The 115,343-nt window shown below is 35.2% G+C and carries 102 protein-coding genes, 1 tRNA gene, 1 other RNA gene, 4 pseudogenes and 1 riboswitch; of the genes and pseudogenes, 13 read left to right on the top strand and 95 right to left on the bottom strand.

Annotated elements, in window-relative coordinates; translation table 11 throughout:
• Positions 1-43: 43 nt before the first annotated feature.
• From dapB to PYW37_RS04415, 7 genes are all read right to left on the bottom strand, one after another.
• Complete coding sequence (gene dapB, locus PYW37_RS04445; RefSeq protein ID WP_032943313.1) at positions 44-826, bottom strand: 4-hydroxy-tetrahydrodipicolinate reductase; 783 nt, start codon at positions 824-826, stop codon at positions 44-46.
• Positions 827-926: 100 nt separating this feature from the next.
• Positions 927-1,772 (bottom strand): DegV family protein, encoded by an 846-nt coding sequence (locus tag PYW37_RS04440; protein WP_010906033.1) that lies wholly within the window; start codon positions 1,770-1,772, stop codon positions 927-929.
• Between the two features lie 17 nt (positions 1,773-1,789).
• Positions 1,790-2,182 (bottom strand): DUF1149 family protein, encoded by a 393-nt coding sequence (locus PYW37_RS04435; RefSeq protein ID WP_015426726.1) that lies wholly within the window; start codon positions 2,180-2,182, stop codon positions 1,790-1,792.
• A gap of 125 nt (positions 2,183-2,307) precedes the next feature.
• A complete protein-coding gene (gene trmD / locus PYW37_RS04430) occupies positions 2,308-3,051 on the bottom strand; it encodes a tRNA (guanosine(37)-N1)-methyltransferase TrmD (protein ID WP_026138922.1) in 744 nt (247 codons plus the stop codon).
• Between the two features lie 4 nt (positions 3,052-3,055).
• Positions 3,056-3,571, bottom strand: a complete 516-nt coding sequence (gene rimM, locus PYW37_RS04425; RefSeq protein WP_023188721.1) for a ribosome maturation factor RimM — start codon at positions 3,569-3,571, stop codon at positions 3,056-3,058.
• Between the two features lie 151 nt (positions 3,572-3,722).
• Positions 3,723-4,535, bottom strand: a complete 813-nt coding sequence (gene proC, locus PYW37_RS04420; protein WP_017864757.1) for a pyrroline-5-carboxylate reductase — start codon at positions 4,533-4,535, stop codon at positions 3,723-3,725.
• 71 nt (positions 4,536-4,606) lie between these two features.
• Positions 4,607-5,602 (bottom strand): DMT family transporter, encoded by a 996-nt coding sequence (locus PYW37_RS04415; protein WP_025016690.1) that lies wholly within the window; start codon positions 5,600-5,602, stop codon positions 4,607-4,609.
• A gap of 226 nt (positions 5,603-5,828) precedes the next feature.
• Between PYW37_RS04415 and PYW37_RS04410 the strand changes: the two genes are divergently transcribed.
• The gene (locus tag PYW37_RS04410; RefSeq protein ID WP_023188719.1) at positions 5,829-6,704 is read left to right on the top strand and encodes a helix-turn-helix domain-containing protein; all 876 of its coding nucleotides are present in this window, start codon (positions 5,829-5,831) and stop codon (positions 6,702-6,704) included.
• A gap of 64 nt (positions 6,705-6,768) precedes the next feature.
• On the opposite strand, the gene PYW37_RS04405 is transcribed toward PYW37_RS04410, so the two are convergent.
• The 6 genes from PYW37_RS04405 to PYW37_RS04380 all read right to left on the bottom strand — a co-directional run bounded on the left by PYW37_RS04405 (position 6,769) and on the right by PYW37_RS04380 (position 12,091).
• Positions 6,769-7,623, bottom strand: coding sequence for an alpha/beta hydrolase (locus PYW37_RS04405; protein ID WP_023188718.1), 855 nt, complete (start codon positions 7,621-7,623; stop codon positions 6,769-6,771).
• A gap of 113 nt (positions 7,624-7,736) precedes the next feature.
• Positions 7,737-8,681 carry a ferrochelatase gene (hemH, locus tag PYW37_RS04400; protein WP_023188717.1) on the bottom strand — a complete coding sequence of 315 codons (945 nt, stop codon included), beginning with the start codon at positions 8,679-8,681 and terminating at the stop codon, positions 7,737-7,739.
• A gap of 261 nt (positions 8,682-8,942) precedes the next feature.
• Positions 8,943-9,182 carry a KH domain-containing protein gene (locus tag PYW37_RS04395; protein ID WP_003130710.1) on the bottom strand — a complete coding sequence of 80 codons (240 nt, stop codon included), beginning with the start codon at positions 9,180-9,182 and terminating at the stop codon, positions 8,943-8,945.
• A gap of 95 nt (positions 9,183-9,277) precedes the next feature.
• Positions 9,278-9,550, bottom strand: coding sequence for a 30S ribosomal protein S16 (rpsP, locus tag PYW37_RS04390; protein WP_003130711.1), 273 nt, complete (start codon positions 9,548-9,550; stop codon positions 9,278-9,280).
• Between the two features lie 88 nt (positions 9,551-9,638).
• Positions 9,639-10,871, bottom strand: a complete 1,233-nt coding sequence (locus tag PYW37_RS04385) for a hydroxymethylglutaryl-CoA reductase, degradative (RefSeq protein ID WP_010906035.1) — start codon at positions 10,869-10,871, stop codon at positions 9,639-9,641.
• A gap of 80 nt (positions 10,872-10,951) precedes the next feature.
• Entirely contained in the window at positions 10,952-12,091 is a 1,140-nt protein-coding gene (locus tag PYW37_RS04380; protein WP_023188716.1) for a thiolase family protein, read from the bottom strand.
• Positions 12,092-12,399: 308 nt separating this feature from the next.
• Here PYW37_RS04380 and PYW37_RS04375 point away from each other — a divergent pair, with 308 nt between their 5' ends.
• Entirely contained in the window at positions 12,400-13,554 is a 1,155-nt protein-coding gene (locus PYW37_RS04375; RefSeq protein ID WP_017864763.1) for a hydroxymethylglutaryl-CoA synthase, read from the top strand.
• 60 nt (positions 13,555-13,614) lie between these two features.
• Here the strand turns inward: PYW37_RS04375 and PYW37_RS04370 are convergent, their stop codons facing one another.
• Together PYW37_RS04370 and PYW37_RS04365 are read right to left on the bottom strand one after the other, a co-directional pair.
• On the bottom strand, positions 13,615-14,322 hold the full coding sequence (locus PYW37_RS04370) for a glucosamine-6-phosphate deaminase (protein ID WP_003130716.1): 708 nt from the start codon (positions 14,320-14,322) through the stop codon (positions 13,615-13,617).
• A gap of 151 nt (positions 14,323-14,473) precedes the next feature.
• Positions 14,474-15,436, bottom strand: coding sequence for an alpha/beta hydrolase (locus PYW37_RS04365; protein WP_023188715.1), 963 nt, complete (start codon positions 15,434-15,436; stop codon positions 14,474-14,476).
• 295 nt (positions 15,437-15,731) lie between these two features.
• Between PYW37_RS04365 and queA the strand changes: the two genes are divergently transcribed.
• A complete protein-coding gene (queA, locus tag PYW37_RS04360; protein ID WP_025016688.1) occupies positions 15,732-16,769 on the top strand; it encodes a tRNA preQ1(34) S-adenosylmethionine ribosyltransferase-isomerase QueA in 1,038 nt (345 codons plus the stop codon).
• Positions 16,770-16,844: 75 nt separating this feature from the next.
• Here queA and PYW37_RS04355 read toward each other — a convergent pair whose 3' ends face one another.
• The 8 genes from PYW37_RS04355 to PYW37_RS04320 all read right to left on the bottom strand — a co-directional run bounded on the left by PYW37_RS04355 (position 16,845) and on the right by PYW37_RS04320 (position 27,043).
• Entirely contained in the window at positions 16,845-17,156 is a 312-nt protein-coding gene (locus PYW37_RS04355) for a helix-turn-helix domain-containing protein (protein WP_003130721.1), read from the bottom strand.
• A 78-nt stretch (positions 17,157-17,234) separates the two neighbouring features.
• Positions 17,235-18,407, bottom strand: a complete 1,173-nt coding sequence (locus PYW37_RS04350) for a WxLIP family cell surface protein (protein WP_023188713.1) — start codon at positions 18,405-18,407, stop codon at positions 17,235-17,237.
• Positions 18,408-18,529: 122 nt separating this feature from the next.
• Positions 18,530-23,386, bottom strand: a complete 4,857-nt coding sequence (locus PYW37_RS04345; protein ID WP_025016687.1) for a beta strand repeat-containing protein — start codon at positions 23,384-23,386, stop codon at positions 18,530-18,532.
• A 36-nt stretch (positions 23,387-23,422) separates the two neighbouring features.
• Positions 23,423-24,178 carry a WxL domain-containing protein gene (locus tag PYW37_RS04340; protein ID WP_023188710.1) on the bottom strand — a complete coding sequence of 252 codons (756 nt, stop codon included), beginning with the start codon at positions 24,176-24,178 and terminating at the stop codon, positions 23,423-23,425.
• Between the two features lie 37 nt (positions 24,179-24,215).
• Entirely contained in the window at positions 24,216-24,974 is a 759-nt protein-coding gene (locus tag PYW37_RS04335) for a WxL domain-containing protein (protein ID WP_017864791.1), read from the bottom strand.
• Positions 24,975-25,011: 37 nt separating this feature from the next.
• The gene (locus tag PYW37_RS04330) at positions 25,012-25,803 is read right to left on the bottom strand and encodes a WxL domain-containing protein (protein WP_012898201.1); all 792 of its coding nucleotides are present in this window, start codon (positions 25,801-25,803) and stop codon (positions 25,012-25,014) included.
• Between the two features lie 28 nt (positions 25,804-25,831).
• Positions 25,832-26,677, bottom strand: a complete 846-nt coding sequence (locus PYW37_RS04325) for a WxL domain-containing protein (RefSeq protein WP_003130736.1) — start codon at positions 26,675-26,677, stop codon at positions 25,832-25,834.
• Between the two features lie 60 nt (positions 26,678-26,737).
• Positions 26,738-27,043: an EF2685/EF0750 family sortase-dependent surface protein gene (locus PYW37_RS04320; RefSeq protein WP_025016686.1), complete on the bottom strand. Its 306-nt coding sequence runs from the start codon at positions 27,041-27,043 to the stop codon at positions 26,738-26,740.
• A 587-nt stretch (positions 27,044-27,630) separates the two neighbouring features.
• On the opposite strand from PYW37_RS04320, the gene PYW37_RS04315 reads away from it, so the two are divergent.
• Entirely contained in the window at positions 27,631-28,248 is a 618-nt protein-coding gene (locus PYW37_RS04315) for a hypothetical protein (RefSeq protein ID WP_025016685.1), read from the top strand.
• A 34-nt stretch (positions 28,249-28,282) separates the two neighbouring features.
• On the opposite strand, the gene PYW37_RS04310 is transcribed toward PYW37_RS04315, so the two are convergent.
• From PYW37_RS04310 to PYW37_RS04235, 16 genes and pseudogenes are all read right to left on the bottom strand, one after another.
• Positions 28,283-28,453 (bottom strand): hypothetical protein, encoded by a 171-nt coding sequence (locus tag PYW37_RS04310; protein ID WP_017864795.1) that lies wholly within the window; start codon positions 28,451-28,453, stop codon positions 28,283-28,285.
• Between the two features lie 27 nt (positions 28,454-28,480).
• Positions 28,481-29,794 (bottom strand): GTPase ObgE, encoded by a 1,314-nt coding sequence (obgE, locus tag PYW37_RS04305; protein ID WP_003130743.1) that lies wholly within the window; start codon positions 29,792-29,794, stop codon positions 28,481-28,483.
• 149 nt (positions 29,795-29,943) lie between these two features.
• Positions 29,944-31,122, bottom strand: a complete 1,179-nt coding sequence (locus tag PYW37_RS04300; RefSeq protein WP_021722683.1) for a cell division protein FtsQ/DivIB — start codon at positions 31,120-31,122, stop codon at positions 29,944-29,946.
• Positions 31,123-32,196 carry an undecaprenyldiphospho-muramoylpentapeptide beta-N-acetylglucosaminyltransferase gene (gene murG / locus PYW37_RS04295; protein WP_003130746.1) on the bottom strand — a complete coding sequence of 358 codons (1,074 nt, stop codon included), beginning with the start codon at positions 32,194-32,196 and terminating at the stop codon, positions 31,123-31,125.
• A 209-nt stretch (positions 32,197-32,405) separates the two neighbouring features.
• Positions 32,406-33,758 carry a UDP-N-acetylmuramoyl-L-alanine--D-glutamate ligase gene (murD, locus tag PYW37_RS04290; RefSeq protein ID WP_025016684.1) on the bottom strand — a complete coding sequence of 451 codons (1,353 nt, stop codon included), beginning with the start codon at positions 33,756-33,758 and terminating at the stop codon, positions 32,406-32,408.
• A 491-nt stretch (positions 33,759-34,249) separates the two neighbouring features.
• Positions 34,250-34,591, bottom strand: coding sequence for a P-II family nitrogen regulator (locus tag PYW37_RS04285; RefSeq protein ID WP_010906046.1), 342 nt, complete (start codon positions 34,589-34,591; stop codon positions 34,250-34,252).
• A gap of 131 nt (positions 34,592-34,722) precedes the next feature.
• Positions 34,723-35,964, bottom strand: a complete 1,242-nt coding sequence (locus PYW37_RS04280; protein ID WP_025016683.1) for an ammonium transporter — start codon at positions 35,962-35,964, stop codon at positions 34,723-34,725.
• Positions 35,965-36,146: 182 nt separating this feature from the next.
• Entirely contained in the window at positions 36,147-37,622 is a 1,476-nt protein-coding gene (locus tag PYW37_RS04275) for a HAMP domain-containing sensor histidine kinase (RefSeq protein WP_010906048.1), read from the bottom strand.
• Positions 37,623-37,630: 8 nt separating this feature from the next.
• Positions 37,631-38,323 carry a response regulator transcription factor gene (locus PYW37_RS04270; protein ID WP_012898209.1) on the bottom strand — a complete coding sequence of 231 codons (693 nt, stop codon included), beginning with the start codon at positions 38,321-38,323 and terminating at the stop codon, positions 37,631-37,633.
• A gap of 155 nt (positions 38,324-38,478) precedes the next feature.
• Positions 38,479-39,009, bottom strand: coding sequence for a YceD family protein (locus PYW37_RS04265; RefSeq protein ID WP_012898210.1), 531 nt, complete (start codon positions 39,007-39,009; stop codon positions 38,479-38,481).
• 130 nt (positions 39,010-39,139) lie between these two features.
• Positions 39,140-39,385: a type B 50S ribosomal protein L31 gene (locus PYW37_RS04260; RefSeq protein ID WP_003130760.1), complete on the bottom strand. Its 246-nt coding sequence runs from the start codon at positions 39,383-39,385 to the stop codon at positions 39,140-39,142.
• A 202-nt stretch (positions 39,386-39,587) separates the two neighbouring features.
• A pseudogene (locus PYW37_RS04255) lies at positions 39,588-40,477 on the bottom strand (IS982 family transposase).
• A 72-nt stretch (positions 40,478-40,549) separates the two neighbouring features.
• Positions 40,550-41,011 (bottom strand): hypothetical protein, encoded by a 462-nt coding sequence (locus tag PYW37_RS04250; RefSeq protein WP_058222340.1) that lies wholly within the window; start codon positions 41,009-41,011, stop codon positions 40,550-40,552.
• Positions 41,012-41,092: 81 nt separating this feature from the next.
• Positions 41,093-41,455: a TIGR02328 family protein gene (locus tag PYW37_RS04245; RefSeq protein WP_023188700.1), complete on the bottom strand. Its 363-nt coding sequence runs from the start codon at positions 41,453-41,455 to the stop codon at positions 41,093-41,095.
• Positions 41,456-41,680: 225 nt separating this feature from the next.
• A complete protein-coding gene (locus tag PYW37_RS04240) occupies positions 41,681-42,592 on the bottom strand; it encodes a CHAP domain-containing protein (protein WP_023188699.1) in 912 nt (303 codons plus the stop codon).
• Between the two features lie 112 nt (positions 42,593-42,704).
• Complete coding sequence (locus PYW37_RS04235) at positions 42,705-43,541, bottom strand: metallophosphoesterase (RefSeq protein ID WP_025017008.1); 837 nt, start codon at positions 43,539-43,541, stop codon at positions 42,705-42,707.
• 686 nt (positions 43,542-44,227) lie between these two features.
• Here PYW37_RS04235 and PYW37_RS04230 point away from each other — a divergent pair.
• Positions 44,228-45,118, top strand: coding sequence for a hypothetical protein (locus PYW37_RS04230; protein ID WP_044009703.1), 891 nt, complete (start codon positions 44,228-44,230; stop codon positions 45,116-45,118).
• An 84-nt stretch (positions 45,119-45,202) separates the two neighbouring features.
• Here the strand turns inward: PYW37_RS04230 and PYW37_RS04225 are convergent, their stop codons facing one another.
• From PYW37_RS04225 to PYW37_RS04205, 5 genes are all read right to left on the bottom strand, one after another.
• On the bottom strand, positions 45,203-46,276 hold the full coding sequence (locus tag PYW37_RS04225) for a carbamoyl phosphate synthase small subunit (RefSeq protein WP_025017011.1): 1,074 nt from the start codon (positions 46,274-46,276) through the stop codon (positions 45,203-45,205).
• Positions 46,277-46,338: 62 nt separating this feature from the next.
• Positions 46,339-47,271 (bottom strand): aspartate carbamoyltransferase catalytic subunit, encoded by a 933-nt coding sequence (locus PYW37_RS04220; protein WP_017864817.1) that lies wholly within the window; start codon positions 47,269-47,271, stop codon positions 46,339-46,341.
• A gap of 183 nt (positions 47,272-47,454) precedes the next feature.
• The gene (locus PYW37_RS04215; protein ID WP_010906053.1) at positions 47,455-48,747 is read right to left on the bottom strand and encodes a uracil-xanthine permease family protein; all 1,293 of its coding nucleotides are present in this window, start codon (positions 48,745-48,747) and stop codon (positions 47,455-47,457) included.
• A 94-nt stretch (positions 48,748-48,841) separates the two neighbouring features.
• Positions 48,842-49,363, bottom strand: coding sequence for a bifunctional pyr operon transcriptional regulator/uracil phosphoribosyltransferase PyrR (gene pyrR / locus PYW37_RS04210; RefSeq protein WP_010906054.1), 522 nt, complete (start codon positions 49,361-49,363; stop codon positions 48,842-48,844).
• Between the two features lie 260 nt (positions 49,364-49,623).
• Positions 49,624-50,322, bottom strand: a complete 699-nt coding sequence (locus PYW37_RS04205; RefSeq protein WP_003129391.1) for a M50 family metallopeptidase — start codon at positions 50,320-50,322, stop codon at positions 49,624-49,626.
• A gap of 95 nt (positions 50,323-50,417) precedes the next feature.
• Here PYW37_RS04205 and PYW37_RS04200 point away from each other — a divergent pair, with 95 nt between their 5' ends.
• The gene (locus tag PYW37_RS04200) at positions 50,418-50,717 is read left to right on the top strand and encodes an ArsR/SmtB family transcription factor (protein WP_003129394.1); all 300 of its coding nucleotides are present in this window, start codon (positions 50,418-50,420) and stop codon (positions 50,715-50,717) included.
• Entirely contained in the window at positions 50,707-51,621 is a 915-nt protein-coding gene (locus tag PYW37_RS04195; RefSeq protein ID WP_010906055.1) for a cation diffusion facilitator family transporter, read from the top strand. Before PYW37_RS04200 ends, PYW37_RS04195 begins: the two co-directional genes overlap by 11 nt.
• Before the next feature lie 82 nt (positions 51,622-51,703).
• Here PYW37_RS04195 and PYW37_RS04190 read toward each other — a convergent pair whose 3' ends face one another.
• The 6 genes from PYW37_RS04190 to PYW37_RS04165 form a co-directional block, all read right to left on the bottom strand.
• Positions 51,704-53,002, bottom strand: a complete 1,299-nt coding sequence (locus PYW37_RS04190; RefSeq protein ID WP_255209173.1) for a glutamate-5-semialdehyde dehydrogenase — start codon at positions 53,000-53,002, stop codon at positions 51,704-51,706.
• 208 nt (positions 53,003-53,210) lie between these two features.
• Complete coding sequence (gene proB / locus PYW37_RS04185; protein ID WP_025017013.1) at positions 53,211-54,017, bottom strand: glutamate 5-kinase; 807 nt, start codon at positions 54,015-54,017, stop codon at positions 53,211-53,213.
• Positions 54,018-54,152: 135 nt separating this feature from the next.
• Positions 54,153-55,625 (bottom strand): DUF438 domain-containing protein, encoded by a 1,473-nt coding sequence (locus tag PYW37_RS04180; protein ID WP_025017014.1) that lies wholly within the window; start codon positions 55,623-55,625, stop codon positions 54,153-54,155.
• A gap of 14 nt (positions 55,626-55,639) precedes the next feature.
• Positions 55,640-55,864, bottom strand: coding sequence for a DUF1858 domain-containing protein (locus PYW37_RS04175; RefSeq protein ID WP_012898217.1), 225 nt, complete (start codon positions 55,862-55,864; stop codon positions 55,640-55,642).
• A 126-nt stretch (positions 55,865-55,990) separates the two neighbouring features.
• Positions 55,991-56,317 (bottom strand): AzlD domain-containing protein, encoded by a 327-nt coding sequence (locus PYW37_RS04170; RefSeq protein ID WP_025017015.1) that lies wholly within the window; start codon positions 56,315-56,317, stop codon positions 55,991-55,993.
• Positions 56,304-57,011, bottom strand: coding sequence for an AzlC family ABC transporter permease (locus PYW37_RS04165; RefSeq protein WP_025017016.1), 708 nt, complete (start codon positions 57,009-57,011; stop codon positions 56,304-56,306). The genes PYW37_RS04170 and PYW37_RS04165 overlap by 14 nt, the downstream gene beginning before the upstream one ends.
• A 172-nt stretch (positions 57,012-57,183) precedes the next feature.
• Between PYW37_RS04165 and PYW37_RS04160 the strand changes: the two genes are divergently transcribed.
• Both PYW37_RS04160 and PYW37_RS04155 read left to right on the top strand, forming a co-directional pair.
• Positions 57,184-57,759 carry an NADPH-dependent F420 reductase gene (locus PYW37_RS04160; protein WP_023189657.1) on the top strand — a complete coding sequence of 192 codons (576 nt, stop codon included), beginning with the start codon at positions 57,184-57,186 and terminating at the stop codon, positions 57,757-57,759.
• Positions 57,760-57,840: 81 nt separating this feature from the next.
• Positions 57,841-58,383: a GNAT family N-acetyltransferase gene (locus PYW37_RS04155; protein WP_003129407.1), complete on the top strand. Its 543-nt coding sequence runs from the start codon at positions 57,841-57,843 to the stop codon at positions 58,381-58,383.
• Between the two features lie 26 nt (positions 58,384-58,409).
• On the opposite strand, the gene ffh is transcribed toward PYW37_RS04155, so the two are convergent.
• The 3 genes from ffh to PYW37_RS04140 form a co-directional block, all read right to left on the bottom strand.
• Complete coding sequence (gene ffh, locus PYW37_RS04150) at positions 58,410-59,963, bottom strand: signal recognition particle protein (protein ID WP_023189658.1); 1,554 nt, start codon at positions 59,961-59,963, stop codon at positions 58,410-58,412.
• Between the two features lie 78 nt (positions 59,964-60,041).
• On the bottom strand, positions 60,042-63,260 hold the full coding sequence (locus PYW37_RS04145) for a leucine-rich repeat domain-containing protein (protein ID WP_025017017.1): 3,219 nt from the start codon (positions 63,258-63,260) through the stop codon (positions 60,042-60,044).
• Positions 63,261-63,308: 48 nt separating this feature from the next.
• Entirely contained in the window at positions 63,309-65,021 is a 1,713-nt protein-coding gene (locus PYW37_RS04140; protein WP_025017018.1) for a ribonuclease J, read from the bottom strand.
• Positions 65,022-65,370: 349 nt separating this feature from the next.
• Here PYW37_RS04140 and PYW37_RS04135 point away from each other — a divergent pair.
• Positions 65,371-66,042, top strand: a pseudogene (locus PYW37_RS04135) (MgtC/SapB family protein).
• Between the two features lie 39 nt (positions 66,043-66,081).
• Here the strand turns inward: PYW37_RS04135 and dapA are convergent.
• The 16 genes and pseudogenes from dapA to PYW37_RS04055 form a co-directional block, all read right to left on the bottom strand.
• Complete coding sequence (gene dapA, locus PYW37_RS04130; protein WP_003129414.1) at positions 66,082-66,975, bottom strand: 4-hydroxy-tetrahydrodipicolinate synthase; 894 nt, start codon at positions 66,973-66,975, stop codon at positions 66,082-66,084.
• Positions 66,976-67,075: 100 nt separating this feature from the next.
• A riboswitch (Lysine riboswitch) is annotated at positions 67,076-67,251 on the bottom strand.
• A gap of 64 nt (positions 67,252-67,315) precedes the next feature.
• The gene (locus PYW37_RS04125) at positions 67,316-67,771 is read right to left on the bottom strand and encodes an NUDIX hydrolase (RefSeq protein WP_023189662.1); all 456 of its coding nucleotides are present in this window, start codon (positions 67,769-67,771) and stop codon (positions 67,316-67,318) included.
• Positions 67,772-67,781: 10 nt separating this feature from the next.
• Entirely contained in the window at positions 67,782-68,858 is a 1,077-nt protein-coding gene (locus PYW37_RS04120; protein WP_023189663.1) for an aspartate-semialdehyde dehydrogenase, read from the bottom strand.
• A 94-nt stretch (positions 68,859-68,952) separates the two neighbouring features.
• Positions 68,953-69,816: an MIP/aquaporin family protein gene (locus PYW37_RS04115; RefSeq protein ID WP_003129417.1), complete on the bottom strand. Its 864-nt coding sequence runs from the start codon at positions 69,814-69,816 to the stop codon at positions 68,953-68,955.
• Between the two features lie 371 nt (positions 69,817-70,187).
• Entirely contained in the window at positions 70,188-70,442 is a 255-nt protein-coding gene (locus tag PYW37_RS04110; protein WP_025017019.1) for a hypothetical protein, read from the bottom strand.
• 94 nt (positions 70,443-70,536) lie between these two features.
• A complete protein-coding gene (tkt, locus tag PYW37_RS04105; RefSeq protein WP_023189664.1) occupies positions 70,537-72,513 on the bottom strand; it encodes a transketolase in 1,977 nt (658 codons plus the stop codon).
• Positions 72,514-72,694: 181 nt separating this feature from the next.
• Positions 72,695-73,952 (bottom strand): annotated as a pseudogene (locus PYW37_RS04100) (PTS ascorbate transporter subunit IIC).
• Positions 73,953-74,012: 60 nt separating this feature from the next.
• On the bottom strand, positions 74,013-74,312 hold the full coding sequence (locus PYW37_RS04095; RefSeq protein ID WP_025017020.1) for a PTS sugar transporter subunit IIB: 300 nt from the start codon (positions 74,310-74,312) through the stop codon (positions 74,013-74,015).
• Position 74,313: 1 nt separating this feature from the next.
• A complete protein-coding gene (locus PYW37_RS04090; RefSeq protein WP_023189668.1) occupies positions 74,314-76,254 on the bottom strand; it encodes a BglG family transcription antiterminator in 1,941 nt (646 codons plus the stop codon).
• A gap of 173 nt (positions 76,255-76,427) precedes the next feature.
• On the bottom strand, positions 76,428-77,069 hold the full coding sequence (locus PYW37_RS04085) for a bifunctional 4-hydroxy-2-oxoglutarate aldolase/2-dehydro-3-deoxy-phosphogluconate aldolase (protein ID WP_017864827.1): 642 nt from the start codon (positions 77,067-77,069) through the stop codon (positions 76,428-76,430).
• Between the two features lie 2 nt (positions 77,070-77,071).
• Positions 77,072-78,022 (bottom strand): sugar kinase, encoded by a 951-nt coding sequence (locus PYW37_RS04080; RefSeq protein ID WP_023189669.1) that lies wholly within the window; start codon positions 78,020-78,022, stop codon positions 77,072-77,074.
• Positions 78,019-79,437, bottom strand: a complete 1,419-nt coding sequence (uxaC, locus tag PYW37_RS04075; RefSeq protein ID WP_025017021.1) for a glucuronate isomerase — start codon at positions 79,435-79,437, stop codon at positions 78,019-78,021. Before uxaC ends, PYW37_RS04080 begins: the two co-directional genes overlap by 4 nt.
• Positions 79,434-80,327 carry an aldose 1-epimerase family protein gene (locus tag PYW37_RS04070; protein ID WP_003129425.1) on the bottom strand — a complete coding sequence of 298 codons (894 nt, stop codon included), beginning with the start codon at positions 80,325-80,327 and terminating at the stop codon, positions 79,434-79,436. Before PYW37_RS04070 ends, uxaC begins: the two co-directional genes overlap by 4 nt.
• Before the next feature lie 59 nt (positions 80,328-80,386).
• Positions 80,387-81,913: an MFS transporter gene (locus PYW37_RS04065; RefSeq protein ID WP_025017022.1), complete on the bottom strand. Its 1,527-nt coding sequence runs from the start codon at positions 81,911-81,913 to the stop codon at positions 80,387-80,389.
• 184 nt (positions 81,914-82,097) lie between these two features.
• Positions 82,098-83,175, bottom strand: a pseudogene (gene uxuA, locus PYW37_RS04060) (mannonate dehydratase).
• Positions 83,176-83,464: 289 nt separating this feature from the next.
• Positions 83,465-85,099, bottom strand: a complete 1,635-nt coding sequence (locus PYW37_RS04055) for a mannitol dehydrogenase family protein (RefSeq protein WP_023189672.1) — start codon at positions 85,097-85,099, stop codon at positions 83,465-83,467.
• A gap of 166 nt (positions 85,100-85,265) precedes the next feature.
• Here PYW37_RS04055 and PYW37_RS04050 point away from each other — a divergent pair, with 166 nt between their 5' ends.
• Positions 85,266-85,949: a GntR family transcriptional regulator gene (locus tag PYW37_RS04050; protein ID WP_023189673.1), complete on the top strand. Its 684-nt coding sequence runs from the start codon at positions 85,266-85,268 to the stop codon at positions 85,947-85,949.
• A gap of 45 nt (positions 85,950-85,994) precedes the next feature.
• On the opposite strand, the gene uriT is transcribed toward PYW37_RS04050, so the two are convergent.
• From uriT to ccpA, 16 genes are all read right to left on the bottom strand, one after another.
• Positions 85,995-87,425, bottom strand: a complete 1,431-nt coding sequence (gene uriT / locus PYW37_RS04045) for a uridine transporter UriT (protein ID WP_025017023.1) — start codon at positions 87,423-87,425, stop codon at positions 85,995-85,997.
• A 200-nt stretch (positions 87,426-87,625) separates the two neighbouring features.
• Positions 87,626-88,600, bottom strand: coding sequence for a substrate-binding domain-containing protein (locus PYW37_RS04040; protein ID WP_025017024.1), 975 nt, complete (start codon positions 88,598-88,600; stop codon positions 87,626-87,628).
• A gap of 11 nt (positions 88,601-88,611) precedes the next feature.
• The gene (locus PYW37_RS04035) at positions 88,612-89,514 is read right to left on the bottom strand and encodes an ABC transporter permease (RefSeq protein WP_003129433.1); all 903 of its coding nucleotides are present in this window, start codon (positions 89,512-89,514) and stop codon (positions 88,612-88,614) included.
• A gap of 41 nt (positions 89,515-89,555) precedes the next feature.
• A complete protein-coding gene (locus PYW37_RS04030; RefSeq protein WP_023189675.1) occupies positions 89,556-91,034 on the bottom strand; it encodes a sugar ABC transporter ATP-binding protein in 1,479 nt (492 codons plus the stop codon).
• Positions 91,035-91,052: 18 nt separating this feature from the next.
• Positions 91,053-91,451, bottom strand: coding sequence for a D-ribose pyranase (gene rbsD / locus PYW37_RS04025; RefSeq protein ID WP_003129436.1), 399 nt, complete (start codon positions 91,449-91,451; stop codon positions 91,053-91,055).
• Between the two features lie 21 nt (positions 91,452-91,472).
• Positions 91,473-92,375: a ribokinase gene (rbsK, locus tag PYW37_RS04020; RefSeq protein WP_010906072.1), complete on the bottom strand. Its 903-nt coding sequence runs from the start codon at positions 92,373-92,375 to the stop codon at positions 91,473-91,475.
• Between the two features lie 10 nt (positions 92,376-92,385).
• The gene (locus PYW37_RS04015; RefSeq protein WP_003129438.1) at positions 92,386-93,369 is read right to left on the bottom strand and encodes a LacI family DNA-binding transcriptional regulator; all 984 of its coding nucleotides are present in this window, start codon (positions 93,367-93,369) and stop codon (positions 92,386-92,388) included.
• Between the two features lie 133 nt (positions 93,370-93,502).
• Complete coding sequence (gene purB, locus PYW37_RS04010) at positions 93,503-94,798, bottom strand: adenylosuccinate lyase (RefSeq protein ID WP_023189677.1); 1,296 nt, start codon at positions 94,796-94,798, stop codon at positions 93,503-93,505.
• 196 nt (positions 94,799-94,994) lie between these two features.
• A complete protein-coding gene (aroD, locus tag PYW37_RS04005; RefSeq protein ID WP_025017025.1) occupies positions 94,995-95,675 on the bottom strand; it encodes a type I 3-dehydroquinate dehydratase in 681 nt (226 codons plus the stop codon).
• A 96-nt stretch (positions 95,676-95,771) separates the two neighbouring features.
• A tRNA-Gln gene (locus PYW37_RS04000) sits at positions 95,772-95,843 on the bottom strand.
• A gap of 94 nt (positions 95,844-95,937) precedes the next feature.
• The gene (locus PYW37_RS03995; protein ID WP_010906074.1) at positions 95,938-96,141 is read right to left on the bottom strand and encodes a DUF2969 domain-containing protein; all 204 of its coding nucleotides are present in this window, start codon (positions 96,139-96,141) and stop codon (positions 95,938-95,940) included.
• 243 nt (positions 96,142-96,384) lie between these two features.
• Positions 96,385-96,699, bottom strand: coding sequence for a thioredoxin (gene trxA, locus PYW37_RS03990; protein ID WP_003129442.1), 315 nt, complete (start codon positions 96,697-96,699; stop codon positions 96,385-96,387).
• Between the two features lie 96 nt (positions 96,700-96,795).
• The gene (locus PYW37_RS03985; RefSeq protein WP_025017026.1) at positions 96,796-99,126 is read right to left on the bottom strand and encodes an endonuclease MutS2; all 2,331 of its coding nucleotides are present in this window, start codon (positions 99,124-99,126) and stop codon (positions 96,796-96,798) included.
• A gap of 44 nt (positions 99,127-99,170) precedes the next feature.
• Positions 99,171-99,731, bottom strand: coding sequence for a CvpA family protein (locus PYW37_RS03980; RefSeq protein WP_003129445.1), 561 nt, complete (start codon positions 99,729-99,731; stop codon positions 99,171-99,173).
• A gap of 159 nt (positions 99,732-99,890) precedes the next feature.
• Positions 99,891-100,856, bottom strand: a complete 966-nt coding sequence (locus PYW37_RS03975; protein WP_023189681.1) for an NAD(P)/FAD-dependent oxidoreductase — start codon at positions 100,854-100,856, stop codon at positions 99,891-99,893.
• A gap of 138 nt (positions 100,857-100,994) precedes the next feature.
• The gene (ccpA, locus tag PYW37_RS03970; RefSeq protein WP_003129447.1) at positions 100,995-101,993 is read right to left on the bottom strand and encodes a catabolite control protein A; all 999 of its coding nucleotides are present in this window, start codon (positions 101,991-101,993) and stop codon (positions 100,995-100,997) included.
• 214 nt (positions 101,994-102,207) lie between these two features.
• On the opposite strand from ccpA, the gene PYW37_RS03965 reads away from it, so the two are divergent.
• On the top strand, positions 102,208-103,296 hold the full coding sequence (locus PYW37_RS03965; protein ID WP_003129448.1) for a M24 family metallopeptidase: 1,089 nt from the start codon (positions 102,208-102,210) through the stop codon (positions 103,294-103,296).
• Positions 103,297-103,496: 200 nt separating this feature from the next.
• Here PYW37_RS03965 and PYW37_RS03960 read toward each other — a convergent pair whose 3' ends face one another.
• The 7 genes from PYW37_RS03960 to PYW37_RS03930 all read right to left on the bottom strand — a co-directional run bounded on the left by PYW37_RS03960 (position 103,497) and on the right by PYW37_RS03930 (position 111,753).
• Complete coding sequence (locus tag PYW37_RS03960; protein ID WP_025017027.1) at positions 103,497-105,497, bottom strand: cell division site-positioning protein MapZ family protein; 2,001 nt, start codon at positions 105,495-105,497, stop codon at positions 103,497-103,499.
• Between the two features lie 147 nt (positions 105,498-105,644).
• Positions 105,645-106,799 carry a THUMP domain-containing class I SAM-dependent RNA methyltransferase gene (locus PYW37_RS03955; RefSeq protein WP_003129451.1) on the bottom strand — a complete coding sequence of 385 codons (1,155 nt, stop codon included), beginning with the start codon at positions 106,797-106,799 and terminating at the stop codon, positions 105,645-105,647.
• Between the two features lie 115 nt (positions 106,800-106,914).
• Positions 106,915-107,298, bottom strand: an RNA gene (gene rnpB / locus PYW37_RS03950) — RNase P RNA component class B.
• A 134-nt stretch (positions 107,299-107,432) separates the two neighbouring features.
• Positions 107,433-107,819, bottom strand: coding sequence for a cell division regulator GpsB (gpsB, locus tag PYW37_RS03945; RefSeq protein ID WP_003129453.1), 387 nt, complete (start codon positions 107,817-107,819; stop codon positions 107,433-107,435).
• 53 nt (positions 107,820-107,872) lie between these two features.
• Complete coding sequence (holA, locus tag PYW37_RS03940) at positions 107,873-108,877, bottom strand: DNA polymerase III subunit delta (RefSeq protein WP_044009704.1); 1,005 nt, start codon at positions 108,875-108,877, stop codon at positions 107,873-107,875.
• Positions 108,878-108,883: 6 nt separating this feature from the next.
• Positions 108,884-109,459 carry a hypothetical protein gene (locus tag PYW37_RS03935; protein ID WP_012898252.1) on the bottom strand — a complete coding sequence of 192 codons (576 nt, stop codon included), beginning with the start codon at positions 109,457-109,459 and terminating at the stop codon, positions 108,884-108,886.
• Positions 109,456-111,753, bottom strand: a complete 2,298-nt coding sequence (locus PYW37_RS03930) for an FtsK/SpoIIIE family DNA translocase (protein WP_023189685.1) — start codon at positions 111,751-111,753, stop codon at positions 109,456-109,458. Before PYW37_RS03930 ends, PYW37_RS03935 begins: the two co-directional genes overlap by 4 nt.
• 161 nt (positions 111,754-111,914) lie before the next feature.
• Between PYW37_RS03930 and PYW37_RS03925 the strand changes: the two genes are divergently transcribed.
• Positions 111,915-112,700, top strand: a complete 786-nt coding sequence (locus PYW37_RS03925) for a Cof-type HAD-IIB family hydrolase (protein ID WP_003129459.1) — start codon at positions 111,915-111,917, stop codon at positions 112,698-112,700.
• 44 nt (positions 112,701-112,744) lie between these two features.
• Here PYW37_RS03925 and PYW37_RS03920 read toward each other — a convergent pair whose 3' ends face one another.
• The 3 genes from PYW37_RS03920 to udk form a co-directional block, all read right to left on the bottom strand.
• The gene (locus PYW37_RS03920; RefSeq protein ID WP_003130340.1) at positions 112,745-113,137 is read right to left on the bottom strand and encodes a hypothetical protein; all 393 of its coding nucleotides are present in this window, start codon (positions 113,135-113,137) and stop codon (positions 112,745-112,747) included.
• A 134-nt stretch (positions 113,138-113,271) separates the two neighbouring features.
• Positions 113,272-114,252, bottom strand: a complete 981-nt coding sequence (pta, locus tag PYW37_RS03915; protein ID WP_023189688.1) for a phosphate acetyltransferase — start codon at positions 114,250-114,252, stop codon at positions 113,272-113,274.
• Between the two features lie 216 nt (positions 114,253-114,468).
• Positions 114,469-115,089 (bottom strand): uridine kinase, encoded by a 621-nt coding sequence (gene udk / locus PYW37_RS03910; RefSeq protein WP_010906081.1) that lies wholly within the window; start codon positions 115,087-115,089, stop codon positions 114,469-114,471.
• Positions 115,090-115,343 lie beyond the last annotated feature (254 nt).

Below are 115,343 nucleotides of genomic sequence, written 5' to 3'. Positions count from 1 at the left end.
CCCTCTCTAATCATCCGGTCACAGTCTATTTCGTCAGTAAATATTATAAATCCAAAAAATGTTCCAAACCATATTTTAACTCAGACACCGTCATTACCTTACGAATTCCCAAAGCAATACCGGTCATGAAACTTGAACGATCATAAGAATCATGACGTAAAGTCAGCCCTTCACCTTTTGAACCAAAAATAACCTCTTGATGAGCCACCAAACCAGGTAAACGAACCGAATGGATTCTCATTCCTTCAAGATCGGCACCACGAGCACCAGCTAAAGCTTCCTTTTCATCCACTGCCCCTTGATGATGAGCCAAACGTTCCTCAGACATCAATTCTGCTGTCTTCACAGCAGTTCCAGAAGGAGCATCTTTTTTCCCGTCATGGTGCAATTCAATAATTTCCACATCTGGGAAATATTTAACAGCCTGCTTAGAAAATTGCATCAATAAAACCGCACCCAAGGCAAAATTTGGTGCAATAAGACCACCCAATTCTTTTTCTCTAGAAAATTTAATTAAATCTGCCACTTCATCATCGGTAAACCCAGTCGTTCCAACCACTGGTCTAAAGCCATTTTCTAAAGCAAAACGAGTGTTGTTATAAGCCGCTTCAGGAGCCGTTAAATCTAGCCAAATGTCAGCATCAAATCCAATCAAATCCTCTTTTCGACTAAAAACAGGAACTCCAAACGCTTCTGAGACTTCTTCTTTCTTTCCTAATAAAGCCACAAGTTCAAAATTTTGAGCATTCAGAATCATTTGTACCGCAGTAGCTCCCATTTTTCCACGAAATCCAGCAACAATCACTTTAATTTTATTCAATTTCATCCCCCATTCATTTATAAAGAAATTAGTATTTTATAGAAGTAGCTATTATTTTTATTATTCAGAATATTTGTTTTTAGATAAAAACACGTAAAAACGTGCTTTATTTTTTTGGTGAAATACCGTAAGCCACTGTATTCAGGCCCAAATGAGTTGCGATAACAGGCCCAAAAGTGACGATTTCCACATCATCAAAACCTTGAGATAAAGCATAATCATATAACTCTTGTGCCCGATCTTCAGCTCTAGTATGAATAACATAAACTTTGTAGGCCAAAGGATCTTTGGCATCTTTTAACAAAAGTTCCTTCATCCGGCTCATCGTTTTTTTCACAGTCCGAACTTTTTCAAAAACTTCAACCTTACCTTCAGTACTAAAAGTTAGCACAGGCTTAATATTTAATAAAGTCCCAAGCACAGCCGCACCATTAGACAAACGCCCACCTTTTGCTAACCAGTGTAAATCATCGACAAGCATATAAGCACGGTCACCGTCTCTTTGTTCTTCAAACTTTGCGATAATTTCTTCAAATTCGACACCAGCTTCTGCCAAATCCAATACTGTTTCCACCATATAGCCCAACGGACTTGAGGTAATAAAAGTTTCAGGAAATACTACTTTCATTTGCTCATATTCACTTTGTAAGTAAAAAATATTTTGGTAAAATCCAGAAATTGCTGCTGGCAAAAACAGACCTAAAACATGAGTATACCCTTGTTTTTCTAAGTCTTTTAAAAGTCTATCAAGTTCAGCAACTCTAGGTTGCGAAGTTTTAGGTACTTCTTGGGCCTCCGCCATAAGATCGTACCATTCTTCATGAGAAATTTTTTGCAAATCATAATCCACTCCATCAATGGAAATTGGAATATCTAAGACAAAAAGATTTTCGTAAGTTTTATATTTTTCAGCAAAATCTGCCGAAGAGTCAGTAATAACAGCTAATTTCATAAATTCTATTCTATTAATTAAAATTCCAAGTTTATTCCAGGCTGGTCTAAGGCAACCTCTGTTGTTTCATAGACCAAGCGTTTAAGAAGTTCAAACAAAGGCGCCGCAAGTTGGGCTAATTCCTCTTGTTCAAGTTCTTCTTGTTCCTTAATAATTTGTCCACGTACATAGTTCAATTGACTCACAAAACCAGAAAGTACAATATTATCTAGTACAATCAAGTAAGTCAAAACAGCGTGAATACCAGTGTCACCTTCACCAAGTTTTTCAAGTTGTTCTTTGGGAACAAGTTGAAATTGAACATTTAGATTAGTCTCAGGTGTTCCATTTTCTTTTTCCCATTCATAATTACGAGCATCATAATGAAATTGGTTAACAAATTCTTGTTCTCGTTCGATCGTTAAAGCCATTTTAAAATCCCCTATTTTTTTATTATAAATTTAGTTATATCCAGATATGAACAATAAGAACAAAGATTTCATCATCCAAATTCAGAGGATATTCCCCAATATTCAACTAAAATCTTAACACTACTTCATTCTACCACATCTTGAACATTTTCACGCAATAATTGTAGCATTTTTAACTCTTCTTCATTAGGCTCATATTTATCCAATAAATCTGGACGGCGTTCTAAGGTTTTTCTCAAAGATTCTTTTAACCGCCATTTACGAATATTTTCATGATGACCACTCATTAATACCTCAGGAACCTTCATACCTCTAAAATCTTCTGGGCGAGTATATTGCGGATATTCTAAAAGTCCACTAGAAAAAGAATCATCTTCATGGCTAGCCACTTTTCCTAAAACGCCTGGAATTAAACGCACAACCGCATCAACCATCACCGTTGCTGCAACTTCTCCACCAGTTAAAACAAAATCTCCCAATGAAATTTCATCCGTCACCAATGTTTTAATGCGTTCATCGTAGCCTTCATAATGTCCGCAAATAAAAATTAATTGCTCTTCTTGAGATAATTCTTCGGCCATTTTTTGGTCAAATTTTTTCCCAGCTGGGTCTAAAAGAATAACACGCGCAGGTTTTTCAGACTTCTGAGGTATTTTATCCATTGTGTCAAAGATTGGCTGTGGCATTAATAACATCCCTTGACCACCACCATAAGGCATATCATCAACATGGCGTTGTTTATTCGTTGCATTTTCTCGAAAATCATGTGTATGTAGCTCCAAAATACCTTTATCTTGAGCTTTACCTACGATTGACTGATTAAGTGGGCCAAACATTTCCGGGAAGATACTTAAAATATCAATTCTCATATTTCTAGTCATCCAATCCTTCCATAATAGATACGTCCACTCGGTGTTGATTCACATCTACGTTTAAAATAACTGGCGGAATATAAGGCAATAATAAATCACGTTTTCCTTTACGTTTAACAACCCAAACATCATTAGCCCCTGGTTGAAGTATTTCAGAAATTTGACCAATTAGGACATCATTTTCATAAACATCACTGCCAATGATTTCATGATAGTAAAATTCTCCATCATCTAAATCCTCTTGGTTTTCTTCTGCAATTTTGACAATATATCCCTTATACTTTTCAACATCATTAATATGATAAAATCCTTCAAATTTAACGACATAAAAATTCTTTTGTGGGCGACCAGACTTCACCTTTAAATCTTGAATATAATTATCCTTATCATCGAAAAGTGCCAAAATTGAACCTTTTGAGAAGCGTTCTTGAGCAAAATCTGTCGATGGCATCACGCGAACCTCTCCTTGAAGTCCTTGTGTGTTAACAATTGTTCCTACCTTGTAAAATTTTTCCATTCTACAATTATACCATACCTAATAACCCCTGATTTAAATGAAACTATTTTTAAGTATATTTTATAATTAGAATTTCTTTTTATAAAAAAATAAAGCAAGAAAACTCTCTCTTGCTTTTTAATAACATAAATTATTTATCATATAAATCAGACTATTTACTATTAAGTTCGATGTCTTTAATGATAGTTGCATCAATTCCTTTAACAACAGTTGAAATAAATCCCTCATCTTCTAGAGCAATCAAACCAGCAACTGTTGTTCCTCCTGGAGAAGAAACTCTATCAATCAAGGTCCATGGATTTTCAGCACTCTCAAGAATCATCGCTGCACTCCCTAAGACAGCTTGAGCAGCAATTTGAGTTGCTAGATCTTTTGGAAGTCCATTTTTTACACCTGCACGAGCGATACTATCAATGAAAAGATAAGCATAGGCAGGAGAGCTTCCAGCTAATGCAGTAAAGTTTGAAAAATCCTTTTCTGGTAAAATCCAAGCCATACCGAGGGATTGAAACATATTTTGAACATAACTTACTTGCTCTTTACTTGCAAATTCATTTCCACAAACCGCAGCAGCCCCTTTACCAATCATGGCATTAACGTTTGGCATAACTCGAACGATGGAAACTTCTTCTTTACTCCTTAAAAATGTTGATAATTTTTCTATTGGCGTTCCAGCAGCAATTGAAATAAGCAAGGGTCTTTTCTCAATAATTAACTCTCTAGTTTCATTTAATATTTTTTCAATAATATTTGGCTTAACTGAAAGAACAACTACATCCACTGATCGAATTAATTCATCATTTGAGCGACAAACATTTGCTCCAATTTCCTTTGAAAATTCTGTTACCTTATCAGTCATCACATCAAAGAGATAGATATTTTTAGCTTTAATAAATTCTTTTTCAATAATTCCCTTGATAATTGCTGACGCCATATTTCCTGTTCCAATAAATCCAATTTTCATGTTTTTCTTCTTTCTGTTTTAGAACATTTAAAGTTCCGTTATAACTTTTTTTAATCTTTCAATATGTAATTTTATACTTGATCAACTTTTCGTAATGATTCTTTTATTCCTTCAAATTTAGGTGGACGATTAATTAAGATAATTGATAAGCATACTAAGGCTAATCCTACCATTAAGGAAACGGTAACACTTTCTCCTAAAAGGACCGCCAAAATACTACCAGAAATTGGCATAATAAATTTATAAACAGTAATCTCCCCTAAATTGCCGTATTGAGCAGCCCAATACCATAAGCTAAATGGAATTGCTGATGCCGCAGCTAAAATTATCAATAAAGCTCCATTAGTTACAGACCAATTTATTGCAGATAAACGACCACCCATAACAAAACCAATTATATATAAGCCTAACGAACCAATGATTAAGTTCCAACCAGTCATTACAAAAGAATTTAAAGTTGAACCGATTCTTTTAGCTAGCATTGTAGCCAAAGCTGCTAGTAAACCATATATCAACATAAAGCCCTCTCCTGTAAGTGAAAATGAAAACATATCACTCAAACGTACCCCACCAGTTAACTGAGAAATAATTAACCCCATGAAACCAACAACCAATCCAATCACCTTAATCGGAGTTAATTTATCATTTTTATAGGCAAAATGAGCTAAAATTGCTGCAAAAAATATGGTGGATTGAGCTAAAATTGTTGAATTTATTGTCGAAGTAATATTGACATTTGCAATGTTAAAAAAGAAATAAGCTGCTGTAGTAGATAGAAGTCCCATAATAATGACTTCTCTCCATTGTCTCTTTTTAATATTGAATATGTTTTGTTTGATAAATTTTGCAAAAATCAATGTCATGATCCCAGCAATAAAGAAACGAAGACTTATTGTCGCCAAAACCTGCCCCAGATAATGATTACCAAAAATTTCCGGAGAAATTTTCATCTCATTATTCATCACTTTGATAAGTTTAAAAGGGGTCTCCCAAATAATGTTAGCAATAACCGCAGCAACAGCAATAGTTGTTACTTTAGGTACATTTTTCTTAAGTGCATCTGTCATATAGTTCCTCCAAATACTAAATTAATATTGCTCATTTTTTCACAATATTTTCATCTGCACTCATAATTATAATGAATCGCTTGCAAAAATTAAATATGTCAGATATACTTTTCTTAGTAGGTTATTTTAAGATTGGAAAAAAATGTATAAAGTATCTAGAGAACAATTTACCCATTTTTGGGACTTTTTAAAGACACTTGATTGCTATATAAAAAGTGAATCAGGAATGATTGAAGAACTAGAAGAATTTGCGAATAATCCAAATCGGGAAATTGCAGCTTTAGTTTGTCAAAATACTTCAGGTTTATTAACCTATTCTGCTCCTTACATTAGAATTATTTATGTTCTGTCAGGTAAAATATCACTTTACCTAGATAACAAGAAATCAATTTATCAAGAAGGAAGTCTTATTCTGGCTAATAAATGGACAAAAATTGATTATCAAGAGTTATCAGATGAGACAGTCATCATTGGTTTTTATTTTAAACCCGAATATTTTGATGATTCTCTCCTCAGCCAAATCATTGAAGAACCGATGCTTTATCGCTTCTTTGTTGAAAGTATTGAAAAAGATAGTGAGCAATTAAGTCACTTCTGTATCTATCAATTCACAATCCTTGAGGATACACACTTTTACGCCTTACTCCTTTTAAAACAAGTTGTAAAAATGTGTTACTTTAATAATAAAGTTACAAAAGCTGCCTTTATTTTATTGATTGTTGAATTAAGTCATCACTCTGAAGAGTATTTAATCCTTAAAGATTCCAATATTTCCTCTAGTGTGCTTATAAAAGAAATTCTTTCCTACATTGAAAATAATATTCGTACAGCAAGTTTAGAGGAATTATCTACCAAATTTTATTTTCATCCCAATTATCTTTCTTCACTTATCAAGCATCAAACTGGTTTAAGCTATTCCACTTGGCTTACCACTTATCGAATTAAGCACGCTAAAAATTATCTTACTCAAACTAATTTATCTATCCAGGAAATTCTCGGAAAAATCGGATATTCAGACAAGACCTATTTTTTTAAACTTTTTAAAACACAAGTTGGAATGACTCCTGGAGAATATCGAAAACAAAATAAAATTATTTTCTGATTTTATTGAAAAAAGAGCCATTCAAATTGAATGACTCTTTTTTTTATATTTACTTTGATACTAATTAAAAATTTTCTTTTAGAAAAAAATCTTTAGTTCTTTCAATAAAATTCTCTGCCTCTGTATCTAAATGGAGAGCATGGTAACCATCTGCAATCTCTATTAATTCTAAGTTTTTCCCAGCATTTTTTGCAAATGAACGAATGGCCACGGGCGAACAAATCTGATCTGATTCACCACAGAATAATAAAGTTGGTATTTTCAAATTTCCAGCCTGACTTTGTGCAAAACGCCCCGCTTCCATAATCTGTGAAAAGAGCCGCAAAGAAAGAAGTTCGTGATATATTCCATCTTTGGTTACTAAATCTACTAAATCATTTCGGTGAGAAATTGCTTCAACTTTTAAGCCTGTTCGAACTCGAATTTTTGGACTTATTTTTCCTAAAAAACCTGCCAGTCTTTGAAGCGGGACGGCTGGTGGGTTTGTCAGCGCCAGCCAAGGAGATTCAATTACTGCTTTTTGGTAAAGTTTTTGATTTTCAATATTTCTTAGAAGAACATTGAGTGAAATATTTCCCCCCATACTATGTCCAAACAGATAAACCGGTAGTTTTGGATACTTTTTACCAATTATCTTCCTCACTTCTAAGACATCGCTAATTAGGCTCTCGTAAGCTCTAGCTCGTCCTTGAAGTTTTGGATTAGCAGCTGCCAAAACACCATGTCCTCTCTGATCGTGCATTAGGCAAACAAAACCAGCATTGACTAATTCATTAATTAAATAGAGATAATGACCTGTGTATTCACCAAATCCATGAACTAATTGTACTACCGCTTTTGCTTTTTGGTCTGGCTCAAAAATTCCAAGGCGAATTCGGTAATGGTCTTTCATTGAAATAATTTCATACTGTTTTTTCATTGGATTTCCTTACTATTTTTAGCATATTATGAACCATTATAACAAATCCTATTTCTCTTTAGTAATGTTATAAAATTTAAAGGCCAAAACTAATAAAATAATGATTTTATTTCTCAGAGTCTATTTTGGTCAACTACTTCACTTAATACTCTAGTAAAGTCTAAAGAGTCATTAAAAGGATGAACAAAATCAAATGTTTCTCCGCCATTTTCAACAAATACTTCTTTATTTTCAATTTCTAATTCAAATAAAGTTTCTAAACAATCTGCAACGAATGCTGGTGAACAGATCAATACTTTTTTAGCATTTTCTTTGGGAAGTTCAGCAACTCTATCAATAGTCGCAGGTTCTAACCATTTTTCAGGACCAAATTTTGATTGATAAGTATGCTCGTATTCTTCTTCCCTCAAACCAAGTTTACTTACTACCAAACGTGTTGTTTCTTTACATTGCTCTTCATAAGCATCTTTTTTCTTGGTCACGTAGGACAAGGGAATTCCATGATAGCTAAGGACCAATTTATCATAGTCATTTGCTTGCCACTTTTCTCTAATAGACTCTGCAAGTAAATCGCTATAAGATTCTACTTTGTGGAAATCTCTAATTACTTTTATCTTATCATCAATTTTTTTAACTTGTTGAATTACAGGTTCAACTGTTGTTAAAGAATATTGAGGGTAAAGTGGAAGAACAGTAATTTCTTCAACACCAGATTCTTTCATCTCAGCGATTACTTTATCAATGCGTGGCTCTCCGTAAGTCATGGCAAAACGAACATCAAAATCTTCGCGCATATCCTGTAGTTGCTTTGCTTGTGCTACTGTGTAAATCATCAAAGGGGAACCTTCATCTGTCCAGATTTTTTTATACATCTCTGCTGATTTTTGCGGTCTAACTTTTAAAATAATTCCATTTAAAATCGGCAACCAAAGCCATCTTGGTTTTTGTATAACAAGAGGGTCACCCAAAAATTCTTTTAAATAATCCCTCACATCATCTGCTTCACATGAGCACGGAGTTCCCAAAGCTACTAATAAGATTCCTTTTTTCTTATCCATTATTCCACCTATATAAAAAATCAGTTTATTTATATTTATAACCGATTGTATCTACAATTGTTAATCAATATTTTTCATTCTAGCATAATTTTTCATACAATTAAAGTGAATCTTAAAGAAGTCTTTGATTATTATTAGGAATATTCGTCTAATCTAAAAAACCTCACTCTTCCAACTCTTTTAATATTTAATTTACTTTAAAATAAGTAAAATCCGAATCAGTAGCAAAAATAAAAGACCCACTAAGTGAGCCTTTAATTCTTATTGATCAACAAGAAGTCGAACTTTTTTTCCTTCTACAGGAACAAAGTAAACCACTGTGCGAATTGCTTGAATAATCCGACCTTGACGTCCGATAATTCGACCGATATCACCCTCCGCAACTTTAAGGTGATATTCCATAAATTCCTCACCCTCAATGAGTTCCAAAGAGACTTCATCTGGTTGAGTAACCAATGGTTTAACAATTGTTAGAACTAATTCTTTCACATCTTTTTGCATTTCTTACCTCTACTCTAACTTGAAAAATCTTCAAGTTCAATATATGTGATTTCTTTATTCACGAAAAGCTGCTAAAAAGCAGCTTATCTCAAAAATTATTTAGAAAGTTTTGATTCGTGGAATTTTTTCATAACACCAGCTTTTGAAAGAAGGTTACGAACTGTATCTGAAGGTTGTGCTCCTTTGCTCAACCATTCCAATACGCGTTCTTCTTTAAGAGTTACTTGTTCTTCGGTTACAAGTGGGTTATAAGTCCCAACTGTTTCGATGAATTTACCATCACGTGGAGCACGTGAATCAGCAACATTGATACGGTAGAAAGGTTTTTTCTTAGAACCCATACGAGTCAAACGAATTTTTACAGACATTTTATATTTCCTATTTCTTTTTTTATTATATTTAATATTATAGCAGACTAATTTCGGCCTGTCAAGAAAAAATCTTGACAGTTCTTTTTTAGTTTCTGAGACTATTTAATAAACGGCGAGCTACTTCTTGATTCATCACTTTTTCCTGCCGAAGTTGCTGACTTATGACTGCTATCTCATCTGCTTTTGCACCCACGGATAATGCCAAAGAGCGAGCCTGTAAGCTCATATGTCCTTGTTGAATTCCTTCTGAAACAAGTGCGCGCAAAGCTGCTAAATTTTGTGCTAAACCAACTGCGGCGATAACTTTGGCCAGTTCTCTAGCATCTGTGATTCCTAAAATTTCCATTGCCGCTTGTGCTTTAGGTAAGACTTTCACCCCACCACCAACGGTCGCCACAGGTAAAGGAATTTCTAACTCTCCAAATAACTTTTCGGCATGAACTTCCCATTTAGCCAAACCTTGATATGTTCCTTCTTTTGCTGCATAAGCATGAATTGCTGCTGAAATAGCTCGCGTATCATTTCCTGTTGCAAGAATTACAGCATTAATCCCATTCATAATCCCTTTATTGTGTGTGCTAGCACGGTAAGGATCAATTTTTGAGTATTGTGAAGCAACTGCAATTTTTTGAGCAATTTCTAAACCATTTGTTTTTTTTGAAAGAGCATCAACTGAAATTTCACAGCTCACCTTTACTAAAGATTCAGTTGCATAGTTTGAAAGGATGCTAAACAGAATTTTTTCCTCAGAAAACCAGCCACGAAAAAGTTCTGCGACACCTTCTAATATAGAATTAATAATATTGGCACCCATTGCATCTTTGACATCCACTTTGAAATCAACTGAAATAAATTTCTCACTTGAAAAAAGTCTGCTCGAAATTTCTCTCAAACCGCCCCCACGCTTAATAATTGAAGGATACGAAAGCTTAGCTTGTTCAAATATTTCATTTTTGCATTCAGATATTTTCTTAATAATTTCTTCTGGTTTCTTTACGTCATAAAATACAATTTGCCCACGCATTAACCGTTCATCTATTTTAGCCGTAAAACTTTCCGCTATTTTTGCTCCATTACTCGCAGCAGCTATAACTGATGGTTCTTCTGTAACCATAGGAACGATGTATTCTTTTCCATTAATGACAAAATTTTGAGCAAGTCCCATTGGCAATTCAAATTCGGAAATTTGATTTTCAATTAGATTGTTTAAAATATTTGTATCTAAAGCCATTTCACTCAAAACTTCCTGAGTATCTTCTGACAGATTCAATGAATCTAGTCGCTCTTTGGGCGACATTTGATAAAATTTTTTTCTCATATTTTCCAAAAATGCCCAGATAAGCTGGGCAATTCCTCCATTAATTTCTTAAAAATTACTTGTTTAAACCACAATAATTTTTAAAGGTTAGGATTTTTTAAAAGAACAGCCAAACCTAGGCCTCCACCGATACAAAGACTAGCAATTCCATAGCGTTTTTGCTCACGTTTTAAGGCATAAGACAAAGTCGTGAGAATTTTAGAACCACTTGAACCGATAGCATGACCTAATGCAATTGCACCACCATAAATGTTAACTTGTGATTCATTTAAACCAAGTTCACGATTGACAGCAAGACTTGATGCTGCAAATGCTTCATTAATTTCAAACAGGTCAATATCTGAAAGTTCAAGCTCTGAACGATTAATTAATTTTTTGATAGCTTCAATTGGTGAAACTCCCATAATAGCAGGGTCGATTCCAACTTCTGTACTATCAACTAGTTCTGCTAGGTAGGAAATCCCATGTTTTTCAGCATAGTCTTTCGTTGCAAGAATGACAGCTGAAGCTCCATCATTAACAGGAGAAGAATTACCTGCTGTCACAGTTCCATTTTCTTTGAAAGCTGTCCTTAAAGTGGCTAATTTTTCTAAACTAGAAGAAGGACGTGGTGTTTCGTCGACTCCGACTTCTCCAATCGCAACAATCTCTTCTTTAAAAATTCCGGCTTGACTTGCAGCGACCGCTTTTTCTTGAGAGTTTTGCGCAAAAGCGTCTTGGTCTGCTCGACTTATATCAAATTGTTCAGCAATAGTTTCACCAATAATCCCCATAGAAATTCCTGAGAAGGCATCAACTAAGCCATCATTTAACATACTTAATGTTTCTTCTTGAGTTTTTCGATTCTTTATAATTGGGGCATTAGACATAGATTCTGTCCCACCAGCGATTACAACTTCTGCTTCACCAAGCTGTAAAAGTTGTTTAGCTAAAATCACTGCTTTCATTCCTGAACCACAAACTTCGTTGATTGTTGAAGCGGGCACTGTATTAGATAGACCACTATGAATCGCAATTTGACGTGCTATATTTTGACCATTACCAGCTTGAAGAACATTCCCAAAAATAACTTGTTCAACATCTGATTTTATATTTTCATGTTTTGACAATAAGTTTGAAACAACATGTGTTCCAAGTTCTGCTGCTGAATATTCAGCAAGAGCACCGTCGTATCTTCCAACTGGTGTTCTTAAGGCGTCAATGATTACAATTTCTTTCACGAATGAACCTCCGAAAGCCATTATAGCATATTTTAAACTACTTTTGTCAAAGTCTCTTTACATTAAATTAATAAACAATATCTAATCAATGACTCTATTCAAGCATTTTTTGTACCATTTAAAATACAAACCAATTTACTTAATTCCAATTTTTATTAATTAAACAAAAAATTAATTGTGTGTATTTTATAGAAAGAAAATATCTTAGCAAAGAATTTAACGTATTTTTATGATAAAATTAAAGCATTCCAAAGACATTGAAAGGAGTTCCTTTCTTTTATAATAATAAGTGAGGAAATTTTTAAAATATGAAAGTCGGTATAGATAAACTTGGATTTTTTGTCCCAAATACTTTTGTTGATATGAGGGATTTAGCAAATGCTCGTAATGTTGACCCTGCAAAATTCCAAATTGGTATTGGTCAAGATGAAATGGCAGTCAATCCTGCTACTCAAGATATTATTACTTTTGCTGCTAACGCGGCAGCAAGTATTTTGACTGAGGAAGATAAAAAAGCCATTGACATGGTCATCGTTGGTACTGAATCAAGTCTTGATGAATCAAAGGCCTCAGCCGTTGTTGTTCACGATTTGCTTGGTATTCAACCTTTTGCTCGAAGCATTGAAATGAAAGAGGCTTGTTATGCAACTACTGCTGGCCTTGCTCTTGCTCGTGACCACGTTCTTTTGAATCCTGATACTAAAGTTTTAGTTATTGCTTCTGATATTGCCAAATATGGGCTAAATACTGGTGGAGAACCTACTCAGGGCGCTGGAAGTGTTGCAATGCTTATTACGGCCGATCCTAAAATTTTGGCCTTAAATAATGATAACGTTGCTTTAACTCAAGACATCTATGATTTTTGGCGTCCTTTTGGTCAGGCTTATCCTTCTGTTGATGGTAAGTTTTCAAACGAAACATATATCGATGCTTTTGCTAAAATCTGGAAAGAGTATAGCCATAGAACAAATTTAAAGTTTGAAGACTTTGCAGCTATCGCCTTTCATACCCCTTATACTAAAATGGGTAAAAAAGCTTTATTGCCAATGCTTGAATCTGAAAAACCAGCCAATGCTGAAGAATTAATGGAACAATTTGAACGTGGTATCGTTTATAATCGTCGTGTGGGTAATCTGTATACCGGTTCTCTCTATTTGAGTTTGATTTCACTTTTGGAAAACTCTGATAAATTGAGTGCTGGTCAGCGTATTGGACTTTTTAGTTATGGTTCTGGTACTGTTGCTGAGTTTTTCTCTGGTGAGCTTGTTGAAGGTTATGAAAATCATTTACTTAAAATTGAACATCAATCAATGTTGGATGCAAGAACCCGTCTATCAATTCCTGAATACGAAAACATGTTTAATCAATATTTAGATTTGAATCATAATATTTCTTTCAATGATGAGACAGATTACTCCGTTTCAGAAGTTGTTGATAATCACCGTAAGTATAAAAAAAGATAAAAAAATACTGACAGAATTTCTGTCAGTAAATAAAAAGTCCTGTCAGGACTTTTTTTTATTTTATTTGCTCAACAATGATACAGCTGCTTCATCAGCGATAACAGTAACATTAGCGTGGTTTTGAAGAATTGATGCTGGAAGCTCTGTTGTCACTTCTCCTTCAACCATTCCTTTGATTGCTTCAGCTTTTTCTTTACCATAAGCCATCAAAACAATATTTTTTGATTTCATAATTGAAGCAAGTCCCATTGAAATTGCTTTACGTGGTACATCTGCTTCTGATTCAAAGAAACGTGCGTTGGCTTTGATTGTGCTTTCTTGAAGGTCAACAACATGAGTTGTAATTTCAGCAGGTGTTCCTGGTTCATTAAAACCAATGTGTCCATTTTGACCAATTCCAAGAATTTGCCAGTCAATTGGATTTTCTTCAATAATTTGGTCATAATGTTTTGCTTCAGCTTCAAGATCAGCTGCTTTACCATTTGGTAAGAAGTTTTCTTTAAATGGTTTTTCTCCAAACAAATGTTTAGTCATAAAATAGCGGTAAGATTGATCATTTGAACCGTCAAGTCCAACATATTCATCCAAGTTTACTGAAACCATGTCTGTAAAATCAAGGTCTGAGTTAACAATTTGGTTGTAAAATTCTACTGGTGTTGAGCCTGTTGCAAGTCCCAATGTTTTAGCACCATTAGCCATTGATTTTTTAAGAAGGTCAAGTCCGATTTTTCCACCTTCGAGTTGATTTTTTACTACGATAACTTTCATTTTATATGCTCCATTTCTAAATTGGTATATATCAATTTTTCTACACTTTCATTATATCATAAATTACCTCCATGTCAACTAAAAATTGTCTTCAAAAAATACATTAGCAAAAATAAAAAGTCCTTTTAAAAAAGGACTTTTTTGTAATCAATTAAGACATATATTTTCCAACAAAATCCCAAACATGGCTCCAATATAAGTCTGGATTAACTTTTTCTGATTCTCCATGACCCGCTCCATGAACAATCAGCTTTTCTTTCTCAACTTTTGCTGCATCATAGAGAGGGTTTAACATCTTAAATGGAACGAAAGTATCTTTATCACCATGAATGAACAAAATTGGTGTTTTGCTTTTGGCGACTTGTTTAATTGCCGAAGATTTAAAGATATCATAGCCAGCTCTCATTTTAACAAAGGTATTTGCCGCATAAAGAACTGGAAATTTTGGTAATCCATATAATTGTTTTAATTGATAGGCAAAAACATCACCTGTTGATGTGAACCCACAATCTTCCACAATTGCTTTGACATTCGAGGGAAGCTTTTCGCCTGAAGTGTTCATCACCGTTGCTCCTCCCATAGAAACGCCTAATAGGACAATTTCTACCTGTGGATCTTTTTGAATAATTTTGGCAATCCAAAGCAACATATCTTTACGGTCATCCCAGCCCATGCCAATATAATCACCCTGACTTTTACCATGTCCTCTTAAATCTGGCGTAACAACATTATAACCCTTATTGTAAAAATGACGTGTCCAACTTGCCATATCGGTCGATTGTCCACCATACCCATGAACAATAATAGCCCATTTATTTGTTTTAGTTGGTTGCTTATAATCTGCAGCATAGAGTTTCAACTTCAACTTATCAGAGGAGGTAACATACCAAGCGTCGGATTTTACATCCTCTAAAAATGCTTTATTTTCCTTTTTTCTTTCTTCTTCTTTTTTAGAAAGAGGCTTCTGTTTGCTCCCGGCAGTTAGAAAAGATTTATTGGTATGCGCGTTAACAGCTAAGTCATAAAAATAGTTTCCTATTGCGAAATAGCCACCAACCAAAACAACGGATAAAACTACTAAAATCCAAGCAATCATTTTTTTCCTTTTTTTCATAAAATTCCTTTTAATTTTTATTTTACCATTGTAATATTAAAATTTCTTTTTTGCAACTTCTTATATTATTTAGTAATAATCTTACAAAAACGGTGTTTTTGTCATACAATAATTCTCGTTCTTCCAAAAGCTAGTCTATCCAAAAAATGATATAATAAAACAATATGCATTGCTTTTTTATCAACCAATTGATTTAGTGATTTGAGAGAAAAATTACCTTGAAATCAACTAAACTAATTTGAAATAAATGTATTTTAGAATCCTTTTACGGAATGGAGTAAAATAAAAACAACTTATGAATATAAATGATTTTGATTTTGATTTGCCAGAAGAATTGATTGCCCAAACGCCTTTGGAAAAACGTTCTGAATCACGTTTGTTGATTCTTGATCCTAAAACTGAAGAGCTTGAAGATAGACATTTCTATAATATTATTGATGAACTTGAAGCTGGCGATGCTCTTGTCCTAAATAACACAAGGGTACTCCCAGCCCGTCTCCACGGTGAACGCGCTGAAACAGGTGGACATATTGAACTCCTCTTGCTTAAAGATATGGGGCAAAATCGTTGGGAAACATTGGCAAAACCAGCTCGCAAAATGAAAGTTGGTGAGGAAGTCGTTTTTGGTGATGGTCGTTTGAAAGCTGTCGTTGTAGAAGTTCTTGATCATGGTGGACGAATTGTCGAATTCAAATACAATGGAATTTTCCTTGAAATCTTGGAAAGCTTAGGCGAAATGCCACTTCCTCCTTATATCCACGAACAACTCGAAGATCAAGAACGTTATCAAACAGTTTTTGCAAAAGAGAATGGTTCTGCTGCTGCTCCAACTGCTGGCCTACATTATACACCTGAATTGTTAGAAAAAATTGCTGACAAAGGAGTCGAAATTGTTGAATTAACACTTCATGTTGGTTTGGGAACATTTCGTCCTGTCAGTGTGGATAATGTTGATGAGCATCAAATGCACAGCGAATTTTATCGTCTAACTGAAGAGGCGGCTGCTCAATTGAGAGCTGTTAAGGCTAGTGGACACAAAATTGTTGCTTCTGGAACAACATCAATCCGTACTTTGGAAACCATCGGTAGTAAATTTGATGGGGATATCCAAGCCGATTCTGGCTGGACTGACATTTTCATTAAACCTGGCTATGAATGGAAAGTTGTTGATGCTTTTAACACCAATTTCCATTTACCAAAATCAACTTTGGTCATGTTAGTCGCTGCTTTTGCTGGCCGTGATTTTGTTCTTGACGCTTACCAACATGCGATTGATGAAAAATATCGTTTCTTCAGTTTTGGGGATGCAATGTTCGTTCGCCCCAAAAAATAATTAAATTCTAATTAATTTTTATAAATAAAAAAGCCTTATGAGGCTTTTTTATTTATAGTTTATACTCTCTTTACTCTATTTTGAAGACAACAACCATTCTTGACAAATAATGCATAAATCTTTTTTTTGATAATCATTAAGACTTTCAAAAATAATTCTAGTTCCATTATTTTTTGGGTCATTGTTTATTCCTAGCAAATACTCAGGTGTTACTCCGAAATAATGTGCCAATTCAATCAATCGAATTCCCGAAGGTTCCACACCGTTTTTATAATTATGAAGCGCATTTCTAGGATATCCTAGATCTCTTTCAACTTGATTAAAAGACTTTTTTGATATTCTTATTAATTCTTCTAACCGTGGGTAGAATAGCTGATTCTCGGCCATAAAAAACCTCCTGCAATTTGTTTTACTTTTACTTAACTTTAATAAATGTAAATCATGATTCAAAAATCTAAGTAGAACCTAAACGTCTGTCTCATCAGAATTATCTTCTTTACTTATTTGCTCTCTCATTTCTTCAAGTTGAGCTTTTAATTTTTCTTTTTCTAAATCTTGCTCCTCTTCTTCTTTTTTACGTCTCTTCCATAAAATAAAGAACAAGAAGAAAAGAGCTAAAAGAATTAATAATAAACCTAACCAGATAAGCCAATTTTCATACCAAGGAGTCTTCTTAACAGTTACATCTTTTGAATTTAATTTACTTGCTGTTTTACCTAATATTGTAAAGTCTTTTGTAAATTTCCATTGATAATCAAATTTTTGTTCTTTTCCTTTTGAATCAACATAAGTGAACTTTCCGTCATTATTTTTTTGCCCATATACTGTCATCGATAGACGATACTTACCCGCTTCAAGCTTATTTCCATCACCAATAGAAACAGGATAATCAAAATTACTATTTGGTGCCATTTGCAGCATCTCTTTGTTTGCCTTATAAGATAATTTAGAATTACTTAAACCTTTGACCTCTGCTTGAACATACATTTGATTTAGATATCCAGCCATTGGATTTTGTAAATTGGCATTAATTACATTTCTATAATTAACCTGACTAGGCTCTACACTATTTAATTTCAAGTCAGGCGCAACAGTATTTTTATTTTGTTGCATCAGTAAAGCAACAACGTAAGCATATTTATTTTGAATACTTAATCCCTTAGAATTGGAATTTGTTTTCTCTGAGTCCTTCTCTTTAAAAGTAATTCCACCAGCAATTACACCATTAAAATTTTCCTTTGGCATAGTAACACTCACTTTTACTTGCTGTGAAGAGTTTGGTTGTAGTGATACTTCTTTTGGAATTGAGGCATAGTCTACTAGATTATACTTTAGTGTTGAATCTGCTTTAATTTTATTTGGTGAGTATTCAACCACACCGTTAATATTTGTTGTCGCACTAGCTATTTCTTCTTCAACCACTACTGTTTTGTCAGTAGTATTTTTTAGAGTAATCGTCAAAGTTTGCGATTGTCCTGGACTCATTTGTAAATTAAAGTATCCGCTCTCGCCAATTTGGTTTTCTGGAAGAACCGGGTTCACAGAAAAATTAAATTCATTTGCATGAACTTCTTTACTGACAGTCCCTAAAGTAAAGATAGTGGCAATGAACAGTAAAACTTTTTGATAAATTTTCATTATGTTCTCTTTCTAGAACTACATCTCTGTAGTATTTTGATTAAAATCTTATAATAAAATTAAAATAAGTCCGTTATACAAAGTAGGACTAATCCCACTTTGTATAAAATTGCTATACGCAACTAATTAGAAGGTACATTATTTAAAGACCAAGTTAATTGTCCCTCATAGGTTCCCTTCTCTTGATGATCAACCGGAATATTCAATTGGATTCCTTCACCAGAGGTTGAATTCCAGTTTTGATTTAACTTAAAAGTACCAGTAGTTGGTGAAGTATTTGCATAAATCTGTAAGGCATCACTTGTAATTACTTTACTTCCTGTACTATCTTTGAAGAAAAGATATGAAGCCAAATTATTATTATTTGTCAAACCTTTTAAATCTTGAGTTTGTGCGACACTCACATACCATGGCTTCAAGGCAGAACCTGTCCGTGTGTCAGTAACAACCACATCACTGGCAGGACTTGTGGCCCATGAAATTAATGGTTTAGGACTTACGTCTAATGTACCAAAGTCGTAAGAATTTGGTGTAGAAAGACTTATAGAGCCAAAAGTTAAATTAAGTGTAATATCTTTTGATAATCCATTATAAGTATAAGTAACAGGACGAATATTACCATCTCCGTCAATGATTGGATTATTGGCTTGTATAGTTTGCAAGGTTGTAACCAAATTTGACGGACTGCTAATCACTGGTTCTTCTATCGTTCCATCCGCTTTAAAAGCTAAAGCATAGGTCCAATTACCATCCAGATCTTTTTGATCTTTTAAATCGTGTGCATCATCACTTGTCATACTTGCATCATAAACATTAAGAGCTGTCTGGCTATCTGATGAAATAACTGCTGCCTGTGGTACAACAACAATATTACTATTAGTAGAACTTTTTCCCAAAGTCCAGCTCACAGGTATTTCTGCATATGATTTATCTTTTACATTAGTATCACTAGTTGTAGGATCTTGAATCGTATTACCTGCATTATTTATTGAACTTAATGGATCACCACTCGTCGTAATATCTGTCATTACACCCACTCCTTTTAAACCAACAATTTTTTGGAGTTGTGCTTGAGTCAATGATGATGCATTTATTGCAGAAACTTTATTCGGTAGGATATAGTTTCCAGCACTTAGACTAGTGGTGTTATCAGTAGCCACATTTTGTACAATATAACTTCCATATATTGCTTGATCGTTTGTGCCATCTTGTTGATTTCCTACAAAATAGTCTCTCGTACCAAAGTTACGTGTAGCACCAGTAGTTCCAGCATTGACATCAAAATTAGGATTAGTTGATGGATAATTATTTAAAACCTTTCCATCAAATGCCGTGGCTGTTCTAGATTTTATGTAATATGGTGCTTTAGCGGTGAAGCTAAAGGGAGCTGTTGTGCTATCACTATATCCCATCACATACATTACTTTGATAGAACTTGCATCAGTATCAGATGCTACCGAGGCCCATGCTTGCATCGTTTGACCAGCAACGGGATTCCCTGTTGTAACATTAGATTTTAAATGATGTTGCCAATTTCCTGAATCTGCATCACCAGTTGTATTATATACACGTACCTGCCCTGGAACAACATAACCAATCCAAGTTGGATTACTTGGGGTGGAGAGGGAAGACATTGTATAATCTCCTAAAAATGCATAATTTTTTGCTGAATCTACACCAGAAAAATTATTAGGACTAATATTTACTGCACCAGATTTTGTAGCAGTATCTCCACCATTAAACGTAAACACAGGGAATCCCCTTTGTGTTCCCCAATAAGCTCCGCCAAAAGTATTAGTTGGAGATGTTGCAGTTCCTATCGGCGACCAAAATAAACTCCCGTTATTAGTTGACATATCCAAATCAGAAAGATTAATCAATCCAGAAGTTTGAACATATGGGGTCGAGAGTGTAATATTGCTGCCGACTGTCATCTTTGCAATTGAAATGAGAGAACTTGAAGAAGTGATTGCAAGCGTCGAACTTGTTCCTAGTATCAAATTCCCAGTTGTATTGTAACTTGCTGCATGATTTACCGCTGTTGCGCCATTTCCGTTTAAAAATGAACCCGAGACATTAACTGTAGCGTTTGGAGAAATCTTTGCATTCGTAAAGTTAGCAAGTGTACCAGAAATGTTAATAGGTAACTGAGATGAATTATCCCCAAGATTAACAGCAGCGACTGATGCCTTTCCTGTAGTTACTGATGTTTGATAGTTATCATTTGTACCACCACTATTGACACTTCCTTTAATATTGACACCATCTGAAATGTTGATATTAGTATTATATTGCAACGCTTGAGTATAATTTGTACCGTAAACTGAACCTACTGACATTGGAGTAGTCGAACTCATATTTTGGATATTAATATTAATCGTTCCAACATTAGTATAAGTGTTGCTGTTACCGTTAGATTGACCATCGCCGTAAAGTATTGCAGAAGCCAATGTATTGGCTGTCGCATCGCCTGTTTTGATACTCAAGGTAATCACGTTACTTGATCCAGAACCTACTTTGGTTAATGTATTGCCATAGCCATTTCCCCCTGAGAGATATGTATTACCTGTTGGAAATTTAAAAGTATTTCCTGTATGACCAGATAAATCAAGATTGAGTGTTGAATTTCCTCGAATAGTGTTGCTGGCATTATAGAAATTACCACCGCATAATTGTTTGGTTCCCGTACGTGGATTTCCTGAAAAATCTCCACCATATACATCTACTTCAGAATTCCCTCCAGTAACATTTCCACCACCTGAGCCGTAATTTCCTCCAGCAATAGCGTTGATAACTCCATTATAAATGACATTGGTCATATTGCCTTGAATTACTCGGTTATTCCAGGAACCACCCGATTCAAACCAGTCAACCTGACCGTTGTTCATTTGAGTATTAGAGTTACCATAAAGAGTACCGGTATAGCCTGCACCTTCAAGCGTATCCTGAATACCACCATTGTTGAAATTATAAGAATTTCCCTGATGATATCCGCCAAAACAATCGCCGTAAGTCCATCGAGCGATATCATTATTTTGAATGGTAGTAGAATCTCCTACTTGCCAGTAAGAGTTATCACTTCCTTCAGTACCACCACCGCCAACAATGTCAGAAGCATTGATAGCCTGATAACCAGAAGTCATTGACTTATAAGCTAAATTACTTGTCGCAATAGTATTACCATTGGCTGTCCCGTAGCCAACATTTACAAAACCAGAACCGCCAACCCCTGTACGATTTGAAGACGAGCGGCTGCCATCGGACACTCCATTTTCACCTGTTGTATTACCACCAGGAGCGGTGCTTGAATCTCCTACTTCAAGAATACTATTTCCTTGAACATAACCATAACCGCCACCGCGCATGTAATTATTTCCGGTTCCGGTAGAGAATGTTCCGCCTTGTGCCCAAGAATAGATATTGCCGTAAATCTTTATGGTAGAATTACTTGCTGCAATCGCCGCACCTGATGAGGGATTAGCGTCATTCGTAGCATTACTTTGCATTCCACTGATAGTATAGCCATAATAAGCCTGACCAAATCCACCAGAGAAACTAGAAATCGGTGCATTAGTGAAACCAGTTTTAACATAACTGGTAATATTACCATAAACCGTGCCCGAATTTCTGTTTTGTGCTCCGCCAGCCCCTGCGAAATCGTATTGACCTGTGCCTGTAAACTGGCTTGTATCTACACTATTGACGATTGCATCCCCACTGTTGCCTGATTGACCTACGATACCTGTATCGCTACCGCCATCGTAACCTTCTTGACCATTCCAGCTTCCAAGACCTTTAAATGTGTTGTAAATTGTGCCCTTGACTGTACCGTTAGCTGTACCTCCATAATAACGTGTATTATAAGAGGCACCTTCAATGCTTGAATTCCAGTTGTTATAAACATTGCCGTTTACAGTGACAGGGCTAGCACTTGTTCCAACACCTGCACCGTAAATATTTCCCACATTACCAGTAAAACCAGTTACAGATACATTTGTATTGCCATTGATTATACCGCCAGATGCATTGCCTCCGGTAACCGTTCCTAATCCAGAAGCATTTGTGATGGAAACATGGGTACTTCCTGAGATATTTCCGCCTGCATTATTTCCGCCATAAAAACTCATCGTTCCTGTACCAGTTGAGGCAACATAAATATTGGTATCACCTGTAACGTTAGACGTTCCAGCTGTTCCACCATAAATTGAAATTCCAGATCCTGTGAAGTTCGATCCTGGCATAAATGCAATCGAATTACCCTGAGCGTAGAAATTGTCATAAGTTGCTGCAACAGTAATGTTACGAAAGACCGTTGGGGCACCAAAATAGTTATTTGTTGGAGTTGTAATCGTATAACTTCCTGTCGCTGCAACATTAGGTGTACTTGTCAGACTATCAGTTGTATTGGCAACAATGGTCAGTGATTTAACTTTTCCAGATAAGCCTGAAAAAGTTCCTTCTGCGCCTGTATTGGCCATAGAATTGGACAAGGTCACATTACCGCCAATAAACAGGACATAGTCATTTGAATTTGAGGCGTTCGAAGCAATAAAACTTAAAGCAGCTTGAACATTAGGATCCGATACACCAGAAACATTATAGATTGTACTTCCGCCTTGAATAACAGAAATCTGACCTGCTGCTACATTAGGCAAACCCGAAATACTTTGCTGATAACCAAAACTTGTTCCATTGGTTGCCTCTGTGGGAAGTTTAATATTTAAAGCTGGTCGACTAGGCTGAGTTAAAGATACGCCATTAAAAGTACTACTAGTGGGAACAACGCTTTTAAGCATGGTATTCATACTAGTATTAGACGTTGTCGCTCCTACTTCTTGAGATGATAACACCTTCCCAAGAGATGTTGCCGTAATAGGTTCACTATTAATACCTTGAAAAATTGCCCCCAAATTCATAGATGAAACCAACTCTAGCAACATTATAAAAGTCACAAGTTTAAATTTATATTTTCTTTGCATGAAATCTCCCTTGCTTGTTTCTCACCACTAAAAATATTAATTAGATGGTGTATCGTCAAGTGTCCAGGTTAAATCTGCTGTATACTTGGCTGCACCTGCCACACCTGCTGGAACAGAAAGTTTGATGGCTGTGTCTTTTGTAGCTCCATCTTTCCCCCCAAAGTCAAGTAAACTATTACCAGAGCCGTGACCAGCCGTTGCTCCCAATATTGTTGCCGATTGTACTCCAGGTGTCAAAACTGTAGTAGCTGAAGAAATATCTGCTGGGTTTGCTGTACCAGCTCCTTGAATCTCAGCATCACCTAAAGTCACTGTTGCTCCTGTTAATGTACCATGACCATTCGCTACTAAATTACTATCAGCTGTTGTGAAGTCCGTCATTTGAACTTTTAAATTCCAACCTGAGAAAGTCCCACGATTATCTGCAACTTGAACATAGTTGGTACGTGTCGTATTATCATCTAATTTTTGTGCAGCAGCATTGTAGACTTCTGCTTTATTGCTTACAGGATGACTTCCAAAATCAAAACTTGAGGCATAGACGATAGTTAAACCACTATCAGGCATTGTCGGTCCTACTGGATTAACGCCATCTGGTTCCGTTGGTTTTACTGGAACAGTTGGGTCTTGCGGGTCAACTGGACCTGTGGTATCTGTTCCGGCGGTAAAAGTCACCTCTCCTTGCGTGCCATATGATTGTGTTGTAGCTGCACTGGCAAGTTGTGGAGTTACTGATGTTGCTAATATCCCTAAAGTTGCTAGAGAGAGATATTTTGTTACTGATTTAGACATATAATGTCCTCTTTTCTATAATAATGTGTGTTACAAATTAATTTGGCACGTTTGTCGGTAAATCAGACAATATCCAATTTAAAGTTGTAGTGTAAGCAGTCGCATCCTTGGGGGTATCTCCAGGAACAAATAATGAAACTGCTGTTGTTAAGCCATCTTCAGTGACCATTGAATCGTTTCCCCAGCGAATTACCCAAGTTCCAGCTCCTTCGCCAGTTGAGGCAAGAGCTACTTGAGTTTCAACACCGGGAATAAGTCCCGAAATTGTTTGTGTTTTGGGAGATTTTTCATTAGTAAAAGAAGCTGTTTCTGAACTTTTTAAATTAATCGTTGCTCCTTTAAGTACTTTGTACTTCTGAGGGCCTGAGTCAATTTGAGTAAATTGTGTTTTTTCGACTACTTTTAAGTTCCAACCGGCAAATGTTCCTCGACGATCGGTTACTTGAACATAATTTGGTGTTAAAACTTCAGAATCAAAATACTTTTGGGCTTTAGCTAAATATGTTTGATCTTTATTAGAAATTTTATGATTCCCAAAGTCAAAACTTGAAGCAAAATCAATTGTCAGTGAGCCATTTCCCCCTGGATTAGGCTTTGAACCATCTGGATTTTGTGGAAATACAGGTAAAGTTGGATCAGGTTTGTTAGGATTAACAGGGGGTTGAACTCCGCTACCTGGACCAAAACCAACTATTCCTTGCGAATTATAGCTTTGGACTTCTGCTGCATTAACTCGAAATTCCAATCCTAATGTCATTAAGATGAGAGGTATACTTAACCATCTTATTTTTTTCACAGTACCCTCCTTTTCATAGTTTAGAAATTATAAACATTTAATTTCCCGGGGTATTCGTTAAGGACCAAATTAATTGTGTCGTATATGACGTCGCTTTATTTGTACCAGCAATAACTTTAAGACTGATTGGTGATGCTGTAGAAACTGCTTCATTACCCAGATGCGCTCCACCATTTTCTTGGTAATCTGCATTAGCTCCTAGACCATATACCCAAGTTCCCATCCCTTGATTTGGACCTGCTCCTAAAATTTTGCTAGCAGCTGTACTAACAACAAAATTAGTGTTATTGATATAACCGGGTTTTGCAGCAGTGGTTCCATCGGTATAACCTTTACTAAAAGATAGTTCTGCTCCGGTTAGCTTTTCTCCTGAAGTATTTTGAAATTGATCGGATTCTGCAACAGTCAAGGTCCATCCATCCCAGGTTCCGCGTGTATCAGTAACTTGAACATAATTAGGACGTGTCATATCAACTGCACTTCCATCTTTATCTTTGCTAATCCACTGTGCATGAGCAAAGTATGTGGCATCCTTTGAAGAAATTTTTTGTGTTCCAAAACTTAGACTTGAAGCAAAATCGATTGAAAGTGCTCCTCCTGTTCCGGGTGTTGGGTCGGTACCATCAGGATTTGTTGGTCCTACAGGGACAGAGGGGTCTAAAGGATCAACGGGGTTAATTCCAGTATTGTCCCCTTCAGCAAAGTTAACATAACCATTTGATGTATAATCTCCACCGGTGCTTGCGGCATCAGCTTCACTGGCAATTATTGGTCCCACGATTAATGCAGCAGTTAGTAGTACCGTTGATTTTAATAAAATTTTATTCATTTATTCTCTCCTTTTATCAAAATCAGACTTATGGTGCTGGTGTAACCGCAGATGTATTTCCATCCCAATCATTTCCTGGAACGGCTTGCAAGCTCCAATACAAATCTGTAGTATATGGTGCCGCTTTCTCAATCAAACCTGCAGGAACAGCCAAACTAATTGCTGATTTTGTCGCCACTTTAGTATGATCTGTGGTATTGGCTGTATCAACTGAACTTGCATCATAGGCATCTACATCACCAAAATTATATAACCAAGTTCCTGCTCCTTCATTTTTTGCAGCTGAAACTAGTTTTGTTGCTACTCCTGGTGTGAGCGTTCCTGAAGCAACAACATCACTTGGCTTCCCAGCGGTAATACCATTTCCTCCAAGGAGAGTGCCTCCGGTAAAGCTAATTTGTGCACCACTAAGTGCATATCCAGGATCTGTTGATGTTCCAGTAGTCATATGAAGATCTGAAGCTTGTGTTAAACTTAATGTCCAACCTGATAGCTCACCTGATTGGTCTGTTACTTGAGCATAGTTAGGCACTACTTTTACAGCGTTAGATTGATCTTTTACCATATCAGGATGTGCATAATAAGTTTTAGATTGAGTGGAAATTGATTGGGTTCCGAAGTAAAGGGTTGAACCATAATCGACAGTAAGATTTCCAGAAGCACCTGGAGTACCTGGGTCTACTGGTGTTACAGGATTAGTTGGGTCTGTTGGATCAAGAGGGTCGACTGGACCAGTTCCTGCTTGTAAAGTCAAATTTGCACTTGAAGTGTAATCCCCACCTGTAGTCGCCGCACTAGCGGTTGTGATTATCATAGGGGCAGAAATCAATATGCCGGCAAGAAGTGTTGTTGATTTTAAAATTAGTTTATCCATTAAGTTTCTCCATTTGTTTTATCCTTAAAAAAGGTGCAGTAATCGACTATTATTTATTTTCTATAAAGTTAACCTCCCTCTTTCTTTTTTATAAACTATTATGCTTGCCAAAATTAATAAGCCAACATAACTAGTTACCATTGATGAGAATTCCATATCTCCTGTTTTTGGGAGTATGGTCTGAGTAATCGGTAGGTCTTTTTTAGGATTTTCTTTACTACTTGAACTCGATTCTAGTCCTACCCAATTTCCCGTAAATCCAACTTGACCTTTTGTACCATAACTTGTTGTATCTGCTGAACCCATGGTCGTCAATAAATTTGACGATGAGAATAGCAATAAAATAATTAATACTAATTTTTTCAATATTCTTTCCTTTCTTAATCTTTACATTTACAAATTTTTATCTTTGTAATCAATAAAAGACCTCTCTTTCTCTATAAATTCTAATGTAATTTTCAGAAAAACTTCAATTTTTCGGAAATTTTTTCATTGTATTGCAATGTTTTTGCTCAATTTTAGGTCTTGATTTGTTTAGGTAATTGAGTAATGTGTAATTTTACAGATATATTTTTTAATAATCGTGTAGTTAATCTTGTACAAAATAATTAATTATTATATAATATAATTGTATGTATCTAATTTTTTTAGTTACAAAGTAATTCTAGAGTGAAAATTTGATAAGTTAACTAGTGTTCTTTACGAAAAATTGAAGTTTTTCGGAAAGAACACCGCTAATAGAAAGTTTTTTCTTGCTATTTTTCTAATGAAACTTTATATTTACTAAAAAAAACAATTTATTACTTCATAAATTGTTTTTTAATATGAAAAAAATAGTATAAAATTTCCCAAAAGTGATACAATGATAAGAAACATTTGAAAATCAACCACTTCTTCTGTCAATAAAATTTACTAGATACTTTACTGACAGAAATTTTTAAGGATTTTATACCATGAGTTTTATAAATATTGTTATGTTGCCTGATTTCATCAGTATTATTTCAGATGGACAAATTACAACCAAGAAAGTTCTTACCCAAAGTCATTTTAAAAAATTTGAAAGTAATCCAAATGGGTTCGTTGTTGGAATTACCGGATTTGAATTGATTACCAATAATATTCGCAAGAAATTTTATTATCAACCTAATTTAAATTTTGAGGAAGCTGAACTTTTGCTTAGGGCTGAACTTGAAAAATATAAAAGTAAGCAAGTTAATTTTGGTCAACATATTTCTTTTAATGCTGTCATTGCTGGTTTTCCTATTGAAACCCCCAAAGTCCCTAAAGCTTTAAGTTTTCATGTTGCAAATCAAAACATTTCTGAACGCTATTATGAAAAATCGGCAATTCTTTCTTTGATTCCCGATGATATTTCTTTTAACCCCAATCAAATTATTACTGATAATCTGAATAAATCTTTGAATATCACTCCCACTTTTCAAGTTCAAACCCTTCAACGTAATGCACTTTATAAAGTTGCAGACCAATCCAAAACGGTCAATAAAGTTATTTTTCAAGAAATAATTGGACCTAAAATTACTGACAAAAATCACTATTCTAGCTGTCAGTGAAAATATTTGTTCTGTCAGTAAAAAAAAGACTGAATTAATCAGTCTTTTTTTCATCGTTTTTATTTTGATTGGCCTTTGATAAAGTCAATTTACCATGAGGATTGTATTTCTTTAACAAGTCATCAATCCGTTCATCGGTCCAATAATCGGCTGAGGCAATAAAATTTCCGTCTTTGTCACGGTCACCAATAATTTTAAATCCCATTTTTAATCTCCGAAAATATTGAAATTTTTAATCTACAAATTCAAATTCAAATTTTTGAATTCTAACGTAATCGCCATCCTTGGCTCCCATTGAACGAAGTGTTTCGTCAACACCCATCGCGCGCATTTGGCGAGCAAATTTCATAACTGATTCATCATGATCAAAATTAGTCATGATAAAGAGTCTTTCAATCTTATCACCAGATAAGCGCCATCCACCATCATCATCACGAGAAACTTTAAATGGTTTTTCTTCTTCTTCAAAGCCGTAATAAGCTGTTTCATCCGCTAATTCATCTTCATCATAAAGTAAGAATTCTGGTGTTTGTGCAAGTAATTCACTTGTGCGTGCAAGCAAACCTTGAAGTCCTGTTTTAGTCAGGCCAGAAACTTCAAAAATTTCAGGCATTTCTTTATCAGGACCTAAATCAGCAGCTAATTTTTCTTTAAATTCAGCTAAACGTTCGGCAGCTTCTGGCATATCCATTTTGTTGGCAACAATAATTTGTGGACGTTCCATCAAACGTAAATTGTAAGATTCTAATTCATCATTGATTGTTTTGTAATCTTCGTATGGATCTCGTCCTTCAAGTTCTGACATATCGAGAACATGAAGAAGGACACGTGTACGTTCAATATGACGCAAGAATTGAATTCCCAGTCCTGCACCAGAGTGCGCTCCTTCAATCAATCCTGGCATATCTGCCATAACAAAACTATCTCCATAACCAACTTGAACCATTCCGATATTAGGAGTGATTGTTGTGAAATGGTAAGCGCCAATTTTAGGACGCGCATTTGAAACAACTGACAATAATGTTGATTTACCAACAGATGGAAAACCAACTAAACCAACATCTGCTAAAACACGAAGTTCCAAAAGTAGAATTTTATCTTCTCCTGGTTCTCCATTTTCTGCTACCTCAGGTGCTGGGTTACGTGGTGTGGCAAAGCGAATATTTCCACGACCGCCGCGACCGCCTTTAGCAACCGCAAATTCTTGGTCTTTTTCGATTAAGTCAACTAAAACATCACCAGTTTCGTTATCTTTAACAGTCGTTCCTTGAGGAACATGAACAATCAAATCTTCGGCTCCACGACCGTGCATTCCTTTGTTCATCCCTTTTTCACCTGGTTTACCACGGAAAATACGGTTATAACGGAAATCCATCAAAGTTGACATTCCTTCATCAACTTTAAAGATTACAGAACCGCCTTTTCCACCGTCACCACCGGCAGGACCACCATCTGGAACATATTTTTCACGGCGAAAAGCAACTGCACCATCGCCACCTTTACCAGCTTTTACTTCAATTCGTGCTGTATCTAAAAACAAAGACATACAGTTTCTCCTCTAAATTTTCTTTATATAGTTTATTTATTATTTTTCCACAAAAATGCGTGCTATCTATTATAGCATTTTATCAGCTTTTTTTATAGCTTGCCCTGTGCTAAAAAAGTGACAATCCTAAATTATCACTTTTTTTATTTTTAATTTGAACTTGTTGTTGTGCTTTGAGCAGTATTTTCACTACTTGCATCAGTCTTTTTCGCATTTTGAGCAGAAATAGATGCTGATTTTGAGGTAGATAATTGTGAAAGATAAGCATCATAAGCAGCTTTTGGCTTCGTATAAATACCAGCTTCCATATCTACAACTTGTGGTGCTTGAACTTGTTTAGCAACACTTGGATAATATGGCAGGCGGTCAGCTAATTGACTCAATGAAACTCGAACCTGATTTCCGTCACTCATATCAATGGCAATGAAATCTTTCGTCGCATCTGTAGGAGTTTTAGTAACATTAGTCATCAGTGATTTTATTGCTGGTTTAAGCGTTTCATAAGCATTTACAAAAGTTTTAACTTCTTCGTCATTAAAATTTTGTAAAACTGGCAATTTCTCAAGCTTAGTTGCATCAACTGGTGTTGTAATCACGTAACCGTTATTTAAGACAAGGTAAGTTTGATTATTACGTTTGACATAGACACTGTTTGTATGTTCTTTTACAATGGCCTCAAAGCGATTAGGAAAATGGTAATTGATTGTAACGGCAGAAATTCTAGGGAATTTTTGTTCGATTGTCGCTTCAATTTTTTCCTTATTATTTAGGATATTAAAAATACTATCGCTTGTTTGAATTCCTGAAGCTAATGCAACTTGTTCGCTACTTTCATTCGCATTTCCAGAAACACTAAAAGTTGATATTTTGCTGAGAGGTGAAATCAAATAAAGAGAGCCGACGAATACCAGAACAACAATTGCTAAGGCTGGCCACATTTTCTTTAAAAGTGGAGCTGAACCTTTAAATAAAGAAGAAAATCTCGAAGGTCTTTTGATTTGATCTTCTTCATACTCATATTCATTCTCTTGAGAAAGTTGTTCTAACTGAGCAATAATTTTTTCATTTTCAATCGGAGCTTCGCTTGATTGAGTTTCTTCGTTATTAGTCTCAAAGCCTTCTTCTAACAACTCAGCTGACTCAGCTTCGTCTCTAGTGTCATCAAAGTTTTTTTCAGTTTTTGGGAGACTTTTAAGAAAAGGTGAAGAAAAATGAACCTTTTTAGGTTGATTTGCTTTCTTTTCTTTTTTGGCTTCTTCTGCTTTTCTTTTCTGATATTCAAGATGTTTTTGCTGCCAAGGGGTTAAGTTATTATCTTTTTCACTCATTTATTTACTAATTTCTTTCACTAGATTGTAAAGGCGTTGGCTAGCATCTGGAACGCCCGCTTTTAGACTAGCTGCTTGCATTTCTTGATACTTCTCATTATTTTCGAGTATATTTGAAATAGCTTCAACCAAAGTTTGACCCGTTAGGTCTTCGTCTTTGATGATAATAGCTGCACCTTGGTCAACGTATTCTTGAGCATTTTTAGTCTGTTGGTCAGCTGTCACATTTGGACTTGGGACATAAACGGCTGGTAAGCCTAAAGCGGTAACTTCAGCAATAGTTGTTGAACCAGAGCGTCCTAAAAAGAGCTGACTTTTTGCTAAAAGTTCTGTCATATTATTAATATAAGGACGAATATCTAAATTAGAATTTTCTTTATATTGATTAAAAGTTTCCTTGTAATCATCATAATAAATCTCTCCTGAAGCATAAACGGTTTTAAATGAACGTTGTGCTAATTCAGGAAGGGCTTCAATAAAAGCATTGTTAAGTTTTAAAGCGCCACGTGAGCCACCGAAAATAACAACCGTTGGCTCTTCAAATTTTTCTACTTGAGCCGCTGCATCTGCAACTTCTTGTGCCCTTGGATTTCCAGTAAAAGTTGTTTTGCTCGCTGGAAAATATTGTTCTGCTGCGTGAAAACCTACTGCAATTCGGTCAACTTTTTTAGCAAGAAAACGATTAGTTATTCCTGGGAAAGAATTTCCTTCATGTATAATTGTTGGAATTTTTAATTGCGCAGCAGCATAAACAACTGGCCCTGCCACATATCCACCAGTTCCCAAAACAACATCCGGTTTAAATTCTTTCATAATTTTTTTAGCATCTGAGACAGATTTAAAAAACTTATAAGCTGTTTTTAAATTTTGCGGACTAAGTGAACGACGTAATCCTTGAATATCAACTGTTTTTAATTTAATTCCTGCTTGAGGGACAATTTTTGCCTCCAAGCCTTTTTTCGTTCCAATATAAAGCACTTCTGTATCTGGTTCTACTTTTTCCAAATACTTAAGGAAAGCTAGCGCTGGATAAATATGACCGCCTGTGCCGCCACCTGTAATGATAATTCGCATGTTTGTTTTTCTCCAATAGTTTGGGGATTCTCTGACAAATATTTTTGTACCCAAGTTTCATTAAATCCTGTTCTCTAATAAACAAGAAAATAATGATAGAAATAAAGTACAAATTAAATCTGATAGCTGTCAGCAAGATGAATCGTAATTATTCTTTCTGTCAGTAAAATTAATTTTAACATAAATTAATTCAATAGTTGTCAGTACTTTTATTTTTTCAAATTTTCAAAGGCTTGAATGAATAAATCACCGCGTTCTTCAAAAGTTTTATATTGGTCCCAACTTGCACAAGCTGGACTAAGTAAAATTGTATCTCCTGCTTGCGTTTGAGGTAGAATTTCTTCGAGGGCTTTTGCAACATTTTCGCTATCAAAAACGGGAATATTCAATTTTTCTGCAGTCAAACGTAATTTATTTGCTGTTTGACCAAAAACAACCATTCCTTTCAAATCTTGCAAGTCTTTTTCTAACTCTTCAAAACCATTTCCACGATCAAGTCCGCCAGCTAAAAGCCAAAGTTTACTATTATCAAAACCAGAAAGTGCTTTTTGAGTAGCCAAAATATTGGTTGCCTTGCTGTCGTTATAGACTTTACGACCATCAATTTCACCAAGATATTGCAGACGATGTTTTACGCCAGCAAAACTTGTCAGTACTTCTACAATCGCTTCATTTTTTGTCCCTTGTAATTTTGAAGCTACAATGGCTGCTAAAGCATTTTCTAGATTGTGCTCACCAGGAAGTGAAAGTTCAGAAACTTCCATGATATATTCATCATTAAAATAAATTTTTCCATCTTTAGAATAAGCACCATTAACTTTTTCTTTTGTTGAAAAAGCAAGAACAGTCGCTTTCGTTTTGTCAGCCAAATTACGACATTTTTCTTGATTAAAATTGAGAATCAAGAAATCATCTGAGGTCGTATTTTCTTGAATTCGCCATTTTGCAGCTTCATAGGCTTTTTGCGAACCATGATAGTCTAAATGAGCTGAAAATAAATTTGTAATTAAGGCAATTTTAGGGCGGAAGCTATCAATGCCCATCAATTGAAAACTTGAAAGTTCCATCACTAATGTATCAGAAGCACTCGCTTTTTCGGCTACTTCTGACGCTGGAAAACCAATATTCCCTGACAATTTTGCTGACTGACCATCGGCATTTAAAATATCAGCAATCAATGTTGTCGTCGTTGTTTTCCCATTGGTTCCGGTAATTCCAATGATTGGAGCTTCACTGATGAGATAAGCAAGTTCAACCTCAGTAATTACAGGAATATTCAATGCTTCAGCTCGTTCAACCATTGGGTTATCATAACGAATTCCTGGATTTTTAACCATTAGTGCAAAATCTTCATCCAATAAATCAATAGGATGACTCCCTGTGATGACTTTAATTCCTTCTTCTAAAAGTAATTGCGCTTCTTTATTTTCTTCAAAAGGTTTGCCATCATTGACCGTAACAATCGCACCCAACTCATTGAGCACAAGGGCAGCAGCCATTCCAGAACGGGCAAGTCCAAGAACTAAGATTTTTTGATCTTTAAATTTCGTTATTTTTTTCATTTTCTATTCCTTTTTAAGTTGTCAGTAAAATATTTCACTGACGACTTTATCTAATCTATTTTACCCCTAATCGGGCTTTTTTTCAACAGTCTTATTTACTGACAAGTCTGTCAGTAATTTTTTCAAAAAAATACAAAAAGCTGACCTATTTGTCAGCTTACTTTTTAATAAGATAGAACTCAGCAAGAAGAATCATTTCTAACCTAGAAAATTCGTTGTTAGATTTGCTGACTTACGAAATATACTAGTTGTTACACCGAGAGTCAGCAGTAGTGAATCTGGAAAGATAGTCTCCAAGCATCTACACTTTATCCTGTTATAAAGTATGAGACTTAGAGCGTAATAAGTAACACAAAATAACGATTTGTTTTGCTTGATTCTTACCGTATTATGACCGAACTCAGTGGAAACAATAATTTTCCGATGAGTGAGTAATAAGGTATCTAGCAAGAGCACCCATTCACGCTTCAAAGCGTTATAAGCAGTGATACTTAGAGCGCTTGAGCATCTTCTTCTGAGGTTCTAATTCGAATTACACGCTCAACAGGTTGAATGAAGATTTTACCATCTCCCACTTCGCCCGTTTGAACTGCTTTAATAATCACATTAACAATATCATCAACTTTTTCATCGATTGATACAATTTCTATCTTTAACTTTGAAAGTAAAGTAGTTTCAATTCGTTGACCACGAACATATTCTGTAAATCCTTTTTGTTCACCATAACCCAAAACTTGAGAAACTGTCATCCCATGCACCAAGCCATTATCTGATAGGGCTGCTTTCAAATCTTCTAATTTATCTGTCCGAATAATCGCTTCAATTTTTTTCATATTTTTTCTCTCTTTGTATCTTACATTTTTACTGACAGACTTGTCAGCATACTTCAAAGACATCATTCAAAATTGATTTTACTGACAAACTCACAATTTTATATAAGAAATATCTGTCAGTAAAATTAAACTTAAGAATCCAAACCTAAGAAGGTTGGATAAGCAGTTTCTTCGTGCTCACTGTCGTCAAGTCCAATAGCTTCAGCACGGTCAGATACACGAATTGGCATAAACAAGGCAATTACTTTAATAATGATCCAACTCACAAGAGCAGTGAAAATAACTGTGAAGACAACCGCAGATACATTAGCCAAAAGCAATTTCCCAGAGCCATAGATTAAACCAGCGTAGCCTTTTTCTGGTGCCAAAGCCGGCGTTGCAAAAATTCCTGTCATAATTCCGCCAAACATCCCGCCAATACCGTGACAACCAAAAGCATCTAAAGCATCATCATATCCCAATTTCTTTTTTACTACAGAAATCATAAAGTATGATAAAGGACTAACCAAAAAACCAATAATCAATGACGACCATAAAGAAACAAAACCAGCTCCTGGAGTGATGGCCACCAAGCCAACTACCGCACCAGAACAAGCACCAACAATTGAAGGTTTACCAATCAATATTTTTTCAACAATCATCCATGAAAACATTGCTGCTGCAGCTGCTGTATTGGTCGTCATAAAGGCGTTAATTGCCACACCATTGGCAGCAAGCGCTGACCCCGCATTAAAGCCGAACCAACCAAACCATAGGAGACCAGCGCCCAAAACAACAAAAGGAATATTATGTGGACGATAATCTAAACGTTCGTAATCTCGACGTTTTCCAAGTACTAACGCAAGTACAAGTCCTGTCACCCCACTTGAAATATGAACAACATCTCCACCCGCAAAGTCAATCGCATGAATTTGAGCCAAAAATCCACCGCCCCAAACCATATGAGCCAAAGGATAATAAACTAAAATTAACCAAGCAGTCATAAAAATCAAAATTGGTGTAAATCTCATTCTTCCAACAACAGATCCCGTAATTAGAGCTACTGTGATAATCGAGAACATCATTTGAAAACCAGAAAAAAGTCCATCTGGAATATGATTAGCAGGGAAAAGTGAATTTTTAGCCATATCCACACCATTCATAAACAAATGGTTGAAATCACCAAGCCAACTATTGCTTCCTGAAAATGAAAATGAGAAGCCAATAATTACCCATAAAATAGAAGCCAGAGTCATTGGTGCAAGAGACATCATCATTGTGTTTAACACATTTTTTCGGCGTCCAAGTCCTCCATAAAAAAATGCTAATGCAGGCGTCATCAAAAATACCAATGCCGCACAAATTAAAATAAATGCAATTGAGCCTGTGTCCATAAAATTTCTCCTTTAAAAGTTCGAGATTAAAACAGAATATTTATCAATATTTTCTGACAATTTAATCATGTAATAAAATATAACACAACTTTCTAAACAAGTCAATTATTTTTATATTTGATGTTATAAAACATGACATGAGTCGCAAAAAAAGAACTGCCCTTTAGCAATTCTCTTATTCTTTATTTTATTTTCGGGAATTTTAGTGTAAAAGTTGAACCAAGACCCAGTTCTGAATTTACCTCAATTTCCCCTTGATAATTTTCTGCCAATCGAGCTAAAATTGATAAACCTAAACCAGTTCCACCAATTTCTCGATTGCGAGCCTTGTCCGCTCTAAAGAAACGCTCAAAAAGATGATTAATATCTTCTTCTGAAATTCCAATTCCTTTGTCAGATACACTCGTAATCACAAACTGTTCATCCTCAGAAACAGTAATCACGATTTCTTTACGATCATCAGGAGAGTATTTAGCAGCATTATCTAACAGAATTCGTAAACCTTGTTCAAAATGATTTTCTGAAATTCGCGCATGAGTGGGATAAATAAGCCGGTTATCAAGCACTATTTCAAAATCATCATGCAAAAGCTGAAAATTCTTAAGGGCCCGATTACAAACTTTTCCAACATCACAATCCAGTTCTTCACTTGATAAGTCAACATTTTCAAGACGAGCAAGAGCCAACATCTCCTCAAGCATTTTCTTCATTCGATCAACTTCATCTAAACTTGCCTGCAAAGATTCATCTAATACTTCTGGATCATTTTTCCCCCATCGATTCAACAAGTTAATATGTCCATCCAAGACAGCTAAAGGTGTTCTTAATTCATGAGAAACATCAGAAACAAAGCGATTTTGCTGTTCAAGATATGCCTTCATCTTCAACATCATATCATTGTAAACATGAGCCAACTCTTCGATTTCATCTCCACTTTGAATTTCAATCGGTTCAAAATCATTTGTTGGATCATTTGCCATTTCTTGCATGCCCTGATAAAGTTTTTCCAATGGTTTCATAAAGTAATTAGCCATGAAATAACCAATCAACTGAGCGACAATCAAGGCAACAATTTCTAAAATTAACAAGACAATCAAAAGAAGATTAGAAATTCGATGATAAGTCGTCGTATCATAAAAAGCCTGTAAGTATCCCACAACTTGTCCTGTTGACTTAGAAATAATTTTTCTCTGAACTAAATAACCTGGATTTTCTCCCCGAATCTCTTTCATTTCATTATTAGCCTGATTCTGAAAACCAAAAGTATGTCGATTCGTTGAATACAATAATTTATGATTTAAGTCATAAATATAAAATGCTTTCCGTGTCCCAATGATACTACCCAAACTCATTCCTTCAGACTCACCATTTTGAATCTTTGATGTCGCTTCAATATATGTGTTCAAATTCGATGAATTCAAAGGAGCATCTGCTTTTTCTAAGACTTCCTCAACACTATCCATAGAGCGAGTTAATAATTGTTGTTCTTCTTTAATAAAAGAACTGATTGTCAATTGATAAGTCAAAGTAGCAAACAAAGTAAAAGTAATAAAACAAAAAACGGTGTTAGCAAAAGCCCACCTAAGCATGATAGACCGCTTAGCCGAACTTTCCTCTACCGTCTCTTTTTTCTTATTGAAAGTAAATAATTTTTTCATCTTATTTTTTATTTGCGTTCACGCATTACATAACCTAAGCCACGAACAGTTTGAATATAGCTATCTTGACCTTCAACATCAATTTTATTTCTAAGATAACGAATATAAACATCCACAACATTTGTTTCTGTTCCTTCTTCATATCCCCAAACTTGTGAAACTAAATGTTCACGAGTCACAACATCGCCAACATTTTGCATCAATGTCAAAAGGAGGTCATACTCACGACGTGTTAAATCAATTACTTTTTTACCACGATGAACGGTGCGATTCGTTTTGTCAATCACAAGATCACGGAAAGAAGTATTTTCAGCACGTTCAACGGCATGACCATGCTCTTCACGACGGAAGAAAGCACGAACACGCGCCAAAAGTTCCTCAATCGCAAAAGGTTTAGTGATATAATCATCAGCCCCAATATCAAGACCAGCAACACGGTCCATCGTTGAATCACGTGCCGTCATCATAATGATTGGTGTATCTTTTTCTTTTCGTAAACGACGAGCTACCTCAAAACCGTCAAGTTCAGGAAGCATCAAATCAAGCAAGATTAAATCATAATCTTTTGAACTTGCTTCTTCAAGACCAGAACGACCATTATCTTTAATCTCAGTCGCATAGCCTTCATGTTCTAATTCTAATGAGACGAATCGCGCTAAATTCTTTTCATCCTCAATAATCAAAATTTTCTTTGAAGTCATATCATTCTCCTTTGTTAAAAAAACTGTATAATTCGATTTCTTATAATACTATTATAAGATAAATTTAATTTATGTACAAACTATTTGACGCTTTTTTTAAATTGTTTTCGCTTTCTTAGGCTTTAAGGCTGAAACCCTTTGAAAATGAGAGCTATCTAATCAAATAATCCATTTAAACCATCAAAAGGAGATTTCTTTTCTTCCAATTTTTCTTCTTGTTGTTTGGCATAATCTTCTTCACTCAAAACAGACCAGAATTTACCAGCCGGCAACTCTTCAGCCTCTTCATCTTCAGCAAAAATTTGCAAAGGAATTTCCAATAAAAGATTATCAGTGATTGATTCATCTAAACTGATTAAATCTTTATCCAAAACAATAATCAAATCATTGTCTAATAATTCTTGATTCCCTCTCAAACTCTCTTCAGTCGCAAAAATTTCATTGACAAAAAGATCAATAGGATACTCGACTGGTTTTAAACTTCTTGACGAAGGTAATGTCAATACTGTTTTAATTTGATAATCTAAATAGAATAAATCATCATCATAAGCAATTTCACCTTTAACCTCAATTGGTTGACAATCTAAAATTTCTTGTGAACGTTTGAGCAACTCATCACGTAGATTTAATTCTTCATTGAAACTAATCTGCTTTTTTTTCGTTAATTCATTTAAAGACCATTTCATCTTTTAATATTCTCCCACAATTTAATTATTTTTCTTTAGTTTATCTTATTTCTATATTTTTTCATAATAAAAAGCTGTCAAATGACAACTTTTACAGGTAAAAATAAAAATGGTCGAATGACCATTTCTATTATTGTTTGCCGTATTTCTTTTCGAAACGAGCGATACGTCCGTCCGCTGCTTGGAATTTTTGACGACCTGTATAGAATGGATGTGAATCTGAAGAGATTTCAACACGGATCAATGGATAAGTGTTTCCGTCTTCCCATTCAACAGTTTCTTTAGAACCTTTAGTTGAACCAGTCAAAAATTTGAAACCAGTTGTAGTGTCCATGAAGACTACTGGTTGGTAATTTGGATGGATATTTTGTTTCATCGTTAGAATTTCCTTTCTGCCTTGGACTGTTTGCCAGACCAAAGTTGTACGAATACTTAAATATTCTATCAAATTTATAGATAAATTTCAAGTTAAAATTTTCTTTTGTCAAGAAAAAAACTTTACAAACTTTTCAATTCTTAAAAAAAGTAAATTTACTTCAATAAAAATTTTCTATAATAATACCCGAATTGCTAGTTGATTATTTAGCCATGACTTGATACCCGATAGAATATCTTAAAGTCTCTGGTTCCAGTGATTTAGCTGATTTTAACATTAAGAATACGCTAAAAGTATCATCTCTAATCTCAATTGAAAACCTTGAGGCGAACGACTTTTACAACGCTCAGCTCCTAGATTTGTCAAAAAAGAGAAAACTCGCTCAATCACTTTTCTACGTTTTGAAAAATTAGGGAAAAGGTTTTTCTTTTGCTTCATGTTCTTCCTGACAGGTGTAATTAGATCAATTCCTTCTAATTCCAGCCTTTCATGCAGTGACTGACCTAGATATCCCATATCTCCAAGGACTGTTGGTGTCCCAAATTGACTCAACACTTCCTCGGTCATTGAACTATCAGCCATTGAAGCAGGAGTAATTGTGTAGTCTATGACATAGCCTGATTCACTGACTAAAGCATGACATTTACATCCATAGAAGTACTGTCCCTTTGTAGCATTGTAGCCAACATTTGCATAATCTCCAAGACCTTTGCTTCTGAAATTACGAATAGGCTGACACAAAGGAATGGGGAAGCTGTCAATAATGGATACACTCATTCCTTCAACCTCTTTAAAGACGAGTGCTTGGCGAATGACTTGGATACTCGGTAAGAGGGCATTACAACGGCAGACAAAGCGAGAATATTCTAGGAAATTAGGAAATAAACTTTGAGCCAATTGGTGCTTAGCTTTAAGCGTTTCACTAAAATGCAGTACGCCCCATAGGTAACAAGTAATCACTAAACAGTCAGATGTTGCAAGATGGACGTTCTTTCGGTTTTGAACCTCAAGGGGAACACTCGTTTGATAAAGCGTCTCAATGGTTGTCAGTAAATAAACAAAAACTTTTGGAAGTGTGCTATTATAAGTCATATAAGTCGTGCGCTTTCTAATGCTTAGTAGTTTAAGATTAGGATAGCACGACTTATTTATTTTCCAATGAAATTAACTAGCAATTCGGGTATAATAATATTTTCCAGTAGTATCTCTAGCATAAAGTCCAATCTTACGTTGATTAATTCCAAGTTCTTTTATTTTAGTTATCCACTCATTTTTAGCTATGAAATAAGTTGCATCTTCTTGCGGATTAAGTAAAATTGGTAGTTTGGCACTTTCGTACTCGAAATCTCTAGGCATCATAAATATTATTTTTTTCCGCCTTTTTCTTAACCAACTTTTTTGATAAAGACCGACTTCATAAATCTTTACGGGAACGGATCCAATATTTACAAGATCAATAGACCACAAAGATATTTTTTCTCCGGAGAATATTTTATAAGAAATCCAGTAGTCAACTTCTAATTTTTTTCGATAGTCTCTTCTTGCCAAATAAAGCGAAACAATAACTACAGCTATAGTTCCAATCGCACTCAGGGCATCCCAGACATTTCCTAAATCGATAATCATGAGTCACTCTCTTTCTCATTTTATACTCATGATTTTATCATATCATTTTAGCCTTTTCAAAGGAAATCCTCTTTTTATTTTCTAGATTATTATTCCCTTTTCTCTCAAATTTTCTTTACAGTCTTCAAGATAATCATTATTATGTTCAGGATAGATCGGGAAGGTTTGAATAACTTCTTCTAGTTCTAAATATACTTTAGAAGTTTGTCCCCGATATAAAGGATTTAGCCATTTTTCATCCGGATGATAGCCTCTTTTTCTCATTTCAGTCATGACTTGTAAATGATATTGAAAAAGTTTATAGGGCGAATAATTAAAAACATAATTTACTGTTGAATGTGGTTTCTCCCAGCCTTTTCCTCGAAGGGCACAACATTCACGATGCTGTCCCAAAAGTTGCTGTCTTGGAAGCTTTTTGATTAAAGCTTCATGCCAAAGTCTCATATCCTCCCCTTTCATATTTAGAATAGAAAAATTTCTTTATTAAAAAATCCTCCCGAAGGAGAATTCTCTTTTCCCTATTTGAATCAGATATTAATTGTTGATTTCCGATTGTTCAACCGATGAGTTCTAGAATTAACAATTAATATCTGAAATAAAGATGTATCTATTATACCTTGATAAAAGGATGCTCTCAAGTAATTTGATTAGCTGATTTTTTAAAGAAACCTATTTTCCAATTACATAACGTAAGCGACTAGCTTGATCTTTGCTTAAAACTTGATAAGAAAATAAAGTACTATAACCTGTTCCTGATTGCGAAATTAATATTGAACCATCAGAACGAATTTTTTCTACAAAGGCAACATGACCGTAAGTGGCATCAGCTCCGTCTTGCCCTGCCTTAAAACTTACGGCACTATGAAGTTGAGGAGTTGATGTAACTTGATAACCTGCTTGATTTTGCCAATCCTTACCATTCCCCATATATTGGCCATAGTTAATCCCAAACTCTTTCGCTCGATTATAGACCCACCAAGTACATTGTTTATAAGCATAAGTTTGGGTTGAATAATTATCAATATTCATCGGTCTATCAATCGTCCAACCCGCTGGAGTTCCAGGCAAACTGTCAGAAGGCATTGTTTTCCAAGCAATAGCTCCATATTTCCAACCTACAGATAATAAACTATTCTGCTCAAATACATTCGTTGTATAATTATGTGCACCTGACTGAGCATTAGGATTATAAGAAACATAAAGATTGACTGTTCCAGCTGAATAAAAGACAGGATTTGCATTATTGTCCCAGCGCCAACCTAGATTGACCAAAGTTTGCGCTTCATATTTACTCAAGGTATAATAATGATCCCCACCTTTAACATTGGGATTATAAAGCCGATAAACTGGTTCACCAGAATTTGCTGCTTGCCAACCAATACCCTCGTCACGCCAACCCACATTTTTAAGAGAATTTCCTTCATAAAAATTTGTGGTGTAAAAATGTTCCCCACTATTAGGGTTATAAAGTCGATAAACTGGGCTTTTCGAACTTGCTTTCACCTGAGTTCCATTAGCGATATTCCAAGCACCCACTGCTGTTATAATACCAAGCAGCAAAAAAACTTTTTTTCCTTGCATCCAAATCCTCCATTTTAGCCTAGCCTTATGCTATTTAAGCTAATGTATTCTATTTAAACTCTATAATAGGTCACCTAAAATGTCAAGCGATTTCATTTAGTAATCTAGATATCTAAAAAGTTAAAACGGCAATTTCAGGAGCTACACCAAATCTGGCTGATAAATGAGTCGTTCCTATTCCGGTATTAACATAAAGTTTTTCATTTGCCCCTAACTGATAAAGTCCACCAGTATAGTTATTCGCATGGCTCATCAATGCGGTAGCTTTTTTTTGAATTTGAGGAATAAGTGGGATGTTTATTTGACCGCCATGACTATGACCAGAAAGAATTAATTCATAACCCTTATTTTGATATTGGCTAACTTCATCTGGCTCATGAGTCAATAATATATCATAACTCGTTTCAGCCATTTGATTTGGCGAGGGAAATTGCGGATTTCCTAACAAAGCTTCATCCAAACCTGTGAATAAAATTTTCTTACCATTATCCAAAGTAAAAACTTGATTTTCATTTCTTAAAAGAGAGAAATCAGATTCAGCCATAATATTTGCATATTCTCTGACAGATCCCCCACCATAATCTCGATTGCCCCAAATTGCAATTTTCCCATATTTTGCTTTCAGACTTTTTAACTTAGAAATAACAGCTTCATTTTCATTGTATTGCGAATAATTATCATATAAATCTCCCGAGAAAATAATAAAATCAGGATTTTGTTCATTTGTTTTTTGAATCACTTTATCTAATCGATCAGCATTAAAATCCTTTTTAATATGTAAATCGGATAACTGAACAATTTTCAAATTTTCTTTAGAATTTGTATTATTCACTTGATGCTCATTGACTACTAAACGGTAAGGTTCAACTTTAAAAGCATAGTAAAAGACTCCTATAACAGTACATATTATAAGAATAATAAGTGAAAATACTATTTTTTTAATTTTCATATCTCTAGATTATAACATATTGCGTATTTTTTAAACTTACAAAAAGAATTAACTTTTTCTAAGTGCATGCTACATATAATTATAGAAATGCGTAATCAATAGATTGGTTGAAATTTAAAGTTTATAAACAAAAATTCATGAGGAAATTTGATTATTTTACCAGTAAATAAGTGAAGAACATTTTCTTCTCGATAAAAACTAACTTAGAAAAAACCTATCCCTATGCCTTTTTATTGTTAATATTTTGAGTATCACTTTGAATCTCAACTTCTAAAATACTTTGTATGCTTGATAATGCCTCTAAAAATATTTTATTCACTTTCTGAAGTAATAAAACTTGTAAGCGAGAGGATAAAAAAACGCCTAGATTAGTAGGCGCTTTAGGAGTATTTATGAAAAAGTTTATTTTTTGGAATAGATTTATTATAGAACTTATTTCTTAAATGAATAATAAAAAATAATCAATAACTTATACTTTTTTGAGTCTTCGGCTTCGGAGAAAATAAGAATCATTAACAGCCAATACAAGACAAGTTCCCTATAACTGAACTTCTCTAATTTAAGACCATATTTTCAATAACCTCAAAGTATTTTTAGTAAAATAATAGACAATTTTGTAAAATTGTCTTTTTAATTATTGAAATAATGTGTTAAAATGTATTTTATATCTTACAGGAGTTTTAAAAATGAAAAAATCAATTATTGCATTATCTACATGTACTCTTTTAACATGTATACTATTCACTACTTTACCTTCAACTTCAATGGCGGACCAACTTGATACTCCATCATCGGATATTTCTGCAAAAGCCGAACAAGAATGGTATGGTATTTCAACGATTGAATTTTTCAATATGGGACTTGACTCTGGAATTGTTGAAGTAACACAAGGCGACATTATCACCGGGAGGGCTACCTTCGGTTATTATGGTGGTGACTCCCTTACAACTCAAGACATAATTGTGAACTCTAACCTTGACTATGTAGTTATTTCAAATATTACTATTGATAATAATTCCCATACGGGTACCTTTGATATTATGATAGATACTTCTAATATTAGTTCTGGAAGCCAGACATTTCAACTTAACGTTACAGATGCACTTCCTGAAAATGATCGGCATGTAACTCCCTATTCAATAACAAATATGATTCAGATTAATGAGGCACCTAGGCCCGATCCAGACCCTGATCCTACCCCAGACCCTGAACCTAATCCAGACCCTGAACCTAATCCAAATCCCGAACCTAATCCAAATCCCGAACCTATTCCAAATCCTGAACCTATTCCAAATCCTGAACCCACTCCAAATCCTGAACCAGCTCCAAATCCTGAACCAGCTCCAAATCCTGAACCAGCTCCAAATCCTGAACCAGCTCCCTCTATAAATAAAAATACATTAAATATTTCAAAAGATTCTATTGTCTTGGATAACAAGATTACAAAAGCTTCAGAAGAAGGAAATATAAAAACATTACCAGAAACTGGTGTTAATAGCAAAGCGGATCTTAGTTTTGTACTAATCGGAATTATAATAATAAGCTCAGCAGTAACAATCTTATACAAAAATAGATAATAAAAAAACTCAGTAGTTCTGAGTTTTTTTATTATCTAACGAGCAATATACTGTCACACACTCAAAGACATTTATATCAATATCCTATTTTTGGAAGTTATCCATGAGATCCATGAAATCATCAAAAAGATAGCTGGCATCGTGAGGTCCAGGAGCTGCGTCTGGGTGAAATTGGACTGAAAAAGCTGGGAAGTGTTTGTGACGCACTCCTTCAACTGAGTCGTCATTGATTTCAACATGGGTAATCATTAGGTCTTCAGGTAAGTTTTCTGATGAAACGGCATATCCATGATTTTGTGAGGTGAAGTCAATTCGTCCTGTTGCAATTTCACGAACGGCATGGTTAAATCCACGGTGTCCAAATTTCATTTTGTATGTTTTTGCTCCATTTGCAAGACTAAATAATTGATGACCTAAGCAAATACCGAAAATTGGAATTTTACCTTGAATTTCTTTAATCATTTCAATTGCTTCTGGTACATCTGTTGGGTCACCAGGGCCATTAGTCAACATGACACCATCAGGTTCCATTTCCAAAATTTCTTTAGCACTGGTGTTGTATGGGACAACGGTGAGATTACATTCCCGTTTTGAAAGTTCACGTAAGATACTGTGTTTCAAACCAAAGTCAACAACGACAACTTTTCTACCTGTATTTGGTGATGGATAAGCGGTCGTCGTACTACTTGTTTCAACTTGATTTGTTGGTAATACTGTCGCTTGAAGTTGGCTCATTTGATGCTCTACTTCATCTCTTGCTTGTACAAGTGAGGCCTTCATAGTGCCGTGTTCTCGAACAATTTTAGTAATCGCTCGAGTATCCACACCTGTAATTCCAGGAATATTTTTTGATTTTAAAAATTCATCAAAAGACATTTGCATCCGCCAGTTCGAAGGACGGCGCGCTGCTTCATGAACAACTACGGCTTTACAGGTTGGATGAATTGATTCATAATCATCTCGGTTGACGCCATAATTTCCAACAATTGGATAAGTGAAAGTCAAAATTTGTCCGTTGTATGATTGGTCAGTGATTGATTCTTGATAGCCTGTCATTCCTGTATTAAAGACAAGTTCACCTGTAACATCCAAGTTTGCACCAAGAGATTCTCCCTCAAAAATGGTTCCGTCTTCTAAAATTAAAAGTCTTTTGCTCATAATAAATATTTCCTTTGAATTTTGCTTTAGCAATTATTTTTTCTTGTTGTCAGCGCTTTGAATTATTTAGCTTTTTTTCCAGCAAGAATTGCTTCAAGAATTGCCATTCGAGTATAAACACCATTGCTCATTTGTTGAACAATCCGACTTTGTGAGTTTTCCACAAGGCTGTCAGCAATTTCAACATCCCGATTGACTGGAGCTGGGTGCATGATAATAGCTGTTGGTTTCAACATTTTTGCTCGTTCTTCTGTCAGTCCAAAATGATTATGGTAGCCTTCTTTAGAAAAGCTTTCGCCACTATCATGACGTTCGTGTTGAACGCGTAAGAGCATATGAACGTCAAGTTCTGGCAAAATTCGGTCTAGGTTGGCATAATGACCGTAATCATCAAATTCTTCACTATACCATGCTGCTGGGCCTGTAAAGTAAAGTCTAGCTCCTAATTTTTGGAGCATCATCATATTAGATTTGGCGACACGTGAATGGGTTAAATCTCCGGAAATTGCGATTTTTAAACCTTCAAATTTGCCAAATTCTTCATAAATGGTCATCAAGTCAAGTAAACATTGACTTGGATGTTGCCCTGAACCATCTCCACCGTTAACAATCGCACAATGAATATTATCTGAATTCACTAATTCTTCATAGTAATGTTCTACTCCTGAACGTATAACACAGATATCAACGCCAAGTGCATCAAGTGTTAAGACGGTATCGTAAAGAGTTTCTCCTTTACTAATTGAGCTTGCTTGCGCATCAAATTCAAGAACATCTAAGCCTAATTTACGCTCAGCAATATGGAAACTATGGTGCGTTCTTGTAGAATTTTCAAAGAAAAGATTTGAAGCAAAAGTTTGTTTTTCTAAATCAAATTCTGCTGTTCCTGCTTTGAAAGCTGAGGCTCTTTTGATAAGTCCCATGACTTCATCAACACTCAATTTTTCCATACTTGTGAGGTTTTCGAGTTGAACTAATCCATTTTTTACTGACATGAGGTCTCCTTTACCCTGACTGTGTGCTCTCTGTCACAACAGTTTTATTGACAATATATTTGATTGTTTTGTCAGTAAACTGACAAAATTTTTATCTACTGATGGAAATCTCGATAGGATTTCTATCAGTTATAAGTTCACTTTTTTTAATTACTGACGATTCTGTCAGTAATTTTGGAGCTTTTAAATTTCGCTAGGATCTTTTGGCAAGACAAGATTTAAAACAATTCCGAGAATTGTTGCAATGGCTACTGATGAAATTTGTAAATTTTGAGTGATATTAATAATCATTCCACCAATCCCGATAACAAGAACAACTGAGCTGATTAGTAAGTTTCGTTTGATATCAAAATTAACTTTATTTTCAACTAAAATTTTCAAACCAGAAGCTGCAATTACTCCAAAAAGGGCAATTGATGCTCCCCCGATGACGGGTGCTGGAATTGATTGCAAGAGCGCTGTAATTTTCCCAATGAATGAGACAACGATAGCAAGAACGGCAGCTCCAGCAATAACATAAATCGAATGAATTTTTGTAATTGCCATAACTCCAATATTTTCACCGTAAGAGGTCACCGGCGGTGCACCAATAAATCCGGCGATGATTTGAGCTAGACCATCACCAGTTAATGTTTTTTCTAATCCTGGTTCTTTAAAGTAATCTTTTTTAGTTAATGAATTCAAAACCATAATGTGGCCAAAATGCTCAGTCATTGTGACAAAAGCAATCGGTGCCATTGTCAAAATTGCTGACGGATAGAAGGCCCACTTGTAATTGGCAAATGGAATTTCCATTGGTGGAATGGTCAGCCACTTAGCATGTGAGATTCCAGTGAATGAAACAATGTTCATCCCTGTAATCTTACCAATAATCATTGCTGCAACATATCCTGTGATGATTCCAAGTAAAATTGGAACAACTGACAGAAATCCTTTGCCATAGATACTGTAAATGACAATAGATAACACAGTGATGAGGGCAATAATGATATAAGCTAAACTGTATCCTTTTAAATTTGCAACGTCCGTGTACATGGCATCATTAATTGCTGTTGGAGCAAGTGATAATCCAATGACCATAACGATTGGCCCAACGACGATTGGCGGTAAAACTTTGTCAATCCAGCCTTTACCTGCAAATTTTACAATTAAAGCGACAATCAGGTAAACCAATCCACCGGTCATTGCCCCTTGAGCAATGGCTGGCATTCCACCATTTTTCATCAGTAAAGTCATCGCACCAATATAGGCAAAGCTTGAACCCATGTAAGCTGGCACTTTAAATTTTGTAACACTCATGTGTGCAAGTGTACCAAGTCCAGAACTCAAGAGGGCAATGGCTGGGTTAATCCCAACTAAAATTGGCACCAAAACCGTTGAGCCAAACATGGCAAACAAATGTTGAAATGAGAGACCAAACCACTGACTTGCAGCTGGTTTCTCATCAACTTTTAAGATAATATCATTATCGTGCACTTTTTTCTCCTAAAACTCTAAGTTGAATATTTGTTAATTCTTTCGTCAGTAACTAACAGCATATTTTTTACTTTAAATTACTGACAGAAATTTTTTAATCTTCACGTTTAATTAAAATACTGTCATTGCCATCGTGTTCAGACATTTGAACAATGATTTCTTCATCACGACCTGTTGGAATATTTTTCCCAACGTAGTCTGCACGAATTGGCAATTCACGATGTCCACGGTCAACTAATACAGCCAATTGAACACGAGCTGGACGACCGAGTTTTACAATTCCATCAATTGCCGCACGGATTGTCCGACCTGTGTAGAGCACATCGTCGACAAGAATGACATCTTTTCCTGTAATATCGATGTCAATTTCTGTCGTGTCTTCTTGAGCTTGTTTGTCATCACGGAATGGACGTGTATCCAACTCACCAAAAGGAATTTCCAAACCTTCTAATTGTTGCAAACGTTCTTGGATTCTTTTTGCTAAATAAACACCACGTGTTTTAATCCCAATCAAAACCAATTTGTCCAGCTCTTTATTACGTTCAATAATCTCGTAAGTGATACGTGTAATTGCACGTTTCATTGTGATTTCGTCAATAATTTCTTTTCTAGCCATTGTGGCTCCTTCCATTCTTGATGATCAATTGGTCAGTAAACTAACAAATCTTTCATTTAGCGATTTAGCTTCCATTTCTAAGTTGTCCATTAACATACAAAAAACCTGCACTCAAAAGAGAATGCAGGTAGGTATCAGAAAATGGACAGTATCCATCATATTATTACATTATTAATTTCTGACCTTGCCTGCCTCTCTGGACAATCTTAAAGGTTAGATAGATTATAGCAAAGTTCTCGCCACTTGTCAAAAATTATTTTTTATTTAGAGAATAAAGTCTTGAAAGTGATTATAATCAAAAATAGACAAGATGACATCATTAAAAGAAAAATTAATTTCCAAACAAAAGCAGGAATTATTTGAAATTTCTCATGGAGTAAATCTGCATCAGAAAGTTCCTCATTTTTATGAAAAATTACTCTAAGGTCAATAAATGCCCCTAAAGTCAGAAAACCAATTAAAGCTCCACCCATAAAATTAAAAATCTGAATTTGACCAAAATAAAGCAAAGCCCCTGTAATTAAAATTCCTAGCAAACAAATCAAAAAGCCATACCAATTTTTAACGACGATTAGAACAGAAAGGCTGACTATCAACAGACTTATAAGAATGAATTCTGGATGATTGATAATCAAAAACCAGCTAAAGAGACAGCCAAAAAGTAAAGGCATTGGATAGCCCATCAATAAAACAAAGAAGCTTCTCCCACCACCACTTGTTTGGGTGAGGCCGGAACTATCATGATTAAGATGAATTCTATAAACTTTACCAAAAGTAATTTTCGCCGCCAGAGCATGACCAAATTCATGTAAAAGCGTCACTAAAATTCTTAATAAGGGATAAAGAAAGATAGCTATTAAAAGCCCACAAATCAAACCTAATAAAATTATTTTTTGCTGGTCACTAAAGTCTGCGATTCTTTCAAAAGCAGAATAAATATATTGGATAAAATCTTGCAAAACTTCTCCTTTCAGTTTATCATAACAAAAATAACTTAAAATAAAATATTTAAAGAAAGCTTGACAAATATATTATAAAATTATAATATAATAATATGATTAACGAAAAAGATATTGCTGAATTTTTTAAACTTTTCTCTAACGACGGACGTTTAAAAATTATTTCCAGCCTAGCCACTGATAACCTAACCGTAAATGAGATTGTTGAAAAAACACAACTTTCTCAATCTCTTGTCAGTCAACAACTAAAACTTTTAAAAAATGCACGGATTTTAACGAATGAAAAAATTGGAAAAACGGTCACTTACAGTATCTATGACCGCCATATTTTACATCTTTTGAAAGATGTTGCAGAACATTTGGATGAACAAGAGGGAGGAAATCATGAGCCTTAAAAATAAACAAATAAAAAGCGAGCATGACCATAATCATCTAGATAAACTTGTCTCACAAAACGTCACAATCGTTTTTGCTTTAAACCTCTTCTTTGCGATTTTAGAATTTATTTTTGGAGTGCTCTTTAATTCTACGGCTATTTTATCTGATGCCGTCCATGACACAGGAGATGCCGTTGCTATCGGTTTAGCCTGGTTTTTCCAAAAATTCTCTAAAAAACGAGAAGACAAACACTTCTCTTTTGGTTATCAACGTTTTAGTTTACTCGGCGCCTCACTCACAAGTGTCATTTTAATTACGGGGAGTTTCATTGTGCTTTTCGAAGCCGTTCCTAGATTTTTCAACCCTCAACCTGTAGAAGCAACAGGTATGCTTGGTTTGGCTATTTTTGCAATTGTCGCCAATGGTTTTGGTGCATGGCTTTTGGCTCGTGGTTCCTCACGAAATGAAAGTATTTTAAATCTTCACGCGCTCGAAGACGTTTTAGGTTGGCTGGGAGTCCTCATTGTTTCAATCGTCCTTCATTTTGTAAAATGGTACTGGCTCGACCCACTTCTTTCTATTCTAATTGCTTTGTTCATCTTATCCAAAGCCATTCCAAAATTCTGGGGAACTTTACGTATTCTTCTTGAATCAGTCCCCGAAGATATTGATTACAAAAATCTTCTAAGAGCCCTTGAACAACTTCCTGAAGTACTTGCTGTCACACAACTTATCATTTGGTCAATTGACGGTGAGCAAAATGCAGCAATGATTCACATTGTGATTCCCGAAAATCAAGATTTCTCAGATGCAAAAATCGCTGTTCGTAAGCTTTTAGAAAGTGAGAAAGTTTGTCGCTCAGCCATTGAACTTGATGAAACTACTGACGAACATAAAAAACATGTTCAATATGAAATTTAATTACTGACAGAACTTGTCAATTTATAAAATTACTGATGAATTAAAAGACTCGGCTTATAAAAAGCCGAGTCTTTTAATATTTTTAACGAATTTGTCCTGTGCCATCAATCAGATATTTTGTTGAGGTTAGAGCCTCTAAGCCCATTGGTCCTCTGGCGTGAAGTTTTTGAGTTGAAATGCCAATTTCAGCACCTAAGCCAAATACAAAACCGTCAGTAAATCTTGTAGACGCATTAACATAAACGGCTGCCGCATCAATTTCATCTTGAAATTTTTGCGCATTGAAATAATCATGAGTGACAATGCTTTCTGAATGACGACTTGAATAAGCATTAATGTGCTCAATTGCTTCATCCAAATTATCAACCGTTTTTACTGACAGAATATAATCTAAAAATTCTGTCCCAAAATCATCGTCAGTTGCAGGAATTCCAGCTGACAGAACTTTCAGCGGACGCTCGTCAGCACGAAATTCAATTTCATGAACTTTATTGATTTCATTTTCCAACTTTGGTAAAAATTCGTCAGCAATTTTTGCGTGAACCACTAAACTTTCGGCTGCATTGCAAACACTAGGACGCTGTGTTTTGGCATTTATCACAATTTTTGTCGCCATTTCTAAATCAGCAGATTCATCAACAAAAATTGTACAATTACCCACCCCAGTTTCAATGACAGGAACCGTTGCTTTTTCTTTGACACGGTTAATCAATCGCGCTGACCCTCGCGTAATCAAAACATCTAAAAATTTATCTGCCTGCATCATTTTTTCTGCTTCAGCATGACTTGTGTCAGATAACAATTCAACTGCTCCGTCAGTAATTTTTGCTGACAGCAAATTTTCCTTAATAATTTCAACTAAAACCATATTAGAATAAATCGCGTCAGACCCACCGCGTAACAAAACAGAATTTCCTGTTTTAAAACAAAGAGAAAAAGCATCGATAGTCACATTTGGACGACTTTCAAAAATCATTCCAACAGTGCCAAGTGGCACTCTTTTTTGCAAAATCTTAAGTCCATCAAGATTAGTGAAACCTTGCAATACTTGCCCAATTGGGTCAGGAAGTTCTGCAACTTGTCTCAACCCTGTTGCCATATCAGAAATTCTTTGCGCATTTAGACGCAAACGGTCAACCATAATCTCAGAAATTCCATGTTCCAGAGCGTTAGCCAAATCTTTTTCATTCTCAGAAATAATTCTGTCAGTATTTTCGATAAGGCTGTCAGCTAAATTTTGCAAAAAAACATTTTTGTCAGCAGTTGCTAGCTTTGCTACTTCTTTGCTCGCCTTTTTAACCTTTAATCCAAGTTCTTCAATCATCGTTTTATCCTTCTTTCTTTGGGGCGTGTCTATCTCAGCTTCGCTAGGCTGTCCCATGCTCGCTATGGCGCTGAAGCGCCTAGTCACATCGCAAAAACCGCTTTGCTTTTGAAGTCCATCTTCGCTGCGCATGAATGTCCATTCGCTGTAAGCGACTCTAAAGTCACAACGCGAAATGGCAACGCCACGAGCTGTTCATTTACTTGGCGTTGCACGCCAAGCGACTCGTGAAGTTGGACGAAAAAGCAGGTTTTTAGAGGTAACCTCAAGATTTTTGATGAAAATAAGTCCCAATCTCACGTCCTTCGATAATTTCTTTAATCTCTCGAATCCGTTCGCCATTGGTCAGAACCATTTCTTGACCATTTTCAAATAAAATCTGTGCAGCCGCCAATTTTGAAGTCATCCCGCCAGTTCCAAAACGCGAACCGGCACCACCAGCCATTTGACGTAATTCATCAGTAATTTCATGAATTTCATTAAAAATTTTCGCATCATCATAAATCGTTGGATTTTTATCAAAAAGTCCATCGATATCTGACAGCATAATCAATAAATCAGCATTCACTAATTTAGAAACAATCGCTCCCAATTTATCATTATCACCAAATTTTGTTTGATGATCCATTTCATCAACCGCAATAGCATCATTTTCATTAATAATTGGAATAATCCCAAGCCCAAGTAACGCATTTAGTGCATTTTCAGCATTCTCACGACTCGTTGGAAAATCAGTCACATCACGTGTCAAAAGTAACTGAGAAACTCTTTGCGAATAACGACGAAACATTTGCGTATAAAGACTCATCAATTCAACCTGACCGATTGAAGCCAAAGCCTGCTGGTCAGCAATCCCTTTGGGACGTTTATCTATACCAAGCACATTCAAGCCAACTCCAATCGCTCCAGAAGTCACCAAAATCACTTCATAACCTTTATTATTCAAATCAGATAAAACAAAAGCCAACTCGTCTATATTTGATAAATTTATTTTTCCATTTGGCAAAATCAACGAACTCGTTCCAATCTTAACTACAATTCGTTTAACACTCAAAATATTTTTTCTTGTCATAATCATTTATTATAGCAAGATATTTCAACAAATAGGAGAGTAAAATGATAAAATTTCTACTTTTTATTATTTTATTCTACAACTAGAATTTTATAAAAAAAGTGCTTTTGAGCACTTTTTATTTTCCATACCCCACTAGCTATTTTTTGTCTCTTTTTCAGCTAACATCTTCTTAACAAAATCAGGCATTTCCCCTCTGACAGCTCCGTCAGTAGACTTTTTTATTGATTTAGCCACTTGATTTTCATATTCAGAAGTTGTTTTTTCATGACCATCTAATCGTTTCTCTCCCACCAAATTTTGAATGGATGTAATATCCTGCGAAACTTCTAAACAGCCCAGATATTCTCCTGTTTCTTCATCACGCATTGCAAAATATCGAATATAAATTTTCTTATTAAAACGATGTAAATCAATCCAAAAATCAGCTTGATCGCGTGTTCCAGATTTAAAATCTTCTAGGATTTTTTCTACTACCGCCATTGATTTTGGCGGGTGGCAATCAATAACACGTCGACCAATTACAGATTTAGCTCGTGGAAAAATTCGTTCTCCTCCTGAGAAAAAGCGAACGATATCTTCTTTATCAACAAAACTTAGATCAACCGGTAAAACATTAAACAAAGCCGTCAACTCATTGAGGTGTAACATGCCAGTTGGCAAAACAACCACTCCCTCACTTGTAACTTTTTCCCAATCATATTGCCGCTTAACTCTTTTAGGTTTGCTTACTTCTAAACCAGATTCCTTAGCAATAGCCTCTGTCATTGCTTTAGCAGATTCAATCGCCGCCAATCTTTGAGGTTCATGCTCTTTTTCCTTTTCAATTGACTCTTTAGAGGCTTTCCATTTTAAAGGTTCCGCAATGAATGCATAGCCAATCTCTTTAGAATCCTCCTCTATTTGTTCCCAATCTTTTAAAGAAAAGACATCCAAGCACATTGGAATCATAATTGCTTCTTCTTTAAAAATCATTTCTTCAATTTCCGTCAGTAAATTTTCTAGCATTTCACGTAATGGGTTCAAAGCTGTTTTATCTGTTTTTAAATAAACAATTACTTCTTTAATCATCTCACGAACACTATCATCTACACCCCACATAACTTTTGGTGGCGCTGTGATTCCATATTTTTCCATAAAAGAAAAAATTAAAGTTTCTTTTCTAGCATAATGTTTGTCAATATTATACAAATCAATAACCGCTGCAAGTAAACGTTCTTTATAAGACCAATCTCCTTTTTCAATCTTTGAAAAAACCCACCGAATTTCATCATTTAATAGCGATGTAATCACTTGATTTTCAAGTTTCATTGTATGAATAGGATGTCCTGGAGTATTTTCTTCTAAAGATGATTTATGAATATCTGTAATAGCCCCTTTAAAGACAGCTGCATGAACATTGCATAATTTTTGAATTTCAGAGGGATTGAGCCCCCCTTGGATCAATGCCTTTTCAGCACCAGTTATTTCCGAAACATCTACACCATCAAATTCTTCATTAAAAATTTTTTTGGCGTCCTCAAACGTCCCCCCTTCGTGTAAGAGTGTCAATATTTCAACAATTCTTTTTTGGCGCTCAATTGTAGTCGATTTATTCATATTTGTCATTATTCTTCCACCTTCTACTTTGAAAACTCAAAACCAGCCTCAGCAAAAGCAATAACAATTTTATCCCAATCGATATGTTTCATTTTTGCTCCCATTGGAATTGTCGCCATCCTTCCAGCAGTCTGTAGCATTCCAGGCATTTTTATCTCATGAAAACCCAAACCATCCATTAAATCAATAATTTCAGGGTGTTCTGTTGCTAAATCATAAAGTTTAGCATTTATATCCAGTTGAATCATTCTAATCTCCTTTTCAAATGTCAAAATTTTGTAAAAAAACTTTGACATCTTATCTTATTCTAACAAAATATTAGTCTCATTAAAAGATAAAAAAAGAATCTATAAACTATAGATTCTCATGAATTATTAAAAAATAATTTGAATGAAGGCTAGTGAAAATACTCCCACAAGCACAATAACTAATAAGTTTTTTGTCAAAATAGCTGCTAAAACCGTTGGAATTGAAGCAAGTAAATTATTCCAGTTAACCGATGGTAAATGACCTAAATGTTGAATAAAAAGATTTGAAATCCATAAGGCTGACATAATAACTACCGGCACAAAACTTAAATATTCCACAACTATTTTAGGCAAACTCATTTTTTTTAATAAAATAAAAGGTAGAACTCTTGAAATCCAAGTTACAATAGCGCATCCAATAATTGTTAATGATATAAATTCAAAAGAAGACACGTTTTACCCCCACACCTAAAGCACAAGCAATCAAAGTAACAAATAAAACTAACAAGTTGCTTGGCAAAAATATCAAACCAAAATAAAATAGAACCAAGGTAATTCCAACCATGACTAACTGTAGCATTAAACCCAAAGTTTTATCACTAATAAGTTGCAAATAAAGTAAGCCAATAAACATTGCGATAACTGCGAATCCCAAACCTAATTTTTCTGGATTTGCTAGTAAATTCCCTAATAGAGCTCCAATAGCACTGGCTAATGCCCAAACTAAATAGGCTAGTAAATTTGATGCATTAGACCAAGAAAGATTCAGTTTACCCTCAGTATAATTTTGTTTATTCATTCCTAAAGCAAAACTTTCATCGGTCAATAATGTCCCAAGTAAAATATTTTTCAGTAAACTTTCATTTTTAAAATATGAAGCCGTCGTCATGCTCATTAAAATAATTCGTGAATTAACTAAAAATACACTTAATACTATTGACATAATAGGACTATGAGTTGCTAGCATACTAACCATGATAAATTGTGCTGAACCAGCGTAAACAATCAATGAGAGTAATAAAATTACCCAAACGCTAAACCCCTCGCTGTGCCCTATCATCCCAAACGCAATTCCTATCCCAATATATCCAAAAGCTGTCGGCATTGTATCTTTCAAGCCTTGTTTAAAAGTTAATTCCGAATTCATATTCCCCTCACTCCCTAAAAGATTATATCTAACCATTATCACATAAATATTAACTAACTGTCAATAAAAATTTATTAATCACTTGATTTTTGCAAGGTATATTGCTATAGATTTCATTTTTTCAATGATATAATCAAATTAATAACAACATCAATCTTAGAGGAGGAAGACTATGGCAACAATTAGTATTTTTGGTAAAGGAAAAATGGGAAAAGCAATCGGTGATAATTTTAGTTCATCTGGTAATAAAGTCAACTATATCTTATCAAACTCAGCTAAAACAGAATTGGGTGAAATTGTTGTTTTAGCTGTTCCCTATGTCGCAATTGCTGGAATCATCCAAGAATATTCGACTGATTTACAAGGAAAAGTAATTATCGATATTACAAATCCCGTTGATTTCACAACATTTGATAGTCTATTAGTGCCTTCGGATACTTCTGCTGCGGCTCTCATTGCTAAGCAACTCCCAAATTCAATGATTGTTAAGGCTTTTAATACGACTTTTTCCGATACATTGGCAACAAAAAAAGTGGCAAATGAACATCAAACAACAGTTTTACTCGCTAGTGATAGTCAGGAAGCAAAAGAGACCATTATTAAATCTCTTGAAAATAGTGGTTTGAGTCTATTAGACGCTGGTTCACTAAAAAGGGCTCGCGAACTAGAAGCTATTGGTTTTCTGCAAATTACTTTAGCTGCTTCTGAAAAAATTTCTTGGGACGGCGGTTTTGGGATTTTCAAATAGTCGCTTAAAAATTTAAGTCTTGTTATAATTGAATAACAAGGCTTTTTATTTTATAAAGAAATATCATCAAGGAGTAGAATAATGACTACATTAACAAATGAACCAACAATGAAAATCAGAGCATTGGAACGAACAGATTTAAAAAATATTCATATCATCAATAATAAGGCTGAAACAATGCGGCTATGGTTTGAAGAACCTTATGAATCTCTAGACGAGTTAACCAGTCTTTATGATAAACATATCCATGATAATACTGAACGTCGCTTTGTAATTGAAGCCAATGATACTTTTATTGGAATTGTGGAACTTATGTCTATTGATTACATTCATCGTACCTGCGAAATTCAAATCATTATCATTTCAGGTTTTTCTGGAAAAGGCTACGCTCAAAAAGCGTTAAAAACAGGTGTTGACTATGCTTTCAATACTCTAAATATGCATAAAGTTTATTTATGGGTAGATATTGATAATGCTCCTGCTGTTCATATCTATAAAAAATTAGGATTCAAAATTGAAGGAACGATTAAGGAACAATTCTTTGCTGGCGGTAGATATCATGATAGCTACTTTATGGGGATTCTTAAATCTGAATATACTCAAAGAGAAAAAGCGGTTAAATAAAAAAACAGGAGAACTCCTGTTTTTATTTAGCGTTTTTTCTTACCTTTTTTCATTTTCTTTTGAGCACGTTTCATGGCTTGTTTCATAGCAAACTCAGTTGCTTTACCTTTTAAACCACCACCAAACATAGAACTCATATCGGGCATCCCATTTGCTGAACCATTGCCCATCATCCCTTGTAAATCACCCAATGACATATCGGGCATTCCAGAACCTGCAGGCATATTCGGCATTTGTCCACCGGCTCCACCCATCATTTTTTGCATCATAGCATTCATATCACCATTCATGATTCCTTGCATCATTTCTTTGGACTGATTGAATTGCTTAATGAATTTATTTACTTCAATAAATGAATTTCCAGAACCTGCGGCAATCCGACGACGACGGGCTGGTGACAGTTCAGCCTCTAAATGACGTTCTGCCGGTGTCATTGACAAGACCATTGCTCGTTTTCTGGCAACATCCTTAGGATCAACTTTAACCTTATCTAAACCAGGCATTTGTGACATTCCTGGAATCATTTTCATAATATCTTCCATTGGTCCCATATTTGTCACTTGATCAAGTTGTTCAACAAAGTCCTCATAATCAAAACGGTTTTCAGCCATTTTTTCAGCGAGTTTTGCTGATTGTTCTTCGTCATAATTTGCTTGAGCCTTCTCAATTAAGGTGAGCATATCACCCATTCCAAGAATTCGTGAACTCATTCGATCAGGATAGAAAACTTCAAGGTCTGTTAATTTTTCACCAGTCCCTGTAAATTTAATTGGTTTTCCTGTAATTTCACGGATTGATAATGCCGCACCACCACGTGTATCACCATCAAGTTTAGTGATAATCACACCTGTAATGTCCAATTTTTCATCAAAAGTCTTGGCAACTTGTGCTGCAACTTGACCAGTCATTGCATCAACAACAAGCAAAATTTCAGTTGGTTCAGCAAGTGTTTTAATCTCTTGCAATTCGTTCATTAAAGTGTCGTCAATTTCAAGACGACCTGCAGTATCAATCAAAACATAGTCTTTACGTTCTTCTTGAGCTTTTAAAAGACCATTACGAACAATATTAACTGGTTTTTCAGCAGTTCCTTCATCATAGACAGGAATTTCAAGCTGTTCACCTAAGGTTTTTAATTGGTCAATCGCTGCTGGACGATAAACGTCGGCTGCAATCATTAAAGGGCGAGCATTTTGCTCTTCTTTGAGTTTTTTGGCAAGTTTACCAGCAAAAGTTGTTTTACCTGCCCCTTGCAACCCAACCATCATGATAATTGTTGGAATTTTAGGAGATTTAAGTAATTCAGCTTCGCCACCACCCAAAATAGCTGTTAATTCTTCATCAACAATTTTAATTACTTGTTGAGCTGGGTTTAATGCTTCTGATACTTCAACACCGACAGCTCGTTCACGGATTGCCTTAATAAACTTCTTGACAACTGGGAGAGCAACGTCGGCTTCAAGGAGAGCAACTCGGATTTCTTTTGTAATTTCTGTGACGTCTGTCTCAGTAATTTTTTTCTTTCCACGTAGATTTTTAAAAACGTTTTGTAAGCGTTCAGTTAAGTTTTCAAATGCCATATTTTATAATCCAATTCTATTTTTTACAATTACTTCATTATAACATTTCTTTAGCTAAAATTGAATACATCAAAAGTTCTAGTCGATATCTTTTTTCACTCTTTTTTTCTTTTTAAATAATATAAATATGAAAATAAAACAAGCTTCTAAAATTGTTATTAGTCCAATGAAAAAATTGTCACTTATAAAGCCATGTTTTTTTAAAAGAACAGTTTTCTTTAAAATATTATTGTCGCTATCAAGTATTTTAGAATTAAATTCAGACCTTTTGAAAAAAACTTTATTTTTATCTTTAGCAATAGTACTCGTTTTATTATTTTGACTCCGATCACCATTTTCATTATCTAGAACTTTATCTGGAACTGTTTTAGAATCTTCCATAGTCTCTACTTCTTTGTTAAAAGATAAGTCAAGAGCAGTTATTTGTCCTAAATTTTGACTTTCATCATTTTTTTGAGGAGTTCTGATGAGTTTTTCTTCGCTTATTATATTTGAATTTTTATTTTTTTCATTCATCACTTTCGATTTGCTTGGTAAGGTGTAACTTACTGATAGTTTTTGGCTAGTCAAAGAATTCACATGAGTTTTGTTACTTATGGAATTTAATTGACCTAAAATTGACTCTATATTATTATTTGATTTTACTTCATCAGAAGAATTTGACTGATGATCTTCTTTTTGTGGGTGAGAAGTTGAGTTTATAATTGATAATAATGAACTTCTCTTATTTGTTGAGCTTTTAGAGCTTTCTAAAATTACCTGTGATTGTATAGAAGACGTGTTGTTTTCATTTAAATTTGAAGATGGCAAACTATAAGAAATTTCTGAATGATTGTTTCTTTGTGCCTCATTAGATATATTTAAATATCTTGATTCTGATGATTCTGGGTTATTATTTGAATAACTAGTTAGATTAGAGGCAGCAAAATTTTCTGATGACGAATTATTAAAAGTTATCGGATTGTTGATTCCTACTGTTGTATTAAGTAGATTCGACTGACTCTCTTTTGGTTGTGAGCTAGAAGTTGTGCTGACAGGTGAACTTATGCTACTTTTTGGGTTAGTAGACATCTCATGGTCTGTTGAGTTTTCTTGAACTGAATTTGAAGAAGAAACTTTCTTAGGGTTTTCTGATATATTATTTACTTCACTTGGTCTGGACGAAATAGTTTGATTCGTTTCCAAATTAGGGATACTACTAAGGTTTGAAGAATCTGAATCTGAATCTGAATCTAAACTATCATTTGAACCACTATTTAAAAGATCTGAAGAATGAGTTGATGAATTATTATATACTTCTGTTGCTTCGCAAGAATTAGACTGATTAGTTGCTAATTCTGAGTTGGAAGTTAAACTCATACTTGATGATGGTGAATTTATACTGCTCATTGAATTTCTTGAAGCTTCAGAACTTGTTTGATTTGACGTCGAAACGGCTCCTGAAGTAGATATTTCCGTGCTATCCTTTGTAAGATTATCAGAACTAGATTGATTGATTTCTAAATTATCAGCTGTGCTTGTACTGGATAAAACTGAACTTGAACTATTGTTTATGGAAGCTAAGGAATTATTAGCTACTTCTGCTACATTAGAAAAATCTGGCGAACTAGTTGTTGATTCCAAAACAGAAGTCGAACTTATGTTTGAGGGAGATAAACTGATACTACTATTTGAATTGCTTGAAGCTTCAGAACTTGTTTGATTTGAAGTCGAAACGGCTTCTGAAGTAGATATTTCCGTGCTATCCTTTGTAAGATTATCAGAACCAGATTGATTGATTTCTAAATTATCAGCCGTGCTTGTACTGGATAAAACTGAACTTGAACTATTGTTTATGGAAGCTAAGGAATTATTAGCCACTTCTGCTACATTAGAAAAATCTGACGAATTAGTTGCTGATTCTGAATCAGAAGTCGAACTTATGTTTGAGGGGGATAAACTGATACTACTATTTGAATTGGTTGAAGCTTCAGAACTTGTTTGATCTGATACTGAATTACTTTCTGCCGGATTTGATGATGGTAAAATATTGGTTATTTCTGAACTATTATTCGTTTCGTTGATATTGGAAGAATTAGATTGCTTACTTTCTTCGTTAGAGGACATACTTGAATATAATGAGGATTGGTTTGAATCATTTTCACTATTTGAATTGGAATTGGAATTGATTTGGTTTGAAGAAGACAAACTATTTGGGTTTTCTGAATCATAACTGATTTCTGCTGTACTGGAAGCTCCTGACTGACTATTCTCTGTTTGTGAGCTAGAAATACTACTGTCTAAAGAAGAGATTGAATTTAAAGTATTATCTGTAATACTACTCGCTTCAGATATTGGATAGAATGAAGCCGAATTTGCCTCTTGTGTTGATTCTGAATTGGCAACATCAACTTGCTCTACTGAATTGGAAGAAGAGACAGGGGCTGTATCTGCATGTTCAGTAATCACAGAAGCCGACTGTGAACTGTCAGAATTTATCCAACTTTTATCCAAAAGACCACTAGAGTTGACAGAAATTGTCCGAATTCCATCTGTCGGTAAATCTGATAACTGACCAAATAAAGGACTCGTTTTATTGAATACGTCATCAGCCAAAGTCACTCCAATTCCCAAAGTCAAGCTTTGAACGGGACTCCCAGAAAAGGCTGCTGAATCTACTATTGTCAATGATTCATCAGCAAATTTTATTGTAGTGATTTGGTTACTTTGAAAGGCTTTGGCCATAATTTCTGTGATATTTGGACCCAATGAAAGTTCTGCTAAATTATTATTTGCAAAAGCTCTTGTCGCAATCTTTAGGACAGAATTTGGAAATTCTATACTACTTATGGCGTTTCCAGCAAAAGCATCTGTTTTTATATTTTGGACTTTTGCTCCTAAAACTACTTCTGTCAGTGATTTCTTATAATAGTCAGGAAAAGCTGTTGTTGTTTGAAAGGCACTCGTATTAATATCTACAACATTATTTCCGATAATAACCGAATGAATTCCACTATTTGAAAATGCATAAGTTCCAATTGATGTTATTGCATAGGTTTGACCGTTATTTACAATGATATCCGGAATTACAATATCAGCTCCCGCTAAGCCAGCATAGGAGGCAACTTCAGCTGTCATTGAAACTTTATCAAGATTGTAAGTAATTTTTTGCTCATCAGTATAAGTAATTTTACTTGTCGTGGCCTCCACCGGCAATTCTGTCAGCAACTGATGATTCAAGAATGTGGGATTAAGAGTGGCTGTCAGTAATCCCACTCCAACAGTCATCGTTATTTTCTTTATTGATTTTTGAGACATAAAAAACCTCCTAACTTTCTATACGAAAAAATGGAGGTTTTGTAACTTTTATTTTTTATTATGATTTTTTTTAGTGTAACGTTTATTTAAATCTTGAGGTTGACGTGCTTCCATAACTACTGGAAGAATCACTGGTTTACGCTTTGTTTGCTCGTATAAAAATTTTCCAAGAGCATCACGGATAGAACCTTTGATTTCTGCCCAATCAAATTCTTTTCCAGAAAGATATTTATCAACAGTTTCGTTGACCAACTCACCAGCTTCACGCATCAAATCACGTGAAGTTTTAACATAAACAAAACCACGAGTGTGAACACGAGATTTGCTGACGATTTTACGTTCAGTCTTAGAAATTGTGATAACGGCAATGAAAATACCATCTTCTGATAACACTTTACGGTCACGTAAAACAACTGAACCGATATCTCCAACTCCTGAACCGTCAATCATAACATTTTCAGCTTGAATAACACCAGATGGGATCATGTCTCCATTTTCCAAACTGACTGTTTCACCACGTTTAGCGATAAAGATATGTTCTGGTAAAATGTCCATTTCCATTGCTAAATCAGCATGGGCACTAAGTTCACGATACTCCCCTTGGATTGGAATCAAATTTTTTGGACGGAAGATATCAAGTAAGAATTGCAAATCACGAGCATTCGCGTGACCAGATATTTTCAAATCTGAAGCCAACATTTTCATGACTCCGCCAGCTTTATAGATTTCATTTTCAATACGAGCAATTGTTGTTTCATAAGAGACAGATGGACTTGTAACAGCAAGTACTAAATCTCCATCTTTAATTTTAACGTATTTATGACGACGATGAGCCATGTCTCCAAGAGATTTAAGTGGTTCACCCATTCGTCCTGTTTCTAAAATAACTAACTCATTGTCAGCATATTTTTTAATTTCTGCTGGTTTAATAATTGATTTTTTATCAACAATTTGTAATTTGTTAAGACGAGTTGCTGTTTCGATGATTTGGTCCATATCTTCGCCTGTAAAAGCAACACGACGACCAAGTTTAATGGCAGCATCAATCGTTTGTTGAATACGACCTAAATTACCTGCATTACAAGCAATAATGACCCGCCCTTCATTGTCATCAATATAGTCATAAATTTTTTCATAAATTTCATGCTCGCTAGCAGATTGCATTGTTGACAAAGCGTTTGGTGATGACGAAAGTAAAGCAAGGACTCCACTATTCCCAATTTCAGCCAATCGGCGCATATTGGTACGATAGCCTTTTGCAACAGCTGGATCAAAACGGAAATCACCTGTATAAACAATGTTTCCGTCATTTGTAGAAATCACAATTCCTAAGCTTTCTGGAATTGTATGTGTTGTTGAGAAGAATGAAATGACGGCTTTACCAAAATCAATTTCTGTATCTTCAGTTACAACATGAAAATCGTTGAATTTGCGACTGTCAGCATAATTTTTGACATTAATTTTTACAAGTTCGATTGTTAATTCTGAACCAAAAACAGGAACTTTTAATTCAGAAACGATATAAGGCAAAGCCCCAATTGAATCAGCATGTCCGTGAGTCAAGAAAATTCCTGCGACACGATCCGCATTTTCTAAAAGATATGTAATATCAGGAATAACAAAGTCAACACCAAGTTGATCCATTTCAGCATATTTAAGTCCTGCATCAAGCACAAAAATTTGCTCTTCAACCTCAACTAAATACATGTTCTTACCAAATTCACGCACACCACCTAATGGAGTGATTTTAATATTAGACATAAAAACCTTTCTTGTCAGTGTAATTTATAATTTTTTCGATATAAAAAGAATCTGTAAGTTATTGACAAATTCTGTCAGTAAATTTACAGTCCTGTTTTTAGCAATTTCCTTGCCATATTCACTCTCGAAATCGGTCGAGTGGGACAAGCGATATTGAAAAGATAATTCTACTTAGAATTAAAATAAAAGAGATTGGCATTCCAATCTCTACCGAGAATACACTAATATAAGTTTAACCCAAAGCAAGTAAAAAAGCAAGTCAGTTTCATTTTTTATGGGTCTTACTTTTTTTCTAATCAAAATAGCGATATAATGGAAGGTAAGTTTTAAATGACAAGGAGGAAATTTTATGCAGATTACTTTCTTAACACAACTTGATTGGTTAATTCGATTAATATTAGCTGGGGTATGTGGATATGCCATTGGTTATGAAAGAAATAGCCGTTCCAAAAATGCTGGCACACGTACTCATTTAATTGTTGCGTTGAGTGCTGCTTTAATGATTATTGTCTCAAAATATGGTTTTATGGACATCATCAGTACTCATGGAGTCAATCTTGATCCTTCCAGAATTGCGGCTCAAATTGTAAGTGGTATTGGCTTTTTAGGAGCTGGAATGATTTTTGTTCACAATCAATCCGTTAATGGATTGACTACTGCGGCTGGAATTTGGGCAACTTCTGGTATTGGGATGGCTATCGGTTCTGGATTATATTTTATAGGTATTGTAGCTACTTTACTTATTTTACTTTTTCAAATTATTTTACACCAAAATTATCGATGGATAAAATCAGCGACGAGCGATCATCTTATTCTTCAATTAGAAGATTTTGAAGGGCTTCAACTGTTGCAACAATAGCTGAAAGAGGAAGATGTCAAAATTCTTAGTATAAAAGTTGAAAAAAAATCAAATAATTCTTTAAAAACAGAGCTATATTTGAACTTACCAAAAGCTTATGAAGTCGCTTCGTTAATGAGTCTTTTGGAATCGAATGATAAGATTAAATCAATTGAATATTGACCTACTTTTATAAAGAAAAATACCCTAAAAGGGTATTTTTTAATTTCCAATTTTTTCAAGAATTATTTTACTTTCCTCAGTAGTACAAGCTACAAGTGGTAAACGTAAGCCACCAACTTCATATCCTTTTGCATTCAAAACCGTTTTGATTGGAGCCGGACTTGTGACACTAAAAAGTGCATTTATTTTGGGTAATATTTTTCTTTGGATAGCCGCTGCTTTTTGAATAGAGCCCTGGTCTATTTCTGCAAACATTTCAAAAAATTCTTGACCTAGGATATGACTGGCAACCGAGATTACACCCTGACCTCCCAAAGCTTTAGTGTGAAAAGCTAGCCCATCTTCTCCAGTATAAACTAAAAAGTCTTTGGGTAGCTTTTCAATGAGATAAGCCAGATTATCAGTATTTGTACATTCTTTGATGGCAATTACATTTTCCAGTTCTGCTAATCGTAAGATGGTCTCTACCTGAATTTCAGTGACCACCCTTCCTGGAATATTATACAAAATAATTGGCAAATCACTCGCAGTAGCAATGGCTTTAAAATGTTGATAAATTCCTTCTTGAGAAGGTTTGTTGTAATAAGGAGTCACTGCAAGTCCCGCATCGATGTAACCAAGTTCAGCAACTTCTTTGACAAATTCAACCGAATCACGTGTGTCATTAGTCCCAACACCTGCAATCAATGGAATACGGCCATCCACTATTTTATTAACCGCAGCAAAAATTGCCAATTCTTCATCATGAGTAAGAGTAGGCGATTCAGCCGTTGTTCCAGCTAAGATAAGGCCTTCCGTATGATTAGCAAGTAAATCCTCAATGAGCTTAGGAAATGCTCCAAAATTAATTTGGCCATTTTCTTTAAAAGGGGTCACTAGGGCCGTGATGATACGTGCATTTTGTAATTTTTCAATTGTTTCTTTTGCTGACATAATTTCTCCTTATGTGTGAGCTTACTGACAAGCTCTTGTCAAGAGGTCAAAAAGAACCTCTTTTTATGCAAAAGAGGTTCTCAAAAGTTCGTCAAAAATGATTTTGATTAGCTCCCCTTTCTGTCAGTACTGACAGAAAGACAGTCTGTAGGATTTAACCACACAGCCCAAGAAAAATTTTGTGACAATTTTTCTTTCGGCAAAGAACGCCGCCATCAGCTTCAGTGCGTTCACCGCTCCACTAACTTCTTCGTCTTCGCAACCTCTAATTTTGTTTGACCTATTATAGCATACTTTAGTAAACGAGGTCAAAAATTTTATTTTTATACAGTCTAGTTTATTATTCTTTCGCAATTAATTGGATGAAATCTTCGATAACACGGCGATTTGGCTCATGAATATTTTTTGGAATTTCTTTAAATTTAAACCATTTCAGCTCTTCAACTTCACTCATTTGTGGTCTTAAACTCCCTGTGAAATCTCGACAAATATAATAAAGGCCTGGCATATAAACTTGGTCCATATTGGGATAAGTTATAAAACGGTCTTGTCCTGAATAAATTCCTAAAAGCTCAAGTTTACCTGCTTTTAGTCCCGTTTCTTCAAATAATTCTCGGCGAGCAGTTTCCTCAAGTTCTTCACCAACTTCTATGCCACCCGCATGTAAAACCCAAGTTCCGTTATCTTTACATTTTTGTAAGAGGATTTTTTCATCAGAATAGACAATAACGCCTGCTCCCAGATAAATCAAAAGCTCATGGCCAATTTTTTCACGAATTTTACTGATATAACTCATTTAACAGACATTATTTCAGTTCAAATTTTAACTCATGAGTTGGTCTAACTAAGCCACGCTCATGTAGCGTTTCAGCAATTTGAACAGAATTCCAAGCTGCTCCTTTGAGTAAATTGTCAGAAACTACCCAAAGATGAATCCCATTTGCTGCATCCAAATCACGGCGAATACGACCCACAAAAGTTTCACGACGACCAACTGAATTAATGGCTTGTGGATAAATTTGATGAGCAACATCATCTTCTAAAACAGCTCCTGGGAATTCAGAAATCAAACGTTTAACCTCAGCAATATCTGCTACTTTTTTCGTTTCAACATAAACTGACTCAGAATGACCGTAAAGAACTGGAATTCTGACACAAGTTGCCGAAACCGCAATTGAATCATCTTCCATGATTTTCTTGGTTTCATTTGTCATTTTCATTTCTTCATAAGTATAATCGTTGTCAGTAAATACATCAATTTGTGCAAGCGCATTGTAAGCAATTGGATAATGTTTTTTATCTCCAGCAGACGGTAAAATTTCTGCTGACAATTCTGTCAGTGCTTTTCCATCAAGTGCTTCTTGGAGTTCACGATTTGTTTCATTAATTGCTGATTGACCCGCACCAGAGACCGCTTGATAAGTGCTGACAATTACTCGCTCAAGCCCATAAGCTTGACGAATCGGCTCTAAAGCAACCATCATTTGAATCGTTGAGCAATTAGGACAGGCAATTATTCCATTGTGTTTTTCCAAAGCATGTGCATTAACTTCTGGAACAACCAAGGGGACATTAGGGTTTTGACGGAAAAATGAGGTGTTATCTACGACAACAGCTCCAGCTTTTACAGCATAAGGGGCATATTTTTCTGATACTGAGCCTCCGGCTGAAAAAAGAGCAATATCAATACCTTCAAAACTATCCTCAGTCAATTCTTCTACAACAAGCTCTTGCCCCTTAAATTCAACAATTTTTCCTGCCGAACGTTTACTTGCAAGCGCACGTACGGTTTCTATAGGAAGTGTAGATTCTTCTAATTGTTCAAGCATACGTGTACCCACGGCACCAGTAACACCAACGACGGCGATATTATATTGTGTCATAATTGTCTGTCCTTTTCAGTAAATTATAATTATTATAGCGCTTTTAAGTTCTAAGGGCAAGAAAAAATCTGCCTTTCGACAGAAATTTTTGTTTTTATTTAAACATAAGTTTAAAGACTGTAGCTGCAATTACTGCACCAACGATTGTGGCAACAACTGGAACCCAAGCGTACCACCATTTAGCGTCTTTATTTTCACCAACAACTGATTGTGGCAAGAAGCTATAAACGATACGAGGACCAAGGTCACGTGCTGGATTCAATGCTGCACCAGTTGGTCCACCAAATGCTGTAACCAAACCAACAAACATCAAACCAATAGCAAGCGCACCAATCATTTTAGATGATGAAGCGCCTGAAACAGAAGCCCAAATTTGGCTTACTGTTGCATTCGCTGTAACATCAGCTCCTTGTTGTTGAGCGTAACTTGTCATCCATTTGATTGATTCTGCACCAAAGAAGTTCGTTGTAAAACTGAGAATTCCGAAAACAAATACAAACATTCCGATTACTTCATTGATAAATCCGTTGAAAATTGCTTTTCCACGATTTGAACCATTATCCAAAGCGTTAGTTGTTGAAAAAGCGCCTAAAGAAATTGCTCCATCATTAGTTTTAGCGAAGTATTCTTTATAAATCGCTACAACAAGTAATTGACCAATAATTGCACCAATAAGTTGTGCCAAAATATATTGTGCAACATGTGCCCAAGGGAAATAACCAGCTGAAGCGAGTCCAATTGTAATTGCTGGGTTAATATGTGCACCTGAAACATTTGCAAAAGCAAGTACAGGAACTAAAATCGCAATTCCGTATCCCCATGCAATTGCAAGACCACCCATGCCCTCATTTTTAGAGCCTTTGAGGGTTACCCCAGCAATTGTACCATTACCAAGCAAGACGAGAAGCATAGTTCCCAATCCCTCAGCAATATATTTTGTCATCCATGAAACATCCATGATAATTTCCTTTCTATTTTAAAAAATATATAAAGATGTTGACACTTTAATTTTATCATATTTTTCTTAACTCTTGCTAATAATAACATTGAAAATATGATTAACTCCTATAATAGATTGTTTTGAAGTTTTTTCAGCATTGTATTCATCTGATTATAACAAGATTTTTTTATTAATTATTTTAATCGTTACGTAAAAAAAGCCCTCTTTCGAGGGCTTTTAAAGGCACTAAAAGTGTGTCAAAAAGGTTCACACAATTTGACAAATACTCACGCTTCCTGCGCGGAAAACCCAATTTCCCAGTATTCCTTAGCTTCGAAATTCTACAAAGTAGAATTATTCGACTCATCGCATACTTAAATTTTAACATATTATGCTAAATGAAACAAGAAGCCAATCAAAATTCCTACCGTTCCCACAAAACTAAGGATACAAATAGTAAATCCTATCGTAAAATAATTCTGACCATATCCATTATAATGAACCCTTTTAGTTCTTTTCCCACGATAAAGGATTAAAGATATTACTGACAGAACTGTCAGTAAATATTGGATTGGCTGATTTTGTCCATACATTAAGTTCAAAATTGAAGCTACTCCCACAATAATTGCAAGTAAAATTCCCATCTTATTTCCTTTCTATTTTTTAATTAAAATTTACTGACAGACTTGTTTGTAATCAAAAGAGCTCTGACAAAAAATCAGAACTCCTTTTTCAATATTAGTCAAGCTCTTTGTATGCTTTAACTACATTTTCAGCAGTAAATCCGTAAGCCGGAAGAACGATATTTGCTGGTGCCGAAGCGCCCCAAGTATCTACTGTAACTGTTGCACCATCAAGTCCAACATATTTACCCCATCCGTAACTTGTACCAGCTTCAATCGCTAAACGACGTCTTACAGCTTTTGGTAAAATTTCTTCGCGATAAGCTGCTTCTTGTTCGTCAAAAATATTCATTGAAGGCATTGAAACGACACGAATGCCAGAACCCAAAGTCTTCTTAGCTTCAAGAGCTAATGCTACTTCTGAACCAGTCGCAATGATGATTCCTTCAAGTTTTCCTTCTTCTTTTGAAAGAATATAGGCCCCACGATTCAGACCTTCTTCAGCCAATTCATAAGTATCAGGTAAAACTGGAAGATTTTGACGAGTCAAAATAAGTGCGGTTGGGCGGCTTTTACTTGATGCAGCACGACGCCATGCAGCCACTACTTCATTTCCATCAGCTGGACGAATTACATCCAAATTAGGAATTGAGCGAACAGAAGCTAATTGTTCAACAGGTTCGTGAGTTGGACCATCTTCCCCAACAGCAATGGAATCATGTGTCCAAACATAAGTGACTGGCAAGCTTTGTAGAGCAGCCATCCGAACAGAAGGAAGCATGTAGTTTGAGAAGACGAAGAATGTTCCACCATAGACACGAGTTCCACCATGCAAAGCAATCCCATTCATAATGGCTCCCATCGCAAATTCACGTACACCAAACCAAATATTACGTCCAGCATAGTTATCTGGCATGAAGTCTTCTTCAACTTTAACCATTGTATTATTTGAAGCCGAAAGGTCAGCAGACCCGCCCCAAAGATTTGGCATTTGAGCTGATAATTCTTGGATAGATTCTTGTGAAGTTACACGGCTGGCCTTGCTTGTTTCCATTTCATGCTTGGTCAAAGTAAGCTCTGGCGTTTCATTTTCAAAAGCTTTTGCGTATTGCTCAGCAAGCTCAGGGTATTTTTCAGAATAATCATCAAAAGTATTGCGCCATACTTGCTCCATTGCTTCACCACGCGCAACTGTCGTTTCTAAAAAGCGTTTTGAAACTTCTTCAGGAACTGTAAATTCAGGGTAATCCCAACCATATGCTTTCTTGGCAAATGCAACACCTTCAGCTCCAAGAGGAGCTCCGTGAACTGCTGAAGTTCCTTGTTTTTCGGCACCAAAACCAATGACTGTTTTAACTTCAATAATTGTTGGTTTAGATTTTTCAGCTTTAGCCACTTCAACAGCTGCTGCAATTTCTTCTAAATCATTTCCATCTTTTACCAATAAATGTTGCCAGCCATATGATTCAAAACGTTTTTGAATATCATCAATAAATGACATAGATAAGTCACCATCTAGAGAAATATTATTTGAATCATAGAAAAGAATCAATTTACCAAGTTTCAATTTACCTGCAAGTGAAGCTGCTTCTTGTGAAACACCTTCCATCAAATCACCATCACCATTTAAGGCGTAAGTGTAATGGTCAACAATATCAAAACCAGGTTTATTGTATTGCGCAGCTAAATGTGCTTCAGCCATTGCCATACCGACAGCATTGGCAATTCCTTGTCCTAAAGGACCTGTTGTTGCTTCAACACCATCTGTATGATTAACTTCTGGATGTCCCGGTGTTTTTGATTGCCATTGACGGAAACCTTTTAAATCATCAGTCGTTACATTATAACCTGCCAAATGTAATAAACTATATAACATTGCAGAACCATGACCAGCAGACAAGACAAAACGGTCACGATTTGACCATTTACGACTTGTCTTAGGGTTCACATTAAGAAATTTGCTCCAAAGTACATAAGCCATTGGTGCAGAGCCCATTGGAAGTCCAGGATGTCCTGAATTTGCTTTTTGAATCGCATCTAATGATAGAGTACGAATCGTATTTACAGCCAATTGATCAGTAGTATCAAACATAAGATTTCTCCATATTTTTTATTTATACTCACATTATAACACAAGTTAGAAACGGTTTTCATTCTCTGAAATTAAAATTTTTTTCTTTTTTTATGTTTTTATATGAAAATCTTTTTAATTTTGGTAGGAAAGGTTGCGGTTGACCTGTTTTTATAAATCTTCAAAAAAATTATTTTTTCAATTATAATTCTTTGCTTTTTGAATTAATTTTATCTCTTCTATTCAAAATCAAACTCGTCATTAATACAATTAAGAGAAAAATTATTATAAAGGAAATTAATGCTATTGATCCAGCTTTGCCAATTACCCCAAGCAATCCTCCTGAAACAATATAATCTGAATCTGCAAAGGTCGATGCAGAATTCGCTCCAAACGAACCTAAGGCAGGCAGAATTAAAAGTGGACCCCAAGCTAACAGTAATCCATTCGCTGTTGAGCCGATAATCGCCCCACGCAAACCTCCAAAAGCATTGCCATAAACTCCTGCTGCTCCTCCACAAAAGAAGATACCAACAACACCAGGAATAATCACAGTTGTTCCTAAGCCAAGCATTATTAGCATAGAAATAACTCCAACAATAAATGAGACAAAAAATCCAATTAAAACAGCATTGGGCGCATAAGGAAATACTATTGGAACATCTAATGCTGGTTTTGAGTTAGGAACAAGCTTTTTAGCAATCCCTTGAAATGCTGGAATAATTTCTGACAAAATCATACGAACGCCTTGAAGAACAACCACAAATCCTGCTGCAAAAGTCCCTGCTTGAATGACCGCATAGACAATATAAAGGGATATTTAATTTTTCAGTTGATTTTTCTGGATCCTTATTTCCAAATTTTTCTCCAAGCCAACCGGATAGAGCATAGCCCATATTGCCAGTATGGCCCATTGCAACTTCATCATTACTAGTGATCTTCCGCATATAGCGTTGAGTTAGAGCGGGTGTGATTGTCAGCAATGTTCCTTCAAATATTCCTCCTAACAAGATTGTCAACCAACCATTTCCTAGTCCAGCAGAAATAAGTACAACAGCTGACATTGTTGATACATAGAGCATTGCTTGCCCAGTCAAGAAAATATATTTAAATCTTGTAAAACGTGCAAGTATTACATTGACAATAAATCCCACAATCATAATTAAGGCTGCGGGTGTTCCATACTTCACTAATGCTAAAGCAACCACCGCTTCATTGGATGGTACAACTCCCTTAGCATTAAAGACATGTTGAAACATCGTTGCAAAGGGATTCAATGAGGTAACTAATATCCCCGCACCCCCAGTCAAAACCAAAAAACCTGCAAATGTTTTAATTGAACCTTGGATAACTGTACTTGCTGTTTTTTTCTGCAAAATCAATCCCAACATTGCAATTAATCCAACTAAAAGCGCTGGAGTAGTTGCGACTGATACAATAAAGTTTAAAATACCATTCATTTTATTTTTCTCCTCTAGTCTAGAAAAATTTTGTACTTTATAGATTCGATTTATTTTTTCTTATTGATGACTTATGTTATTTTCATCAAGCACTTTATAAAGTGCTTCACGCGCAACTTCTTTATCAATAATTGACTGAAGTGGCATAATTTTTTCTGTTGGAATATTAGGAAGAGCAGATACTAATGTTGCCTCAACAAAAAAATAATCCGCTGCATCTGGTGTTGCTGACCCAACATCCATATGCTCCAATTCGAAATAATCAATATTTACTCCTGATTCTTCTAATAATGACTGAATGTTCATTTGAACCATAAAACTCGTTCCTAACCCAGATTGACATACACATGCAAATTTCATATTATTTTTCTCCTTCTTCTTCTAAAAGTATTTGTTCAACTTCTGTTGCATTTGTTGCTGCAAGTAACTGACCCAAGCGTTCTTTATTTGATAATATCTTAGTAAGTGTTGATAAAGCTCTAAGATGGGTCTCATTATCAATAGCTGCTAAAACAATAAAAAGTTTAATTTCATGCTTATCATCGTTCATTAACTTTACTGGATGTTCACATCTTAAAAATGACATTCCTAATTTTTTGACCCCTTCCTCTGGACGAGCATGAGGAAGGGCAATTCCCAATCCTAAGTCAATATAAGGGCCGAAAGCTTCTACTTTATCAATAATAGCTTTGATATAACGCTCTTCAATTTCATGTTTATCAAGAAGGGGCTGTGCAGCTAATTCAATTGCTTCTTGCCAGGTCAATTCTCTATTGGTAAAATTTATTTTTTCTTTTGTAAGTAAATCTGTTAGCATAACTCCTGATAGTTTCCCTTCTTTTCTAGTACGATTTAATTTTTTTTCAATAATTTTTATTAAATCCAGTTTACTTGCTGGTTTTTTTATAATAATGTACGGTTCTATTGAATCTAAAATAGTTTGAGCAGATGGTTTTATAAAACCTGGGAGCTGAAAATCTTGTAAAACTTGATTATAGAGCTTATTTTCTTCACGCTGCTCTGGAAAAGCTGACATAAGATAAACTTTTTTGTCTGACTTTACAGGAACCGTTGAAAAAATAATATCATATGAATTTATAGGTAATTTTTCGAAATGAGAGACTCGAGCACTCAGAATAAATTCCATTGTCGGGAATAAACTCTCTAGTCTTTTTTGCATAATTAAACTCGAACTGATTCCATTTACACAGAGTGCAATTGCTTTTAATGATTTACCTGAGTACTTATTTTTATAAATCTCTCCACCAAATAAAATGACAAAATAAGCTTTCTCAGATTCTGAAATTTCACCGACCTCTTCTTTTAATGGTTGAAGGACGTTATCCATCAGTAAAAACAAGGAGTGGTACTCTTTTTTTATCCGTTCAAGCAGGACATTTTTTAATTCAAAATGATTTTTTAATCGATAGTATGCAGGAGTTAGGTGAGCTAATAGTGCCATAAAGGTCTTTGTGAAATCATCGAATTCAATTGCTGCTAATTTCATAACATTTTCCATAATGTTAAAGGCCATTCGGTATAAACCATTGTCTTGCTCAATTGTATTTTTTCCATCCGACATCCCAATAATTAATGATTTGAGTAGCTCATTAATATTTTCACTCCCCTTTTCAAAACCTCTACACTTGAGCAGACTTGCAAACAGTAATGTCGAAAGATATCGACTATAAACAATCTCAATCTGTAGTTCTTGCATTATCTTTTTCAATAGCTGATTATTCTTAAAAATAGTTAATGGATCCTTATCATTTAAAACTTTTGATAAGGTATAAAATCCTGCGTCCTCAGATAAATTTTGCAAATAATACCAAGCCTTCTCCTGTAAAATTTTCTCCTCAAAATTAAGGTAAAATCCTTTTTTTCTTGAATATTCAATCTGAATATTTTTGCGCATAAGCTCCTCTCTAAGTTTTTTTAAATCACTTAAAACCGTATTTTTACTTACTTGAAGATATTTTTGAAAAAGAGCTATTGAGAGGGAAGATTCATTTGTAAAAATAAGTAGATATATAAGGGAACGTCTTTCAACTTCTGATAAAATAAATGTCTTTTGATTGATAGAATAACGAGTTTCTTCAAAATTTTCTATTTTATCAAAAATTGCTAAGCATTCATTTTTATAATCTAATTTTTTTAAACCTTGATTTTCTAATTTTTGATTAAATTCCTCCAATATTCGATAAAATTTTTCTTTATCTAGATTAGTGACCTCCAATATTCGCTCTAATTTCCATAATTTATGTTTTGAAAAAAAGAGAATGTCTAAATCATAATTAATCATAAAAACGCTCCCTTGTATTTTTTATTATAACTCAATTATTTTACCAAAATATAGCGCTTACAGTCCAAATTACTTTTACTAAATAAAAATAATTGGACTGAACTTTAGAAAATAAAAAAACTCCAAAAAATGAAGTTTTTTATTATTCAAAAGGGAAAATTAATAGCTAATTTTTATTTCTTAGCTGCCTTAAATGCTGCCATAAATTTCTTGGCATTTTCAGTAACCCCACTATAATTGTTGTTGGCTGCTGGAGCTGTAACCCCACCTCCAGCACTTACAGCTACTGCTCCTGCTGCAAACCATTCAGCAACATTATCAACATTTACTCCTCCCGATGGAAGGATATTAATATAAGGAAATGGACCTTTTAAGTCTTTTATCATTTTGGGACCTGTAATATCACCTGGGAAAAGTTTGATTAACTCTGACCCATACTCTAAAGCTTTTTGAGCTTCGAGTGGAGTTAAAATTCCCGGAACATAGGGAATCTGATAAAGATTACATATCTTTGCGACTTCTTTGTTAAAACTTGGACTGACAATAAATTGAGCCCCTGCAACAATGGCCAAACGAGCAGAGGTCGGATCTAAAACTGTCCCTGCTCCGATCACTACATCTGTTCCTAGATACTTGGCTACCAAATCAGAAATAACTTCGTTAGCTCGCGGGACTGAATAGGTCAATTCGATAGAAGTGATTCCTCCTGAGACGACAGCTTCTACGATTTTTAATGCTTTTTCGCCACTCTCAGCTCGGACGACCGAGACGACTCCTGATTGAATCACTTTATTTAATAATTCTGCTCTTTGCATGACTACATCTCCTTGTAAAATGCTTTTAGTTCTTCTTTTGTGGGATAACCTTCACTATCTCCTGAGCTTTGAACTGCTAATGCTCCAACGGCACAGGCGCGCTTGACGGCTTCTTTTAAGGTTTTTCCTTCAAGTAAGGCAGACTCAAGACCAACGGCGAATCCGTCTCCTGCTCCAACCGTATCAACAACTTTTGCTACTTTAAATCCAGAAATAAAATATTGTTCACCATTTTTTAATTTTACAAAAGCACCATCAGCGCCTAATTTGACAACTACAATCTTTGTGAGAGTGCTCTGCTCAAGGTAAAAATCAGCGATTTTTTCTGGTTCAAATGAACCGGTCAAGATTTCACCTTCATTTATTCCTGGCAGAATGATTTGACTTTGCTTTGCTAAATCATTGATTATTCTTATCATTTTTTCTTGATTATCCCAAAGTACAGGTCGTAAATTTGGATCGAAAATGGTTAAAATATCTGCTTCATTTAATTTTTGATTGAACCCTTGAAATGTTTTTAAACTAGTTTCTGAAAGGGCTGGAAAAATTCCTGAGAGATGCGCAATTTTTATCCCTGATAAATCTAGAGCTTTTAGTTCAGCAATGGATAAATTGGCCGCTGCAGAATTTTTGCGATAATAATCAACTTTTGGGTCGCCCTCACTTACTTTTTGTTTTAAATAAAAGCCTGTTGAATAGTTTTTATCTTTGGTGAGATAGGTCGTTTCAATCTCCGCTTTTTTGACTGACTCAATAATAAAATTCCCAAATGAATCCTCTCCGACTTTAGAAATATAAATTCCTTTATGTCCTAGACGACTCAAACCAATCGCAACATTTAGCTCCGCACCAGCTAAATATTTGCTGAAATGCTCAGCTGCATCTAAACTTATATCTTGATTTTCTGAGGCAAGAACGACTAAAGGTTCGCCAAGAGTTATAAATTCAGTCATTGCTTAGAGTCCTCATCTTTGAAAAATCCAAAATAATCATGCACATTATTATAACTAATATCTTCAATCATTTTTCCAACAAGTGCTTCATTATCAGGGATTCTACCATTTTCAATCAACTGTCCAACAAAATTACAGAGGACGCGACGGAAATATTCATGACGTGGATAACTTAAAAAGCTCCGTGAATCTGTCAACATTCCTACAAAATTGGACAATAAACTTTGTGAAGCAAAAATCTCTAATTGGTTTTCCATTCCTTTTTTGGTGTCATTGAACCACCAACCAGCTCCAAGTTGTAATTGTTGCACTCCTTCACCTTGAAAACAGCCAATCATTGTGGCTAATTCAAGCCAATCATTTTGATTAAGGGAGTAGAGAATGGTTTTTGGTATGGTTTCAAGTTCTGCTGCTTTGCTAAAGAGTTTGGTTAATTCCTCAGAAATATTAGCTTGAGTATCCATACTATCAAATCCAGTATTTTCACCAATTTTACTTAAGGCTGGGCCATTGATAGAACGGTTGACGTTAACATGGAGTTGCATTGTCCATTCAAATTTTTTATTTAATTTCATAATTTCAAGGATTATTGCCGTAATGTATTGATTATATTCTAGGTCTGTTAAAGTTTGATTTTCTTTGGCTTTCTGAAGGATAGAATCTAAATCCACGTTTTTAGTTTCTGCAAAAGTATAGGTAGATAAGGAGTGGTCAGACAAACGTCCACCAAGGCTTGTGAAAAATTCAAATCTTTGTTCAAGTGCCTTAATCATCGTCTTAAAACCTTTTATTTCAATTCCAGAAACTGCTGACAGCTCTGTCAAATAGTCTGCAAAATGTCCGTCAGTAATCGAAATTAAATGGTCTGGTCTTAAAGCTGGCAAAACTTTGAAATCTTTTTCCTCTTTGGCTAATAATTTATGATAAGAAAGCGTTGAAACAGGGTCATCTGTTGTACAAACAACTTTTACCTGTGAATTTTTAATCAATGCGCATGGTCTGAAATCATCTGTGGCAAGCATTTGGTTCGCTTCATCCCAAATTTCTTTGGCTGTCTCGCTTGAAATCAACTTATCAATATGGAAAAATCGTTTTAATTCCAGATGAGTCCATTCATAAATTGGATTACCAAATGATTTTTCGAGTGTTTTAGCAAATGCTAAAAACTTTTCATAATCCTCTCCATCTCCAGTAATCAATTTTTCAGGAATGCCGTTCGCACGGAGCAAACGCCATTTATAATGATCCCCACCTAGCCAAATTTGTGTTAAATTTTCATATTTTTTATTTTCATAAATTTCTGCGGGTTCAAGATGGCAATGATAATCAATAATTGGCATTTTTTCTGCATGTTTATGAAAAAGCATCTTGGCACTTTCATTCGTTAGTAAAAAATCTTCTGATAAAAATTTCATGATTCTCCTTTATTACTATTAAAAGTTAATTCAACTTCATAAGTTTTTGATTCATTTGATTTTAAGCTGATATTTCCTTCTTTTTGCAAGAGTTCTTGTTTTTGATTGAGAATATCAGGCAGTCCTTGGAAGGGTTCAATACAGAGGTAAGAAAGATTTTCGTCTTCTTTTGTCCACAAGCAAAGATAAGGAAAATCCGCCATTTTCATGGTCATTTGATAATCTGTCTCTTGTGAAAAAAGTTTCACCTCCTCGATTTTATTGTCAAAAATGACGAGCCCTTTTTCAAAGAATTCTCTTTCAAGTGGAAAATTACTGACAGCTTTATTAATTTCTATGATTTTTCCCGAACGATAAGGAAATGGATTTTTGACAATTTCAAATTGTTTTAAAGTCTTATCCTTAGTTTCAAAGGAAATCTGGTAATCTTCAAAATTTGCTGACAGGTTAAAAGCTGGATGAAATCCTAAGGCAAAAGTCAATTTTTTTACTGACAGATTTTTTATTTCAAATTGAATCTTCAATTTTTTACTGACCAGTTGATAAGTGACTTTTAATTCAAATTGAAAAGGGTAGGATTGATAAGTTTCCTCGTTATCTTTTAATGACAAACTTATCTGGTCTTCTTTCTGGTCAATAATTTCAAAGAAATAATCTGAAGCAAAACCATGTTGTTGCATCGGATAAATCTTCTGGTTCAGCAAATATTCATCATCAGTTGAACGTCCAATAGCCGGAAATAAAATTGGGGCATGTTTTGGCCACTCAGAACCATTCCAAATAAAATCAAATTTATTTTTATTCTCAATTACATGAGTTAATTCGGCCCCTTTTGGATTAATTTGAACAGTAAGCTCATTATTTTTTAGTGTTAACAATTGATTTTCCATCGTTTTTCTCCGATAAGTTTACTGACAGCGCCTGTCACTAAACTTTTAAGCTTTTGTCATTAAATGTCTGCTTGGTCAGGCCAACATTTTTCATAAGAGTGACCTGTCAGTAATTCAACGACCTGACGTGTTTCAAGAGTTACATCAGTTTTTGAGCCTCCTTCTTCAAGGCGTTGCAATTCTGCTTTTAAAATATCATGATTGGCTCGATTAAGTTTAAAGGTGCGAGCTGCAATCAATGCGGCTGCTAACAAGCCAATTGGAACAAAGATGAAAATCAACATAATTCCGTGCTGAATACCTAATGGTGTATTTGCATGAGTCGTCATTGTTGTGGAATTAAATCCAATTTCTTCAAGAGCCCAGCCAGCAATATATGTTGCAAGTGCCCCTGTTGATTTACGAAAGAAAGTCATGACAGAAGCATATACGCCCGCTTTATCACCATGTGTAAAAATTCGGTCAACATCGGGTATAAAAGGGAAAACATTCCAAGGAGTAAATTCTAAAATTCCTCGTCCAAGTTGATAAATAATGGAAACAATCACAAGCATCCACATTGGATTATTAATCCCTGTCAAATAGATAACAAAATAACCTAACATGGCCACAATAATCGCCAAATAACTCAAAGTAAATAAATATTTCGGACCACGAGTGACCATTAATTTTACTGCGGCAATAGTCGATAGAATACCAAATGCTGAGAGTGCTTGGAGAACCCACGGAGCATTGGCAGATGTTCCAGACAATCCAATCACGATAAAAGTTGGGAGCAGTGTAGAATAGAAATCTTTTCCTGTAAATGAGAGGAGATAAACCAATAAATGTTTTCTGAATGATTTATTTTTGAAAGTGCCAAAGTAATCTGTCACTGTTTTTTTCATAAATCCACTAAATCCAAGTCGTGGTTGAGCATCTAATTCTGCTAGAAATTCTGGAGTTAAAGGACGTTCCCAGCTTGCTCGCCATGAAGTGAAAATGGCAATGACAAAAATGACTGTCCAAGTAATTCCCGTATAAAGATAAGCATTAGGATTATTAAATGACTTAAGTACAGCTAAGGTAAAGAAGACAATAGCCGTTCCAGTTGCTGAAATAAACATTCGACTCCCTGAAAGAGTGGTTCTTTTTTTATAATCAGGCGTCATTTCCGTAGGCAAGGTTTCCCAAGGAATTAAAATCATGGAAATCGCTACCTCAATAGCAACATAAACCCAAAGATAATATTGCCAACTGCTAGTTGAAATCCAAAACATTGGAAATAAAATCGCAAATAATATTCCGCCAAGTGCAATAAAGAAATGACGTCGGCCATATTTTCGTCCTAATCTTGTTCGATAAAAACGGTCAGTAATTGCCCCAAAAAAGAGGGACCAGATGGCATCAATAATCCGACCAATTCCCAAAACTGCTCCTGTAAAAAGAGGACTAATTCCTTGTGAAAGAACAAAGACAAAGATAACTCCTGAAACAATGTTATTCCAGCCTCCGCCCATTAAATCAGTCAAACCGTAAAGAAGACCACGCCTTGTATTGATTGCTTTTGGGGTATAAACCCATGAAGTTTTTTGTTTTTCTGCCATTTTAAACAGATTCTCCTATTTTTATATTTTTGTCAGTGAAAATTGACAAATTTTTCCATAAACTTTGTTAATTTGTGAACTTTGTGAAACGCTTACTCCAACGTTTTAATTTTAGCGGAGAGTATTCTCCGCACATTTTTTCACAAAAAGTTCTTTAAAATAGATTTCTTCATATCATTTTTATTTATTGATTCGTTTTCTCAAGCGCCTCCCAAAGCCCATTAAGATAACTTGCTCCAAGTGCTCGGTCATATAAACCGTAGCCTGGGCGTCCTGTTTCTCCCCAAATCATTCGACCATGGTCTGGACGAATATAGCCATCAAAACCATTATCATACATGGCTTTCATTATTTTATACATATCAAGCGAACCATACTCCGACATATGAGGAGCTTCATAAAAATCTTTTTCACCACTTGGCAAAAATTTAATATTCCGCACATGTGCAAAAGGAATTCGGTCTCTTTTGACAAATTCAGCCATAATTTCATAGACATTATTAGCTGGATCTTCAGCAATCGACCCCGTACAAAGCGTAATCGCGTTTGACGGACTATCTACAACATTACATATCCAATCTAAATCTTCCCGATTTTTCACCACCCCGAGGAAGCCCAAACATCGGATAAGGAGGGTCATCAGGGTGAACCGCCATTTTAATCCCAACTTCTTCACATGTAGGAATGATTGCTTTTAGAAAATAAGCAAAATTTTCACGCAATTTATGCTCATCGACATTTTTGTATGCCTCAAAGAGTCCTCTGACTTCTGATAATCTTTCAGGTTCCCAACCCGGTAGTGAAAAGCCACCATCCGCTGCTTGAACGCGGTCAATTATCTCCTGAGGGTTTGCTGGAATATCCCCAGCAATAAAAGCCATAGTTTGTGAATTATCAGATAAATGATAATCCAAATCTGATTTCAACCAGTCAAATACAGGCATAAAATTATAGCAAATCACTTCAATCCCAAACTCAGCAAGATTTCGAATCGTTTCTTTATAATTCTCAATATATTTATCACGAGTTGGCAAACCAATTTTGATATCATCATGAATATTGACAGATTCAATTACTTTTAAACTTAAACCTGCGGCTTCAATTTCTTCTTTAAGTGCTTTGATTCTCTCCTTTGGCCAAATTTCTCCCGCTGGAATGTCCATAATCATTCCAACGACTCCTTTAACACCTGGAACTTGGGCAATTTCAGAAAGTTTTATCTTATCTGCATTTGAACCAAACCAACGCATTGTCATTTCCATTTTTTTATTCCTTTATCTTATTTATATAAAATCAAATAGCGTGCTGTAGCTTCCCACCAAGCGGTAAGGCCAGCTGAAAGTTGTACGTCAATGATTTCGTAACTTTGATTTTGCAAATCTGCCAAAACTTTATTTAAAGCTTGATTAAAAAGTTGGTCCGTTTTTTCTTTTCACAATTTGGCAGAAATGGAAAACTGATAGCAGTATTTTTACTGACAGCTCAAAATTAAACATTCTGTCAGTAAATTTTCAGATATTTTTTTACTGACAGTTCTAAATAAGTAGTCTGTCAGTATTTTTTTCCGTGTTCTTTTAGGACGATTTGCAGTGTCTTAAGCACTGCTCCTTTGCCTTGAAGCATTTGCTCAAAGTAATTTTCAATCTTTTGAGCTAGCCCTGTTTGGTACATCTCATTTGGAAAAATTTGGTGATTAGATAAGATAGGTTTTAGAATTTCATGAATTTCTTGCTGACTACCATCTAATTTTACCTCGGCAACAAAAGCTTGCAACTCTTCAAGAAGAGGGTCCGGACTTGGAGAAAAACTTTCTAACTCATCATTAATTCCGATTAAATAACGGCACCAAGCAGCAATGACTAATGGAATAAATTCCAATTCTTTAACAGAAAATCTTGGATTGGCAATATAGTGTCCAATCGTTACGCCATAGCGAACAGGAATTTTTTGTGACGTATCTGCCGCAATTCTCTGTGGTGTATCTGGAATGTTTTTATTTGGTAAACGTTTAGTCAATAACTGGTCAATAAAATCTTTCGGATTGATAATTTTCGGATTCTTAACCACAGGCAAAGCCTCGCCATACCCCAAATTCTTAATAAGTGCTAACAAATCTGGATTGGCAACTTCTTCCCAAATTGAATGATAATCTAATAAACTTCCAAAAATAGCTAAAGCGGTATGCAAGGGGTTCAAACAAGCGGTAACTTTCATCTGATCAGCATCATTGACTGTTTCACGATCAGTCAAGATAACTCCAGCTTTTTCTAATGCCGGCCTGCCATTTGGAAAAGTATCTTCAATCACTAAATAATGAACTTCTTCCGTATTACCAAAAGGAGCAATATTTGTATGTTTTTGACTATGTAAAATTTCTGTATCCTCAAAACCATCAGCTGTCAGTAATTTTGCAACTTTTTCAGACGGATTGGGTGTAATTCGGTCAATCATTGACCAGGGAAAACTGACTTTTTTAGGATTGATAAGGTAATCATAAAAATCTTGTTCTACGATTTCATTTTCCACCCAAGCTTTAGCAATGGTCAAAATCGCTTCTTGCAATTTCAAACCATTTTCTGAAAAATTATCTGTGCTCACCATGGCAATCGGAAATTTACCAGCTTTAAATCTTGCATAAAGGAGATAAGTAACTGCCCCCATATTGGTTTTGGGCTTGCTTCTTCCTTGCATATCTTCAAGTGCCAAAGGCGTCAATAGATCTTTTGAATCCCGTAGTGAATAACCTTTTTCTGTAATCGAAAAAGTTGTCAATTGCAAAGACGGATTTTCAAAGACTTTTGTTAAATGAGCCCAACCTTCGGTATTTTCTGCATTAAAATAAAAACTTTCAGCAACACTCGCAATCAATTCTTTGTCAAAAGTTCCATCTGTTTTCATTGTCACTGACAGAAAACGATTATTATAGGCTCGATAGATTTTATCAATTACCTCATCATCATAAGTTTCGGCCACAATAAGACCTGAGTTGAGTTCTCCTTGATTGAGTAAGTCTTGGGCGACAACCGCATGGAAACATCTAAAAAGATTTCCTCCACCAAAGTGGACCCAGACTGGATTATCAGCTGTTGACTCTATAACTTTGTCTTGATTAAAGTTAGGAATTTTAATTTTTACTTTTTTAAATTCCTCACCCTTTATCAAATAATCATCAAGCAATTTCACCATGATTTCTCCTTTAAATCTCAAAAGTGATATATCAGTTTTTCTTCTACGAAAACTAGTATATCACTTTTAAGAAACCGTTGTCAAGAATATATTAAAAAAAAGACATTATTTTAAAAGAATACCTTTATTATTTGACTTTACCGCCCCTCTGCTCTATAATTACAGAATGAATGAATTGAATTTTAATCTACAGAATCAGGCCTATAAACAAATTACAGGCAAAATTCTCAGGAATGAATATCGTCCTGGACAAAAAATTTCACAAAAAAATATCGAAATTGATTTGCAATTAGGCCGAACTCCTGTCAGAGAGGCACTTCTTCGTTTACGTCGTGATGGACTCATTTACAGCATCCCTCAATCAGGAACCTTCGTCACAAAAATTGATTTAGATGCTGCCATCAATGCTCGATTCATTCGAGAAAATTTAGAAGCCAAAATTGTTTCCGAAGCCGCGGCTTTAGAGAATAATAATCTTTTACTCAACCAAGCGCGTGATGCAATTGAACTTCAAGAACAATATGCTGCTAAAGCAGAATATCACAATTTTTTTAATGCCGATGAAGAATTTCATAAAACTTTTTATTTAATGACTAATCATGCCCAAGTCTGGGACTGGCTTCAAACCATTAATATTCAGTTCAATCGTTTCCGTTGGTTACGTCTTGCGATTTCTGATTTACCATGGAATACCTTGATTGAGCAACATAAGGAAATACTTTGCGCTGTTGAGAATCATGATGGAGAACAAGCTGTCACAGCAGCTGCCAAACATTTGCACTTGATGTTTGACGAAGAAATGGCAGTGTTACAAGCTTTTCCTGAATACTTTGATAATTTACCCGAATAAAAAACTCTGCCGGAATTCCGACAGAGTTTTTTATAAGTAACTCATTTATTTTACATTTTTAGAATCTGGAATTAAAAATGAAGTAAAGAAAGCAATAATAACAAGAATCAATCCTGTGACAATTCCAGAAATATAACCAGAACTACTTCCACCAACACTGGTATGTAAAAGCGTTGGCACTGCGTACAAGATAATGAAACTGATACCAGCTCCTAAATTAAACATTCCTGCATTTAAGCCCGGAAGATAACCTGGATTATCCTCTGGTGAAAGCACGATTCCCAGACCATTTAACATAATATTTGTTATTCCAGCATAGGTAATCCCAATGAAGGTAGATACCAACAATAAAAGCCAGATTGAAGGTTGTAGCACTCCAACAACGGCCAAACCAATACCGATAATCGTCGTTAAAAGTCCAACCCGAAGGACTTTTGTAAAGCCAAAGCGAGCAGCCAAGAATCCTGAAACAGGTCCAAAGAATAAGCCAGCAAGCGCATAAGGAGTAAGGGTAACAAGAGAAACCATATCTGCCCCAAGTCCCAAACCAAACTTACCATCTTGACCCAAAGCTGGAATAATACCATTCATAATTGCAAAGACACCAGTCATCGTTAGGAGAGTTGTAATTAATAACCCCCAAGTTCTTCTTTGTTTCAAATAATGAATAGGAACCATTGGATGATTCACTCGTTTTTCAACTTGCCAAAATCCAACAAAACAAATCAAACCTAAAAGAGCCAAGAGTGAAGCTAAAAGCCAATTAGGAAGTCCAAGATTTCCAAAACTTCCTTGCAAGGCATTCACCGCGCTCAAGAGCGCACCCATTGCCACTACTAAAAGAATGACTCCGCTCCAATCCATTTTTGGTGTATCTTTTGCAGTTGACTCTTGCGTTCCAAAACTTACTAAAAGAATAGCAAGTGCCGCAGTAATTCCCATAACAAAAAATACAGAACGAAATCCACCATGACTTACTAGCCAACCACCTGCTAATGCATCAACCCCAGCAATTCCACCATTGATTGAAGTGAGTATGGCCATTAATTTTGCATATCTCTTCTCATCACGCACTTTCACATGCATAATAATTAAACAAAGCGGAACCACAGGGCCAGCAGCACCTTGTAAAATACGACCAATCATCAAAATCCCTACATTTGTAGCAAATCCTGAGATAAGACAACCAATCATTGTCAAAGTAAGCATTCCAATTAGAACTTTTTTTCGTCCAATCAAATCCGCCAAACGAGGCAAAAATAGAGCAAATAAGGCCGCAGCTGTAAAAAAGATGGTTTGTGTTAGTGCTATAGACGAAGCTGTCGTGTGTAATTGGGTCTGCATGGTAACCAAAGCAGGCGAGAGCATTGAAGCATTGAGCTGAAAAGCAAAGATTGCTACCAATAGGGCCACCATTAAAGCCACTATTGAACCCGCATTATCACTAGATTTTTGAGGAACAGTATTTTCTCCCATTTTTTCTCCTTTTTTTAGAGGATAAACTCTTTTTAATTTTACAAACCTAAAAGAGCCCCAGCTATCTATTATATTATAAATTTTACTTTTTGCGAAGTTTAAAAATGTCACTTGGACAAATTTATATTTTTATTCATTATTCATCTTTATTTTTAAAAATAAAAAAACTCTGTCCTAGCGACAGAATTTATATTTTTATACTACCATTGATGTTGGTCAACATTATCTTTATCCACAAGATAGATTGGCGAATTTATCATATGTGCAATTTTTTTACCTTGATAATAATCATAGGTAGCTTGCAAAGCCATTTCACCAATTTTAGCCGGTTGTTGAGCAATCGTTGCGGTCATTGTCCCTGCTTTTATGGCATCATGTGTTTCAGACTCACCATCAATTCCAAAAATAGCTATTTTTTGTCTAGTGGCTTGCACAGCTTTAGCTGCTCCCAGTGCCATTTCATCATTTTGCGCAAAGATTGCTTGGACGTCTTTATGAGATTGGAGCATATTTTGAGTCGTATTTAAACCAGTTGTTCTGTCAAAATTAGCTGATTGACTGGATAATATATTTAATCCTAAGGTCTTAGCTTCACTATTAAATCCTTTACCACGGTCTATTGTTGCCGAAGCTCCTGGTGTTCCAGAAAGTTCCAGAACTTTTACGTTTTTACCAACCAATTTTTCAACGGCTTGAGCTGCCATTTTTCCAGCGGCCACATTATCAGAGGCAACGGTTGTTAAAACTGTTCCACCATTTGATCCTCTATCCATTGCAATCACTGGGATATGGGCATTATTGGCTGCTTTAATGGCTGGAACAATGGCATCAGAATCTACAGGATTAATTAAAATCGCATCCACATTTTGGCTGATGAAATTTTGAACATTATTTAATTGTGTTGCAGAATCATTTTGGGCATCAGAAACCGTTAATTTTGTATTTTTTTCTTTGGCCATTGATTTAATCGCATTGTTCATTGAAACAAAATAAGGATTGTTTGTTGTCGAAATAGAAACACCAATATTTAATTCATTTGGTTTCTTATGCGTTACCTCTTCTACTTTTTCTTTTCCATCACGGCCTGGAATGCCGGTATAAAGACTACATGCGGTCAAAGTTGAGACTGCTAAAGTAGCTACAAAAGCAAAAGTTAATTTTTTTACTAATTTCATGTTCAACTCTCCTATTTCCGTTTGCTACGAATGACATCGATAAGAACTGCAACGAGAATAACTAATCCTTGGATGACTTGTTGCCAAAAGGCTGACACACCAATTATATTTAAGCCATTATTTAGAACACCAATGATTAATACCCCAATCATTGTTCCAAACATACGCCCTTTTCCTCCCATTAGAGAGGTTCCCCCAAGGACAACGGCAGCGATTGCATACATTTCGTATCCAGAACCTGCTTGTGGCGTTGCTGATGACAAACGAGAACTGATGATTAAACCAGAAATTGCGGACATTGCTCCAGATAAAGTGTAAATGGCAATTTTTACTTTATTTAGTTTAATTCCTGAAATATAAGCAGCTTTTTCATTACCACCCAAAGCATAAACTGATTTACCAAAGGCTGTTTTATGAAGCAAAATCCATAAAACAATGAAAACAAGAATCATTAAAATAACAGGGAAAGGAATACCCAGTAAATAACCTTGTCCAATATAGGCTAAGAAATAGCCATCCATGTGTTTAGTAATTGGATTACCATCAGTAAAAACAAGGGTTGCTCCGCGGTAAACCATTTGAGTAGCTAAAGTTACAATGAAAGGGGCCAATTTCCCATAGGCAATAAGTGCACCATTGATCGCTCCAAGAAAAGCACCAATGATTAACGCACAGACTACTGCTAGCGGTAAAGGCATTCCTTGGGCTATAAAACCTGCGGACACTGCACTTGAAAGGGCTAAAATTGCGCCAACTGACAGGTCAATTCCTGAAGTTAGAATTACGAAGGTCATCCCAAAAGCAATAAATCCATTAGCCGTGACTTGTAAGAGTAAATTTAGCAAATTGTTTGCCGTCATAAAGTTGGGATTGATACACGTAATGATAATCATCAAAACAATCAGAGCAATCATTGTCGTTAAAGAACTGAATTTTTGAGATAGAGCTTTCACACTTATTGTCCTCCTGTTGCGAGCTGCATCACATTTTCTTGTGTTGCTTCATTTTTGGCTAAAATTCCTGCTATTTCTCCTTCATGCATCACTGCAATTCGGTCTGCAACACCAAGAATTTCGGGTAAATCACTTGAAATCATAATAATTGGAACACCACGTTCAGCAAGTTCATTCATTAATTGATAAATTTCACGCTTGGCTCCCACGTCGACTCCTCGTGTTGGTTCATCTAAGATTAAAACTTTTGGCGTAATGCCAATCCATTTGGCAAGGACAACTTTTTGTTGATTTCCTCCAGATAGAGAACCAACTATTTGTTCTTCATCTGTCGCTTTAACATTAAGACGCTCAGAGAGTTGCTTAACAAAAGTTGTTGCTGTTTTATCGTCAAAGAGGCCATGATGAATAAAATCCTTTGTACTCGGAAGAGTAATATTATCTTTTATTGAGAAATCAAGAACAAGTCCTTCATCTTTTCGGTCTTCTGTTAAAAAGCCAATTCCTTCTTTGATTGCTTGTGCCGGGTTATTGATAGTTAGACTCTTTCCATTAATTTTTATCGTACCTGATTTTAGCTTATCAATTCCAAAAATTGCTCGCATGACCTCAGTTCTACCAGCTCCCATGAGTCCTGCAAATCCGAGAATTTCACCTGAACGAACTGAAAATGAAATGTCTTTAAAAGATTCTGCCGATAAATGGTCGGCTTCAAATACAATTTCTCGAATTTCAGCATTTTTTTGGGGATAGTAATCTGTAATTGACCGACCAACCATTTTTCTAACTAATTCATCAACGTTGGTTTCTTTCGTCTTTTGTGTATCAATGACTAGGCCATCACGCATGACAGTTACACAATCTGTGATTTTAAAAATTTCTTCCATTCGATGAGAAATATAAATAATTCCAACCCCTTGATTTTTTAGACCAGCAATAACTGAAAACAATCTTTCTGTTTCTCTTTCGGTCAATGCTGCTGTTGGTTCATCCATAATCAAAATTTTTAAATCAGACAAAAAACTTTTAGCTATTTCAACCATTTGTTGCTGACCAACTGATAAATTACCAATTTCTTTGTCTAAATCAATTTTTACTCCCAGCTGTTCAAAAGCAAAATTTGCTTTTTTTCGCATGGCCTTCGTATCTAAAATACCAAATTTATTTTTTATCTCTCGTCCTAAAAAAAGATTCTCTAAGACTGTTAAATCAGGCCAAGTATTCATTTCCTGATGAATAAAACTAATTCCAAATCCTTCTGCTTCCTGAGGATTTTTAAAAATTTTCTTTTCACTGTCAATCTCAATTTCCCCACCAGAAGCTGGAAATAGACCAGTTAGAATATTCATCAAAGTAGATTTTCCAGCCCCATTTTCTCCCATTAAGGCATGAACTTCTCCTGAATTAATCGTTAAATCAATTGCTTTAAGAACTTTATTCGTTCCAAATGATTTAGAAATGTTCTTCATTTCTATTTTCAAAATTGACCTCCTCCTTTTTCACAAAGCGACACCTGATTGTAAAATAATATTTGAATAAGGCGTATTTTCTCCTGTTCTCACCACTGCTTTGACCTCATGATTCATTAATTTTAAGGTTTCATGACTGACAAAAACTATTTCAACATCTGCTGATAATTTTGTCAGTAAAATCGCTAACTGTTCAGGATTATTTTCTTTTATTTCCTCAGCAAGATAGACTTTTTCAACTAAAATATTTTCCAAATAGATGTCCAGCACTTCTTGAAAACTGGGTTTTCCTCTTGTCAGGGCTAAATCAATTTTTTTGACACCTGATGGTACTGGTAAGCCTAAATCTCCAATACAAACTTGGTCAGTATGGCCCAAATCGTCAGCAATTTTTGCTAATTCACTATTAAGTATTCCTTCTTTTTTCATAAATTTAACTCTCTTTCTTTTTTAGTAGAGATTAATTTCAAGTTCTTTTAATTTTGCTTTAACTTCTGATAGCTTTGGCATCCCGCCTTGTGCGCCAAATTTTTGAATAGATAAATGAGAAGCAACGACAGCTAATCTGATAGAATCACTAATTGATAAGTTCTCAGTCAAACCAAAGGCAAAGGCTCCGTTGAATGTATCTCCTGCACCAGTTGTATCTACAACTTTAGCTTTTATGGCAGGAATTTTTTGAAGAGTCTCTCCATCGTGGAAAATGACTCCTTCACTTCCTAAGGTGACAATCAGACGATTTGAATATTTTTTGAGAATTTCTTCAAGTGCTAAATTTGGAAAAAGTTCCTTACATTCGTGTTCATTCGGTGTGATATAATCAACAAAATCAATCATTTCCAAATCTGTTTTTCTTGCTGGAGCTGGATTATAAAGAACTTTTATCGCATTTTCTTTACAGAATTTAGCAATCGCTAGATTTGTTTCATGTGGAATTTCATTTTGTAGAATAACAAGTTGGCTTTCTTTAATTTTCTCCCAAAGGTCTGCTAGATAACTTGGTAGAACTTCATTATTAGCACCTGGAATAATAATAATACGATTATCGTCATCATAGAGAGTAATTTGAGCAATCCCTGTTGTTTGTGGTACCGTTCCCACATTTTCAAAAAGAACTGCATTTTCTTTGAAGTTTTGCAAAATACTCTCACCAAAAGCATCCTTGCCTACTGCTCCAATCATACTTACTTCATTAGGAGAAAGTCTAGCAAAAGCAACGGCTTGGTTCGCTCCTTTTCCACCGGGAACCATAGCGAAATCTTCACCAAATACTGTTTCTCCAGCATTCGGCACTCGGTTAGTCCTTGTGACTAAATCCATTGAAATACTTCCTATAACACTTACTTTTGTCATTAATTTTTCCTCATTCTTTTCTCTTTTGTCGAATTGTTTCACGCGCTACATAATGAACAGGGAGTTCAATTTTAGACTTCTCAATTGCTTGGTCAGTCGCGATTTTATAAATAAGTTGAGCAGCTTCAAGCCCCATCTGATAAGCAGATTGATGAATGGTTGAGAGTGCTGGATAAATGAATTGGCTCATTTGAATATCGTCATAACCAATAATTTGAATATCCTCAGGAATTTTCTTATTTAAACGATGAATTTCGTGGATATAAGCCATAGCATGAATATCCGATGGTGCAATAATACTATCAAAGTTTTCTTCATTGGCAAGCACTTCTCTCGCCTCTTTCTGAATTTCTTCAAAATCATAACTTTGACTGTAAAAAGCTTTAAAATCAACTTGTTTTTCTTTTAAATAAGCAATACTTGCTTTAAAACGATTATTGATATTTGTGGCATTCAAAGGACCGCTGACTACAGCAACTTTTTTTGCTCCTGCTGTTACAATCACTTTTGCTGCTAATCGTCCACCTGACTCATTGTCCGAAAAAACACCATAGTTACTTTTATGGCCTACTCGGTCCACGATTACAGTTGGAATATCCAAATCAGGAAAGTCTTCTTTAAAATCATGGGTTGAAATGATGCCAGCAGCATTACTTTGAATCAAAACTTTCAAATAATCTTGCTCAGATTGATTCTTTTCACCAATATTTCCGAGCATCACACGATAACCTTTTTCTTTTAAAAATTCCTCTGCTCCTTTGGCTAGCATTGGGAAAAAAGGATTGGAGATATCTGGCAATAATAGTCCAACAAGCTGATTCTTTTTAGTTTTTAAAGATTGGGCAGAAAGATTGGGTCTGAAATTTAGTTTTTTAATTGCTCGTTCAATTTTTTCTCTGGCTTCATCACTTACATAGCCATTCTGAGCAATAAAACGTGAAACAGTGGACTTTGAAACTCCTGCTTCAAGCGCAACTTGCTTGATTGTTGTCATTACTTCCTCCTTTCACATGTGGGAACGTTCTCATATTTACATTTATAATTGTATCCGTTTTCATTAAATTTGTCAATCCTTTTTATATTTCGTTTTAATAACAAAAAAACCTACTTTTTAGTAGGCTTTCTTATTAATCAAAGACACGGTCAAAAATTTCATCGACTCTTGTTAAATGATAATTGTAATCAAAAGCTTTTTCAATATCTTCATCATTCAAATACTGACGAATTTGTTCATTTTCTTCAAGCAATGGTCTAAACATCACTTGTTCATCCCAAGATTTTGCAGTCAAAGGTTGAACTAAATCGTAAGCTGCTTCACGCGTCATTCCTTTTTCAATCAACATTAACATGACATGTTGGCTGTAAATCAAGCCAAAAGTCGCATCCATATTTCGTTTCATATTTTCTGGGAAAACAGTCAAATTTTTAACGATATTTCCAAAACGATTCAACATATAATCCAATAATTCTGTTGTATCAGGTGCAATGATACGTTCAGCAGAACTGTGTGAAATGTCACGTTCATGCCAAAGACTAACATCTTCAAGAGCCGTAATTGCATGTCCACGAATGACGCGGGCTAAACCTGTCATATTTTCAGAACCAATTGGGTTACGTTTGTGTGGCATTGCTGACGAGCCTTTTTGACCTTTAGCAAAGAATTCTTCAACTTCACGTTGTTCAGATTTTTGTAATCCACGGATTTCTGTGGCCATGCGTTCAATTGATGTCGCAATGAGCGCCAACGTTTGGAAGTATTCTGCATGTAAATCACGTGGTAAGACTTGTGTTGAAATCTCTTGCGGACGAGTCCCTAATTTTTCACAAACATAGGCTTCTACAAATGGAGGAATATTAGCAAAAGTTCCAACAGCACCAGAAATTTTCCCAGCTTCAACAGCTTTCGCAGCATGTTCAAAACGTTCAATATTTCGTTTCATTTCGCTGTACCAAGTGGCTAATTTCAAGCCAAAAGTTGTTGGTTCAGCGTGAACGCCGTGAGTTCGACCCATCATTACTGTGTATTTATGCTCTAAAGCTTTATTTTTAACAATTTCTGCAAAGTTTTTTAGGTCATTGCGCAAAATATCATTAGCTTGTTTATAAAGATAACCATAAGCTGTATCAACGACATCTGTTGATGTCAGACCATAATGAACCCATTTGCGTTCTTCACCCAATGATTCACTGACAGAACGTGTGAAAGCTACCACATCATGACGTGTTTCTTTTTCAATTTCAAGAATACGTTCAACATTAAAAGTTGCATTTTCGCGAATTTTTTTCACATCTGCTGCTGGGATTTCCCCAAGCTCTGCCCAAGCTTCATCTGCAAGAATTTCGACTTCAAGCCATGCTTTATACTTGTTTTCTTCTGACCAAATCTCTGCCATTTCTGGACGTGAGTAACGGCTAATAACCACTTTTTTCTCCTTTTTTACTGACAGAATAGCTGTCAGTAAATTAATCCTATTTTTAATTTCTAATGAACAAAGCGTCCTTTTTCATTATCTATTATAACATTTTCACTTATAAAGCTTTTGGTCCATTCTACTTGTCCTAATAAAAGTAAAAAAATTATCTGTCATAACCGAACAATATCTCTGATTATATCATTCTCTATTTTTCTAAAATATCCAAAATATACTCTGTTTCTTTGAGAGAAATTTGCCCAGGCGCACTAGAATTTTCTAAACTTGCAAAAGTCCAGCAAGAGCCAGTCAAATAGCCAGAAATTCTTGAAAGTCGTCCTAAGTCACCCATTGCCATGCTGATAAAATGTTCACCGTATTCTAAAGTCATATCACGAGTGATTTGTAATAAATCAAGAACATCACATTCACGTTCTGGCATCACAGCAACTTTAACAAAGGCAGTTCCTTCTTCGTGCATTTTAATCAACCGTTTGGTCAAATCGGACGGAACTTCATCAAAATTATGATAAGAAAGCACCATTTTATCCCGAAAATCTTTCAAAGCGGCAAATGAAGGGCCATGCGTAAAGAATTCGACATCGATATATGCGGGATTGTAAGTCAAAATTTCTTTTAAAATCTGTAAATATTTTTTTTCAGAAACTTGAATATTTCCGCCTTCTCTGACTGTTCTTAAAGTAAATAAAATCTTACTTTCTTTAAATTTTTCAAAGAATTTAGGAGCCATCTCTAAAATTTCATCTGCTGACAAAAAATCGGCACGCCATTCAACAATATCTGCTGTTCGATAATCACTGACAGAAACTTTCTCAAGCTCTGCTAACTCTGTCAGCATGATTGGAACAACAATTTTTGTTTTTCTCATAAACTTCTCCTTACATTTTCATAAATGCTTTCCCCTATTCTAGCATATTTTCGCAAAAAGAAAAAAGGAAACAGCGTTTCCTTTTACGTTTTTTTACTGGGGTAGCTGGATTCGAACCAACGCATGAGGGAGTCAAAGTCCCTTGCCTTACCGCTTGGCTATACCCCAAGATCGCTTTATGACGACAAGAAATATTTTAACAAATTATCTTATTAATTTCAAGTTATAACTTAGAAATTTCAAATCAATCACAAATAAATCTTTAAATCGAAAGATTATAAGCCATAATTGCTTCCTCAAGAGCTGCTTCAAAAGAAGTCACTGTAGCAATTTCTTTACCTGAAAAAACAATGACAAAATTTCCTGATTTTTCTTTAATTTCGGCGATTGTTTTTTTTCCACTTTTAATGACAGCTCCGTCAGCTGTATCAATAATTTCAAGTTCAGTATCTTTTTTCTTTGACATATTAAACTCCTCAAAATTTGAAAAGTCTTTTTGACCTTCCAAATCCCTATTTTCTTTGTAATTTTTCTTTTTCAATCATATCATTTTAAAAGCCTTTTGTCACGCTCATTTTAATGACAGACTTGTCAGTATGTGCCATGCTTTCACTCTCTTTTACTGACAGAACTTTTCACTAGAATTGAATATAAAAAAATACTGACAGACTTTATTTCAAGAAGAAAAAAGTTCTGTCAGTAATTTTTATTATGATAATTCAGCAATAACGGCTTTAAGTTGTGCTTTTGTTTGAACACCAACAATGCGTTTTACTTCTTCACCATCTTTTTTGAACATCAATGTTGGGATAGACATAATGCCAAATCCTTGGGCTGTTGCTGGGTTTTCATCAACATCCATTTTGCAAATCTTAAGTTCTGATTCGTCAAGTTCTTCTGAAAGTTGTTCCAAAATTGGCGCTTGCATGCGACATGGACCACACCAAGTTGCCCAAAAGTCAATTAAAACAAGCCCTTCTTTTGTTTCTTCATCAAACGTTGCATCAGTAATATTATATTCCATTTTATCTCCTTCATTGAAATAATTTTCTTCAGTAAGACTATTCTAGTGTAATTCACTTAAAATTTCAAGAAAATAGATTTTGAGAAATTTATTATTTTACTTCAAAATAGCAATCGTTGCTCCAGAGCCACCAGCATTAATTGGTGCATATTCATAAGATTTAATATGACGGTGTTTTTGAAGTTTTTTCTGTACCATTTCTCGAATGACACCCGTTCCAATCCCATGAACAATCGTAATTTGAATCAAATTTGCAAGTAGAGCTTGGTCAATATAATTATCCAATTCCAGTTCTGCTTCTTCATAACGCATCCCGCGTAAATCAAGTTGAGCTTTGACTTTAGAAGTCACCTTCTTGCTGACATTTTTAGTTTTGGCTTGAATTTGTTCTGGACTTTCAATCACTTCAAATTCATCTTCATTTAAGCGAGTCGTGATTGAACCCATTTGAACCGTCCAACGTCCATCTTTTTCTAAACGAATCAATTTACCACGCTGACCATAAGAAGTGACATTAACTTCAGCCCCTTGCTTAAGTCCTCTTTGTGCTTTCGCTTTTTTCAAAACCTTATTTTTAGAAAAATCAATGGTTGGAGCCAAACCTTCAAGTTCTTTTCTAGCAGCAATAATTTCATGTGGTTTCAACGCTGCTTTATCATTGAGATTCTTCAAAATTTCTTGCGCTTCAAGACTCGCTTTTTTAACTACTTCTTGAGCTTCTTTTTGTGCTTTTTCTAATTCAAACTCGCGCTCGCGATTAATTTGATTATAGACTTTCGTCAAATCTTTATGTAAACTTTGATTTTCTCGTTCAATTTTTTTAATATTTCTTGAACTTTCAATCACTTCACGCGTTTTTTCTTCCAACTTTTCAATCATCTGATTGACATCATGCTCACTGTCAGAAATTTGTTGACTGGCTACTGAAATAATGGTTTCTGGCAAACCTAATCTTCTAGAAATCTCCAAGGCATTTGAACGCCCAGGCACTCCCAGTTGCAAATGATAAGTGGGTTGCATTTTATCAATGTTAAATTCCATACTTGCATTGATTACTCGTTGCGTTTCGACCCCATAAGCTTTTAACTCAGGATAATGAGTACTTGCCATGGTTTTCACATTTCGTTCACGTAAATTTTCCAGTATGGCAATAGCAAGAGCCGCTCCTTCTTTTGGATCAGTTCCTGCCCCAAGTTCATCAAACAAGACCAAACTATTTTCATCTGCTTGAGCTAAAATATGAACAATATTAGTCATATGACTTGAGAAAGTTGATAAACTTTGCTCAATGGATTGCTCATCACCGATATCGGCAAAAATATCATCAAAAAGATGAATTCGACTGCCATCAGCGGCTAAAATTGGCAGACCTGATTGAGCCAATATTGTCAACAAACCAACTGTTTTCAAAGTAATGGTCTTCCCACCCGTATTAGGACCCGTAATAACAATCGTATTGAGCCCCGCATCAAATTTAATATCATTTGCCACAACTATTTTTGCTTCAATCAAAGGATGGCGAGCTGCAAAGAGGGTAATATCTTTATCGGTTGTTAATTCTGGAAGTGTCGCTTTATTCGCTGCTAAATAAAGATACTTGGCACGAACAAAATCAATATGACCAATCAGCCAAGCATTTTGTCTTATATCAAAGCTATAAGGTTTTAATTGACTAGCAAGCTCACGATAAATTCTTGTGATTTCTTGGCGTTCTTCGATTCTCTTTTGATTAAGTTTATTATTTAATGAAACAACCGCATTTGGTTCAATATAAAGCGTTTGACCTGAAGCGGACATATCATGAACTACACCAGCAATTTTATTTTTGTTTTCTGCTTTTACAGGAAGCACTTGTCGGTCATTTCGGATAGTGATGACATTTTCACTCAAAGATGAGAGATTTTTGGTCAGCATTTCCTGCATGATTTTCCGAATTTCTGATTGATGACTCTTGATTGAAGCACGGATATGCATCAATTCGAGACTGGCATTATCATAAAGACTTCCCGCATTATCAAAAATTTCTAATTTTTTGACTAATGCTGATAAATCAACCAATTTTTCCAAAGTAATAGCTAGTGAAGGTGTTTCAACATTTTCAGCTTCATCAAAAAAGCGTTGAATATTAATCCCTAATTGAATCACTTTTTTTATTTCAACGAATTCCTTGCCTGAAAGACTGGCTTCAAGCTCTAGACGTCTGAGTATTTCTGTTAAATCATTTGTTTTTCCTAAATTTAATAGGCCATTTTCTTGGGTCAATAAGCGAAAATCAGCAACTTCACCAAAAAGGAGCTGAATTTTTTCCTTATCTGTCAAAGGTTTTAAATCTTTTAATTCTTGTTGACCCTGCGCTGTCGTCAAAGCATTCATGAACTGTTCTTTGACTTTATCATATTCCAATATTTGGAGAATTTTTTTATTCATTCTATTTAAATTTCAAGTTGTATCTGTAGATTTCTCCCCTAGCACTATCCTAGAGGATTAATGTGGACAATATTTTCAATAAAAAGGTTTTGCAAGATTCCTGATGAAATCGGTGTATGTAAAACCATAAAACGAGCTAGAAAACTAGCATCAAGTTGACTTTGAACCGCTGCAATAGGAACCAAACTCAAGACCATCAAGACCATTTGTAAACCAAAATAAGTCGCCGCAAATCCTAAAATTCCAGCAATGATTTTTCCATTTCTTCCCAGAGGACTAAGTGCAAAATGTAAAAATAAACCGATAAGACGGATAATAGCATAAACGACAATAAAAATTGCTAAAAACGAAATGCTCGCATAAAAAGCATCATCGAGTTGAAAAAGAAGCTTATCACTAAAAAGTAAGAGATGTGAGTTTTCTGTGGCATTTGAAAAAGGAACCCAAATACTCAATTTTTGTGCTAACTCTTTATAATTACTGGCTGCAATGAAGGCCGCAATAATCGTACCAAAACTGTAGATGACTTGTAAAATCAAGCCTCGTGAGTAACCAACCATGAAAGCCCAAACCAAGGCTACTAAAATAATCAAATTTAATATCATCAAACATTCCCAATTTACTTTTATTTTGCTTTTTAAACAAAGCACTCATAAAACTTGGCTCATTTTTATTAATGAAGCTAAGTTCAAGTCATTTTTCTTTCTCTATTATACCGTATTTCATAAAAAAAACGTACCCCTATTTAGAATACGCTTTTTATTTTAAAAAATGGATGAAGAATGTCCCCCTCTAAGTGGGTGGTCAAATTCAAGTTTTTTCGTCATGGCATTAATCGCATGGACTGCTTCACCAAAACCAACGGACATCAAGGGCATTTTTCCCGGATAATCACTTGCGTCTCCTGCGACATAAAGTCCCTCAATATTGGATTGCATCATTGAATCGGCCTTAACGCGACCATTACGACTGACTTCTAAGTTTTCAGCTAAAGTCACTTGATTTGTTAAAAAACCATAATTAACCAAAATTTTATCAATCGAAAAGTTCAAGCTTTCTTCTGATTTTATTTTTTTTAATTCTAATTCATTTTCAATCAAATTTGAAAAAGTATAAGGCGTATGAACTTGAATATTAGAATTCATCACTCGGTCAACTGTAATTTCATGACCACGAAAAGCAGTTCTTCTATGAACCAAATGAACATTTTTAGCTACTTTTTCAAGCATTAATGACCAATCTAAAGCCGAATCTCCTCCACCAAAAACCGCAACATTTTTTCCCTCAAACTCTTTTAGAGAAGTGATAAAGTAAGATATTTTTCCTTCATTGGCTAAAGTTTCTTCGTTATCAATTCCTAACTTTCGAGGTTTCAAAAGGCCGGCACCAGTCGTCAACAAAACGCCTTTGGCTCTTCTGGTTGATTTATCAGTAGTTACAGAAAAAATCCCCTCTTCTTTTTCAATTTTTTGAACGCTCTCCCCAAGAAATAATCGATGAGAGATTTGTGCTAGTTGTTCTAAAAGATTTTTTGTCAAATCTGCCCCTGTCACTGCTGGTAGGCCAGCAATATCGTAGATTAATTTTTCAGGGTAAAGATTTTGGGGTTGACCACCTGGAACTTGCGCTGATTCAATTATTGCAACTGATAAACCGCGCATTCCTGCGTAAAAAGCCGCATATAGACCAACAGGACCTGCTCCAACAATAATTAAATCTAATTCTTGCATATCAAACTCCTTAACAATTTATTCATTTAATCTATTGAATAAATTCTTTTTATCATCTCTCTATTATTGCGACTTTTCTCTCAAATGTCAAATACTTTTTACTTTAAATAAAAAAAGCCCTCAAAAGGGCTTGATTTTTTATTTGGTAGAACGACGAGAAAAGATTTCATGATCCAAAACTAATTGATTTTGTTCAACATCTTCTTTAAGCATTAATTTTGTCAAAAGACGCATTGCTACTGCTCCCAAATCGTAAAGGGGTTGGTTAACAGAAGTTAAAGTTGGATATGTATATTGAGTAATTGGTGAATTTGCACCTGAGATAATTTCGAAATCTTCAGGAACTTTCACTCCTTTATCCATCATTGCAGACAAGAGTCCAACGGCTACTGTATCATGTGATACTACTGCAGAAGTTGCTCCTCGCTCAAGTAAACGTTCAGCAAGTGCTTTTCCTTGTTCATAGCTATAATTACCTTCAAAAACGAGGTTTTCATCAAATTCAATATTTGCTTCAAGCAAAGCTTCTTGATAACCAACCATACGTTCTGTATTTTCAACGTCTTTCAATGAACCCATGATATAAGCGATTTTTTTATTTCCACTATCAATCAATTTTTTAGTTGATTGATAAGCAGCCAAATGGTAATCAATATTAACAGATGGAATTTCTTTATCTCCATCGATTGTTCCAACTAAAACGACAGGTGTTCTTGAATTTTTGAGGGAAGTTCTAATTTTTTCATCTAAAGATGAACCCATATAGACGATTCCGTCAACTTGTTTTGATAAGAAAGTTTCTAAAACTTTTTCTTCTTTTTCAACATCATTATCACTATTAGCTAAAATCATGTTGTATTTATACATGGAAGCGATATCATCAACCCCGCGAGTAATCGCTGCGAAGTAAGTTGAAGTGATGGTTGGCAAGATAACACCAACTGTTGTTGTACGTTTACTTGCGAGTCCGCGCGCAACTGCATTAGGACGATAGTCAAGCTCAGCAATAGCTTCTAAGACCTTCTGGCGCGTCTTTTCCTTTACATTTGCATTTCCATTTACAACACGACTAACGGTTGCCATTGACACTCCGGCGACACGTGCCACATCATAAATTGTTGTTGTTGATTCTACCATAATTGGCTATCCTCTTTCTTTTCTTTTTATTCATAGTATTTATGAAAACCATTTTCATTTACAAATTATATCATTAACTGTAAACCTTTTCAACCTTCAGCTATGTTTTTTTACGTGATTTTTTAATAAAAATAGCGTAGAATAGGGGATATAGTGTTTTTTATTTTCATGAGAATTTAAGAAACTCATTTTCATAAATATTGGAGGAACCATTTTGAGCAAAATTGAACGTATTTCAGCTTTTCTGAATGACAAGGAAGTCGATATGACTTTCATCACTAATCCGACAACTCTAAATTATCTAACAGGGCTAGCAATTGATCCCCATGAACGAATTGCTGGGCTGATGATTTTTAGAGATTCAACTCCGATGTTATTTACTCCTGCTTTGGAAGTGGAAAAAGCTAAAGAACACACAAGTGGTCTGGATATTTTCGGATATGAAGATTCTCAAAACCCTTGGGAAGTTGTTAAAAATCATGTAAAATCAGATGTTAAATCAATTGCTGTTGAATTTTCAGATATTCCTTTAGCTAAAACTGAAGGGTTGAAAGCACAATTTGGTGATATTAATTTTGTAAATTTGACTCCTTTGATTGAACGGATGCGTTTGATTAAGTCAGCAGATGAAATTGAAAAAATGAAAGTTGCTGGTGATTTTGCTGACAAGTGTTTTGAAATTGGTTTTGCCACTGCTGCTGAACGTAATGGTGTGACTGAATCTGATATCGTTGCAAAAATTGAATACGAAATGAAACGTATGGGTGTTCCACAGATGTCATTTGACACGCTTGTTTTATCAGGAGCTCGCGCTGCTAATCCACATGGTGCACCTGAAAATGTTGAAATTCAAGAAAATAAACTTTTGCTCTTTGACTTGGGTGTGATGAGTGGCGGATATGCTTCTGATGCGACACGTACAATCGCTATTGGTCAACCTAATGACTTTGATGCTGAGATACATAAAATCGTTAAGGAAGCTCAACAAGCTGCTATGGACTTCATTAAACCTGGTGTTACTGCACATGAAGTTGATGCTGTTGCTCGTGATTTAATTACTAAAGCAGGATATGGTGAATATTTCAATCACCGCCTTGGACATGGTATTGGAATGGACGTTCACGAGTATCCATCTATTGTTGCCGGTAACGACCTCGTAATTCAAGAAGGAATGTGCTTCTCTAACGAACCTGGAATTTATATTCCTGGTAAAGTAGGTGTGCGTATTGAAGACTGTCTTTACGTAACAGAAAATGGTTGTGAAAGCTTCACTCATACTGACCATGACTTATTAATTTTCTAATCGAATAATTGATAAAAGTAAAAAACTTTCGCTGATTTTGGCGAAAGTTTTTTTGTCAGTAAATTTTTGTCAGTGAATTTTTTGTCAGTAAATTTTTGTCAGTGAATTTTTTGTCAGTAAGTTTCTGTCAGTAGGTTTCTGTCAGTAGGTTTCTGTCAGTAAAAAAAATAATCATCAAAATGATGATTATTTTTTATTTTCTATGCGTCATAATCTAAGTTATCAGCATGACCAGAACCATTACCAACAAAGAAACCTGTTTTAGCATTGATTGATACTAAATACCGACCATCTGGTGCATAAAGATTGTAATAACCACTAACAATTCCGGCTGGGAAACCTTGGGAACCATTGGTTGTATGAATCGCTGTTGGAACTAAAATATAATTATCTCCTGTAATATAGCCGCGTTCACGGGCTTTATTCAGAACCATTTCTTTAATTCCAGCTCCCCATGTGAAAGCAGGATCATTCGTGTTGACTCCAGCTTGAGGTTGGACACGTGCTGCTGATACTTCTAAATTAACTCCGTTGCTACTCAAACCATTAGCATTACTACTTGTGCTGGCATTTGTACTTGAACCTGCTGAAGCTGCTGACGAAGGAGTCGTCGTAGAATTGCTTTGACTAGCTGTACTTGATGTAGAACTTTGGCTAGTAGCTCCTTGATTCGCTTTGGCTTCTGCTGCACTTGCAGACGCTTTAGCTGAACTTTCCTTAGCAACTTGGCTCTTAGCTAAATCAATGGCTTGTGTCAGTAATTTATTCAGGGTTTCATTGGTTGTTTTAGGAGTTTCTGGAACTTTTACATTTGCCACTATTTTAGCTGATGAATCAAGTTTTCCGTCAGTAATTGCTGCGCTAGTAAAGAGAGCATTCACTTTCTTAATCGCATTAATTTGGTCTTTTAGGCTTTCTGTATCAGAAACTGCATTTGACCATGCCATGGAATTTTTGTGAGCATCAACTAAAGTTTCAAGAGCTGATAACTTGCTAAATTGACTATTTCTCAAAATAGTATGTGATTTGTCAGTGAAAAAAGCATCGTATTGTTTCTGATATTTATCTAAATCACTCTGACTGCTTTGATAAGTTTGAACCGTTTTCCCTTTTTGATGACTATTATATTGGGCAAATCCAATCGCTCCAGCTGCAATTAAAACAATTGCACATAGACCAATAATGATTGGTTTTTTACGATTTTTTGACTTTTCGTCAGTAATTTTTGCCGCATTTTCTTCTACTTTATCTGCTTTAAAGGATGTTGTTTCAGCTAGTAAGTGAGGTGAAACTGATTCAGCAGTAATAACTTTATCAGGAATATCACTTTTTGTCTCTTTTGGTGAATCTGTCACTTTTTCCTCAGCTCCCGATTCAAGGGCTTGATTATTTTCAGTAGAATCTTCTTTTGAATCAGATTTAATTTCTTCTGCTGGTTCTTCTGTTACTTTTGGTTCAACTTCTGATTTTTCGTCAATTATTGAATCAGTTTTAGTGTCAGTTTCAGAAATTTCTGGTTCACTTGGCTCGTCCATTGGAACTTCGTTTGCTGACATCATAACTGGTGCAGCAACTACCTTCTCATCTTGTGGACTTTCGGCTTCTTCTTCGTCAGTTGGTTCAGTTTTCTTGACTTCTTCAACTTGCGGAGCTTCTTTTTGCTCTGGCAAAGTACTGACAGGAGCGTCGACCATCACAACTGGATCTAAAACTAAATCATTTTTTGATTTTTTAGTTTCTTCGCTTTCCTTGTCAGCAACTTCTAAGTCTTTATTTTCTGCTGACAAATCAGAATCAGAACTGTCAGTAACTTTTTCAGTTTCAATTTTTGAAGCTGCTAATTCATCATTCTCGTCGATTTCCTCTTTGGAAACTTCTTGAAGTTTTTCTGACTTAGCTTCTTTATCTTCTTCAACCGGAACTTCTATATTTGTACGTTCTGCCTGAATGAATTCGTCCAAATTTTTACTTTTAGCTTCTTCAATTTCTCCACGGTGCTGACGAATATATTTATCTAAAACAGACTCATTTTCTTCATTTTCTTTATCAACACGTTTTGATTCTGCAACAATTTGCCCTACGGTAAAATCTTGTAAATCTTGAAGTTTCAAAGTTTTTTCACCAATTTGTTGCTCATTTTTTGGTTTATTATTGTTATTATTTTTGTTTTTGTTTCTATTTTTTTTATTTTTGTTTGACATTTTTCCTCCGAATAAGATTCCCACAATTCCAATAAAATGGTGAATCAGACAACGAGAGTTGCTCAAACTCGTCTGAATTTTTACTGACAGCCGTCATCACTAAAATTTTTTTGTTTTAGTAATAGCTTTTTGTTCTGTCAGTAAAATTTATTTCATACGTTTTCCGAAATACATATACAAATCTGTTCTAAGTGTTCCGTTATATAGTTTGCGTTTTTTAGTTGCTTTTGCCCCATAATGCTTTTCAAAAGCGACATCACTCGTCAAAATGTATTTACTCCAAGTTTCTAGTGGCGCAAAAGTTTTACCCATTTCACCATAAAGAGCTGCAACAGCTTCTTCATCTTCCAAACGCACCCCATAAGGCGGGTTAGAAACTAAGACACCGTCAAGCTTATCAGTTCTAAAATCTTGAAGTCGCATTTGCTTATATTTTATCACATCTGAAAGGCCTGCCGCAAGTGCATTATGTTTTGCAATTTCAATCATTTTTCCATCAATGTCAAAACCTTGAATATCCAATTCTAAATCTGTACGAATTTGTTTTTTGGCCAAAGCTTTTTCTTGTTTCAAAATTTCTTCATCAAACCAAGGCCATGCAGTAAAAGCAAATGGACGATTCATTCCTGGTGCCATATTTAAAGCCAGCATTGCTGCTTCAATTGTAAATGTTCCAGAACCACAAGTAGGATCAACAAAAGCACGACGAGGATTTGCTAACCAATTGGTTAATAAAATAATCGAAGCTGCCATATTTTCTTTCAAAGGAGCTTCTCCTTTTTCTGAACGATAGCCTCGTTTAAATAAAGAATCGCCAGTCGTATCAATCAATACAGTTGCCATATCTTTATGTAAAGCAATCTCAATTGAAAATTTAGCTCCATTTTCAGGAATTGGAACACCTTCAGGACGATGATATGTCGTCTGTAATTTTTTGACAATCGCTTTTTTAGTGATACTTTGAATTGACGGCTCATTATGTAAAGTTGATTTCACCGCTTTAGCTTTGCTGACAGGAAATTGGCTTCCAAAAGGAATGAGCTCTGCCCAGGGAAGCGCATAAACATTTTCAAACAATTCATCAAATGTTCTAGCTTTAAATTCCCCAACTACAATTTTTACACGGTCAGCCGTTCTTAACCAAAGATTCGCCTTAGCAATTGTTGCCAAATTTCCCTCAAAGAAGACACGTGAACGGTCGTCAATCGAAACATTTTCAATTTCCAGATTACGAAGTTCGCGAGCAACTAAACTCTCTAAACCACTTGAAGAAGTTGCTAATAACTTGAATTTCTTTTGCATTTTTTAACTTTCCATTCTCTGCATAAAATGAACAGAGATAATTCTATCTATTTCAATTAAACACTATTTATCAAAAAAAGCCGAGGCTAAAAGCCCCAGCCTGTGTCATACAGTTTTCTATAAGCCATGTTTTGTTCCAGTTCAATTCACATTCGTGAATCTCCCCTTCGATAATCATCTGTCTGCCAAAATTCTTAATTTCAGCCTCGACCACGCCTTCATTTTGGCTAGTCAAGTGCCCCGACCATAAGTTTGGGTTGCTCGCTTGAGGGGTTTACCACGTTCCATTCTTAGAGTTTCCTCTAAGACTCGTCTCTATGGCACTTTTACAGGCTACTCACGCATATCAAAAGACTTAGCGTTTTGGCCAGCCGTTAGGCATGACGCTCCTACCTAGGTTTATTGTTTGACCTAGCACAATCACTGCGTGCATCTCAGCAACGCGCGAGCATGGACTTTCCTCACGATTTACAAAAAAATCGCGCGATTATCCGAAAACTGTTTCTATCAAAAATTAAGCAGAACAATAAAGTTCATTTACCAAAATCTTTGCCTTCACATCTTGTGAAGTTTGCAAAAAGGTTCATTGCTAAACCTAATGCAGAACATAAAACATTTCAATTTTATATTTTCTTAGTTGTTTTCACTAGCAATGCCGTTAGGTCCAAATACAGCTTGTTCTAAACGATTAATTCGTTTGAGTAAATCAAAATTACTTGGATTACGCATTTCCACTTTTGGTTTACTTGAACGTGCTTGAAGAATTTGGTTAGGGTCAAAGCGTTGTGTATCATCAAGATTTGCTTGATTTGGTTTAGAAACTTGCATTTCTAATTCAGCAATCTTTTTCTTCAAAAACTCATTTTCCTCTTGAAGACGCAAGTTTTCAGTCTGATAAGTTTCATAATCAGCAATAACGTCATCAAGGAGTTCATCGACTTCTTCTTTATCGTAACCACGCATCTTTGTAGAGAAGTCTGCTTCATAGATATCTTTAGGCGTAAATTTAAATGTCGGCATTTTTACCTCTTCATCATCATTATAAAATGTCCATTATTTATGATAACAGATTTTCAGTTTTTTTTCAAGGTCAACCTGATTAAAGTGATATCAAAAAGATAGGATTTATCAGCTGCACTTGTTTTTATATCAAAATCAAGTTTAATTAAATCAGAAAGTCCATTTTTTAAGGATTTAACGTTTAATTTTCTAACCAATTGATTGGCCAATTTTACAGGATAAGGGTGCATTTTTAAAAAGGCAACTTGTTGATTTTCTTGCCAACCCTTGGCTTGGAAAAGTTTGACTTGTAAATACAAACGATAAGAATTTGTCAAAATAGCTAATATTTTAATTAAATCTTCCCCTTGCAAGGTCAAATCATGTACTAAATCACGCGCCTCATCAATTTTTCCTTTAAAAATTAAATCAGTTAAGGCAAAAATATTATCTTGTAGCGATTTTGGGACGACTTTTTCCACATCATCAAGTGTCACTTCTCGCCCTAGTGCATAAGTTTGAACGAGGTCAATATTTTGCTTCATTACTGAAAAATTATCATTTGATTTAGCGGCAATTAAACTCAAAACTGCCTTTGGTAAAGGGCTTATTCGACTAAAATATTGAATTAATTCTTGACTCTTTAATTCTTGTGCTTCAAGCAAAGCTGCTTTAGCTTTTAATTTTTTAACAACTTTAAGACGACTGTCCAATTTTCCATAAAGGATTAAAACAAGTTGCGTAGTTTCCGGCGGATCATCTAAAAAATTTTCAAAGCGCTTCAACTGTTTTTCATCTAAAACACTTTTTTTAGCCGTTGTTAAATTAACCAAGTTTTCCAGGATTACCAACCGAGAATCTGAGAAAAAAGGGAGAGATTCCAAATCTTCAAGGGCTAAATCGCTATTACTAGGAGTTAAGTCATAATAAGTCTGACTCAAATCCGTTGGCTCGAAATTAACCTCTGTTAAGAGTTGATTTTTCAATTCTCCAACTAGTTCCCTTGACTCACCAAAAATTACTAAAATTTGAGGGAGTCCTTTTCTTTTGATTTCATTAAATTCATCAAATACTGTCATTTTTAACTACCTCGTTACCATTTTTAAAGCAAACCCCAAGAGAACAAGGAGCAGGATGAGCAGAGCAAAACCTAAACAACCAACTTGAAAGAGTTTAGCAAAACTTGATTTTGCATTTCTAACAATTTCATTATCAGGTACGGCTATTCTCTCTTCCATTGATTTATATTTTTCATTAGAGTCAAAAGTGACATAGCCCCCACCGATAAAGCCATCATCTTCGGTCATTTTATTTCCATACAAAGCATCATTCCATGTAATCGGTCGATACGCTTCAACTCCTGGAATAAATTTTTGTGAAGAAGTGATATTTTTATCTGCCTTTAATTCTTCATAAAGTGTTCTGACTGGGGCTTTCATGCCGCCTTTTAAAATCTCATCATCAGCAGGCCGATTCCAAAATTCTAAGCGCATATAAAGCTGGCCTAATATTTGTAAAACTGGTTCTTTGCGTTCATTTAAAACCAAAGCATCAGCTAAAACATTTTTTTCCTTGATTGAAAGTTTTTTATTTTGTTCATCTTCTCGTAAGATTTCATAGATTTGTAGAAAATAGTGACGATAATATAGTTCTTCACTCACTCTTCTACTCCTCCAATAAATTCTCCATCTGGACTAACAAGGACTTTACGAGGAGTCGTTCCTTTAGCAGGACCAACAATTCCCTGCGCTTCCAACTCATTCATCAAGTCAGAGGCGCGATTGAATCCAACTTTTAAAGCCCGTTGCAATTGAGCCGTTGAAGCTTTTTGAGCCATAATAACCATATTTCGTGCTTCTTCAAATAAGGGGTCACCAGATCCTGTATTTGAAGCGCCCGTACCAACTTGACTCTCATCTACCTCACCAGGGTCAAAGCTTTCGTCATATTGAGCTTCTGATTGGTCTTTAATAAAGGTCACAACAGATTCGACATCATCGTCAGATAAGAAAGCCCCTTGCAAACGAATCGGATGATTTTCATCAATAGGTTTAAAGAGCATATCCCCACGACCTAGTAATTTTTCAGCCCCATTAGTATCTAAAATTGTTCGTGAATCTGTTCCAGATGAAACAGCAAAGGCAATTCTTGAAGGAACATTTGCTTTAATTAGTCCAGAAATGACATCAACAGATGGACGTTGTGTCGCAAGAATCATATGAATCCCTGCTGCTCGAGCTTTTTGTCCCAAACGAATAATTGCATCTTCCACTTCTTTACTGGCAACCATCATTAAATCGGCTAATTCATCAACAATGACTACAATCAGAGGAAGTTCAAGCATTTTTTCATCTGATTCTGCATTATATCTTTGTACTTTTTCATTATAGCCAGCAATGTTACGGACGCCATAACGACTAAAGAGTTCATAGCGTTCTTCCATTTGGTCAACAACTTTTTGAAGGGCACGTGAAGCTTTACGTGGATTTGTTACGACTGGAATCAATAGATGAGGAATATCATTGTAAACAGAAAGTTCGACCATTTTAGGGTCAACCATCAGAAACTTCACTTGACTAGGCAAAGCTTTCATCAAAATTGAAGTAATAATACCATTTACCGCCACTGATTTACCTGAACCAGTTGAACCTGCAACCAATAAGTGAGGCATTCTTGTTAAATCAAATGTGCGAATTCCACCATCTAATGATTTACCAAGAGGAATTTCTAACAATTTGCTTGGATTAGTTTTGCCAGCCTCCCACATTTCGCGGAAACCAACCATTGCAACTTCGGCATTAGGAATTTCGACGCCGACTAAAGATTTCCCAGGAATTGGTGCTTCAATTCGGATATCTTTAGCAGCTAAGGCTAATGCTAAATCATCTGATAAATTAACAACGCGTGAAACTTTTGTTCCAGTCGCTAATTTGATTTCATATTTTGTAATTGATGGACCAACGACTGCCGATTCAACATTGGCACCAATCCCAAAAGATTTGAAAGTTTCTTCTAAAATACCAATATTTTTACGAACATTCTCACGTTCGCCTGATTGATTTTTGACAGGAACTTCTGCCAGTAAATCAATGGTTGGTAATTTATAGTTACCGTTATAGTTATTAGTATTTGAAAAATTGACAGGTTCATCATCAAGAGAAACTTCTGCTAAAACTGGACTTTCAGTTTCAGTTTCATTTTCTTCAAAAGGCGCTTCTGGTATATTAATTGGAATTTCAGTAGGTGCTGAGGTAAATAATGAATTTTCTGCTGCCTCTGGAAGCTCTTCTCTTTCTGCTACAGCTTGTTTTTTTTCTAGCTCAGCAAGTGCTTTCGCTGCTTTTTTAGCTTCTGCTTTTTCGGCATGCTTTTCTTTCCATTTCGCTAAACGTTGATGTAAATCTTCACGCATTTTAGGGAAAAGTCCTGGAATCATAAGATAAATAGCAACTAACCAAAGTACTGCAGCAATAATATAGACACCAATGACTGAAAACAAGGCTTTAGCAGGCTCGGTGATTAATGCTCCAATAACACCTGAGCCGACAAAATGAATGACACGGCCAGCCATTAAATCAGACCAGATAAGATGAAAAGTTTCATTAAATCCTTGATGAAGTCGAATTTGAAAGACAAACATTAGGCCGATAAAAGTTAAAATAATGGCTGGAGTAATTCTTTTATTTTCTTTTAAAACTTGCTTACGAAAGACGGAAATAATCATTAGTCCAGCAAGCAAGAGAAGAAAAACAATCGCAAGAGAACCAACAAACAAGCGGACAATGTTATAAAGTAAGACTCCGACAATTCCTAGGCGAGCAAGCGCAAATAAGATTAAAAGAAGCCCAACAAAAAAAGCAATCATTTTGCGTGTTGCGGCCTTTTTCTGTTGTTCTTTTTTAGTATTTCTTCTGGTTGTTTTTTTCTTTGCAGGCATTTTTTTACTTTCACTCATTTTTAATAATATTGACAGGTTTGTCAGTAAAATAATATTAATTATATTTATTTATTTTTATAGTTAACACAAACTGACAGTTCTGTCAGTCATTTAAATTCTTTATAAAAGAATGGATAATTCCACTTACAATTATATCATAAATTTGATACAATAAAATTATGGAAAATATCAATGATTATAAGGCTTTAGCCTTCTTCGATTTAGACGGAACGTTGCTTAACAGTCAAAGTAAACTTGACCAAGAAGTTATTGAAGGAATTCATCGGATTCGCGAAAATGGTGTTTTACCTTTCATTGCTACTGGCCGTGGACATTTTGAACTTGATGAAATCATGAGTTTAACTGGGATTAGTGGAGCGGTTGCCATGAACGGACAGTATATTGTTTTAGATGGTGAAACAATATATAAAGAAGAAATTCCGACAAGTAGTGTTGAAAAATTACTTGAGGCAGCAAGTCCTCACTCAGAAGCTCTTTCTTTTTATGACAGTCAAGGTTATTGGGTGAGTGAATTAACTGACTTAGCTAAAACCGCTTATGCTTACACTCATATGCCAATGCCACAGGCAGATGCTAGACGTTACCTCTCTCAGGAAGTCAATATGCTTTTGGTTTTGACCAATCAACTCAGTCAAGTTGATTATTATAAAGAACGCGTTCCTGAACTTAACTTTTTCATGAACTCTCCAAGTTCGATTGATGTTACAAACAGCACAACTAACAAAGGGACAGGAATTAATCATGTCAAAGAGGTGCTAAATTTCACTGGTCAAACTTTTGCCTTTGGTGATGGTCGCAATGACTTAGATTTATTCAAAGCAGCTGACCACAGAACGGCAATGGGAAATGCTGTTCCTGAATTAAAAGAGTTAGCCGATTTTATTTCTACAGAAAATACTAACCACGGAATCATCAATGCTTTTAATCATTGGGGCATCATGTAAAGTCTAATAAAAAATTACTGACAGAAAGTCTGTCAGTATTTTTTTTATTTATTTTCAAGGACTTCTCGTCTTCGATAGACATAAGCAAGAATGAAACAGAGGGCAACTGGTAAGGTCAAAATTAAGCCAACACCGTTAAAAACAGAGGCTACACAATAAAAGATACCAACAACTAAGAAATAAATTCCCCAACCTTTTTCTTTTGTCAATCTTGCAAAAGCCACCCAATTTAAAGCTAGTAAAGCGATTAAAATCAGAGCTGCAATCATTGCTGCGGTAGATAATAATTGCTTATCAAATCCTGAATCTTGAAGTTCTGTCATAATTTCTGAATTCTCTGGCATATAAATAATGGCCCAAAAACTAATTAGCCCAACAAGTGCCAAAATTGAAAAAATAATCGACCCTACTAGAGCAAAAATTTTTGATTTTCTCATTTTTTCTCATTTCCTTTTTGATTCTTTAATTATAACATTTTTAGACCAACAAAAAAATCCGCCTCAAATGGCGGATTAATGACAGACTTGTCAGTAATTATTCATTTACAAATTTACTGACAGAATATCATTATTTATTTTAAAGCTTGGGCAGCTGTGATAATTGCAAGTTTATAGACATCTTCTTCGTTACTTCCACGAGAAAGGTCAGAAACAGGTGCGTTCAAACCTTGCAAAATTGGCCCAATCGCTTCAAAATTACCCAATCGTTGAGCAATTTTATATCCAATATTTCCTGATTGAATATCAGGGAAGATAAAGACATTGGCACGACCAGCAACAGTTGAATCTGGTGCTTTTTGACGAGCCACCGCTGGAACAAAAGCAGCGTCAAATTGAAGTTCACCATCAATTTCAATTTCAGGGTAATCTTCTTTAACAAGTTTTGTCGCTTCTACTACATTATCAACATCTTCTGATTTTCCAGAACCTTTAGTTGAGAATGAAAGCATGGCAACTTTGGGGTCAATATCAAAGAGTGCTGCTGTTTCGGCTGAAGCTACAGCAATATCGGCAAGAGTTGGTGCATCTGGTTTGATGTTAATCGCACAGTCACCAAAAATATATTTTTCATTGTCATCACGACCACGAACCATAATAAAAGCACCAGAAACAGATTTTACTCCTGGTTTCGTTTTAATGATTTGAAGGGCCGGACGAACAGTATCAGCAGTTGAATGAATTGCGCCAGAAACCATTCCGTCAGCAATTTTCATATAAACAAGCATCGTTCCAAAATAATTTGGGTCTTTCAAGAGCTCTTTTGCTTGTTCTTCTGTAACTTTACCTTTACGACGTTCCACAAAAGTTTCCGTCATCGTTTCAAAACGTCCACAATTTTCTGGGTCATAAATCTCAAAGCCTTCAGGATTAATTCCACGTGAAATCAATGTTTCAGTGACTTCTTTTACATTCCCAATAAAGACAGGTGTAATTAGTCCGTCAGCGTTAAGACGATTTGCAGCACCTAAAATACGTGCATCAGTTCCTTCAGGAAAGACAATTTTTAAGCCTTTTCCACTAATTTTTTGTTTCAGTGATTCAAAAAGTTCCATTTTGACAAAATCCCTTGGTTACAAATTTCTCATAACCCACCGCTTTAAGTTGCGGATTTCCTTTCTGCAATTGTTACGAATTAAGTATATCATACTTTCACAAAAAAAGTAAGCATTACCATTATTGCTATTTAAGGACAATTAGCCTTTTTATTTTTCCAATTTTTCACGAGATTCACTATCCAAAAACAAAAAAACTGTCATAGACAGCTTTTTTTAGTCGTTTAAAATGCTAGCGATTTTCGTCGTAATAATATCAACCCCAACAGTATTTGATACCCCTTCAGGAATAATCACATCTGCATATCTCTTTGTGGGTTCAATAAATTGATGATACATTGGCTTAACAGCATCTAAATACTGTGTAATTACTGAATCAAGAGTTCTTCCTCTTTCTTCAATATCTCTGCGAATTCGACGGATAATCCGCACATCGTCATCTGTATCAACAAATATTTTGATATCCATTAAATCACGCAAACGTTCATCTTCTAAAACCAAAATTCCCTCAACGATTAAAACATCAACAGGTTCTTGACGGTAAGTTTCTTGTGAACGCGTATGTTTTGCATAATCATAAATCGGAATATCAACCGCTCGTCCATATTGAAGCTCTTTTAATTGAGCAATTAAATAATCTGTATCAAAGGCTAATGGATGGTCGTAGTTCGTTTTTGTCCGTTCTTCAAAAGTCAAATGCGATTGATCTTTATAGTAACTATCATGTTCAATCATTGCAATTCGTTCATTTGAAAAAGTTTCTAAAATAGCATGTGAAACACTTGTCTTTCCACTTGCTGACCCACCAGTGACACCAATAATCAACGTTTTCTTCAAAATTAATTCTCCAAATTTTCTTCTATATATTCTACCACAATTTTTGAGCTTTTTGTCATCAACTGACAATTTTTTTACTTTTTAAGCGTTCACATCAAAAACTCTTAATTTTACTGACAAAAGCTCTTAATAAGTGACATGGAATCTTTGGAATTCTTATTTTTATAATTTATTTACTGAAAATTCAATAGTAGAGCAATGACCTTTAAGAAAAAATTTGATATAATAGAACAAGCTTTTAATAGAATTTTAGA

The sequence above is a fragment of the Lactococcus lactis genome, assembly GCF_029023865.1.
Classification (GTDB): Bacteria; Bacillota; Bacilli; order Lactobacillales; family Streptococcaceae; genus Lactococcus; species Lactococcus lactis.
Note: the sequence above shows the minus strand (reverse complement) of the source record. Positions and strands in the feature narration are given on the sequence as shown.

Coding starts and splice junctions, on each gene's coding strand:
- dapB (WP_032943313.1), bottom strand. CDS start 826: ATGAAATTGAATAAAATTAAAGTGATTGTTGCTGGATTTCGTGGAAAA.
- PYW37_RS04440 (WP_010906033.1), bottom strand. CDS start 1,772: ATGAAATTAGCTGTTATTACTGACTCTTCGGCAGATTTTGCTGAAAAA.
- PYW37_RS04435 (WP_015426726.1), bottom strand. CDS start 2,182: ATGGCTTTAACGATCGAACGAGAACAAGAATTTGTTAACCAATTTCAT.
- trmD (WP_026138922.1), bottom strand. CDS start 3,051: ATGAGAATTGATATTTTAAGTATCTTCCCGGAAATGTTTGGCCCACTT.
- rimM (WP_023188721.1), bottom strand. CDS start 3,571: ATGGAAAAATTTTACAAGGTAGGAACAATTGTTAACACACAAGGACTT.
- proC (WP_017864757.1), bottom strand. CDS start 4,535: ATGAAAATTGGATTTATTGGAACAGGAAATATGGCGTCAGCAATTATC.
- PYW37_RS04415 (WP_025016690.1), bottom strand. CDS start 5,602: ATGACAGATGCACTTAAGAAAAATGTACCTAAAGTAACAACTATTGCT.
- PYW37_RS04410 (WP_023188719.1), top strand. CDS start 5,829: ATGATTGAAGAACTAGAAGAATTTGCGAATAATCCAAATCGGGAAATT.
- PYW37_RS04405 (WP_023188718.1), bottom strand. CDS start 7,623: ATGAAAAAACAGTATGAAATTATTTCAATGAAAGACCATTACCGAATT.
- hemH (WP_023188717.1), bottom strand. CDS start 8,681: ATGGATAAGAAAAAAGGAATCTTATTAGTAGCTTTGGGAACTCCGTGC.
- PYW37_RS04395 (WP_003130710.1), bottom strand. CDS start 9,182: ATGCAAAAAGATGTGAAAGAATTAGTTCTAACAATTGTTAAACCATTG.
- rpsP (WP_003130711.1), bottom strand. CDS start 9,550: ATGTCTGTAAAAATTCGTTTGACTCGTATGGGTTCTAAGAAAAAACCT.
- PYW37_RS04385 (WP_010906035.1), bottom strand. CDS start 10,871: ATGAGAAAAAAATTTTATCAAATGTCGCCCAAAGAGCGACTAGATTCA.
- PYW37_RS04375 (WP_017864763.1), top strand. CDS start 12,400: ATGAAAGTCGGTATAGATAAACTTGGATTTTTTGTCCCAAATACTTTT.
- PYW37_RS04370 (WP_003130716.1), bottom strand. CDS start 14,322: ATGAAAGTTATCGTAGTAAAAAATCAACTCGAAGGTGGAAAAATCGGA.
- PYW37_RS04365 (WP_023188715.1), bottom strand. CDS start 15,436: ATGAAAAAAAGGAAAAAAATGATTGCTTGGATTTTAGTAGTTTTATCC.
- queA (WP_025016688.1), top strand. CDS start 15,732: ATGAATATAAATGATTTTGATTTTGATTTGCCAGAAGAATTGATTGCC.
- PYW37_RS04355 (WP_003130721.1), bottom strand. CDS start 17,156: ATGGCCGAGAATCAGCTATTCTACCCACGGTTAGAAGAATTAATAAGA.
- PYW37_RS04350 (WP_023188713.1), bottom strand. CDS start 18,407: ATGAAAATTTATCAAAAAGTTTTACTGTTCATTGCCACTATCTTTACT.
- PYW37_RS04345 (WP_025016687.1), bottom strand. CDS start 23,386: ATGCAAAGAAAATATAAATTTAAACTTGTGACTTTTATAATGTTGCTA.
- PYW37_RS04340 (WP_023188710.1), bottom strand. CDS start 24,178: ATGTCTAAATCAGTAACAAAATATCTCTCTCTAGCAACTTTAGGGATA.
- PYW37_RS04330 (WP_012898201.1), bottom strand. CDS start 25,803: ATGAATAAAATTTTATTAAAATCAACGGTACTACTAACTGCTGCATTA.
- PYW37_RS04325 (WP_003130736.1), bottom strand. CDS start 26,677: ATGGATAAACTAATTTTAAAATCAACAACACTTCTTGCCGGCATATTG.
- PYW37_RS04315 (WP_025016685.1), top strand. CDS start 27,631: ATGAGTTTTATAAATATTGTTATGTTGCCTGATTTCATCAGTATTATT.
- PYW37_RS04310 (WP_017864795.1), bottom strand. CDS start 28,453: ATGGGATTTAAAATTATTGGTGACCGTGACAAAGACGGAAATTTTATT.
- obgE (WP_003130743.1), bottom strand. CDS start 29,794: ATGTCTTTGTTTTTAGATACAGCACGAATTGAAGTAAAAGCTGGTAAA.
- PYW37_RS04300 (WP_021722683.1), bottom strand. CDS start 31,122: ATGAGTGAAAAAGATAATAACTTAACCCCTTGGCAGCAAAAACATCTT.
- murG (WP_003130746.1), bottom strand. CDS start 32,196: ATGCGAATTATCATTACAGGTGGCGGCACAGGCGGTCATATTTATCCA.
- murD (WP_025016684.1), bottom strand. CDS start 33,758: ATGAAAAAAATAACGAAATTTAAAGATCAAAAAATCTTAGTTCTTGGA.
- PYW37_RS04285 (WP_010906046.1), bottom strand. CDS start 34,591: ATGAAAAAAATTGAAGCGATTATTCGGACAGATAAATTAGAAGATTTG.
- PYW37_RS04280 (WP_025016683.1), bottom strand. CDS start 35,964: ATGGACACAGGCTCAATTGCATTTATTTTAATTTGTGCGGCATTGGTA.
- PYW37_RS04275 (WP_010906048.1), bottom strand. CDS start 37,622: ATGAAAAAATTATTTACTTTCAATAAGAAAAAAGAGACGGTAGAGGAA.
- PYW37_RS04270 (WP_012898209.1), bottom strand. CDS start 38,323: ATGACTTCAAAGAAAATTTTGATTATTGAGGATGAAAAGAATTTAGCG.
- PYW37_RS04265 (WP_012898210.1), bottom strand. CDS start 39,009: ATGAAATGGTCTTTAAATGAATTAACGAAAAAAAAGCAGATTAGTTTC.
- PYW37_RS04260 (WP_003130760.1), bottom strand. CDS start 39,385: ATGAAACAAAATATCCATCCAAATTACCAACCAGTAGTCTTCATGGAC.
- PYW37_RS04250 (WP_058222340.1), bottom strand. CDS start 41,011: ATGATTATCGATTTAGGAAATGTCTGGGATGCCCTGAGTGCGATTGGA.
- PYW37_RS04245 (WP_023188700.1), bottom strand. CDS start 41,455: ATGAGACTTTGGCATGAAGCTTTAATCAAAAAGCTTCCAAGACAGCAA.
- PYW37_RS04240 (WP_023188699.1), bottom strand. CDS start 42,592: ATGCAAGGAAAAAAAGTTTTTTTGCTGCTTGGTATTATAACAGCAGTG.
- PYW37_RS04235 (WP_025017008.1), bottom strand. CDS start 43,541: ATGAAAATTAAAAAAATAGTATTTTCACTTATTATTCTTATAATATGT.
- PYW37_RS04230 (WP_044009703.1), top strand. CDS start 44,228: ATGAAAAAATCAATTATTGCATTATCTACATGTACTCTTTTAACATGT.
- PYW37_RS04225 (WP_025017011.1), bottom strand. CDS start 46,276: ATGAGCAAAAGACTTTTAATTTTAGAAGACGGAACCATTTTTGAGGGA.
- PYW37_RS04220 (WP_017864817.1), bottom strand. CDS start 47,271: ATGTCAGTAAAAAATGGATTAGTTCAACTCGAAAACCTCACAAGTATG.
- pyrR (WP_010906054.1), bottom strand. CDS start 49,363: ATGGCTAGAAAAGAAATTATTGACGAAATCACAATGAAACGTGCAATT.
- PYW37_RS04200 (WP_003129394.1), top strand. CDS start 50,418: ATGATTAACGAAAAAGATATTGCTGAATTTTTTAAACTTTTCTCTAAC.
- PYW37_RS04195 (WP_010906055.1), top strand. CDS start 50,707: ATGAGCCTTAAAAATAAACAAATAAAAAGCGAGCATGACCATAATCAT.
- PYW37_RS04190 (WP_255209173.1), bottom strand. CDS start 53,002: ATGGGACAGCCTAGCGAAGCTGAGATAGACACGCCCCAAAGAAAGAAG.
- proB (WP_025017013.1), bottom strand. CDS start 54,017: ATGACAAGAAAAAATATTTTGAGTGTTAAACGAATTGTAGTTAAGATT.
- PYW37_RS04180 (WP_025017014.1), bottom strand. CDS start 55,625: ATGACAAATATGAATAAATCGACTACAATTGAGCGCCAAAAAAGAATT.
- PYW37_RS04175 (WP_012898217.1), bottom strand. CDS start 55,864: ATGATTCAACTGGATATAAATGCTAAACTTTATGATTTAGCAACAGAA.
- PYW37_RS04165 (WP_025017016.1), bottom strand. CDS start 57,011: ATGAATTCGGAATTAACTTTTAAACAAGGCTTGAAAGATACAATGCCG.
- PYW37_RS04160 (WP_023189657.1), top strand. CDS start 57,184: ATGGCAACAATTAGTATTTTTGGTAAAGGAAAAATGGGAAAAGCAATC.
- PYW37_RS04155 (WP_003129407.1), top strand. CDS start 57,841: ATGACTACATTAACAAATGAACCAACAATGAAAATCAGAGCATTGGAA.
- ffh (WP_023189658.1), bottom strand. CDS start 59,963: ATGGCATTTGAAAACTTAACTGAACGCTTACAAAACGTTTTTAAAAAT.
- PYW37_RS04145 (WP_025017017.1), bottom strand. CDS start 63,260: ATGTCTCAAAAATCAATAAAGAAAATAACGATGACTGTTGGAGTGGGA.
- PYW37_RS04140 (WP_025017018.1), bottom strand. CDS start 65,021: ATGTCTAATATTAAAATCACTCCATTAGGTGGTGTGCGTGAATTTGGT.
- dapA (WP_003129414.1), bottom strand. CDS start 66,975: ATGTCAGCAAAAGAAACAATTGAAAAATTACAAAATGCACGTATCATC.
- PYW37_RS04125 (WP_023189662.1), bottom strand. CDS start 67,771: ATGAGTTATATCAGTAAAATTCGTGAAAAAATTGGCCATGAGCTTTTG.
- PYW37_RS04120 (WP_023189663.1), bottom strand. CDS start 68,858: ATGACACAATATAATATCGCCGTCGTTGGTGTTACTGGTGCCGTGGGT.
- PYW37_RS04115 (WP_003129417.1), bottom strand. CDS start 69,816: ATGGATGTTTCATGGATGACAAAATATATTGCTGAGGGATTGGGAACT.
- PYW37_RS04110 (WP_025017019.1), bottom strand. CDS start 70,442: ATGGGAATTTTACTTGCAATTATTGTGGGAGTAGCTTCAATTTTGAAC.
- tkt (WP_023189664.1), bottom strand. CDS start 72,513: ATGTTTGATACTACTGATCAATTGGCTGTAAATACGATTCGTACTCTA.
- PYW37_RS04095 (WP_025017020.1), bottom strand. CDS start 74,312: ATGAAATTTGCATGTGTATGTCAATCTGGGTTAGGAACGAGTTTTATG.
- PYW37_RS04090 (WP_023189668.1), bottom strand. CDS start 76,254: ATGATTAATTATGATTTAGACATTCTCTTTTTTTCAAAACATAAATTA.
- PYW37_RS04085 (WP_017864827.1), bottom strand. CDS start 77,069: ATGCAAAGAGCAGAATTATTAAATAAAGTGATTCAATCAGGAGTCGTC.
- PYW37_RS04080 (WP_023189669.1), bottom strand. CDS start 78,022: ATGACTGAATTTATAACTCTTGGCGAACCTTTAGTCGTTCTTGCCTCA.
- uxaC (WP_025017021.1), bottom strand. CDS start 79,437: ATGAAATTTTTATCAGAAGATTTTTTACTAACGAATGAAAGTGCCAAG.
- PYW37_RS04070 (WP_003129425.1), bottom strand. CDS start 80,327: ATGGAAAATCAATTGTTAACACTAAAAAATAATGAGCTTACTGTTCAA.
- PYW37_RS04065 (WP_025017022.1), bottom strand. CDS start 81,913: ATGGCAGAAAAACAAAAAACTTCATGGGTTTATACCCCAAAAGCAATC.
- PYW37_RS04055 (WP_023189672.1), bottom strand. CDS start 85,099: ATGGTGAAATTGCTTGATGATTATTTGATAAAGGGTGAGGAATTTAAA.
- PYW37_RS04050 (WP_023189673.1), top strand. CDS start 85,266: ATGAATGAATTGAATTTTAATCTACAGAATCAGGCCTATAAACAAATT.
- uriT (WP_025017023.1), bottom strand. CDS start 87,425: ATGGGAGAAAATACTGTTCCTCAAAAATCTAGTGATAATGCGGGTTCA.
- PYW37_RS04040 (WP_025017024.1), bottom strand. CDS start 88,600: ATGAAATTAGTAAAAAAATTAACTTTTGCTTTTGTAGCTACTTTAGCA.
- PYW37_RS04035 (WP_003129433.1), bottom strand. CDS start 89,514: ATGATTGCTCTGATTGTTTTGATGATTATCATTACGTGTATCAATCCC.
- rbsD (WP_003129436.1), bottom strand. CDS start 91,451: ATGAAAAAAGAAGGAATACTTAATAGTGAATTAGCAAAAATTGCTGAC.
- rbsK (WP_010906072.1), bottom strand. CDS start 92,375: ATGACAAAAGTAAGTGTTATAGGAAGTATTTCAATGGATTTAGTCACA.
- PYW37_RS04015 (WP_003129438.1), bottom strand. CDS start 93,369: ATGACAACAATCAAGCAAGTTGCGCTTGAAGCAGGAGTTTCAAAGTCC.
- aroD (WP_025017025.1), bottom strand. CDS start 95,675: ATGAGAAAAACAAAAATTGTTGTTCCAATCATGCTGACAGAGTTAGCA.
- PYW37_RS03995 (WP_010906074.1), bottom strand. CDS start 96,141: ATGTCAAAGAAAAAAGATACTGAACTTGAAATTATTGATACAGCTGAC.
- trxA (WP_003129442.1), bottom strand. CDS start 96,699: ATGGAATATAATATTACTGATGCAACGTTTGATGAAGAAACAAAAGAA.
- PYW37_RS03985 (WP_025017026.1), bottom strand. CDS start 99,126: ATGAATAAAAAAATTCTCCAAATATTGGAATATGATAAAGTCAAAGAA.
- PYW37_RS03980 (WP_003129445.1), bottom strand. CDS start 99,731: ATGATATTAAATTTGATTATTTTAGTAGCCTTGGTTTGGGCTTTCATG.
- PYW37_RS03975 (WP_023189681.1), bottom strand. CDS start 100,856: ATGCAAGAATTAGATTTAATTATTGTTGGAGCAGGTCCTGTTGGTCTA.
- ccpA (WP_003129447.1), bottom strand. CDS start 101,993: ATGGTAGAATCAACAACAACAATTTATGATGTGGCACGTGTCGCCGGA.
- PYW37_RS03960 (WP_025017027.1), bottom strand. CDS start 105,497: ATGTCAAACAAAAATAAAAAAAATAGAAACAAAAACAAAAATAATAAC.
- PYW37_RS03955 (WP_003129451.1), bottom strand. CDS start 106,799: ATGCAAAAGAAATTCAAGTTATTAGCAACTTCTTCAAGTGGTTTAGAG.
- gpsB (WP_003129453.1), bottom strand. CDS start 107,819: ATGCCGACATTTAAATTTACGCCTAAAGATATCTATGAAGCAGACTTC.
- holA (WP_044009704.1), bottom strand. CDS start 108,877: ATGACAGTATTTGATGAATTTAATGAAATCAAAAGAAAAGGACTCCCT.
- PYW37_RS03930 (WP_023189685.1), bottom strand. CDS start 111,753: ATGAGTGAAAGTAAAAAAATGCCTGCAAAGAAAAAAACAACCAGAAGA.
- PYW37_RS03925 (WP_003129459.1), top strand. CDS start 111,915: ATGGAAAATATCAATGATTATAAGGCTTTAGCCTTCTTCGATTTAGAC.
- PYW37_RS03920 (WP_003130340.1), bottom strand. CDS start 113,137: ATGAGAAAATCAAAAATTTTTGCTCTAGTAGGGTCGATTATTTTTTCA.
- pta (WP_023189688.1), bottom strand. CDS start 114,252: ATGGAACTTTTTGAATCACTGAAACAAAAAATTAGTGGAAAAGGCTTA.